The sequence below is a fragment of the Enterobacter sp. N5-15 genome (assembly GCF_057221635.1).
The window spans coordinates 575303-688615 of record NZ_CM170150.1 but is presented as its reverse complement, the minus strand read 5'-3'; the positions used below and the strand labels follow the sequence as shown (position 1 = coordinate 688615).

Genomic DNA, 113313 nt, shown 5'->3' with positions numbered 1-113313 from the left:
TATCTCGCTGAGCTTCTTCCCGGGCGCAAAAATTGGTGTTCTGGGTCTCAACGGTGCCGGTAAGTCCACCCTGCTGCGCATCATGGCGGGCATCGATACAGACATCGAAGGTGAAGCCCGTCCGCAGCCTGGCATCAAGATTGGCTACCTGCCGCAGGAACCTCAGCTGAACCCGGAACACACCGTTCGCGAATCCGTTGAAGAAGCGGTTTCCGAAGTGGTTAACGCGCTGAAAGGTCTGGATGAAGTGTATGCCAAATACGCCGAACCAGATGCGGACTTCGACAAGCTGGCCGCGCAGCAGGGCAAGTATGAAGAGATCATCCAGGCGCACGACGGTCACAACCTGAACGTGCAGCTGGAGCGCGCGGCTGACGCCCTGCGTCTGCCGGACTGGGATGCGAAAGTTGAGAAGCTCTCCGGGGGTGAACGCCGCCGCGTGGCGCTGTGCCGCCTGCTGCTGGAAAAACCAGACATGCTGCTGCTCGACGAACCAACCAACCACCTGGATGCGGAATCCGTGGCGTGGCTGGAGCGCTTCCTGCACGACTTCGAAGGCACCGTTGTGGCGATCACCCACGACCGTTACTTCCTCGACAACGTCGCTGGCTGGATCCTGGAGCTGGACCGCGGCGAAGGTATTCCGTGGGAAGGCAACTACTCCTCCTGGCTGGAGCAGAAAGATCAGCGTCTGGCGCAGGAAGCTTCTCAGGAAGCGGCGCGTCGCAAGTCTATTGAGAAAGAGCTGGAGTGGGTTCGTCAGGGCGCGAAAGGCCGTCAGTCTAAGGGCAAAGCCCGTCTGGCACGCTTCGAAGAGCTGAACAACACCGAATACCAGAAACGTAACGAAACCAACGAACTGTTTATTCCGCCTGGAGCACGTCTGGGGGATAAAGTGGTTGAAGTTACCAACCTGCGCAAGTCTTACGGCGACCGCCTGCTGATCGACGACCTGAGCTTCTCCGTACCGAAAGGCGCTATTGTCGGGATCATCGGTCCGAACGGCGCGGGTAAATCGACCCTGTTCCGCATGATGTCCGGTCAGGAACAGCCTGACAGCGGCTCTATCACCCTGGGTGAAACCGTGAAGCTGGCCTCCGTTGACCAGTTCCGTGACGCGATGGATAACAGCAAAACCGTGTGGGAAGAAGTCTCCGGCGGTCTTGATATCATGCGTATCGGCAACACCGAGATGCCAAGCCGCGCCTATGTTGGCCGCTTCAACTTCAAAGGCACCGACCAGGGCAAACGCGTGGGCGAGCTGTCCGGCGGCGAGCGCGGTCGTCTGCACCTGGCGAAGCTGCTGCAGGTTGGCGGTAACGTTCTGCTGCTCGATGAACCAACAAACGACCTGGACATTGAAACTCTGCGCGCGCTGGAAAACGCCCTGCTGGAGTTCCCGGGCTGCGCGATGGTTATCTCGCACGACCGCTGGTTCCTGGACCGTATCGCGACCCACATCCTGGACTACCAGGACGAAGGTAAAGTGGAGTTCTTCGAAGGTAACTTCACCGAATACGAAGAGTACAAGAAACGCACGCTGGGCGCCGACGCGCTGGAGCCGAAGCGTATTAAGTACAAGCGTATTGCGAAATAAAAGCAAAACGGCAACTTCGGTTGCCGTTTTTTATGTTTGTACCCTCTCCCCGTGGGAGAGGGTCAGGGTGAGGGCATCAGGCCGCACAAAATCACCCACCCACGTAATACCGCTTCACCTCATCGAACTGCATCGCAAACTCGATATAGCTCATCAGCGCGGGCGAGTTCAGCTTGCGGCTTGGGTACGCCAGCCAAAGATCGTTACCTTCAACATTCCACTCCGGCAGCACCTGAACCAGCGCACCCTTTTCGATCTTATCCTCCAGCAGAAACGCGGGTAACAGCGTGATCCCCGCACCGGCAATCGCACACTCGCGGGCGTATACCAGATTATCGGTCATGTGTGCGTTATCCGGCAGGTAGCGGTAATCCTCGCTTTCGCTTCGCAGAAGCCACTCCGACCATGCCCGGTGCGTAATGCAGCGGTGTTCCACCAGCTGACGGGGATGAATTAACGATTCCCGACGCGCCAGATAGTCCGGCGAGGCCAGCATGTAGCGCGGGCAGTGCCCGATCATCCGGCCAATCAGGGAGGAGTCCTGCGGCTTGCCGGTACGCAGCGCCACGTCAAACCCGGCCTCGACCAGATCCACCACGTCATCAGAGATCGACACGTCCAGCGACACGTCAGGATAGCGAAGCTGGAACTCGGCATTCATATGCGCCAGCAGCGTCGCCCCTATCCCCGCCGGGCAGGTGATCCGCAGCCGCCCGCTCGGGTTTTCGCGCAGCCGCTGAATGGCGTACTCCGCCCGCTCGCTGGCCGCCAGCATCTCACGACAGTGCACCAGATAGTGCTCGCCCGCAAATGTCAGGCTGATCCTGCGCGTGGTGCGGTTGAGCAGACGGATCCCCACCTGCTGCTCCAGCTGGCTAATTCGCTGGCTAACGCTGGATTTCGGCAGTTCCGCCTTCTGCGCCGCCGCGGTAAAGCTGCCCATCTCCGCCACCAGCGCGAACAGCGCCATATCCTGCAGCTGTTTAAACATGATTGTTCATCCTGTACGAACGCTGAGTTCTTGATTGTCCATCTTATCACGCAGCTGTCCACTTTATAGACTAGCCTCAACAAAACGCATTCCATTGAGGAGCACACCATGTCTGTTAAAGCCATCGCCGTTAACCCAGAAAATCCGTCCACCTTCATTGAAATCACCCCGCCGATGCCGCAGCCCGGCGAGCACGATCTGCTGGTAGAGGTGAAGGCCGTCTCCGTTAACCCGGTCGATACCAAAGTCCACGCGGGCGTTGCTAAAAACGGGCTGAACGCGCCGCGCATTCTCGGGTGGGATGCCAGCGGGATCGTCAAAGCCGTTGGGGCTGGCGTCACCGGATTCAAACCGGGGGATGAAGTGTGGTACGCGGGCGACATCACCCGCCCGGGCAGCAATACCACGCATCAGCTGATCGATGCGCGGATTGTCGGGCACAAGCCTGCCAGCCTCGGCTGGGCGGCTGCCGCTGCACTGCCCTTGACCGCGCTCACCGCGTGGGAAGGTCTGTTTGAACGGCTGAATATTCAGGATGCCGGGGCGGACAAAACGCTGCTGATCATCGGCGGCGCGGGCGGCGTGGGATCGCTGGCGATCCCGTTTGCGAAGCACAACAGCAAGGTGAAGATCGTCGCAACCGCTTCCCGAGAAGATTCCGCCCGGTGGTGCCGCGATCGCGGGGCTGACGTTGTCGTCAACTACCGCGACCTGAAAGGCGAGCTGGCGAAACACGGGCTCACCTTTGTGGATTATATTTTCATCCTCAACGACACCGACGGGCACTGGGATGCGGTCAGCGAACTGATTGCGCCGCAGGGGCATATCTGCTCTATCGTCGAGAATGAACGTCCGCTGAACCAGGACAAGCTGAAGTCCAAATCCGCCGCCCTGCACTGGGAGTTTATGTATACCCGCAGCATGTACCAGACGGCAGATATGGCGCGTCAGGGGGAGATCTTAGATGAGGTGGCGAAGCTGGTGGATAACGGCGTGGTGGAAAGTTCGCTGAGTGAAACGCTGCACGGGCTGAGCGTGGAAAGCATTACCGAGGCGCACCGTAAGGTGCTGGAGGGGCATATGCGGGGGAAAGTGGTGGTTGAGTTCTGAGTGGTTTGATGCCCTCACCCCGGCCCTCTCCCACAGGGAGAGGGAGGTTAACGCCTACCCCTGCTCCCCCATCATCTCCTTCACCAACTCGACGCAGCGCAGGAAGCGGGAGTCGTAGTCCGACTCTTCCACATGCACAAACTCAACGTTGTTCTCATTGAGCATCTCCACCAGCATGGTCTGAAACTCTCGCCTGTCCACGGAGCTGCCGAGGCTGCGCATGCCGTCAGCCACCCACGGGGTGTTGTTCTCCAGCAGGATCACCAGGTCAAAGCGGTATTCGTCAATCAGCGCCTGCACGAACGGGTGCTCGCGCCCTTCGTATTTTTTACAGAACGCCTGCGTGGTGACGAAGTCGGTATCGATAAACGCCACTTTGTTGGCGTATTTCACCGCAAAATCAATGTACTGGGCGTGTCCGAGCGCAATTTTGTCATAGTCGGAATACTGCAGCGCCATCTCGTCACCGCCAAGGTGCGAGAAGACATAATCGCGGCCATACTCCCACGCGCTGGTGGTATTGAAGATGTTCGCCAGCTTGTTGACCAGCGTTGATTTACCGCTCGACTCGCCGCCCAGAATAGCTACCGTGCGCACGAAGAACGGCTTCACTTCGGTCGGAATGTAATCCCAGTAGCGGAACGGGTTTTCGCGGATCTGCGCCCCGCTGATGTTCATAAAGGTGCGTTTCGGATCGATCAGCACCGTCTCGATGCCCAGATGCTCGCGGAACTGCGGCGCGTCGGACTCTTCAGAGGTGTAGATCCAGTTCGGCGCAATCCCCTTGTCTTCCATAAAGGTTTTTACACCGTTGCTCCACACGTCCCAGCCGTGCGGATACGGCTCCATGCCCTCTTCGTTAAAGGCATGAATACGAATGTTTTTCTGATACTTAAAGGTCTGGAGCAGCCAGCGCAGGCGGTCTGACACCGTGGGCTGCTGCGACATGGCGCTGTCTTCGAACAGCTGGCGGTCGCGGGTTTCGTCGTAGCCCATGATGATGTGCAGCTCGTCAACCTGGCTACAGGCGCGCTGGATCAGATAGATATGCCCGGTATGCAGCGGGTAAAACTTACCGAACACCACGCCGATGTTCTTTTGCATACGCGGGAATTCCAGCCCCAGAAAGCGGTGCAGCGCTTCGAGCTTCTGCGCGCTGGGGCTTTTGATTTTGGCGTTCAGCAGCTGGCTCAGGTAGCCTTTGGTCATGCCGCTGGCGTCCGCCACCTGCTGCAGCGTGCAGCCCTTCTGGCGGATTGCGGTCTTGATGTAGTCAAATGATGACATAAATTACGGTGCCTCCTGCAAAATCAAATTTACGTAATTATAAGTCGTCAAAGACATTTAACGCATCTGCGAGTTTCTTCACGCCAAATACCTGCATCCCTTCCGGGATTTTTTTCGGCACGTTGGCGGCGGGAACGATCGCCCGGCGGAAGCCGTGTTTTGCCGCCTCGGAGATACGCTCCTGACCGCTGGGCACCGGACGGATTTCCCCGGCGAGGCCCACTTCGCCGAAGACGACAAGATCCTGCGGCAGCGGTCTGTCGCGCAGACTGGAGACCATCGCCAGCAACAGCGCCAGGTCTGCGCTGGTTTCAGTGACTTTGACGCCGCCGACCACGTTAACGAAGACGTCCTGATCCGCCATCTGCAGCCCGCCGTGACGGTGCAGCACCGCCAGCAGGATCGCCAGACGGTTCTGTTCCAGACCGACCGCCACGCGCCGCGGGTTGCCCATCATCGACACGTCCACCAGCGCCTGAATTTCGACAAGCAGCGGGCGCGTCCCTTCCCACAGCACCATCACCGAACTGCCGGAGGTGATCTCATCGCCACGGCTCAGGAAGATGGCCGACGGGTTGCTGACTTCGCGCAGCCCCTGTTCGGTCATGGCAAACACGCCCAGTTCGTTCACCGCGCCAAAGCGGTTCTTGTGGCTGCGCAGGGTACGGAAGCGGGAATCCGCGTCGCCGTCGAGCATCACGGAGCAGTCGATACAGTGTTCAAGCACCTTCGGTCCCGCCAGCGAGCCGTCTTTGGTCACGTGGCCGACCATCACAATCGCCACGCCGCGCGTTTTGGCAAAACGCGTCAGGTAAGCCGCGGTTTCACGCACCTGCGCGACGCTGCCCGGCGAGGACTGAATGTCCGCCATATGCATTACCTGGATGGAGTCGATCACCATCAGCTTCGGCTGCTCTTCTTCAGCGATCATGCAGATCTGCTCGATGCTGGTTTCCGAGAGCATGTTCAGGTTGCCGGTCGGCAGGCCCAGACGGTGCGCGCGCATCGCTACCTGCTGCAGTGATTCTTCGCCCGTGACGTACAGGGTTTTCATCTGTTCGGCGAGCTTGCAGAGCGTTTGCAGCAGCAGGGTCGATTTACCCGCCCCCGGGTTACCGCCGATGAGAATGGCGCTGCCCGGCACCACGCCGCCGCCGAGCACGCGGTCAAACTCTTTGAACCCGGTGGAGAAGCGCGGCAGCTCTTCGAGGCTGATGTCCGAGAGTTTTTGCACCTTCGCGACGCCCGCGTTACCGGCGTAGCCGCTCAGGCGCTCATTGCGGGCCACGCTCGGCGAAGCCGCCACACCACGCACTTCGGTGATGGTGTTCCAGGCATGACAGGCGCTGCATTGCCCCTGCCAGCGCGGATAATCCGCACCACATTCATTACAGACAAATGCGCGTTTTGGAGCTTTCGCCACGGTTTACCTCGTTATTTCTGATTAATGCTGCCGGAGAGAATGCAGAACACCCCCATCAGGTCAGCGTGACGGATAGTGACTTCCGTCTTTTCATTCACTTTTGGCTTGGCATGGTAGGCAATGCCCAGCCCGGCCGCTTTGATCATCGGCAGGTCGTTCGCGCCGTCCCCGATGGCGACGGTCTGGACGACCGGAATTTCATATTTTTCCGCCAGACGCGTCAGCGTATTGGCTTTGTACTGGGCATCCACGATATCGCCGATCACCTGGCCGGTCAGCTTGCCGTCCATGATCTCCAGCTCATTGGCCACCACGGTGGTCAGATGCAGTTTTTCCCGCAGGTAATCCGCGAAGAAGGTGAAGCCACCGGAGGCGATCGCCACTTTCCAGCCGAGGGACTGCAGCTTCAGCACCAGCTGCGTCAGCCCAGGCATCAGCGGCAGCACGTCGCGCACCTGGCGCAGAATGTTGGCATCGGCCCCTTTCAGGGTCGCCACGCGCTGTCTCAGGCTGGCGGTAAAGTCCAGCTCGCCGCGCATCGCACGCTCGGTAACTTCTGCCACCAGCTCGCCGCTGCCCGCCAGCTTCGCAATCTCGTCAATACACTCGATCTGAATGGCGGTTGAGTCCATGTCCATGACCAGCAGGCCAGGGGTTTTCAGGTGAGGGATTTTACCCAGCGGCGCGACGTCCAGCCCGGCGTCATGCGCCAGACGCGTTGCGCGCTGCGTCAGGGAACCCGCCAGGCGAATAACCTGGTAGTCTTCCACGCACCAGGCGGCGACGATGACCATCGCCGCACCCAGCTTGCTTTGATACTGGGTCAGGCGCTGCTTATCCAGACCGCGTCCGTAGAGGAGCCAGCCGCTACGACCGGCGTGGTAATCCAGAGGCATCACCTCATCGCCACTTAAAGAGAGCGGCAATCCTGGCCATAAAGAGACATCCGTTGGCAGGTCACACCAGGTAATGTTCGGCATTAAAGCTCCTGTAATTTCGTTCGCGCCGGAAGGTTGCAGAGGGAAAATAACGCATGAGGCTACCCTGTAACCATCACTTCTGGCAACATTAAGCCGTAAATTTTCAGCAGGTGGAATATGGCTCGCGCAAAACTGAAATTCCGGCTTCATCGCGCCGTGATTGTCCTTTCCTGTCTCGCACTATTAGTTGTGCTGATGCAAGGGGCATCGTGGTTTAGCCAGAACCATCAACGGCAACGCAACCCGCAGTTGGAAGAGCTGGCCCGCACGCTGGCGCGCCAGGTGACGCTCAACGTCGCGCCGTCCATGCGTACCGAAACGCCGGACGATAAGCGGATAGGCCAGGTTTTACGCCTGCTCACGGAGAACAGCCGCATTCTTGATGCCGGCGTCTATGATGAGCAAGGCAACCTGATTGCCCGCGCGGGCGAGCACGTCGACGTGCGCGACAGGCTGGCGCTGGACGGCAAAAAAGCCGGGGGCTATTTTAACCAGCAGATCGTCGAACCTATTCAGGGGAAGAATGGCCCGCTGGGCTATCTGCGCCTGACCCTCGATACCCACACCCTGCCCACTGAAGCCAAACAGGTCGATAATACCACCAATATTCTGCGCCTGATGCTGCTGCTTTCACTCGCCATCGGCGTTGTGCTGGCACGCACCCTGCTTCGCGGCAAGCGCTCGCGCTGGCAGCAATCCCCGTTCCTGCTGACCGCCAGCAAATCCGTCCCCGAAGACGAAGAGAGCGAGAAGAAAGATTAGTGATAAAGTAGGCGAACGATTCGGAAAAGGAACTTTGCCATGACGACGTTACGCCTGCTTATCTCTGACTCTTACGATCCCTGGTTTAATCTCGCGGTAGAAGAGTGCATCTTCCGCCAGATGCCCGCTACCCAGCGCGTACTGTTTCTCTGGCGTAACGCCGATACGGTGGTCATTGGCCGCGCGCAAAACCCGTGGAAAGAGTGCAACACGCGGCGTATGGAAGAGGATGACGTCCGCCTGGCGCGCCGCAGCAGCGGCGGCGGCGCGGTGTTTCACGATCTGGGCAATACCTGCTTTACCTTTATGGCGGGCAAACCGGAGTACGACAAAACCATCTCAACCTCCATCGTCCTTAACGCCCTCAATTCGCTCGGCGTGACGGCGGAAGCGTCCGGGCGTAACGATCTGGTGGTGAAAACCCCGGAGGGCGACCGGAAGGTCTCCGGCTCCGCCTACCGCGAAACGATGGATCGCGGCTTCCACCACGGCACCCTGTTGCTGAACGCTGACCTGAGCCGTCTGGCTAACTACCTGAATCCGGACAAGAAAAAGCTCCAGGCTAAAGGGATTACCTCCGTGCGCGGGCGCGTGGCGAATCTGGTGGAGCTGCTGCCGGGAATTACCCACGAGCAGATTTGCGATGCGATCCGTGACGCGTTCTTTGAACATTACGGCGAGCGCGTGGAGGCAGAAGTGATCTCTCCTGACAAAACCCCGGATCTGCCCAACTTCGCCGACACCTTCGCCCGCCAGAGCAGCTGGGAGTGGAACTTCGGTCAGGCGCCTGCGTTTTCCCATCTGCTGGACGAGCGTTTTACATGGGGCGGCGTGGAGCTGCATTTTGACGTGGAGAAAGGCCATATCACCCGCACGCAGGTGTTTACCGATAGCCTGAACCCGGCACCGTTAGAGGCGCTGGCGGCACGATTGCAGGGCTGTTTGTACCGGGCGGATATGCTGCAGCAGGAATGCGACGCGTTGATTGGGGATTTCCCGGAGCAGGAGAAAGAGTTAAGGGATTTGTCAGCATGGATTGCGCAGGCCGTGCGCTAGTAAAAAAGCCCGCTGGCGTTGCACTTAGCGGGCCTACAAAACCGTAGGCCGGGTCAGGCGAAGCCGCCACCCGGCACAACAGCTCTTACTCTTTATCGCCCAGCAGAACGGATTCCAGCGCGATTTTGATCATGTCGTTGAAGGTAGTCTGACGCTCGGCAGCAGTGGTCTGCTCGTGGGTACGGATGTGGTCAGACACGGTGCAGATGGTCAGCGCTTTCGCACCGAACTCAGCCGCGACGCCGTAGATACCCGCCGCTTCCATTTCCACGCCCAGAATGCCGTATTTTTCCATCACGTCGAACATCTCGCCGCCGTCCGGTGCATAGAACAGGTCAGCAGAGAAGATGTTACCCACGCGCGCTTCAACGCCCAGCGCTTTTGCCGCGTCAACCGCGTCACGCACCATGCCGAAGTCAGCAATCGCCGCGAAGTCATGGTCTTTGAAACGCATGCGGTTCACTTTGGAATCGGTGCAGGCACCCATACCGATAACGATGTCGCGCAGCTTAACGTCCATACGCACCGCGCCGCAGGAGCCAACGCGGATGATTTTCTTCACGCCGAAGTCGGTGATCAGCTCTTTGGTGTAGATGGAGCAGGATGGGATACCCATGCCGTGGCCCATCACAGAGATTTTGCGGCCTTTGTAGGTACCGGTGAAGCCCAGCATGCCGCGAACGTTGTTCACTTCACGCACGTCTTCCAGGAAGGTTTCAGCAATGTGCTTCGCGCGCAGCGGGTCGCCCGGCATCAATACGACGTCAGCGAAATCACCCATTTCTGCATTAATGTGAGGAGTTGCCATCTTCAGTTCCTTTTACATTGTTTATTCTTTTCACCCTCTCCCTGTGGGAGAGGGCCGGGGTGAGGGCATCAGACCGCACCCAACTTGATTCAGAACATGGCCTTGCCATATTCCATGTCAGACGTACCAAAGTATTTCGCGATGGTCTGGCCGATGTCCGCGAAGGTTTCACGGTGACCGAGCGAGCCCGGCTTCACTTTCGGGCCGTACACCAGCACCGGAATGTGCTCACGGGTATGGTCGGTACCGGTCCAGCTTGGGTCGCAGCCGTGGTCCGCGGTCAGGATCAGAATGTCATCTTCACCCACCAGCTCCATCAGCTCCGGCAGACGGCGGTCGAACAGTTCCAGACCGGCGGCGTAACCCGCGATATCACGACGGTGGCCCCAGGAGGAGTCGAAGTCTACGAAGTTGGTGAAGACAATGGTCTTGTCGCCCGCTTCTTTCATCTCTTTGATGGTGGCATCGAACAGCGCATCCAGACCGGTGGCTTTCACTTTTTTAGTGATGCCGCAGTTGGCGTAGATATCCGCGATTTTACCCACGGAAACCACGTGGCCGTCTTTCTCTTCAACCAGCTTCTGCAGCACGGTTGGCGCCGGTGGCTCAACGGCCAGGTCGTGACGGTTACCGGTACGCTGGAAGTTACCCGCTTTGTCGCCCACAAACGGACGCGCGATCACGCGGCCAATGTTGTAGCCGCCTTCGGTCAGCTCTTCACGGGCGATTTCGCACAGCTCGTAGAGTTTATCCAGGCCGTAGGTCTCTTCGTGACAGGCAATCTGGAACACGGAGTCAGCGGAGGTGTAGAAAATCGGCTTGCCGGTTTTCATGTGCTCTTCGCCGAGCTCATCCAGAATTACGGTACCGGAAGAGTGGCAGTTGCCGAGGTAGCCCGGCAGATTGGCGCGCTTCACCAGCTTATCGAGCAGCTCCTGCGGGAAGCTGTTCTCGTGATCGGAGAAATAACCCCAGTCGAACAGCACCGGCACACCGGCGATTTCCCAGTGGCCAGACGGGGTGTCTTTACCGGAGGAGAGCTCGTGAGCCCAGCCGTAGGCACCCACGACTTCCGCGTTGCCGTCCATACCGGCTGCGATTTTACCGGTAGAGCCTTCATGCGCTTTCACCAGACCAAGGCGGGTCAGGTTGGGTAGAGTCAGAGGGCCTTTACGACCGTTGTCCGCTTCGCCTTTCGCACAGGCTTCCGCGATGTGACCCATGGTATCGGAACCCACGTCACCAAAACGTTCTGCATCTTCGGTTGCGCCGATGCCGAATGAGTCCAGCACCATAATAAATGCACGTTTCATAATTGTTCTCCGTACGTAGTGCTTCAAAAAATAGCGATCAGATCAGTATACAGTTATTCAGTGATGCGGCGATAGACAGTCGGTGTGGTTTCCGGTGCTTTATCGTCAAGCGTAATGGCTGCCTTCACCGCTTTAGCCGCTTCCTGCCAGCTGGCTTCGTCTTTGGCGTGGATCACCGCCAGCGGACGTTGACCGTCAACGCTGTCGCCCAGACGGGCCATATCGGTAAAGCCGACACTGTAATCAATGGTGTCCGATGCCTGACGGCGGCCGCCGCCCATCGAGACCACCGCCATGCCGAGGGCACGGGTGTCCATTGCGGAAACGAAGCCTTCGCTATCGGCATACACCGCTTTGCTGAGCGTCGCGGTTGGCAGGTATTTCGCATAGTTTTCGACGAAATCGGTCGGGCCTTTCTGCGCCGCAACCATGCGGCCAAAGATCTCCGCCGCTTTGCCGTTATCCAGCACCGCCTGCAGTTTCGCGCGCGCTTCCGCATCGTCTCTGGCCAGCTTGCCGGAGATTAACATCTCAACGCACAGCGCCATGGTGACGTCGAACAGACGCGGGTTACGGTATTCGCCGGTGAGGAACTGTACCGCCTCACGCACTTCGACCGCGTTACCGGCGCTGGAGGCCAGCACCTGGTTCATGTCGGTGAGCAGCGCGGTGGTGTGCACGCCCGCGCCGTTGGAGACGCCAACGATCGCTTCGGCAAGCGCAGCAGAAAGTTCATAGGTCGGCATAAACGCGCCGCTGCCCACTTTCACGTCCATCACCAGCGCGTCCAGCCCTTCAGCCAGTTTCTTCGCCAGGATAGAGGCGGTGATCAGCGGGATGGAGTCAACGGTCGCGGTGATATCGCGGGTCGCGTAGAAACGCTTGTCTGCCGGAGCAAGAGAGCTGGTCTGGCCGATAATCGCCACACCAACGTCTTTAATAATGTCGCGGAAGCGGTTGTCATCCGGGAAGATATCGAAGCCCGGAATGGCTTCCAGTTTGTCGAGCGTACCGCCGGTGTGGCCCAGGCCGCGTCCGGAGATCATCGGGATGTAACCGCCGCAGGCTGCCACCATTGGGCCGAGCATCAGAGACGTCACGTCGCCCACGCCGCCGGTGGAGTGTTTGTCCACAATCGGGCCGTTAAGGTTAAGGCTTTTCCAGTCCAGAACGGTTCCTGAATCTCGCATCGCCATGGTCAGCGACACGCGCTCAGGCATCGACATATCGTGGAAGAAAATGGTCATCGCCAGAGCCGCAATCTGCCCTTCTGAGACGGTGTTATCACGAATGCCGTTGATAAAGAAGCGGATCTCTTCGTCGCTTAATGCATGACCATCACGTTTTTTACGAATAATTTCTTGTGCGAGAAACACGGTAACCTCCATGCGGAATCGGGGGAGTTGTGGCGGGTGGCGCTACGCTTACCCGCCCTACGATCCTGTAGGCCGGATAAGCGAAGCGTCATCCGGCATTGTCTGGCAATCAGTAGCTGCTTGCGCTCTTGCCGTCGCCGTGACCCAGCGCTTTCAGCAGGCTGGCCAGCAGGCTGGACGCGCCGAAGCGGTAGTGGCGGGAATCAGCCCAGTCGGCGCCAAACAGCTCGTCGGCAATCGCCAGGAACTGCTGCGCGTCTTCGGCAGTACGCACGCCGCCCGCAGGTTTGAAACCAACGGTTTTGGACACGCCCATGTCGCGGATCACTTCCATCATGATGCGCGCGCTTTCTGGAGTCGCATTCACCGGCACTTTACCGGTAGAGGTTTTAATGAAATCCGCACCGGCTTTGATGGAAATTTCAGACGCTTTACGAATCAGCGCCTCTTCTTTCAGCTCGCCGGTTTCGATGATTACTTTCAGCAGCACGTTTGCCGCCGCACACGCGTCTTTACAGGCTTTCACCAGGTCAAAACCAACCTGCTCGTTGCCGGCGATCAGCGCGCGGTACGGGAACACCACGTCAACTTCGTCTGCGCCGTAGGCAATCGCCGCGCGGGTTTCTGCCAGCGCAATCTCGATATCATCGTTGCCATGCGGGAAGTTAGTTACGGTTGCAATGCGCACGTCCGGCGTGCCCTGCTCTTTCAGAGTCTTACGGGCAATCGGGATAAAGCGCGGGTAGATACAGATGGCTGCGGTGTTACCCACCGGCGTTTTCGCCTGATGGCACAGGGCGATGACTTTTTCATTGGTGTCGTCATCGTTCAGGGTGGTCAGGTCCATCAGTTTCAACGCGCGCAGGCTGCTTGCAGTTAAATCGGTCATAACATTCTCCAACGGCAGTGCCGTATAAATTTTACCTTGCGGGTCTGTGAGTATTCTAACATTCACCCGCATCCACACTTCGACATTCATCACAGTTAATGAAAACTGCGTACAAATTTGCATTACTGTAATGAGATCTTCTTCAAACTTTAGCGCGTAAATTGTCGACTAAAGCAGCGATACCCCCTGTCGGATCAAAAGCCCCGACAGGCTGGCTTCCTACAATCCGTTCATCATCCGCAGAACACTCAAGGAAGCGAATATGCCCCACTCCAGCCCCGACGCCCTGCAACAACGTTGCCAGCACATTGTGACAAGCCCGGTGTTAACCCCGGAACAAAAACGTCATTTTCTGGCGCTGGAAGCGGAAAACAACCTGTCTTATCCGGCGCTTCCTGAGGCCGCGAGAGCCGCGCTGGACGAGGGGGTTATCTGCGACATGTTCGAAGGCCACGCGCCTTACAAACCCCGTTACGTTCTGCCGGATTACGCAAAATTTCTGGCTAACGGTTCAGAATGGCTGGAGCTGGAAGGGGCAAAAGATCTCGACGACGCCCTCTCGCTGTTAACCATCCTCTACCATCATGTTCCGTCCGTCACATCGATGCCGGTCTATCTCGGTCAGCTTGATGCGATATTAACTCCATATGTTAGAATTCTAACACAAGAAGCGATCGATAGCCGAATAAAACGTTTCTGGCGCTATCTCGACCGTACGCTGCCGGATGCGTTTATGCACGCCAATATCGGCCCGGCGGATACGCCCGTCACACGTGCCATTCTGCGTGCCGACGCAGAGCTGAAGCAGGTCGCGCCGAACCTGACCTTTATCTACGATCCCGATATCACCCCGGACGACCTGCTGCTTGAGGTGGCAAAAAACATATGCGAATGCAGCAAACCGCACATTTCTAATGGCCCGATGAATGATAAAATTTTCACAAAAGGCCGTTACGGCGTGGTGAGTTGTTACAACTCTCTGCCGCTTGCAGGCGGTGGCAGCACCCTGGTGCGCCTTAACCTCAAAGCCATTGCTGAACGCAGCACATCCATTGAAGACTTCTTCACCCGCGCGCTCCCGCACTACTGCCAGCAGCAAATTGCCATCATCGATGCGCGCTGCGATTTTCTGTACGGGCAGTCTGGCTTCTTTGAGAATAGCTTCCTGGTAAAAGAGGGGCTGATTGATGCCGATCGGTTTGTGCCCATGTTTGGCATGTACGGCCTGGCGGAAGCGGTAAACGCGCTCTGTGAGAAAGCAGGAATAGCGGGACGCTACGGAAAGGACGAACAGGCCAACGCGCTGGGCTATCGCATCAGCGAACAGCTTGCGGCGTTCGTGGAAAACACGCCGGTGAAGCACGGCTGGAAGCACCGCGCGATGCTCCACGCGCAGTCGGGGATCAGCTCCGATTCGGGCACCACGCCGGGCGCGCGACTGCCCTACGGCGACGAGCCGGATCCCATCAGCCATCTGCTGGCGGTGGCCCCTCACCACAAGCACTACTCTTCCGGGATAAGCGATATCCTGACGCTGGAGGAGACGGTAAAACGCAACCCGCAGGCGGTGGTTCAGCTTTGCCTGGGCGCGTTCAGGGCGGGTATGCGTGAGTTTACCGCCAACGTGGCGGGTAACGATCTGGTCCGCGTGACCGGTTATATGGTGCGACTATCGGATCTGGAGAAATACCGGGAAGCGGGATCGCGCACCAATACCACGTGGCTGGGAGAAGAGGCCGCGCGCAATACCCGTATTCTGGAACGTCAACCGCGCGTGATTAGCCATGAACAGCAGATGCGCTTTAGTTAGTCAGGTCATTCCTTTTTCCTGCGTGGACGGGCCGGGCAGCCGCCTGGCCCTGTTCCTGCAGGGCTGCAACCTGCGCTGTAAAACCTGCCACAACCCGTGGACGATCGGCCGCTGCAACGACTGCGGGGACTGTGTGCCCCACTGTCCGCACGACGCGCTGACCATTCAGGCCGGACGCGTCTGGTGGCAGGAGAGTGACTGCCAGCAGTGCGACACCTGCCTGCACCTGTGCCAGCAGCAGGCAACGCCTATGGCGCACCGCTTCAGCCTGGACGAGATCCTCACCCAGGTCCGCAAATCCGCACCGTTTATCGAAGGGATCACCGTGAGCGGCGGCGAAGCCACAACGCAACTGCCGTTTTTAGTGACGCTATTCTCAGCGATCAAAGCCGATCCTGCCCTGCGTCACCTCACCTGCCTGGTCGACAGCAACGGTCTGTTAAGCGAAACCGGCTGGCAAAAGCTGCTGCCGGTACTGGATGGCGCGATGCTGGATCTGAAGGCGTGGGGGAACGAGCATCACCGCTTCCTGACCGGGCGCGAAAACCCGCTGATTAAACAGAGCATCCGCTGGCTGGCAGATCGTCACCGTTTGACGGAACTTCGCCTGCTGGTTATTCCGGAGCAGTGTGATTACCTGGAACATCTCAAACCGCTAACGACCTTTATCCACGGGCTTGGAAATGTTCCGGTGCGCATCAACGCATTTCATGCCCATGGCGTTTACGGTGAGGCGGCATCATGGCGCAGCGCCACGGCCGAGGACGTTGAGCCGCTGGCGCTGGCGCTGGAAAAACAGAAGATAACGGTGATCCGCCCGGCGCTTTACCTATAGCATGATGCCAAATACCGAACGGGTATTCTCAAGCAGCGCGTCGGCAATCACCTCTTCAGGTTCCTTTCGCAGTTCACACAGGGTGGTAAACACGCGCGCCGCCTGTTCCGGACGATTCGGCTGGCCCTGAAAACCATTCAGCGGCATATCCGGCGCGTCGGTTTCCAGCAGAAGCGCCGACAGCGGCAGCTGGGTCATCACGTCACGGGTTTTACTGGCGCGCGGATAGGTAATGGTGCCACCGACGCCGATTTTATAGCCCAGCTCAATAAAACGCTGCGCCTGCTGCAGGCTGCCGGAGAAACCGTGTACGACGCCCCTGCGCGGCAGATCGATGCGTTTCAGGTGCATCGCCAGCTTATCGTGCGTACGTCTTGAATGGAGGATCACCGGCAGATCGTGGCGCTTCGCCAGCCTGAGCTGCGCGTCGAGGATCGTCTGCTGGCGCTCAAACTGCGGATCCTCGCGATAAAGATCGAGGCCGATCTCACCGATGGCGACAAGTTTGTCTCCTGCGGTCTGCAGGACCTCATCAAGCCTCTCAATGTGCTCATCAAGATGCCGCTCAATCACAATCGGATGCAGGCCGAGCGCGGCATAGAGCGCGGGGTGCCGCATGGAAAGATCCAGCACCCGGGGAAAATAGGCCGCTTCCACTGACGGCACAATGATGGCCTGAACGCCTGCCTCGGCAGCTTTCGCAATGCTTTGCGCTTCATCCCCCGTAAACGGCGGGAAATCAAAGTGGCAGTGGGTATCGACAAAGCGGTGCGTCACGCCAGATCCTCGTTATCCAGTAAAGCGTCATTCGCCTGCGGAATATCCACCAGCGGCATCGTCAGGGCGTCGTTGGCGACAATCGCAGGCGGCATAATAATGCGTTTATGGCGATGAAGCGGCGGTTGCTCCGCCAGCATTTTCCCCACCGTCGCCAGGAAATAGCGCCCGCACAGCCGTCCCGTTTTGTAATCCATGCGCAGCGCAGGAACGCGGCTGCCCAGGGCCATGCTCAGCAGCGGCTTAGGCGGATAGATTTCAAAAATACGCAGCTTACCCGGCGGTTTTTCAATGAAGCGCTGCATCGCGCCGTAGGTGGTTTCATGCTGCTTCGCGATGTTCACCAGCGGCTGCAGGCTGCTGTCGCCCAGCCAGCGCTCCATCCGTTTAAACCACTGGGGCGTGTAATACATTTGCGACGGCACGGTACGGATCACCACGATGGTTTTCGCCCCGCGCCGGGCGGCTTCCTGCACCGGCACCGCGTCACTGATCCCGCCGTCCAGATAGCTAATGCCGTCCAGCAGGGCGCCGGTACGATAAAAGCCGGGGATCGCGCTGGAGGCGCGGATGATGTCCAGCCAGTTCTGCTTCTGAGGAGAAAAATAGCCCGGCGAATAATCATCGCCCCGGCTGGCGCACATCCAGAATTCTTTGCCGCTATCAAACAGACGGGCAGCGGTATCCATGGCCAGCGGCATCTGGCTGGAGGTCGACTCCAGCAGCCAGTCGAGATCGATCAGGTTGCCGCCGCGCACAAAGCGCACCGGGTTAAAAAATTCTTTCGCCGTGGTGTAGCGCATAATGACCTTTCGCGCGTAGCCGGGCTGATTACAGACATAGGCAGAGAGGTTCTGCGCGCCGGCAGAGGTGCCGAAGTAAAGGTCAAACGGGTTGAACTGCGCGCGCATAAATTCATCCAGCACGCCGGCGGTGAAAATGCCGCGCTGTCCTCCACCTTCGCAGACCAGCGCGAGTTGACCTGCGCGAAACGGTTTTAACGTCAGCGGCGCAATATTGCCGAGCGTAACGGGAATTCGTTGCCCCACCTCTGCTTTCCTGTTTTGATTATTTTATAACACCACAGTAACGCACCCGACCTGTTACGCAAATAAGAAAAAGCCAGTCGCAGTGACTGGCTTTTTTTTGTTGAAGGAATATTGCGTTTGCTACGGACGTCTACGACCCGTAAACAGGCTGACCAGGAACAGAATAATACCCACAACGAAGACAATTTTAGCTGCCCATGCCGCTGTACCTGCCAGTCCACCAAAGCCCAATGCGGCGGCAATTAACGCGATAACCAGAAATATAATGCCCCAACGAAACATAAGCTTCTCCTTTACCATAGTTAATGTCGGCCGCTAAACGTGAGCGCTCAGGTCACTCACCGGCGTTCTTCCAGAGTCGTTCTTATTTCGCCCGCTGGTGTTAGCCAGACGGGCGAATGGTCCAGATTTACTTCGTTTTCAGATCGTTTTTAACGCTTTTCACACCATCAATCGCTTTCGCGATGGACTCGGCGCGTTCACTTTGCGCCTGCGAATCTACCGTACCGGAAAGCTGAACCACACCATCGGTGGTTTCCACTTTCACCTTACGGGACGGCACGATGTCATCTGCTAAAAGTTTAGCTTTGATTTCGCTGGTAGTAGCGGCATCACCGGCATAACCTTTCACCGACGCGTTTTTGCCGTCACGTACGTGCAACTTATCGCTGACGGAGGCAACACCTTCGACGCCCTTCGCGACTTTCACCGCCTGCTCGGCCTGAGCCTGGCTTTCCACGAAGCCGCTCAGCGTGACCACTTTCTTGTCGGTCTTAACGGAAATATCGGTGCTTTTGATGGCTTCATCATCCACCAGTGCGGCTTTCACTTTTGCTGTGATTGAGCTGTCATCCATGAAGTTGCCGACTTTATTCATAGAGCTATCGATTTTTTGCCCTGCGTTATCGGCCGTGGACTGTGCTTTATCCATCGTGCTGCTTTCCGCCAGTGCGGAACCGCTCATCAGAACGCTACCCAGAGTTACAGCCAGCAGAGTTTTCGAAATCTTCAGTCTTGTCATATTCATCGATCTATTCCTGTGTTGACCCGTTATTCGGGCTACATACTTCCTTAGTAGTTTTATATATTGCGAATAAACACGCGGGCAAAATGGACAACCTAAAGTCATGCATTGAACAGTTAATTTATCCACGCCCGGTGTTAAACACTGAGTTAAATATAGATCACTCTCACAGAGCCGCTTTCAGAATTGGGTAAAAAACGCGCGAATAGCGTGAAATTGCGTTGAATTAAGAACATTCCGCAAGGGATTAATAAGACAGGAATTAAAGAAGAGCACGGCGGCAGCCGTGCTCTGAGAGGGGATTAGTGCTCGCGGGTTTTACGGAACTGAACGTCAGGATAACGTTCCTGGGTCAGGTTCAGGTTCACCATGGTTGGCGCGATATAGGTCAGGTTATCGCCGCCATCCAGCGCGAGCTGAATTTCGTTCTTACGCTTAAATTCTTCGAGTTTCTTCACGTCAGAACACTCAACCCAGCGCGCGGTCGCGACGTTCACAGACTCGTAAATCGCTTCCACGTTGTACTCGCTCTTCAGACGCGCGACAACCACGTCGAACTGCAGCACGCCGACTGCACCAACGATCAGATCGTTGTTCGCGATTGGGCGGAACACCTGCACGGCGCCCTCCTCGGAGAGCTGAACCAGGCCTTTCAGCAGCTGTTTCTGCTTCAGCGGATCGCGCAGACGGATACGACGGAACAGCTCCGGTGCGAAGTTCGGAATACCGGTGAACTTCATCATTTCACCCTGGGTGAAGGTATCGCCGATCTGAATAGTGCCGTGGTTGTGCAGACCGATGATGTCGCCCGGATACGCCTCTTCAACGTGCGAACGGTCGCCCGCCATAAAGGTCAGCGCGTCGGAAATCACCACGTCTTTACCGGTACGCACCTGGCGCAGCTTCATGCCCTTTTCATACTTACCGGACACCACGCGCATAAAGGCCACGCGGTCGCGGTGTTTCGGGTCCATGTTGGCCTGAATTTTGAAGACGAATCCGGTGAATTTCTCTTCTTTTGCTTCCACTTCACGGGTGTCGGTTTTACGCGGCATCGGGCGTGGCGCCCACTCCACCAGACCGTCCAGCATGTGGTCAACGCCGAAGTTACCCAGCGCGGTACCGAAGAAGACCGGGGTGATTTCACCGCTCAGGAACAGCTCTTTGTCGAACTCGTGAGACGCACCCTTCACCAGCTCCAGCTCGTCGCGCAGCTGCGCGGCCAGCTCTTCGCCGACTGCCACGTCCAGCTCAGGGTTATCCAGACCTTTCACCACGCGAACTTCCTGAATGGTGTGGCCTTTACCGGTCTGATACAGGTAGGTTTCGTCTTTATAGAGGTGATACACCCCTTTGAACAGCTTACCGCAGCCAATTGGCCAGGTGATTGGCGCACAGGCGATTTTCAGCTCGCTTTCCACTTCGTCCATCACTTCCATCGGGTCACGGATGTCACGGTCGAGTTTGTTCATGAAGGTGAGGATCGGCGTATCGCGCAGACGGGTAACTTCCATCAGCTTACGGGTCCGGTCTTCTACACCTTTCGCGGCGTCAATCACCATCAGACAGCAGTCCACCGCCGTCAGGGTACGGTAGGTATCTTCAGAGAAGTCTTCGTGGCCCGGGGTGTCCAGCAGGTTCACCAGGCAGTCGTGATACGGGAACTGCATCACGGAGGTGGTAATCGAAATACCACGCTGCTTTTCCATCTCCATCCAGTCAGATTTTGCATGCTGGCTGGAGCCACGGCCTTTAACGGTACCCGCAGTCTGGATCGCCTGTCCGAACAGCAACACCTTCTCGGTGATGGTCGTTTTACCGGCATCCGGGTGCGAGATAATGGCAAAAGTGCGGCGCTTGGCCACCTCTTGCAGATAAGGAGACAACGTCATAATTAAATCTTCTTTTATAAGCGCGGCAGCACGCCACGCATCATGGAATACAAAATTGCGGCTATTTTACCCATCAATGGGGGGCAGGCAATCATTGTTTACACAGGAGTTGCTCCAGTTCGTTCAACGACGTCACGGTCCAGGTCGGCTCGATGCCTTCAGGCTTCACGCGGCTATGCGCATTGAGCCAGACGGTCGACAGACCGGCATTCATGCCGCCCAGGATATCTGACTCTGCCGTATCACCCACCATCAGTACGCGATCGCGGTCAGGATTACCGGCCTGCGACAGCGCATAATCGAAAATACGCGGATCCGGTTTAGGTACACCCACCTCTTCGGAGATCACCAGCGCGTCGAAATGATCGCGCAGGCCGGTGCGCTCAAGGCGGATCTGCTGCAGGGCGGTAAAACCGTTGGTGATGATCCCCAGCTTCACCTTGCCTTTCAACGCATTCAGCAGGGAAACCGCGCCCGGCAGTGGCGCACAGATATCGGCCATCGCGTTCAGGAACGCCTCGTTTAGCGTCCCCGGACTGACCTTTAAGCGTTCCGCCCAAACGTCAAAGCGCTGATGCTGAAGCTGTAACGCGGTGATGGCACCGTTCTGGTAATCCACCCACAGCGGCTTGTTTACCGCCTGATAGTCCTGAAAATCTTCAGCGGTGAAGGTCACGCTATAGTCGAGAAACATCCGCTGCAGGCCGCCGAACGAATCGAACGTAAACAGCGTTTCGTCGGCATCAAAGAAAATCCAGTCCCATTTCATCGTTACAACCTTATTTTTTATTATCCAATCGGCAGAGCCATTATGATGGCGTCTTCACGTCCCTCTGCGGTGGGGTAGTAGTTACGGCGGATTGTCGCCTCGTTAAAGCCTAAGCTTTCATAGAGCGCGATGGCGGCGACATTCGACGCGCGCACCTCCAGCCACAGGGTGAAAACGTCACGGGTTTCGAGCTCACGGATGAGGTGCTCGAGCAGTTCTCTTCCCAGCCCACGGCGCTGGAACGCGGGATCAACCGCGATATTAAACAGCGTCGCTTCATCAAGAACAACCTGCGTGATCGCGAAGGCGGCCATGGTGCCGTCAACGTCCAGTCGGTAGTTCAGATACCGTTCGCCCTGATTGCTGGCGAAGGTTTTTTCGCTCCACGGAAAGGCGTGGGCGCGTGTTTCAATCGCAAACGCGGTGGTCAGGTCAGTCGTCGTGAGGGAAGAAATCGTGTTCATATTCGCAGATTTGTTGCCATAGCGCGCTGCGCGCTTTTGGGTTGGCTTTCAGTTCGTCCAGCGCTGGCGTGGAGATCTGGCTCCCCTGGAGGGGGATCTCGTTTGTCTCTCCGATACGCCAGCTGTTACAGCGGCTATCAGGAGGAAGCATCGCGACTCGCTCTGGCGTCAGCTGTAAAACCTGGTCGGCCGTCATCTTCAGGCTGCGAAGGACATCATCGATCAGGGGTTCATTCAGGGCAGGCAGTTCTTCCGCCACCATCACCAGGCGTACGTGCGCAGGGATGGAAATGGCGATTTCGCCCTGCAACGCCGTCGGGCGACGCAAAGCCCACTGGGTAATGCCCAGCTGCTGCAACTGCCAGTCTCGTCGGGATGTCATAGGGAAAACTCCTGTCTCTCAGGCGCGCAAATATAGCAAATGTGTCGAAAGTGCGCCATCTACCTACTATAATCCCCGCCTGAGTTTATTGAGGAACAATTCATGTCTGCATTTACCCCGGCAAGTGAAGTCTTGCTGCGTCACAGTGATGATTTCGAAGAAAGCCGTATTCTGTTTGCCGGAGATATGCAGGATGACCTGCCTGCGCGTTTCGACTGTGCTGAAAGCCGTGCCCACACCCAATACTACCACCACTGGCAGGTGCTAAGCCGCCAGATGGGCGAGCGCGCGCGCTTTAGCCTGGTGGCGGAGCAGAGCGATATCGCCGACTGCGATACGCTGATTTACTACTGGCCGAAGAACAAACCGGAAGCCCAGTTCCAGCTGATGAACCTGCTCTCCCTGCTGCCGGTCGGCTGCGATATTTTCGTGGTGGGTGAGAACCGCAGCGGCGTGCGCAGCGCTGAACAGATGCTGGAAGCATACGCCCCGCTGAACAAAGTCGACAGCGCTCGCCGCTGTGGTCTGTACCATGGCCGTCTGGAAAAACAGACAACGTTTGATCCACAGGCTTACTGGGACGAGTACCAGCTTGACGGCCTGACCATCAAAACCCTGCCGGGCGTGTTCAGCCGTGACGCGCTGGATACGGGCAGCAAGCTGCTGCTCTCCACCCTGACGCCGCACACCAAAGGCAAAGTGCTGGACGTGGGCTGCGGCGCTGGCGTGCTCTCTACCGTGCTCGCCAGCCATTCACCAAAAGTGCGCTTAACCCTGTGTGACGTAAGCGCCCCGGCGGTAGAAGCCAGCCGCGCAACGCTTGCCGCAAACGGCATTGAAGGCGAGGTGATTGCCAGCAACGTCTTCTCTGACGTCACCGGTCGCTTCGACATGATTATCTCCAACCCGCCGTTCCACGACGGTATGGAAACCAGCCTTGAAGCGGCACAAACGCTGATTCGTGGCGCAACCCGTCACCTTAACAGCGGCGGCGAGCTGCGTATTGTCGCGAACGCCTTCCTGGCGTACCCGAAAGTGCTCGACGAAACCTTCGGCTTCCACGAAGTGATCGCCCAGACCGGCCGCTTTAAGGTCTACCGTACCGTGATGACGCGTCAGGCCAAAAAGTAATCTCCACTCCTGCTTGCCGGATAAGCGCAATCACCATCCGGCAAGCAGGCGTCTCCGTTCCGGCCATTTTTGCAGCAATCAATAAAAGGTGAGCACTTTTCAGTTGACGTAAAGCTGAAAACATCTAGAATGCGCCTCCGTGGTTACGATACTTTTACAGTATCGATGGTATGCGAAGGTGGCGGAATTGGTAGACGCGCTAGCTTCAGGTGTTAGTGTCCTTACGGATGTGGGGGTTCGAGTCCCCCCCCTCGCACCATAAATCACAATGATATTGCTCGCACTGGGCGAAGGTGGCGGAATTGGTAGACGCGCTAGCTTCAGGTGTTAGTGTCCTTACGGATGTGGGGGTTCGAGTCCCCCCCCTCGCACCAACGAGGCAATATCAACAATAGTAAGATGACTGTGCGAAGGTGGCGGAATTGGTAGACGCGCTAGCTTCAGGTGTTAGTGTCCTTAGGATGTGGGGGTTCGAGTCCCCCCCCTCGCACCAATTATCTTACATCCCTTCTGAAGTTCCTCTTGTTTTCCCTGTTATTTCAAACTCATCAGTATCACCAGAATTCCACTGACCAGTGCTACACAGGATGGCAGTAAAACAAAGTGGCGAAGCTGCTTATGCCAGATCATGCCTGACGTGACTAACAGACCCGACACAATGATCGCTTTCCAGGTATCAAGGGAGAGATCGGCAAACATCAAACCGCCGAGAATGGCTCCCGGTAGCAATACCCCCCAACCACTTCCCAGCGCCCTGTTCAACATGATCCGCCCTCTCACAACGATAATGATAACCAATATCATATGACAGAGATTATCATTTGTCAGCTGAATGAATCAAAATCCATCGACCTTTACCTTTCGCGTAATGACAGGAATTGCCTAAGGTGATAAATTGCACACCTGTTAACAACATCTAAAGATTTTCTGATAATTACTCTTTGAGTTTTTTGCATATTTTATTGCGAAACAACACCTACTTATTTGTTTTAATTAAATATTAATAAAAACGCACGACTATGACATCACAATCCTGGCGGTCTTTGGTTCACAGAAAATATCAATTGTCGTTACGTTTGTTTTTATTTCTGAACGCGACCTCGGCAGTGTTCTCGGTAACAAACCCGCTCAATTCCGTACGCCTGTTATCTGCCCCGCTTATAGCTATTTTCTCCATCAGCACAGGGCTGTTCGTCTGGCACTGGAGAAAGCGCGCGCGGAAGATAAATATTCCTGTCGTTTCAGGGATCTTCGGTATTTTATGGGCCTGGCAAATTGTGTCGAAATTCGCCTTAATTTCCCACGACCATGCGACGTATTTGTTAATTGCCCTGTTAACGGTGCTTTTTATCGGAACGCTGGCATTCGCCAGTAATATCAAAGCATTTACGCTGCACTCATTGCCCACCTTTATTGTCTGCCTGTGGCTAAGCGATCACGATATATGGCTGAGAATGACCTATTCCTTCGCACTTCCTGTGGTGGCAATTGCTATTCATAACATTTTGCAAACACGCAACGATCGTTTCGCTCAGGAATTGCTCTCTCGCCTGCTGGAAGAGCGAGAAACTCTTACCGATCTCAGCATGATGGACCCGCTTACCGGGCTCTATAATCGTCGCGGCCTGCAAAGCCGTCTGGAGAACCTGCCGACGGTAGAAAATGGCGAGCACTTTGTCCTGCTGATGGATATCGACCACTTCAAAGCCTATAACGACCATTATGGCCATATGATGGGCGACCAGGCGCTGAAGCGCGTCTCTGCGGCAATCCGCGACGCCGTGCGTTCTCGCGATATTGTGGCGCGTTTTGGCGGGGAAGAGTTTATGGTGCTGCTGACCAATATTTCACTCGAGCATGCTCGCCAGACGGCCGAGCGGATCCGTCAGAAAGTCTACGATTTGAAAATCCCGCATCTGTTTAACGAGAGCGTCGCGACAAACGTCACCATCAGCATTGGTATTGCCATTTTCGAGGATGAAGACGTGGAAGGCGCGCTGGAAAAAGCGGACAAAGCCCTCTACGAAGCAAAGCATATGGGGCGCAATAACATTCTGTTGAGCGAAGAGCTGCAGACGGCGTAAACATCACGGCGATGTCACCAGGACAAAAGTCTTGCCATTGGTATGAGCAATAGTTAGGATTGGCAATCATTATCATTTAGATTTCTATCTATACTATGGCCACGCATACCGCACACATCGTCGAACCCCTCCTCTGGCGAGCGCCCCTCACCAGCGGGAATGCTTCGCTTGCGGATGCCATACGGGATAAGATTGCGGAGACGCGCGCCCACCTGCTGGACTTCATCCGGCTTGATGAAGCGCACCCGAACCACGCCATGACGCTCGCAGAGTGGCGCCAGCCGGCAAAACTGCAATCGCTGCTGGCCACCTATTCCGACCATATCTATCGCAATCAGCCCACCCTTACGCGGGAAAATAAACCGCTGCTCTCACTCTGGGCGCAGTGGTATATCGGGCTGATGGTGCCTCCCCTCATGCTGGCGCTTTTAACGCAAAAGAGCATGCTGGAACTCTCGCCGGATAATTTCCACGTCGAGTTCCACGAAACCGGGCGTGCAGCCTGCTTCTGGATCGATCTTCACGAAGACCAGAACGCGGAACGCCTGACGGCTCAGGAACGTATGGAGCAGCTTATCACGCAGGCCCTGATCCCGGTGGTGGAAGCGCTTGAAGCGACGGGAGAGATTAATGGGAAGCTTATCTGGAGCAATACGGGCTATTTAATCCACTGGTATTTAACGGAAATGAAGCCTCTGCTTGGTGATGAGAACGTTGACGCCCTGCGTCAGTCCTGTTTCTTTGCAAAACAGCTTTCCGATGGCCGTGACAACCCGTTATTCCGTACCGTCGTACTCCGTGATGGTCTTCTGGTTCGCCGCACCTGCTGCCAGCGCTACCGCCTGCCGGACGTTAAGCAGTGCGGGGATTGCACGCTGAAGTAGTGCAGTGAATTGCCCGGTGGCGCTTCGCTTACCGGGCCTACAAACACTGGCCCGGCCTGATGCCCTCACCCTGCCCTTCTCCCACAGGGAGAGGGAACAAACACTAAAAACGGCGACCTGCGTTGCCGTTTTACTTTTACCTATGCCACCTGCTGATTGTCCTCTTCCGCGTTACGCTGCGCTTCTTCCGCTTCCTGCTCCAGCAGCTGCTTCTCGTACACTTTGAAGAACGGGTAGTAGATGATTGCCGATACGCAGGCCAGAACCACAACCAGAATAGCCGCGCGGAAATCCCAGCCCAGAGCCCACGCTGCGCCAATCGGCGCCGGTGCCGTCCAGGGGACCACTGAGATGACGCGGCCAATCAGGTCAAAGGTCATCGCCGCCCAGGCCAGCACGGCATTTACCATCGGTGCCAGCAGGAACGGAATAAAGAACACCGGGTTCATCACAATCGGCGTACCGAAAATGACGGGTTCGTTGATGTTAAAGAAGCTGGGTACCACGCTCAAACGCCCGATAGAGCGTAAATGCGCTGAACGGCTACGCAGATAGCAAATCACCAGCCCCATCGTGGCGCCCGACCCGCCAATCACGATAAAGAACGTCCAGAACGCCTCCATAAAAATATGCGGCAGAGGCTGGCTGGCGGCCAGCGCGGTCTGGTTAGCGCCCAGGTTAGTCAACCAGAACATCTGCAGCATCCCGGAGACGATGGCGGCGCCGTGGATCCCGGCGAACCACAGCAGATGGCCAATCAACACGGCCAGCAGGATCGCAGGCAGCGAATCCGCCGCGGACACCAGAGGTTTAAAGACCGACATAATGGCCTGCGGGATCAGCATGCCAAACTGAGACTGAATGACCAGGCTCAGAGGATAGAGCGTTAACACCACCACCAGCACCGGGATCAGCAGATCAAAAGAGTTTTTGATCATCGGAGGAACCTGGTCTGGCAGGCGAATACCGATGTTATGCGCCTTGAGGAAACGCATCATCTCAACGCAGTAGATCGCCACCAGAATCGCGGTAAAAATCCCCGTCCCACCCAGGCTGTCGACAGGAAGCGTGCCTTTGGTTTTCGGAGCCGCGACCAGCAGAAACGCCATCAGCGACAGCATGGCGCACATGAACGGATCTAACTGGTGCGATTTGACATAGTGTTTGCCAAGGTTATAGGCAATCGCCGCACAGATATAAATGGACATAATGCCCATCGTCATATCAAACGGCGTCAGGATCTGGCCTTCAAACTGCTTCGCCATATCCAGCCAGGCGCGGGCGAAACCCCAGCTGGTATCAGGCGAAAAAGGTGGGTAAGCGAACACTAACAAAAATGAACCCACAATCATAAATGGCATCGCGGAGATGAACCCATCACGAATAGCCATGACATGACGCTGGGAAGAGATCCGCCCGGCAATCGGGCTCACGTAATTTTCAACGAAACGGAATATCAGGTTAAACGCAGCATGGTTGGCAGACATGGCAGATCTCCTGTCAGACGTTTGTTACGGGCACATTCGCGCCGCACGTTGTTCCATAAATCAGCTTCACAACCTTGCTGGCTTGTGTACCAGTGGTACTGCTCAGACGAAATGGTTTCATAATTTGCTCTTATTATTGGATACAGGGGACGTTACGTACTCAGTATTAATCGACGCATCACGCTCTGCAACCGGTTACTGTAACCGGTTTCTGTGAATGTGAAGAGGATCCAGAAATCAGCCGTTCGGGATATTTGTTACTTAAGAGATATTTACAGAGCATAAATTCTTATGACAGATTACGCAGGATATTTGTCAGGAGGAAACAATGAGTTTGCAGTCTGTACAGCAGTTTTTTGCCGACAACGCGCCGGATATAGACGTAATTGAACTTAGCCAGAGTACCGCTACCGTTGCGTTGGCTGCTGCCGCCCATCGTGTTGAACCGGGACAAATCGCCAAGACCTTGTCGCTGAAGGTTAAAAATGAGGTGATTCTGGTGGTAGCGAAAGGCGATGCGCGTCTGGATAACAAAAAGCTGAAAGACACGTTTGGTGCGAAAGCGCGCATGCTCAGCAGTGATGAAGTGGTGACCATCACCGGTCATCCCGTTGGCGGCGTGTGCCCGTTCGGGCTGGAAAATCCGCTCGCGGTTTACTGCGATATCTCATTAAAGCAGTACGCCGAAGTCCTGCCCGCCGCAGGCGCAATTCACAGTGCCGTGCGTATTTCACCTGACAGAATGGCAGAGCTGACTTCCGCAAAGTGGGTTGATGTTTGCATCTGATTGATGCGCCAGAGCCTGTCTGGCGCGCAACGGGCAGGTTATAAAAAGGTCGGCTTGCCGAGTGCCGAACTTCGCGGTTCTCTTGCCGGAAGGTGAGTAATAATATCCGCCGCATCGAGCAACCCGACGTCAGAGTTCACCCCCAGCTTCACCATCGCATTAAATTTATGCGCTCGGATGGTCTTAATATTGCGTTCAAGCTGTGCCGCGATTTGAGGAATAGAATAGCCGCAAGACATATAACGCAATATTGCCCGTTCCGTTGGGCTTAACATTCTGTTTTGACTCCGGTACCAGTGATTCATCATATTGTCATTGATGCGCAGCGTTTCACTCAACAACACCATGAGTTCCTGCTGCAGGTGCTCAAGCGTCAGCGATTTACTGACCACACCGTGAAGGCGTGACGGCGAAAGATGGCTAATTAACCGTGCTTCCGTTTCATCAGCGACCAGGATAATGCGCTGGATATGACCATGCGTAAACGCGAGATCCCGCAGGTGCGCCAGACAGTTACGACGTTCCTCTCGCGCATCGGAAAGTGAATAGATCAGCGAGAAAAAATTGACGTGCTGAAGCGCTTTCTTAAAGCTGTCAAATTCGCTAAACAGATGCAGCTGATATTGGTTCAGGCCGGGCCTCGCAAAAAGATGCTGTAGCCCAACAGCACTCATCGTGCAATTTTCGACGATGGCGATATGTCTTGTTGAATCGGTTTTTTCCATTCCTCGAACTCTCCATAGGCTGACATCAGACTCAGCTCTCTCATTCCCTGCGTACTGTTGATCCAGGCGTACATATCGGCATTACTGCGTAAAGACAGCCGTCGCATCGCACTGTTTTTCTGCGCGCTGATGGTTTTATTGCTCTTCTTGAGCAATGTGGCGATTTGGTTAATCCCCCATGCTTTACCTAACAGACGCAGTACCTTGCGTTCGGAGTGCGTGAGCGCGATAACGTGTTCGTCTTCATCCTCCGTACTTTGAGGTTCCGGGGTTAATAACGTCTGGCTTATTCGCTCTGCCCGCTCGCTACCTGCCCGAATAGCGTTAACCACGCCTTCAATGGGCTCCATATCAGACAGCAACGTACTTTCCGGGCGCATAAGCAACTCAACCGCAATAGGATAAAGCGGCCGCGAAACTAAAAAGATCCAGTGAATGTCCCGGTATTGATTCAATAAACCGTAATACTCTTCGAGGGTGCCCCGAGGATTCCTGTATTCACCTGAAACATCGGCAATAATGACATCCGCGCGCCGTAACTGGAGCAGCGTCAGCTCCTGCAGTGAGCGGCAATAGGTCAATTCAAAATCCGGGAAATGGCGTGCCATCAAGCCCCCTAACCCGTTTTGCATCACGGGTATCCGGCTAATGACCACGCCGCGCTTACCATGCAATGACAACATAGACCCTCCGTGTCCATTCTTCATTTGATGAGTCACGTTAAAACGCATCAATGTATGAGTATTTTCGTCCCTGAGTGTAAAACTGATTAATACAAGCAGAAGATGAGATATGTTCTTAGTTTAAGAAATGCCTAAAACAGCGGTAATATCTCATAAAGCGCAAATAAATTTAATTGCGGAGCCATTAAAATAACGACAATATAAAATTAGAATAACTAAATACAAATATTCTATATTTCCATATTAATAATTCACCGCATTGATAAATTAATCCAACTCCCCTTTCGCGATACGGGCGGAAACTGTTTGCATAAACCTTGATCTGGCCCACAGCAAGAGGCACTGCACTTTGTGCTAAAAGTAATCACTATGGGCCAACCGGCAACTTTCCATCTTCTTCAGGACAATACATGCAGGCAGATCGGTCAACGCAGCGTGCTATCACGCGGCTATGTATTCAGTGCGGTCTTTTTCTGCTCCAGCACGGCGCGGAAAGCGCGCTGGTTGAGGAACTCTCCACCCGGCTGGGAGTGGCGCTGGGTATGGATAGCGTTGAAAGCGCGATCTCATCCAACGCCATTGTGCTGACCACGATCAAAGACGGTCAGTGCCTGACCTCCACCCGCAAAAACCATGACCGCGGCATTAACATGCACGTCGTGACCGAAGTGCAGCACATCGTGATCCTTGCCGAACACAGGCTTCTCGATCTCCATGAAATTGAAAAGCGGTTCAACCAAATTAAGCCGTTACGTTATCCGCGCTGGCTTGTCGTGCTGATGGTAGGGCTGTCGTGCGCCTGCTTTTGTAAGCTCAATAAAGGCGGCTGGGACGGTGCGATCGTCACCTTTTTTGCCAGCAGTATCGCCATGTATGTTCGCCAGATGCTGACGCACCGGCAGTTGCATCCGCAGATTAACTTCTGCATTACCGCGTTTGTCGCCACCACGGTTTCCGGCCTGCTTCTGCGCCTGCCGCAGTTTGCTAACACCCCGACGATTGCCATGGCCGCCAGCGTGCTTCTGCTGGTCCCGGGCTTTCCGTTGATCAACGCCGTCGCCGACATGTTTAAAGGGCACATTAATACCGGTCTGGCACGCTGGGCTATCGCCAGCCTGCTGACGCTGGCGACCTGCATCGGCGTGGTTATGGCCATGACACTCTGGGGGTTACGCGGATGGGCGTGATAGATTTTCTGCTGGCGCTGGCCCAGGACATGCTTCTGGCCGCCATTCCCGCCGTCGGCTTTGCGATGGTATTTAACGTTCCGCAACGCGCGCTGCCGTGGTGTGCGCTGCTGGGCGCGATTGGCCATGGCTCGCGAATGGTGATGATGACCGCGGGTTTTAACATCGAATGGTCAACGTTCATGGCGTCCATGCTGGTCGGCAGTATCGGCATCCAGTGGTCGCGCTGGTATCTGGCGCATCCCAAAGTGTTCACCGTCGCCGCCGTGATCCCGATGTTCCCGGGCATATCTGCGTATACGGCGATGATTTCCGCGGTGAAAATCAGCCATTTTGGCTACACCGAGCCCCAGATGATCCTCCTCCTGAGCAACTTTCTTAAGGCGTCGTCCATCGTCGGCGCGCTCTCTATCGGGCTGTCGATCCCCGGACTGTGGCTATACCGCAAACGCCCACGCGTTTGATATTTGTGTTATTTCGCTGCCATGGAGATAATCCTTCTGGTCCGTTTGGTGAAAATAAGGAAAGGATGTGGCTAACCCTGGCAGCGAACACCCCGAGCACGGCGAAGAATCCAGCCTGAAAGAGAAAATTTTTCAGAGCGCCATCGCGCTTTTTGCCGAGTATGGATTGAACGGTGCCCGCATGGAGCAAATCGCGGAGAAAGCGGGTACCACCAAACGCATGGTGGTTTACCATTTTAAAAATAAAGAGAATCTCTATCTCCTGGTGCTGGAACACGTTTACACCCAGATTCGCGCCAGTGAAAAAGCGCTAAGCCTGGCGGGAATGCCCCCCGTTGAAGCGCTGGTCGACCTGGTTGAAGCCACCTTTGACTATCATGCCGACCATCCCGACTACATCCGGATTATCTGCATGGAAAACATGCAGCGTGGCCGCTTTATGCAGCAGTCGAGCTATCTTCGCCAGGTCAACCGCAGCGCGCTCGACCTGCTGGAGGAGATCCTGCGCCGGGGCAAAGAAAAACAGCTCTTCAGCCAGACGGTCGACGCCCGCGATCTTCACCGCCTGATAAGCAGCTTCAGCTTTCACTACGTTGCCAACAGCTACACCTTCACGCTCCTGTTTGAAGACGGTGCGGACGAACAGGCCCAGCGCCAGCACTACCGCAAAATGGCCGTTCAGGTAGCGCTCCGCTACACCTGCCCATAAAATTGCTTGCAATTAAATCGCGCACTATCTATATTCATTTCATGAACGCGAAAACGAACGACGCAACCGCTGCGCTCAAGCTGGATAACCAGCTCTGCTTTGCCCTCTATTCGGCAAATCTGGCGCTTAATAAGCTGTACCGGCAACTGCTGGCACCGCTGAACCTGACTTACCCGCAATACCTGGTGATGCTGGTGCTGTGGGAGCAGGATGACATGACGGTGTCGGACATCGGCGAGCGGCTGTTTCTGGACTCTGCGACCCTTACGCCGCTTTTGAAGCGGCTGGAAAGTGCCGGGTTAATCAACCGTCACCGTTCCCGCAAAGACGAACGTCAGGTCGCCGTTACCCTGAGCGAAGCGGGACGTGAACTGCAGCAGCAGGCATTGGGTATCCCCCATGCGGTGGGTTGCGCAGCGCAGTGTGATACCGACACCCTGCTGGCGCTCAAACAGCAGCTCGAACTTTTGCGACAACAGCTACACCGCGCGTAAGGCTATACTTTACGCGTCATTATTACCCATATATATCGCACGCTATTTAATAGCACACATTAAAGCAAGATGAGGAACCTGCCATGTCTTTAGAAAAAGTCGTTTATACCGCCAAAGCCAAAGCAACCGGTGGCCGTGACGGTCGTGCCACCTCTTCCGATGGCGTACTGGACGTAAAACTGGGCGTGCCAAAAGAGATGGGCGGCATGGGGGGAGAAGTGACGAACCCTGAGCAGCTGTTTGCTGCCGGCTACTCTGCCTGCTTCCTTGGCGCGATGAAGTTTGTGGCGGCGCGCGACAAATTTGCCCTGCCAAAAGAGGCCTTTATTGAAGGCGAAGTGGGTATTGGCCCGCTGCCAACCGGTTTTGGTATCGAAGCGAAACTGAACATCCACGTTGAGGGTATGGATCCCGCGGAAGCCAAAAAGCTGGTCGACGCGGCGCACATTGTTTGCCCGTACTCTAACGCGACCCGCGACAACATCGACGTGACCCTGAACATCATCGCGTGATAAATACCTGATGGCGCTGCGCTTATCAGGCCTACGACCGTAGCCCCGGTAAGCGCAGCGCCACCGGGGAAATCCCCTCCTTCCCTTTCCTCTCTCTGTGCTACCATAAGCCCATATCACGCCCGTAGTAATCAGTAGAGTAAGCGTTATGTCCTCCAGAATTCTGACCACCAGCATTGCTGGCATTGATGCCTTTATGCGCGACCCACGCGGTGTGTTGACCCACGCCGAAGGCGGCACGGTTGCGGTTTTTGCCGACAACGCGCCGGCGTTTTACGCAATCACGCCGGAACGCCTGGCACAGCTTCTGGAGATCGAAGCGCAACTGTCACGCCCGGCGAGCGATGTCGCGCTGGACAACCAGTTCTTTGATGAGCCGGTCAACGTCCCCGTGACCGTTCCGATGGGAAAATTTGCCCTGTACGCGGGCTGGCAGCCAGATGCGGATTTTCAGCGGCAGGCGGCGCTTTGGGGCATTGCGTTAACCCAACCGGCCACCGCCGAAGAGCTCGCCGCGTTTACCGCCTGGTGGCAGGCGGAAGGGAAAGTCTTCACCCACATTCAGTGGCAGCAAAAGCTTGCGCGTCATCTTCAAATTACCCGCGCCGGCAACAACGGCCAGCCCAAACGCGATATCAACGCGTTTTCAGAACCGGATAAACAGATCCCCAGCGGATTCCGAGGTGCGAAATGAAGAACGTCGGCGACCTGATGAAACGTCTGCAAAAAATGATGCCTGCCAACGTGAAGCCCGCTTTCACCACGGGTGAAGAGCTGCTGGCGTGGCAAAAAGAGCAAGGTGAGATCCGCGCCGCCGCGCTCGCCAGGGAAAACCGGGCGATGAAAATGCAGCGCACCTTTAACCGCTCCGGTATCCGTCCCCTGCACCAGAACTGCTCGTTCGATAACTATAAAGTCGAAACCAATGGACAGATGAACGCCCTTGCCGCCGCCCGTCAGTACGTGGATGAATTCGACGGCAATATCGCCAGCTTCATCTTTAGCGGTAAGCCGGGCACCGGAAAAAATCACCTTGCAGCCGCCATCTGCAACGAGCTGCTTCTGCGGGGTAAATCGGTTCTTATCATCACCGTGGCCGATATCATGTCCGCGATGAAAGACACCTTCAGCAACCGCGAAACCAGCGAAGAACAGCTGCTTAACGATCTGAGCAATGTGGATTTGCTGGTCATCGACGAGATTGGCGTTCAGACAGAATCCCGCTATGAAAAAGTGATCATCAACCAGATTGTCGATCGCCGCTCCTCGTCCAAGCGCCCCACCGGCATGCTGACGAACCACAATATCGACGAGATGACCCGCCTGCTGGGGGAACGCGTCATGGACCGCATGAAGCTGGGTAACAGTCTCTATGTCATCTTCGACTGGGAAAGTTACCGCAGCCGCGTTACCGGCAAAGAGTATTAAGACAGTTCCAGGAATCGCCGCCAGGGCATAGGTATATACTGGAACCCCTTCGGCCCAAAACGGACCTTTTTGAGAGAGCCATGATGAAAAAACAGATTCTAATCAGCACCTTTTTAGGCGCGCTGCTGGTGACCGGCGCGGCGCAAGCGGCGTCCTGGCAGGAGTCCCTGTCAAGCGCAGCAAATGAGCTGACCAAGGAGAGCAGCAGCTCTCAGGGCGGACTCTCCGCCTCCTCCCTTACCAGCCTGCTGGGCAACAGCTCTCAGAGCCTCAGCGCGGGCACGATGAACAATGCGGCGGGGATTCTGGAATATTGCGCGAAGCAAAAGCTGGCCTCCGTGACCGACGCGCAAAACGTGAAAAACCAGGTGCTGGGTAAACTGGGTCTGGATACCCAGGAGCAGAAAGCGGACACCAACTATATGGACGGCATTCAGGGCCTGCTTAACGCGCAAAACGGCCAGCAGCTGAACCTGAGCACCCTCGGCAACTCTTCTCTGGCAAAACAGGTGAAAACCAAAGCCTGCGATCTGGTGCTGAAACAAGGCGTTAACTTCCTCTCCTGATCCATCCCATTTTCTGCCACAACACGCCGCGTTTAATGCGATAGTCTTGCAGCGCGGCGCTAAATGAGCGTTTTTCCCACCTGCCACCGTCTCAGCGTCCGTTTGTCAGGATGTGTCCATCTTCATAAAAACGATTTTCTAAACCAAATCCTAACAACAGCACACTTTCGTGACACTAAAATTGCAGCTTAACGACATCGCAATTACATTGTATGACCCAAAAAATAAACAGTTAGCCAGCGAACCATCTGGCGTCATGAGGATATGCTGTTGTCTGAATTCATGTCTCTTATCCTTTTTCTGGCTTCCGTCGGCGTTTACGCCTGGAAAGCCGGCCGTCACACCTGGTGGTTTATCGCCACGCTGGTGGTGCTCGGCATTTTTATTATTTTAAACATTACCTTATACGCCAGCGATTACTTTACCGGTGACGGTATTAACGATGCGGTGCTCTACACGCTGACGAACAGCCTGACGGGCGCGGGTGTGGGCAAGTACATTCTTCCGGGGCTCGGCATTATTGTCGCGCTGGTGACGATTTTTGGCGCGCTGGCCTGGGTGCTGCGTCGACGTCGCCATCATCCTCACCATCATGGCTACAGCCTGCTGGCGTTATTCCTGGCGCTGGCCTCCGTCGACGCCAGCCCGGCGTTCCATCAGATCACCGAGCTGGTGAAATCCCAGTCGCGCGACGGCGATCCTGATTTCGTGGCTTACTATAAAGAACCGTCGAAAACGATCGCCAACCCGAAGCTCAACCTGGTTTACATCTACGGTGAAAGCCTGGAACGCACGTACTTTGATAACGATGCGTTCCCGGACCTGACGCCAGACCTGGGTGCGCTGAAAAATGAAGGTCTTGATTTCAGCCACACCATGCAGCTGCCCGGTACGGATTACACGATTGCCGGGATGGTTGCCTCCCAGTGCGGTATCCCGCTGTTCGCGCCTTTTGAGGGTAACGCCTCAGCCTCGATGTCGACGTTCTTCCCGCAGAATATTTGCCTCGGCGATATCCTGAAAAACTCCGGCTACGAAAACTATTTTATGCAGGGGGCAAACCTGCGCTTTGCCGGAAAAGACGTGTTCCTGAAATCCCACGGTTTTGACCACCTGTATGGCTCAGAAGAGTTAAAAACGACGGTTGCCGATCCGAGCTACCGTAACGACTGGGGCTTCTATGACGATACGGTACTCGACGAAACCTGGAAGAAATTCGAGGAGCTTTCCCGCTCGGGCAAGCGCTTCTCCCTCTTTGCGCTGACGGTGGACACCCACCATCCGGACGGGTTCGTCTCGCGCAGCTGCAAACGCAAAAGCTATGACGTTGACGGCAAAAACAACAAGTCTTTCAGCGCCGTGACCTGCAGCCAGGAGCACATTGCCGCGCTGGTCGAGAAAATCAAAGCCTCGCCCTGGTTTAAAAACACCGTCATCGTCGTTTCGTCTGACCATCTGGCGATGAAAAACAGCGCCTGGGATCAGCTCAACAAGCAGGATCGCAGCAATCTGTTCTTCGTCCTGCGCGGCGACCAGCCGCAGCAGGAGGTCATCGCCACCAAACGCAACTCCATGGATAACGGCGCAACCGTGCTGGATATTCTGGGTGGCGACAACTTTATTGGCCTGGGCCGCAGCACGCTGTCGGGGCAATCCCTGTCGGAAGTGTTCCTCAACATGAAGGAAAAAATCCTCGCCTGGAAGCCAGACATCATCCGCCTGTGGAACTTCCCGAAAGAGATGAAGGACTTCACCGTCGATCGGGATAAAAACACGATTGCCTTCTCGGGCAGCAGCTTCCGTCTGCCGCTGCTGGTGCGCGTGTCGGAGGGTCGCGTCGAGCCGCTGCCGGAAAGCGAATATTCCGCGCCGCTGCGCTATCAACTGGCCGATTTTGCTCCGCGCGATAATTTCGTCTGGGTCGACAGGTGTTTCAAAATGGGCCAGCTCTGGTCGCAGCCGCTGGCGCTTTCTACCGACTGGTGCGTCTCTCAGGGCCAGCTCGGCGGGGAGCAAACCGTGCAGCACGTGGACAAAGCCCAATGGAAAGGCAAAACCGCGTTTAAAGATACGGTGATTGATACGGCGCGCTATCAGCACAACATCGACATGCTGAAAGTCAGCGATAACGATATTCGCTACAAAGCGGACAGCTTTATCTTTAACGTGGCCGGCGCGCCCGAGGAAGTGAAGCAGTTTAGCGGCATCTCGCGTCCGGAGTCCTGGGGACGTTGGTCAAACGCGCAGCTGGGCAATGAGGTGAAAATTGAGTACGCCCATCCGCTACCGGAACAGTTCGACCTGGTGATCACCGCCAGAGCGTATGGCCCTAACGCTAACAGGCCCGTGCCGGTGCGCGTGGGCGATCGGGAGCAGACGCTGACGCTCGGGAACGACGTGAGCACGCACACGCTGCATTTTGAGAACCCATCGCGCAGCAACACCCTGGTGATTGTGCCGCCAGACCCGCAGTCGACGAATGAAGGGAATATCCTTGGACACTCACCGCGCGAAATCGGGATTGGCATGGTAGAAATTAAAATTGTGAGTCGCGCAGGCTAATGGTCGACCTTAACCTCACCGTTCGACCCACGCGTCCCGGCGACGTTACCGCCCTGCCCGCCATTGAACGCGCGGCGGGCGAGCGCTTTCGTGAAGTCCAGGAGCTCGCCTGGCTTGCCGACGGTGAGGTCATTTCCGCTGAGCAGCACCTTGAGTATGCCGAACGTGGGCTAAGCTGGCTGGCGCTGGTTAACGACCGCCCCGCAGGGTTTATCCTCACCGAAGCGCACTCTTCGTCGCTGTTTATCGTGGAGCTCTCGGTCGTTCTGGACTGGCAGGGAAAAGGGATTGGCCGGCAGCTCATCGCCCGTGCGGCTGACCATGCCCGCACGCTGGGGCTGGCGTCGCTGACGTTGACGACGTTTCGGGACGTACCGTGGAACGCGCCGTTCTATGCGCGGCTGGGGTTTGAAAAAATGACGACGCTGACGCCTGAACTGCGTCAGAAAAGGGAAGAAGAGACAGCGCACGGTTTCGCGTATGAGACGCGCTGCGCCATGCGCCTGCCTCTGTAATATCGCCCGGTGGCGCTGCGCTTACCGGGCCTACAAAACCCTGAACCGTAGGCCGGGTAAGGCGTAGCCGCCACCCGGCACAAACCACGAACCGTAGGCCGGGTAAGGCGCAGCCGCCACCCGGCACAACGCGCAGAGTTAGAACGTTTCCCAGTTATCGCCTGAATCGGCAGTCGCGGTTTTACGCGCCATCACCGGCGCGGAAACCGCTTTAGCCGCAGCGAATTCGCGCGCTTTCATCTGCTCCTGCTGAATGCGGAACACCGCCACGGCCTGAGTCAGACGGCTCGCCTGCTCTTCCAGTGCGGCCGCCGCTGCGGCAGATTCCTCAACCAGCGAGGCGTTCTGCTGGGTCACGCGATCCATCTCGGCTACCGCCAGACCCACCTGGTCGATACCGCGGCTCTGCTCGTCAGACGCAGAGGCGATTTCACCCATGATGTCCGTTACGCGGGTAACCGCGTTCACGATCTCACCCATGGTTTCACCGGCGCTTTCGACCAGCGTTGAACCCACTTCCACGCGGCCCACGGAGTCTTCAATCAGGCTCTTGATTTCACGAGCCGCCTGGGCGCTGCGCTGGGCCAGGTTACGCACTTCACCTGCCACCACCGCAAAACCACGGCCCTGCTCGCCCGCACGCGCCGCTTCTACCGCCGCGTTCAGTGCCAGAATGTTGGTCTGGAAGGCAATGCCGTCGATCACGCTGATAATGTCGGCAATTTTCTGCGAACTGCCCGCGATATCGCGCATGGTCTGCACCACGTTATCCACCACTTTGCCGCCTTTCTGCGCGGTTTCAGAGGCGCTCAGCGCAAGATGGCTCGCCTGACGGGCGTTTTCGGCGTTCTGCTTAACGGTCGCCGTCAGCTGCTCCATGCTGGCCGCGGTCTCTTCCAGGGAAGCGGCCTGCTGTTCAGTACGGGAGGAGAGGTCGTTATTGCCCATCGCAATTTCACTCGCGCCGCTGTAGATAGCGTTCGCGCCGTTACGCACGTCGCCGACGGTACGCACCAGCTCACCCTGCATATGACGCAGCGAGTCGGCCAGTTCACCCATCTCGTTGGTGCCCTGAACCTCAATGCGCTTCACCAGGTCGCCGCTGGCGATATGGCGAATGTTGTCGATCAGACGATTCAGCGGAGAGATCAGCGTCTGCTTAATGTTGAGCCAGACGGCCACGATCACCACCAGCACGGCAATCAGGACGCTGATCAGCACCCAGATAGCCTGGCTGAAGGAGCTGTTGCTATCTTCAACCGCCGTCTGGTACAGCTTGTCGTTCTGCTGCAGGTAGCTCACATACTGCTTCTCAAAACCGTCCTGATAGCTCTGGGTCGGCTGGTCGAAGAAGGCGTTGATTTTGCCCGCGCCCAGCAGCTGAATCAGCTCCGCCAGCGCGCCGTGGTAAATATCATAGTTACGCTTGATCTCCATGGCATCCGCATCGCTTTGACGCGGATCGCGCGGCAGGGCTTCGTAGGCAGCCCAGTTTTTTTCCGCCTGTTTCAGAGACGTAGACGCGATTTGCATCAAATCGTTAACGGTCGCGCCGCTGCCGATATTGCTCTGATCCATCATGTAGCGGATACCCGCGCGGTTCAGGGTATTACGGGTTTGCAGCAACGCGACCCAGCTGGCGTTCAGCGTGGATTGTTGCTGGCGAATGGTTTGCAGGACGGTGAAATTCTCTTTGTCATTCTTAAGGGCATTAAAGAAAAGACCACCGGACGTGAGTTGTAAAAGGCCAAATATCGCTAAAACCAGCATTAAGCTGGTGACAATCTTGATACGGTTTAACATGTTTTCTCTTTCCTCAGACAGATACAGAATTTTCGGCCTGGAAAGGGAAAACTTTACGAAAATCATTCTGGAATTTGTGGTTTTTACTCTTCTTCCCGCGCTGCGTTATGCCGGTTTCCGAGTTCAATAAACTCTTCCAGCAGCGCCGTCAGCTGTTTCATCTTCTCCGGCGTGTATTCCGCCTCAATTTGCTGATACGCCTCTTCGACCTGCGCCTGGGCATGTTCATACAGCGCATTCCCCTCTTTGGTCAGCGACACGTACAGCTTGCGCTGGTCGTTGACCGGCTTTAAGCGCAGCACCAGGCCGTCACGCTCCATGCGCGTCAGAATGCCGGTCAGGCTCGGGCGCAGGATGCAGGTGCGAAACGCCAGATCGTGAAAATCCATCGACGGATGCTCAGCCAGCACGCGCACAATGCGCCACTGCTGCTCGGTCAGGTTATGCCGCTTCACGATCGGGCGGAAGTACGACATCGCCGCTTCCCGCGCCTGCAGCAGCGCGATGGTTAATGAGTCATGCATAGGCTCTCCCTTCACATCATTAACAAGTAAACAATCACTAAAAGATGCTTTTATAAACAAGACGTTTTCTGCCAAAAAGTCTAACAGAAACCATTCAAATTTATTAACCAGCTGATTTACCTATAAATAATTACCAATATGTAAATTTATTGTTATTCATATCACAAATTTTTCACTTCTGATTGCGAAATAAACAGCAAAAGCATAAAACCAGATCATTAACATATTAATGAAATCATAACCCGGACCGCCGGGGTGAGGAGTATGTGAATGAAAGGTACCGTTTTTGCCGTCGCCCTCAACCATCGAAGCCAGCGTGAAGCCTGGCGCGAGGCGTTTGAAAAAGCCCCCTACAGCACGCCGCCGAAAACAGCCGTGTGGTTTATAAAACCGCACAACACGGTGATTCGCGCGGGCGAGCCGATCCCCTTCCCGCAGGGGGAAACGGTGCTGAGCGGCGCGACGGTGGCGCTGGTGGTGGGCAAAACCGCCAGCAGGGTGCGCGTGGAGGACGCCGCGGACTACATCGCGGGATACGCGCTGGCCAACGAAGTGAGCCTGCCGGAAGAGAGCTTCTACCGCCCGGCCATCAAGGCCAAATGCCGGGACGGATTTTGCCCGCTGGGCGAACTTGTCGCCGTTGATAGCGTGGATAACCTGACCATCATTACCGAGATCAACGGTCGCGAAGCGGACCACTGGAACACCGCCGATCTTCAGCGCAGCGCTGCCGAACTGCTGAGCGCCCTGAGCGAGTTCGCCACCCTCAACCCCGGCGATGCGATCCTGCTCGGCACGCCGCAAAGCCGCGTTGAGATCCGCCCGGGCGATCGCGTGCGTATTCTGGCGGCAGGCTTCCCGCCGCTGGAAAACCCGGTGGTGGATGAGCGTAGCGTCACTATTGCGCACAGCACGCCGCCGCACGCCACGCTGTTTGCCCTCGGCCTGAACTATGCCGATCACGCCAGCGAGCTGGACTTCAAGCCGCCCACCGAGCCGCTGGTATTTATCAAAGCGCCAAACACCTTCAACGGCGACAACCAGACGTCGGTGCGCCCGAACAATATCGAATACATGCACTACGAGGCGGAGCTGGTGGTGGTCATCGGTAAAACCGCGCGTAAGGTCAGCGAAGCCGAGGCGATGGACTACGTGGCGGGCTATACGGTCTGCAACGACTACGCCATCCGCGACTACCTGGAAAACTACTACCGCCCGAACCTGCGGGTAAAAAGCCGCGACGGGCTGACGCCCATTTCCCCCCACATCGTGCCGAAAGCGGCGATTCCCGACCCTCACAATCTCGCCCTGCGCACCTTCGTCAACGGCGAGCTGCGCCAGGAAGGCACCACCGCGGATCTGATCTTCAGCATTCCGTTCCTGATTGCGTACCTGAGCGATTTTATGACCCTGCAGCCGGGCGACATGATTGCCACCGGCACGCCAAAAGGGCTGTCCGACGTGGTGCCGGGCGATGAGGTGGTGGTGGAAGTGGAGGGCGTGGGACGCCTGGTGAACAGAATTGTCAGCGAGGAGACTGCAAAATGAAAAAGATAAACCACTGGATCAACGGTAAAAACGTCGCCGGAAGCGAGTACTTCCACACCACCAACCCGGCCTCCGGCGAGGTATTAGCGGAAGTCGCCTCCGGCGGTGAAGCTGAAATTCACCAGGCCGTTGCCGCCGCCAAAGAGGCGTTCCCGAAATGGGCCAATCTGCCGATGAAAGAGCGCGCGCGCCTGATGCGCCGCCTGGGCGATCTGATTGACCAGAACGTGCCCGAGATCGCCGCCATGGAAACCGCCGACACCGGCCTGCCGATCCACCAGACCAAAAACGTGCTCATTCCGCGCGCCTCGCACAACTTCGAGTTCTTCGCCGAGGTGTGCCAGCAGATGAACGGCAAAACCTACCCGGTCGACGACAAGATGCTCAACTATACCCTGGTGCAGCCGGTGGGCGTCTGCGCGCTGGTGTCGCCGTGGAACGTGCCGTTTATGACCGCCACCTGGAAGGTCGCCCCGTGCCTGGCACTCGGAAACACCGCGGTGCTGAAAATGTCTGAACTCTCCCCGCTGACCGCCGACCGTCTGGGCGAGCTGGCGCTGGAGGCGGGCATTCCGGCGGGCGTGCTGAACGTGGTGCAGGGCTACGGCGCGACGGCAGGCGACGCGCTGGTGCGCCATCACGACGTGCGCGCGGTCTCCTTCACCGGCGGCACCGCCACCGGGCGTAACATCATGAAAAACGCCGGGCTGAAGAAGTACTCCATGGAGCTGGGTGGTAAATCCCCGGTGCTGATTTTTGAAGATGCCGACATCGAGCGCGCGCTGGACGCAGCCCTGTTCACCATCTTCTCCATCAACGGCGAGCGCTGCACCGCGGGCTCGCGCATCTTTATCCAGCAGAGCATCTACCCGGAATTCGTCAAGCGCTTTGCCGAGCGCGCCAACCGCCTCCGCGTGGGCGACCCGACCGATCCGAACACCCAGATTGGCGCACTCATCAGCAAGCAGCACTGGGAGAAGGTATCCGGCTACATCCGCCTCGGCATTGAAGAGGGTGCAACCCTGCTGGCGGGCGGCCCGGACAAACCGACCGATCTGCCTGCGCACCTGAAGGGCGGCAACTTCCTGCGACCAACCGTGCTGGCGGACGTCGACAACCGCATGCGCGTGGCGCAGGAGGAGATCTTCGGGCCGGTGGCCTGCCTGCTGCCGTTTAAGGACGAAGCGGAAGGCCTGCGCCTGGCGAACGACGTGGAGTACGGCCTGGCGTCGTACATCTGGACCCAGGACGTCAGCAAGGTGCTGCGCCTGGCGCGCAATATCGAAGCGGGCATGGTGTTCGTCAACACCCAGAACGTGCGCGACCTGCGCCAGCCGTTTGGCGGCGTGAAGGCCTCCGGCACCGGCCGCGAGGGCGGTGAGTACAGCTTCGAGGTGTTCGCGGAGATGAAGAACGTCTGCATCTCCATGGGCGACCATCCAATTCCAAAGTGGGGGATCTGACCATGGGTAAACTAGCGTTAGCGGCGAAAATCACCCACGTACCGTCCATGTACCTCTCCGAGCTGCCGGGGAAAAACCACGGCTGCCGCCAGTCGGCCATCGACGGGCATAAAGAAATCAGCAAGCGCTGCCGCGAGCTGGGCGTGGACACCATCATCGTGTTCGACACCCACTGGCTGGTGAACAGCGCGTACCACATCAACTGTGCGGACCATTTTGCGGGCGTCTACACCAGCAACGAGCTGCCGCACTTTATCCGCGACATGACCTATGACTACGACGGCAACCCGGCGCTCGGCCAGCTGATCGCCGACGAAGCGGTGAAGCTCGGCGTGCGCGCCAAAGCGCACAACATCCCGAGCCTCAAGCTGGAGTACGGCACGCTGGTGCCGATGCGCTACATGAATGCGGATAAGCACTTCAAAGTGATCTCCATCTCGGCGTTCTGCACGGTTCACGACTTCGCCGACAGCCGCAGGCTGGGCGAGGCCATCGTCAGCGCTATCGAAAAATACGACGGCACCGTGGCGGTGCTCGCCAGCGGCTCGCTGTCGCACCGCTTTATCGACGACCAGCGTGCGGAAGAAGGGATGAACAGCTACACCCGCGAGTTTGACCGTCAGATGGACGAGCGCGTGGTGAAGCTGTGGCGCGAAGGCCAGTTTAAGGAGTTTTGCAGCATGCTGCCGGAGTACGCCGACTACTGCTACGGCGAGGGCAACATGCACGACACCGTGATGCTGCTGGGCATGCTCGGCTGGGACCAGTACGACGGCAAGGTGGAGTTCCTCACCGAGCTGTTCGCCAGCTCCGGCACCGGCCAGGTTAACGCCGTTTTCCCGCTGCCTGCGTAAGGAGCCACCGTGCCGCACTTTATTGCTGAATGTACCGACAACATCCGCGAGCAGGCCGACCTGCCGGGGCTGTTCGCCAAAGTCAACGAGGCGCTCGCCGCCACGGGCATCTTCCCCATCGGCGGTATCCGCAGCCGCGCCCACTGGCTGGACACCTGGCAGATGGCCGACGGCAGGCACGATTACGCCTTTGTGCATATGACGCTAAAGATTGGTGCCGGGCGCAGCCTGGAGAGCCGGGAAGCCGTGGGGGAGATGCTGTTTGCGCTGATCAAAACGCACTTCGCGGAGCTGATGGCCGCCCGCTATCTGGCACTGTCGTTCGAGCTCGACGAGCTGCATCCGACGCTCAATTACAAACAAAACAACGTGCACGCGTTGTTTAAGTAAAACCGTCCCCTCTCCCTTTGGGAGAGGGTTAGGGTGAGGGGAAATCTCTGCGGCCTGATGCCCTCACCCCGTCCCTCTCCCACGGGGAGAGGGAGAAAAAACATAAAACAGGATATCGCCATGCTCGACAAACACACCCATACCCTGATCGCCCATCGTCTGCATCAGGCGGAACAATCCCGGGAGCAGATCCGCGCGATCTCGCTGGAGTACCCGGAGATCACCATTGAAGACGCCTACGCCGTCCAGCGCGAATGGGTCAGCCTGAAAATCGCCGAAGGCCGCGTGCTGAAGGGCCACAAGATCGGCCTCACCTCGAAAGCGATGCAGGCCAGCTCGCAGATTAGCGAGCCGGACTACGGCGCGCTGCTGGACGACATGTTCTTCCACGACGGCAGCGACATCCCCGTCGATCGCTTTATCGTTCCGCGCATCGAAGTGGAGCTAGCCTTCGTGCTGGCAAAACCGCTGCGCGGCCCGAACTGCACGATCTTCGACGTCTACAACGCGACTGACTACGTCATCCCCGCGCTGGAGCTGATCGACGCCCGCTGCCACAACGTTGACCCGGAAACCCAGCGCCCGCGCAAGGTGTTCGACACCATTTCCGATAACGCCGCCAATGCGGGGGTGATCCTCGGCGGCCGTCCGATTAAGCCCGACGCGCTGGATCTGCGCTGGATCTCCGCCCTGCTCTACCGCAACGGCGTGATCGAAGAGACCGGCGTTGCCGCAGGCGTGCTCAACCACCCGGCGAACGGCGTAGCGTGGCTGGCGAACAAGCTGGCGCCGTACGACGTGCAGCTTGAGCCGGGGCAAATCATTCTCGGCGGCTCGTTTACCCGCCCGGTGCCCGCCAGCAGAGGCGACACCTTCCACGTCGACTACGGCAGCATGGGCTCCATCAGCTGCCGCTTTGTTTAGGAGAGGACCATGCAAAACGCATTCAAAGCGGCGCTGCAGGCGGGCCGCCCGCAAATCGGCTTATGGCTGGGGCTGACCAGCAGCTATAGCGCCGAGCTGCTGGCGGGGGCAGGCTTCGACTGGCTGCTGATCGACGGCGAGCACGCGCCGAACAGCGTGCAGACCGTGTTAACCCAATTACAGGCCATCGCCCCTTATCCCAGCCAGCCGGTGGTGCGCCCGTCGTGGAACGACCCGGTGCAGATTAAACAGCTGCTGGACGTGGGGGCACAAACCCTGCTGGTGCCGATGGTTCAAAACGCCGACGAAGCGCGGCTGGCGGTCCGTTCTACCCGCTACCCGCCTGCGGGCATTCGCGGCGTCGGCAGCGCCCTGGCGCGCGCCTCGCGCTGGAACCGCATCCCGGATTACCTGCAGCAGGCTAACGACGCCATGTGCGTGCTGGTGCAGATTGAAACCCGCGAGGCGCTGAAAAACCTGCCGCAGATCCTGGACGTGGAAGGCGTCGACGGCGTGTTTATCGGCCCGGCGGATCTGAGCGCCGACATGGGCTTTGCCGGCAACCCGCAGCACCCGGAGGTGCAGGCCGCCATCGAGCAGGCGATCGCGCAGATCCGTGCGGCCGGTAAAGCGCCCGGCATCCTGATGGCGAACGAGCCGCTGGCGAAACGCTACCTTGAACTCGGCGCGCTATTTGTCGCCGTCGGCGTCGACACCACCCTGCTCGCCCGCGGCGCGGAAGCGCTGGCGGCACGCTTTATCGAACAACCGGTTACGTCAGTTAATAACAATAAATCCGTCTACTAAACGTAAGATCTGGAGCGCACCATGACGACCTCTACCCTGCAAACCCATGATAATAAAGCTGTTGAACATCGCGCCATTAACAAGCTGTTCCGACGCCTGATCGTCTTTCTCTTTATCCTGTTTGTCTTTTCGTTTCTCGATCGTATCAACATCGGCTTTGCCGGGCTGACGATGGGCAAAGATCTGGGCCTTACGTCGACCATGTTTGGCCTGGCCGCGACGCTGTTTTACGTTACCTACGTGCTGTGCGGGATCCCGAGCAACATCATGCTGGCGAAAATCGGCGCGCGGCGCTGGATCGCCGGGATCATGGTGGTGTGGGGCATCGCCTCCACCTGCACCATGTTCGCCACCAGCCCGCACACGCTCTATGTTTTACGCATGCTGGTGGGCATTGCGGAAGCGGGCTTCCTGCCAGGGATCCTGGTCTATCTCACCTGGTGGTTCCCGGCCTATCACCGCGCCCGCGCCAACGCGCTGTTTATGATCGCCATGCCGGTGACCATGATGCTCGGCTCGATCCTCTCCGGCTACATTCTGGCGATGGACGGGCTGTGGAACCTGAAGGGCTGGCAGTGGCTGTTCCTGCTGGAGGGGCTGCCGTCGGTGGTGCTCGGCGTAGTGACCTGGTTTTACCTCAACGACACGCCGGATCAGGCCACCTGGCTGGACGACGACGAAAAGCAGGCGCTGAAAACGATGATCGCCCGCGAGCAGGAGGTCGCCATTGCCCAATCCGTCACGCCGCGATCGACGCTGCGCGAAGTGCTGACCCCGGCGGTGCTGCTCTACACGCTGGCCTACTTCTGCCTGACCAACACGCTTAGCGCGATCAACATCTGGACGCCGCAGATCCTGCAAAGCTTTAACACGGGGAGCAGCAATATCGTCATCGGCCTGCTGGCGGCGATCCCGCAGTTTTGCACCATCCTCGGGATGATCTGGTGGAGCCGACGCTCCGACAGGCTGAAAGAGCGAAAAAAGCACACCATCCTGCCGTACCTGTTCGCCGCGGCGGGATGGATGCTGGCCTCGGCCACCGATCACAGCCTGATCCAGCTGCTTGGCATCATCATGGCCTCAACCGGATCGTTTACCGCCATGGCGATATTCTGGACCACGCCGGATCGGGTTATTAGCCTGCAGTCCCGCGCGGTGGCGCTGGCGGTGATCAACGCCATCGGCAACGTAGGATCCGCCGTCAGCCCATTGCTGATTGGGATCCTGCGCGACGCGACCGGCAGCTTCAGCTCCGGCCTATGGTTTGTGGCCGGGCTGCTGGTGGTCGGCGCGCTGGTGCTGACGCGCATTCCGATGACGCAGCGGGATCAACAGAGGAACGAGCATGTGCCAGAGCCCTATCGCCAACATTGATATCAGCAAGGAGTACGACGAAAGTCTGGGCACCGACGATGTGCACTACCAGTCGTTCGCGCGCATGGCGGCCTTTTTTGGCCGCGACATGCAGGCGCATCGTCACGACCAGTATTTTCAGATGCACTTTCTCGATACCGGGCAGATTGAGCTCCAGCTCGACGATCACCGCTACTCGGTGCAGGCCCCGCTGTTCGTCCTCACGCCGCCGTCGGTGCCGCACGCGTTTATCACCGAATCCGACAGCGACGGGCACGTGCTGACGGTGCGCGAGGATCTGATCTGGCCGCTGCTGGAGGTGCTCTACCCCGGCACGCGGGAAGCGTTTGGCCTGCCGGGGATCTGCCTCTCGCTGGCCGACAGGCCGGACGAGCTGGCGGCGCTGAAGCACTACTGGCAGCTGATTGCCCGGGAATCGACGGAACAGCTGCCGGGGCGCGAACATACCCTGGTCCTGCTGGCGCAGGCGGTCTTCACCCTGCTGCTGCGCAACGCCAAGCTCGACGACCACGCTTCGGGCGGTATGCGCGGCGAGCTGAAGCTGTTCCAGCGCTTTACCCAGCTGATAGATGCCCACTACCACCAGCACTGGACGGTGCCGGAATACGCCAGCGAACTGCACCTGACCGAATCCCGCCTGACCGACATCTGCCGCCGCTTCGCCAACCGCCCACCGAAGCGGCTGATCTTCGACCGCCAGCTGCGGGAGGCCAGGCGGCTGCTGCTCTTCTCCGACAGCGCGGTCAGCGAGATTGCCTGGCAGCTGGGGTTTAAGGATCCGGCCTATTTTGCCCGGTTTTTTAACCGCTTAGTGGGGTGCTCGCCGAGCGCGTATCGGGCGCAGAAAGTACCGGTTTCCTGAACGCATCACGTTTTGTAGGGCGGGTAAGCGCAGCGCCACCCGCCGAAAAGCCGCACAGATCACAAATCCCAATCCAACCCGAAAAGTACCCGCCGTTGTCCCAATCGTCCCTTCACGTTACGCCCCTCTCAGGCTTCAATTAAACAACAAAAACAAAACATAAATTTAACAACACTATTCCGATACGAGGTCCCTATGAAGCCTGAAGATTTCCGCGCTGATGCCAAACGTCCGTTAACCGGCGAAGAGTATTTAAAAAGCCTGCAGGACGGCCGTGAGATTTATATCTACGGCGAGCGCGTCAAAGACGTCACCACCCATCCGGCGTTTCGCAACGCGGCGGCCTCTATCGCGCAGATGTACGACGCGCTTCACAAGCCGGACATGCAGGACACCCTCTGCTGGGGCACCGACACCGGCAGCGGCGGCTACACCCATAAGTTCTTCCGCGTGGCGAAAAGCGCCGACGACCTGCGCCAGCAGCGCGACGCCATCGCCGAGTGGTCGCGCCTGAGCTACGGCTGGATGGGCCGCACGCCGGACTACAAGGCCGCATTCGGCTGCGCGCTCGGCGCCAACCCGGCCTTCTACGGCCAGTTCGAACAGAACGCCCGTAACTGGTACACCCGCATTCAGGAAACCGGCCTGTACTTCAACCACGCTATCGTTAACCCGCCGATCGACCGCCACAAGCCGGCTGACGAGGTGAAAGATGTCTACATCAAGCTGGAGAAAGAGACCGATGCCGGGATTATCGTCAGCGGCGCGAAAGTGGTGGCAACCAACTCGGCGCTGACCCACTACAACATGATCGGCTTCGGCTCCGCGCAGGTGATGGGCGAAAACCCGGACTTCGCGCTGATGTTCGTCGCGCCGATGGATGCCGAAGGCGTGAAGCTGATCTCGCGCGCCTCTTACGAGATGGTGGCAGGCGCAACCGGATCCCCGTACGACTACCCGCTCTCCAGCCGCTTCGACGAGAACGACGCGATCCTGGTGATGGATCACGTGCTGATCCCGTGGGAAAACGTGCTGATCTACCGCGATTTCGACCGCTGCCGTCGCTGGACGATGGAAGGTGGATTTGCGCGGATGTACCCGCTGCAGGCCTGCGTGCGTCTGGCGGTGAAGCTCGACTTCATCACCGCCCTGCTGAAGAAATCGCTCGAGTGCACCGGTACCCTGGAGTTCCGCGGCGTGCAGGCGGATCTCGGCGAAGTGGTGGCCTGGCGCAACATGTTCTGGGCGCTGAGCGACTCCATGTGTTCCGAAGCCACGCCGTGGGTGAACGGCGCCTACCTGCCGGATCACGCCGCGCTGCAAACCTACCGCGTGATGGCGCCGATGGCCTACGCCAAGATCAAGAACATCATCGAGCGTAACGTGACGTCCGGTCTGATTTACCTGCCGTCCAGCGCCCGGGATCTGAACAACCCGCAGATCGACCAGTATCTGGCGAAATACGTTCGCGGCTCCAACGGTATGGATCACGTCGAACGCATCAAGATTTTGAAGCTGATGTGGGATGCCATCGGCAGCGAGTTTGGCGGTCGTCACGAGCTGTACGAAATCAACTACTCCGGGAGCCAGGATGAGATCCGCCTGCAGTGTCTGCGCCAGGCGCAGAGCTCCGGCAACATGGACAAGATGATGGCGATGGTCGACCGCTGCATGTCCGAATACGACCAGCACGGCTGGACGGTGCCGCACCTGCACAACAACAGCGATATCAACATGCTCGACAAGCTGCTGAAATAGCGCAGCGGGAGGTTGCAATGCATTTAGATGAACAACGCCTGCGTTTTCGCGACGCAATGAGCAGCCTGTCGGCGGCGGTCAATGTGGTCACCACCGAGGGCGAGGCGGGCCGCTGCGGCATTACCGCCACCGCCGTCTGTTCGGTGACTGACACCCCGCCGTCGGTCATGGTGTGCATCAACGCCAACAGCGCCATGAACCCGGTATTTCAGGGCAACGGCAGGCTGTGCGTTAACGTACTGAACCACGAGCAGGAGATCATGGCTCGCCATTTCGCCGGGATGACCGGTATGACGATGGAGGAGCGCTTTGCCCTCTCCTGCTGGCAGAAAGGCCCGCTGGCGCAGCCGGTGCTCAAGGGCGCGCTCGCCAGCCTGGAAGGCGAGATTAGCCAGGTGCAAACCATCGGCACGCATCTTGTCTACCTTGTTGAAATTAAAAACATCATTCTGAGTGACGCGGGACACGGCCTGATCTACTTCAAGCGCCGTTTCCACCCGGTTATGCTGGAGGCGGAAGCCGCCGTGTGATCCCCCCTCGCGCTGGCCTTTTTCTTCGGCCAGCGCCGCTTTCTACAAAAACTCCTAAGGTTTCCGCTAAATCACGCCGTTATATACCCATAAGAGAAATTTTCTGTGACTGAATACTGGCACCCTTTGTCAGTGCATCCGCATCATTCAGCGCATACCTAAATATACAGGATGACCTTATGGCAAAAACGACGCGGAGCCGCTCGGCTGAACGTCTGGTCGATATTCTGGTTGAGCTACATTTAAACGGTGTGGTAAACCGCAGTGCGCTAATGGAGAAATTTAAAATTACCGAGCGTACCGTCTACCGGGATTTAAATGCCCTCTCTCCCATTGTTGAACATACCGGTAACGGGCTATATCGACTGATTCATTCTGCACAATCGCCCGGCGGACAAGGCCTACACCACACCCTTGCTAACTTCCTGAATGCCGACAGCTTTTTCCCTGAAAGAAATACGGAATTCTGGCAAAATCTTGAAACGCGCGTTGACGAAAACCATATTCTTATTCTTGCGAATGAAGCCGAACACACGGTCCAGCGCGATATTCGCCGTCATTTAACGAAAATCGAGAGATCGATTAAAAACCATAATGTTTGTCAGATTGTTTATAAGGGGAAAACCCGTCTGATTAATCCCTATAAACTCATTAACAAAAAAAATATATGGTATTTACAAGCCACCGAAAATAGCCGTCTGAAATCCTTCTCATTGAGCCAGATTAGCTGGTTTGATATTCAGAAAACGACCTTCACCCCGGAAGAAAATGTCCTTGAGCTGCTGGAAAAAAGCCTCGACCCTTGGGTATCTGAAAATACTTTCGCGGTGAAAATATTTATCAAAGATAATATTTCGCATTACTTCCTGCGCCGCGATCTTCTGCCGGAACAAGAGCTGCTGGAGGAGCAACAGGGCGGCGTCACGCTGCGCTGCCAGGCGGCGCACGAGAACCAGATCCTGCCGCTGCTGTTCTACTGGCTGCCCCATATTCAGATTCTTGAGCCGAGCTGGCTGAAGGAAAAACTGATCGGAACGCTGGAGAACTATCTGGCGGTGGAACGCAACCCGAATAATCAAGTGATCTCAATCACATAATTTCGCCCCCTGGCGGCGAGCCGGAACCGCTCGTCGCCCCCTTTGACCGCTCACCTCGCACTTTCAACCACTCATTCATTTACCGTCCTTTACACGCGCGAGGATCTGGCACGATCGCTCCAGCATTAATCAATACCTCCTCACAACGAACCCTGACCCTTTTTTCTTTACATAAAAAACCAGGTCTTACTATGGATACTAAAAAACTACTGAAGCACGTGCCCTGGGCCTTACTCGGGATCCTCGGCGCTTTTTGTCTGGCGGTTGTCGCATTGCGCCGGGGCGAACACGTAAGCGCCCTGTGGATCGTGGTCGCGTCCGTTTCCGTCTATCTTGTTGCTTATCGCTACTACAGCTTGTACATCGCGCAGAAGGTCATGAAGCTCGACCCGACGCGCGCCACTCCGGCGGTCATTAACAATGACGGCCTGAACTACGTGCCAACCAACCGCTACGTGCTGTTTGGTCACCACTTTGCCGCTATCGCCGGTGCAGGCCCGCTGGTCGGCCCGGTGCTGGCCGCGCAGATGGGCTACCTGCCGGGTACCCTGTGGCTGCTCGCGGGCGTAGTGCTGGCGGGTGCGGTGCAGGACTTTATGGTGCTGTTTATCTCTTCTCGCCGTAACGGCGCCTCTCTGGGTGAGATGGTCAAAGAAGAGATGGGCCGCGTGCCGGGGACCATCGCCCTGTTCGGCTGCTTCCTGATTATGATCATCATCCTCGCGGTGCTGGCCCTGATCGTGGTGAAAGCGCTGGCCGAAAGCCCGTGGGGCGTCTTCACCGTCTGCTCAACCGTGCCGATTGCGCTGTTCATGGGGATCTACATGCGATTCCTGCGTCCGGGACGCGTGGGTGAAGTGTCGGTGATTGGTATCGTGCTGCTGGTGGCCTCCATCTACTTCGGCGGCGTGATTGCGCACGACCCGTACTGGGGCCCGGCGCTGACCTTCAAGGACACCACCATTACCTTCGCGCTGATTGGCTATGCGTTTATCTCCGCGCTGCTGCCGGTCTGGCTGATTCTGGCCCCGCGCGACTACCTGGCGACCTTCCTCAAAATCGGCGTTATCGTCGGTCTGGCGATCGGCATCCTGGTGATTAACCCGGATCTGAAAATGCCTGCGGTCACGCAGTACATCGACGGCACCGGCCCGCTGTGGAAAGGCGCCCTGTTCCCGTTCCTGTTCATCACCATCGCCTGCGGTGCGGTCTCCGGCTTCCACGCCCTGATTGCGTCCGGCACCACGCCTAAGCTGCTGGCGAACGAGAAAGACGCGCGTCTGATCGGCTACGGCGCGATGCTGATGGAGTCCTTCGTGGCGATCATGGCGCTGGTTGCAGCCTCGATTATCGAACCGGGTCTGTACTTCGCGATGAACACCCCGCCTGCTGGCCTCGGCATCACCATGCCAAACCTGCACGAGATGGGCGGCGACAACGCGGCGCTGATTATGGCGCAGCTGAAGGACGCGAGCGCACACGCGGCGGCGACCGTCAGCTCCTGGGGCTTCGTGATTTCGCCAGAGCAGATCATGCAGACGGCGAAGGACATCGGCGAACCGTCCGTGCTGAACCGCGCAGGCGGTGCACCTACGCTTGCCGTCGGTATCGCACACGTGTTCCACAAAGTGCTGCCGTGGGCGGACATGGGCTTCTGGTACCACTTCGGTATTCTGTTCGAAGCGCTGTTCATCCTGACCGCGCTGGACGCCGGTACCCGTGCGGGCCGCTTCATGCTGCAGGACCTGCTCGGTAACTTCGTGCCGTTCCTGAAGAAAACCGACTCTCTGGTCGCGGGTATTCTGGGTACTGCGGGCTGCGTCGGCCTGTGGGGCTACCTCCTGTATCAGGGCGTTGTCGACCCGCTCGGCGGCGTGAAGAGCCTGTGGCCGCTGTTCGGTATCTCTAACCAGATGCTCGCAGCCGTTGCTCTGGTGCTCGGTACCGTGGTCCTCGTGAAGATGAAACGCACCAAATACATCTGGGTAACGGTTGTTCCTGCGCTGTGGCTGCTGCTCTGCACCACCTGGGCGCTTGGCCTGAAGCTGTTCAGCGCCAACCCGCAGCTGGAAGGCTTCTTCTTCATGGCTAACCAGTACAAAGAGAAGATTGCCGCAGGCGGCGCGGATCTGACCGCGCAGCAGATTGCCAACATGAACCATATCGTGGTGAACAACTACACCAACGCGGGTCTGAGCATTCTGTTCCTGGTGGTGGTGTACAGCATCATCTTCTACGGCATCAAAACCTGGCTGAACGTGCGCAACGCCGACGGTCGTACGGATAAAGAAACCCCGTACGTGCCGGTGCCGGAAGGCGGCGTGAAGACCTCTTCACACCATTAATCCGCAATCCTCCCCCTCTCCCTTTGGGAGAGGGCTGGGGTGAGGGGAACACAAGCCCAGCGGACTCACATCGCCGGGCTTTTTCTGTCTGGAACCTACAATGTTTGGTAACTTAGGCGAAGCAAAAAAATACCTCGGTCAGGCGGCGAAAATGCTGATTGGCATTCCGGACTATGACAACTACGTTGAGCATATGAAGACCAACCATCCGGATAAGCCGTACATGACCTACACCGAATTCTTCCGCGAGCGTCAGGAAGCGCGCTACGGCGGAAGTGGAGAAGGCGGCGTCCGCTGCTGCTAAAGGAGAGACCATGACCCCGATTGCCGTTACCCTGCTGACCGGTTTTCTCGGCGCCGGTAAGACCACCCTGCTGCGCCACATCCTGAATGAACAGCACGGCTTCAAAATTGCCGTCATCGAAAACGAATTTGGTGAGGTCTCGGTAGACGATCAGCTGATTGGCGATCGCGCCACCCAGATCAAAACCCTCACCAACGGCTGCATCTGCTGCACCCGCTCTAACGAATTAGAAGACGCCCTGCTGGACCTGCTCGACAGCCGCGACCGCGGCGAGATCGACTTTGACCGTCTTGTGATCGAGTGCACCGGGATGGCCGACCCTGGCCCGATTATTCAGACCTTTTTCTCTCACGAGATCCTCTGCCAGCGCTACATGCTGGACGGCGTGATTGCCCTGGTGGATGCGGTTCACGCCGACGATCAGATGAACCAGTTCACCATCGCCCAGTCTCAGGTGGGCTACGCTGACCGCATCCTGCTGACCAAAACCGACGTGGCGGGCGAAAGCGTTAAGCTGCGCGAGCGCCTGACCCGCATCAACTCCCGCGCGCCGATTTACACGGTGACACATGGCGACATCGATCTGTCTCAGTTGTTCAACACCAACGGCTTTATGCTGGAAGAGAACGTCACCGCAAAACCGCGCTTCCACTTTATGGGAGATAAGCAAAACGACGTGGCGTCGATTGTGGTCGAGCTGGACTACCCGGTGGGCATCGGCGAGGTTTCGCGCGTGATGGAGAACCTGCTGCTGTCGTTTGCCGACAAGCTGCTGCGCTACAAAGGTATGCTGTGGATTGACGGCGAGCCGAACCGCCTGCTGTTCCAGGGCGTGCAGCGCCTTTATAGCGCCGACTGGGACAGACCGTGGGGCGATGAAACGCCGCGCAGCGTGATGGTGTTTATAGGTATCCAACTCCCGGAAGAGGAGATTCGAGCGGCGTTTGCGGGGCTGAAAAAGTAAATAGTGGCTCCCTTTTAATGAGGAAAGGGAGCGTATTTCATTGATGCCAAATGCGCGGGTCGCACTTTCTGTTTGCAATATTGTCTGTTAATGTTCTTAACAATAATGAAATCATGCTTTGATTAATATTCATTGCAATATTAATTAATTGGATTTGTATAATTTTCATGAATTGGTAGGCGTAATATGGCAATCATTATTCCCACAATAAGCAGCTGTAGCGAGAAGATTACGGCCGGAGAGAAAAGGCTGGCAAGGCTTCTGGAGGGTGGGCTCAGTGAGCAATGTACCTGCTGGTATGACACCCGAATGGGAGACAAAGACGATCATCCTGATTTTGTCATTCTGGCCCCTGAAAAAGGGCTGTTGTTTATAGAAGTGAAAGACTGGTTTATCACAAAAATAAAATCGGCTAATAAAACGCATATTGATTATGAAACCAAAAACGGCATAGAGCCGTTGAAGAACCCACTCGAACAGGTTAGGCAATATACCTTTCATATCATCAATAGCCTGAAAAAAGATCCCCTGCTTCGCCAGCAGCAGGGAGATCATGAGGGCGGTTTTATTATTCCGTATGGATATGGTGTTTATTTGAGCAACATAACCCGGGCACAGCTGGAAAAGAGTTTTACACCCGTGGAGTTAAATGAAATTTTGCCCACCAGCCAGGTGATATGCAAAGACGAGCTCAACGAGTTTATGACAAGAGAACAAATCTCTGACCGGCTCGAATCCCTTCTCAAACATCGCTTCGTTCATCACGCAACACCGCAGCAGTTCGACCGCATCAGATGGCATCTGTATCCCGATGTACGCATTAACCCATCCGTGACGCGGGTTGATCTGGACAATTTTACGTTCCACACCCCTGATGTGGTTTGCATGATGGACAGATACCAGGAACAGCTCGCCCGAAGTATGGGGGCAGGACACAGGGTAATTCACGGCGTAGCAGGATCCGGCAAAACGCTCATTCTGTATCACCGCTGCATTGAGCTTGCCAATAATATTGAAAACACCAAACCGATACTGGTGATTTGCTACAACATTACGCTGGCCAAAAAACTCAAAGCGCAGCTCGAACACCACAGTCTGAGACTTCCTGTCGAGGTTATCCATTTTCATGCCTGGTGCTACCAGCAGTTAAACGCGCAACGACGTATTCCCCCAAAGAGCAAAAACTTTATTGAGCTAATGGAAAATGCGCTAACGGTGGCATTTGAAGAAGGGGTTATCAAACCAGAGCAGTACAGCGCCGTTTTGATAGATGAAGGACACGATTTTAAGCCGGAATGGCTAAGAATTCTCGCTAAGATGCCGGACAATAAAGATAGCGCCCTGCTTTTCCTGTACGATGACGCTCAGTCAATCTATCAAAAAAAGAAAGCTCTCGATTTCACCCTGTCCAGCGTCGATATAAAGGCTCAGGGTCGCACAACAATTCTCGATACCAATTATCGCAACACCCGGCAAATACTTCACTTCGCCAGCAGCGTTGCATTTAATTATCTCAATAATCACATCGAAGATTCCCTCAAATACCAGCTGCCTGCCGCAGGAGGACTGTCCGGGCAATATCCGGCGCTGGACAGCTTTGATAATCAGGACGAGGAGATTACACGCGTTCTCGATTGGGTTACTGAACAGCGACAGCAGGGGATTGCATGGTCGGAAATCGCCATACTGTGCCCCTCAACTTACAGCATTTCAGGTATGCTCGGGCCAAGGCTCGAAGCCCGCAAGATCCCATACCAGATGATTGTCTCCAGCGATGATAAAAAGCACTGGTCACCGCAGAATGATTTCCTCTGCGTCATGCCGCTTCCCAGCAGCAAAGGGCTTGAGTTTAACTCGGTCGCCATTATGGATGCCGCAAAGGAAAGGGACAGTGAAGATCTGAGTGACGATATCAAGCGCCTTTACGTCGGTTTTACCCGCGCGCGACAGAATCTTCTGGTGACTATGCATGGAACCGGAGGCCTGCGAGATCATCTGGTCGAGACCTGGGAAAAGAGCGTTAAGACGGTCTAGCTGTCCAGTAAGCACCGAACAATCCCCTCTCCCCTATGGGGTGTACGGTCCGGGGACATAGTGAACACTTGTTCGGGGACATGGTAGACACTTACAACTAAGGCATAAGAACCCGTTTATGGAGTCGCTTATGCCCTGGGATGCGAGAGATACCATGTCATTACGTACCGAGTTTGTTTTGTTCGCCTCGCAGGACGGGGCGAACATTCGTTCCCTCTGCCGTCACTACGGTATTTCACCTGCCACAGGCTACAAGTGGCTTCGCCGCTGGGCTCAGGAAGGTGCCGCCGGCCTTCAGGACCGCCCGCGCATACCGCACCATTCCCCGAACCGCTCATCTGACGACATCACAGCCCTGCTGCGCATGGCGCATGACCGCCATGAGCGCTGGGGCGCACGCAAGATAAAGCGCTGGCTCGAGGACCAGGGGCACCGCATGCCCGCCTTCAGCACCGTCCATAGCCTGATGGCCCGCCATGGTCTGCTGCCGGGCGCTTCACCGGGCATTCCCCCCACGGGACGGTTCGAACATGACGCGCCGAACCGCCTCTGGCAGATGGATTTTAAGGGCCACTTTCCCTTTGGCGGCGGCCGCTGCCATCCGCTCACCCTGCTGGACGACCACTCCCGTTTTTCCCTGTGCCTGGCGCACTGTACCGATGAACGGCGCGAGACCGTGCAGCAGCAGCTGGTCAGCGTGTTTGAGCGTTACGGCCTGCCGGACCGGATGACGATGGACAACGGCTCACCGTGGGGAGACACCACCGGCACCTGGACGGCGCTGGAGCTGTGGCTGATGCGCCACGGTATCCGGGTGGGGCACTCCCGGCCTTATCATCCGCAGACGCAGGGCAAGCTGGAGCGTTTTCACCGCAGCCTGAAGGCGGAAGTACTGCAGGGAAAATGGTTCGCAGACAGCGGTGAGCTGCAGCGCGCCTTCGACCACTGGCGGACGGTCTATAACCTTGAACGCCCGCACGAGGCGCTGGATATGGCGGTACCGGGCTCGCGGTATCAGCCGTCAGCGCGGCAGTACAGCTGCACCACAACGCCCCCGGAATACGACGAGGGCGTGATGGTCAGGAAGGTGGATATCAGCGGAAAGCTGAGCGTGAAAGGGGTAAGTCTGAAGGCAGGCAAGGCGTTCAGGGGAGAACGGGTCGGGCTGAAGGAGATGCAGGAAGACGGCAGCTACGAGGTGTGGTGGTACAGCACGAAAGTGGGGGTGATCGACCTGAAGAAAAAGTCGATCACCATGGGTAAAGGATGATAAAAAGTGTTCACCATGTCCCCGAACACCTGTCTACCATGTCCCCGGACTGTACATGGGGAGAGGGTTAGGGTGGGGGGTAAACTTATTTCACCGCTTCCGGCAGCGTTATAATCCACAACTCGCTGTCCGACTCCGGCTTCTTCAGCGGCTTCACGCTGAGCGTGGTTTCAACCGGTTTATCATCCAGCGTCAGCTTGCCTTCCGCGTTCACCCGATAATCCTTGAGCTTCTTGCCCTCGACCGGGTTTTGCATCGCCACCTTCACGCCAAAATCGTTATCGTTCGCCACCGCCAGCGTTTTGCTGTCAATTAGCGCCAGCCCTTCGGCCTTCTCCTGCTGCCAGCCCAGCGCGCGGAGATCGACAACCTGCGTTTTAGCCGCAAGCGTTATGCCGCGCTGCGCCAGGGTTTTCTCATCATCAAACTCCGGGTACTCACCCGGCTTGTCAAAGGCGGAAAGGTCGCTCGCCTTGCTGAGATCCACCTTGTAAATCAGGTTACGCATGCCGTCGTTTTTATCGCTTCCCTGCTCAATCAGCAGGATGTGCTGGTCATCGAGCGCCACAATGTCGCCGATTTTGGCGTCGCTGTTTTTACCGTAGGCCGCGCTGTCGATTGGGTAACCGTACATCGCGGTTTTCCCGGTCGCCGGGTCGAAGCTCACCAGACGCGTAAACAGCGCCTGCTTTTTGCTCTTACCGTCGATATCCAGCGTGCTTTGCACGGCGGCGATAATCCGCCCGTCCGGCATTCGGGTCAGGCCTTCAAAGCCACGGTTAGCCTGGCGCCATTTGATGATGTTTGGCAGACCGCCCGCGATGGATTTCTCCCCTTCCGCGGCCTGCGGCCCGTGGATTGCCAGGATCTTCCCTTTGCTGTCGACGTTAATCAGGAACGGGCCATACTCGTCGCACAGCCAGTAGCCGCCTTTCCCGTCCGGCGTGATGCCTTCCGTGTCCAGGCCACGGTTGTCACCCTTCAGGATGTTGAGGGTATCGCTGAACGCGACCTCATTGGTGGAGCCAATCACGCCGCTTTGCAGCGGCAGACCGTTAATCTCGCCTTTATCATCATGCAGCGGGCGGGCATCAACAGCCTCCGCTTTGCCTTTCTGAACGCGGATGGTCATCAGCAGCGGCGCGAAATCTGGCGTGACAAATATTTTGGCTTCGTTTTTCCCCATTTTTGGCGCATCGGCGTTTGGACCGCGATCGGTCACGGTCGCAAAGGTCAGGGCGTCGCCCTGCTTGCCCGTAAACAGCAGGCCAGAACCGATTCCCACGGGCAGTCCGTTCGGAAACGCCCTGGCAAACGCGCCGCTGTAGCTCACGTGGGAGCCTTCAGGGAAGCTGACGACATAGCGCTCAGCAGTAGGCTGCGCCGCCAGGCCAGAGAAAGAAAGCGCACAACCGATTAGCACAGGAATAATTTTTCTTTTCATATTGTTAGCATCCAGTTAGTGAAGCCAACAACGTAAAGAATAAACGTGTCAGAAAAATGACATGAAAAGGAAACCGACCTGCGCGATTGAACGTATATTCATCACTCGAAATGTAAGGCTTTGTTGTTTTGTGTGACAGGTGAAACATTTTCGGAAATTATTAGAAACCCAATTAATTCATCTCAAATCACTATCCCCGCCTCGTTCAGTTTATGTTTAGTCAAAAAACTAAACGGTTCCTAAACGCCAAAAACATCCCCTGTTGACACCCCGACAATCAAACACCAATGCAACAATTGCAATAAAAAACTTAACAATATCAGTATAAAACCGCGATTTATATCACATTTGCAGTCATAAACATCGCTTGTTAAGGTGCGCCCAGATGAATTTAATGACGAGGCATAAAACATGAAAAAACTGAATATCCTTCTTCTTTCTGCTCTGGCTGCCGTATCGGGTTCCGCACTGGCGATGGGCGGCACCGTTGAGCAGGGTAAAAACTTTACCAACCTCAATCTGGAAATGGGTAAATCCTCATCCGGTGTTTATCTTGAAAGTAACTGGCTCAAAAACACCGACGACGGCACCCAGACCGGCGGCGTGGGCGCAGGCTACAACCTGGAAGTGGGCCCGGTGATGCTGAATGCGGGCGCGAAGGCGATCTACCTCGGCCCGAAAAAAGGCGATAACGGCGTGGCGTTCCCGATTGGCGGCGGCGTAAACGTTGCGTTGACCGACAGCATCCACGTGTACGGTGAAGGCTATGTGGCACCAGAAGGGCTGAACAACAGCGTGAAAAACTACGTGGAAGCCAACGGCGGAGTAAGCTGGACGCCGATTACGCCAGTGACCCTGAAAGTGGGTTACCACCACGTGAGCGTGGATGGCAAAGACGGTCGTCCTGGCCACACGCTGATTGACGGCGCATATGTAGGCGGTGGAGTGACCTTCTGATGAAACACCGCATTACCGCGCTTTGCGTTCTGAGCCTCACGCTGATGCTCACCGGCTGCGTCCAGTACAAATGGGTGAAACCGGGCGTCAGCGACGCTGACATGAATAAAAAGCTCACGGAATGCGAAGCGCAGGCCCTGATCGATCTGCCCCCGGATAACGTAGTAACCGGTTCGAGCTCGGAAAAAACGGACAAAAAGAACAAGAAAAAGGATATTTCCACGAGCTACACGGTCGAAGACGCGAACGAATATCGCCGGGATACGTTAGTCGACAGCTGCATGTTCAAAAGCGGCTGGGACAAGATCGAAGTGCAATAATCTCCTTTAAAAAAACCTGCCGGTTGGCAGGTTTTTGATTATCTCTTACTTACGCACCACCACCAGCTTCTGGTTCACAAACTCTTTGATCCCCAGGTCCGACAGCTCGCGCCCGTAGCCGGAGCGCTTCACGCCGCCGAACGGCAGCTCTGGCGCAGTATCGGTGAGCCAGTTGATGTACACCATCCCTGTCTCAATCCGTGACGCCATTTTCTTCGCGCGCTCGATATTCTGACTAAATACCGCCCCGCCCAGGCCGTAGTGGGAGTCGTTCGCCAGCGCGACCGCCTCGTCGTCGCTTTTCACGACGTAAATCTGCGCTACCGGGCCGAAGAACTCCTCGAAGTACGCCGGGTTATCGCGGGAGATATGCGTCAGGATCGTCGGTTCGAAGAAACTCCCGTCGCGCTGTACCGGTTTGCCGCCATAGTGCAGCGTCGCACCGTTTTTCACCGCCTCGTTAACCTGTTTGGTCAGCGTTTCGAGCGCATCTTTAGATGAGAGCGGCCCCAGCGTGGTGCTTTCGTCCAGCGGATCGCCAATCTTCACCTGCTTAAACGCCTCGGTGAATTTACTCAGGAAGGCATCCGCAATCTTTTCATGCAGAATAAAGCGCTTCGCCGCGGTGCAGACCTGCCCGGCGTTATTGAGTCGCGCATTCACGCCAATTTTCACGGCCCTCTCAAGGTCTGCATCGTCCAGCACCACGAACACATCGTTACCGCCCAGCTCCAGCGTGGATTTCTTGATGTGCTTCGCCGCCTGCGCAGCCACCGCGCTGCCCGCCTTTTCGGAGCCAGTTAGCGCAGCGCCCTGCACGCGATCGTCGGCTATGATGTTTGCCACCTGCTCGGACGAGATAAACAGGTTGGTCCACGCCCCTTCCGGCGCGCCCGCCTCGCGCACCAGATGGGCAAAGGTCTCGGCGCAGTGCGGCACGATGCTGGCATGCTTGGCGATCACCGGGTTGCCCGCCGCCAGGTTGGGCGCCAGAACGCGCATCAGCTGGTAGTACGGAAAGTTCCACGGCTCAACGGCCATCAGCACGCCGATGGGGTGATGCTCAACCCACGCTTCCCCGAGCTCAGACGGATACTTCACCGGGGCCAGGAACCGCTGCGCGTTGTCGGCGTAGTAGCGGGCGATCTGCGCGCACAGCTTTACCTCGCCGCGGCTCTGTTCGATGAGCTTACCCATCTCCTGGCTGGCGATTTTCGCCAGATCCTCCGCGCGCTCGTCGATCAGGTCGGCGAGCTTATGCAGCACCGGCAGACGCTGGTTGATGTCGCCTTTCGCCCAGTCCGAATGATAAAGCGCATCGGCCGCCTTGAGCGCCGCTTCGATATCCGCATCGGTATGCGAGGGGTATTCTTTGATGAGCTGGTTAGTGGCAGGATTTACTGTCTGATAAGCCATGTCGAATCTCCTTGTTTTACCGCTTAGGGTATTAAGGGTAGTCAACATGACTGGCCGTGGACGTAAAGTTGGGTATATCCGGAAGGTTCTTAATGAAGCGCTGCCAGACGGTTCGCTGACGTGGTATAAAAAACCTTCAGAAGGAGCGCCCATGACCGATACCCGACACGTCCGCCAGACATTTCACCGCGCCTCAGGCCTTGAGCTGCGCAGCACCTGGCAGAGTACGCAGGCGTACAAACGCCATAGTCACCCTCAGCTCTCCATCGGCGCGATTGTGGAGGGCCAGACCTGCTGCGTGTGTCATGACAGACAGTACATCCTTAACCCCGGGGACCTCATCGTGATCCCTGCCTGTGCGCCGCACAGCTGCAACCCCGTCACCGGGAATCCGCGCAGCTACCATATGCTCTATATCGACACCGAGCTTCCGCTGGCGCTACAGGTGATTCGTAGCCCTGACCTGTTTGCCCACTACCTGGACGTTGTCGAGACCCTGTCTCAGGCATCACTGGAGACACTGCTTTCTGCCCTTCCCCGTGCTGCGGATAGAGCTGACGCGCTTCGCCCAACCAGCCAGCAGGTTCAGGAGGCATTTCTTTCCGATCTCACCTGCCCGCCTTCCCTCGACGAGCTTGCCCAACGCTTCTCGCTGCGCAAGGAGACGCTGATTCGCACCTTCAAGCAGGACACCGGCCTGACGCCGGGCAGCTTCCTCAGCATTTCCCGCGTGGAGTACGCCAAGGCGCGGCTGCGCGCTGGAGATGATATTGCCGACGTCGGCTACCAGAGCGGCTTTGCAGACCAGAGCCACTTTCATAAGACCTTCGTCAGCTATACCGCCGCCACGCCGCGCCAGTATGCCATGGGCCGATCAATATCAGACAATAAATAGGTTCTGCAGCGCCGTACTCTGGCCTCGGATTATTAACCGAGGTCGCTATGGAACTGTTATTTCCTTCCGCTTTTCTCGCTCTGGCGCTGGCGCACTTTGTTGCCCTGCTAAGCCCGGGCCCGGATTTCTTCCTGTTGGTGGGCTACGCCGCGCGCTATCGGCTGCGCGGCAGCGCCGGGCTGTGCCTCGGCATCGCCGCGGGTAACGGGCTCTACATCCTGCTGGTGATTATCGGCTGGAGCGCGCTGCGCCAGTTTACGTGGCTTTTTACGCTTATCGAGCTTTGCGGGGCGCTGTACCTGCTGTGGATCGGCTCGCATCTGGTGCGCAGCCGACCTCAGGCGCTGGCGCTGAATGAAACTCACCAGCGCTTCCCTTCCCTGCGCAAGCAGATCCTGCTGGGGCTCGGTTCGGCGCTGTTAAATCCGAAGAACGCGCTGTTCTATCTGGCGCTGATGACGGCATTGCTGGGGCCGGACGTGACGCTGCTTCAGCAGGCGACCTGCGGCGTCTGGATGGTGATGGTGGTGCTGGTGTGGGATCTGGCGCTGGTATCGCTGATGGGGCTATCGGTGGTTCAACAGAAGCTCAGCCGTTCGCTGTGGTGGATTGAGCGCACGGCGGGGGTGGCGCTGATGGGGTTTGGGGGGTGGGTGCTGTGGCGGCTACTGGAAATTATACGCTGAGTTAGCGGGCAGCCTGACGCCGCCCGTTGCTTATTTTTTATTTTGATCGCGCAGCATTGCTTCACGCAAAATGGCATTGAGCCTCGTCTGATAACCTTTTCCAGGCCGTTTAAGCCACTCCATCACGTCAGCGTCGATACGTACAGATGCCTGAGTTTTGAGTGGCCGATAGAACTTCCCTCGCACCGCCCCTGACCACTGTTCATCCCCCGTGGCAGGGATATCGCTGTAATCAATCTCTGCTTCCGATTTTTCGGCGAGTGCTTTGAGCTCAGCCTCACGACGAGCACTAACCTCAGGCGCACTACCGCGTTTATGTTTAACCATGCTCATAACGGCTCCTCTCTTTACGGTCCGCCTTTCGTGCGCTAATGATTCGAATGACTTCGTCACCACTTTCAAAACGTACCGTGTGTGCGACCATAATGACAATTAGACCATGTACAAGGCCAATGGTCTGCCAACGGAACTCTCCATTTTCATGACGATCCTGCAGAGATAAATGGTAAGGATCGTCAAAAACCAGAACAGCCTCTTCAAAGCGGATCCCATGCTTAATGAGATTACTTTTCGCTTTGTTGGTATCCCATTCAAACTCCGTTGGCATAGTGTACCCTTCCCTTATTGTATATACAAAAAAGCATATACAAAACGTTCGTAAATTGAACCGGTCGACATCGTTCAATTTCATTTTCTGAAGGCGCATTCCAGAAGCTGAAACGCGAAGGTCCTTCTCCTTCTTTGCACTTTCCCCTCGCTTCCCTCTATCCTTACCCCATGGAAAAAATAGCTGAACTCAAACGCGCCAAGCTGTTGGCGCTGTCGCTGCTGCTGGTTGCCGCCGCGGCGTTTATCACCACCCTGTTCCTGCCGCAGACCTTCTGGGTGCGCGGCGTGAAGGCCATTGCCGAGGCGGCGATGGTCGGCGCGCTGGCAGACTGGTTCGCCGTGGTCGCGCTGTTCCGCCGGGTGCCAATTCCCTTTATCTCCCGCCATACGGCGATCATCCCGCGCAATAAAGACCGGATCGGCGACAATCTTGGCCAGTTTGTGCAGGAGAAGTTTCTTGATACTCAGTCGTTGGTGGCCCTAATCCGCCGCTATGAGCCCGCACAGATGATCGGCGCCTGGTTCAGCAAGCCCGACAACGCCCAGCGCGTCGGGCTGCATTTGATGCAGGTGATGAGCGGTTTTCTCGAACTGACCGACGACGGGCGCATTCAGCGCCTGCTCAAACGGGCGGTGCATAAGGCCATCGACAAGGTCGACTTCACCGAAACCAGCGCCGTGATGCTGGAGAGCATGACCAAAAACAACCGCCACCAGGTGCTGCTGGACGCCATCATCAACCGCCTGATTACCCTGATTCAGCGGGAGAGCACGCGGGACTTTATTGCCGATCAGATTGTCCACTGGCTGAAGACCGAACACCCGCGCAAGGCGATGGTGCTGCCCACCGAGTGGCTGGGCGATCAAAGCGCGGAGATGGTGTCGAACGCGGTGAACACGCTGCTGGACGATATCAGCCACGACCGCACGCACCAGATCCGCCAGGCGTTCGACCGCGCCACGCTGAAGCTTATCGACAACCTGAAAAACGATCCGGAAATGGCGGCGAAAGCCGACAACATCAAGCACTACCTGAAAAACGATGAGGCGTTTAACCGCTATCTGGGAGAGATGTGGGCTGACCTGCGCCAGTGGCTGAAAGCGGATATGCAAAGCGAGGATTCGCGCGTGAAGCAACGCATCGCCAACGCCGGGCTGTGGTTTGGCGAAACGCTGTCTAACGACGCCAGCCTGCGGGCGTCGCTGAACGAGCATCTGGAGCAGGCCGCGCACCGCCTCGCGCCGGATTTCGCGGCGTTTCTGACCCGTCACATCAGCGACACGGTCAAAAGCTGGGACGCCAAAGACATGTCCCGCCAGATTGAGCTTAACATCGGTAAAGATCTGCAGTTCATCCGCGTCAACGGCACGCTGGTCGGCGGGACGATTGGCCTGATCCTGTTTTTACTCTCGCAGCTGCCTGCCGTGCTGGGGCATTAATCTACTTTGGGCGGCGCGATGACGTAGCGCGTCGCCTCAAAGCGGTTGAGGATCAGGTGCACCAGGAAGACCATCGTCAGCGTTGCGACCAGCGAAAAGGTGACGGAAGTGATGCGGTACAGATCGCTGAACACCAGGTCAGTGTCCGGGTGCATGTTCTGCCCGAACATAATGCCGATGGTCGTGATGCTGGAGAACCCCACGCCCGCGCCCACCTTTTCCATCACGTGCAGGCGCGCGCCAAACGCCAGCCCGAGGCCGATCAGCGGCATCATCAGCAGCATATGGCTGCTGTGATCGTAGAGGATCAGCTGCACCACCAGAATATAGAGACAGCCCAGCACTACCCCGACCACGCGCCAGATAGAGCTCATCACCGAACCGCGATAGTGCATCGGGAACAGAATCAAAATCCCCGCCATCAGCGCCGAAAGCGAATCGCTTAAGTCGCTAATCTGGAACACCACGAATATCAGCGTCGCGACGGTGCCGGAGAGCAGCGACTCGTGGCGCACACGGGCATCGTCTTTCTCAATCAGCGGCGGCGGCTTGCGGGGCTCGACGTCCGGCAGGAGGTAGTTCATCAGCGCGCTCAGGCACACCGCCATCACGCTCGCCTCGATGTTGGAAAACAACAGCGTGTGCCAGTTGGTAGTGGGGTAGCTCATAAAGTTGAGCATCACGCTCTGGCACACCACGCCCATTGAGCCAAACAGAAACAGCGGCCCCTTGCTCATAAAGCGAAAGCGCATCACGTACAGGGCAAACACCACCAGCGTCATGATGACCGGCCATTGCGACAGATAGCCGATAATGAAGATCATTTCGACGCAGTTAAGCGCGGCGCTGAAGATAAACTGCTTTGCCACGTGGCGGTTAAAGACCGGCACCAGCGACAGGAGCATGATCGGATAGACCACAAAAAACACGCCGTAGCTGGTGTTGTAAAAGCTGGAGATGCTCAGCGCAATCATCCCGGCAAAGACGATGCGCAGGGTCTGGCGAAAGTCGTTTGCCGTATAGACGATGTTGCCGTGCGGGGTAAAGACCCGCGCCAGGGTGCTAATAGACATCGAACTAATAAACATAGTGAAGCAGGCTCACCAGGTGGATCTGCATCCCGGAGAAGAAGCGCGCAAACGGCCCCTCGCTGTTGTAGAGCTGCACGGTGGCGCGTGCGCCGGTCGGCAAATGCTTCGGCAATTCTTCGTCCAGCGCGACGTGAATACGCATGCGTTGGGCATCGCGCACCCAGCGGTTGGAGGTTTCCGGTTCGGACAGCTGACCGTTCACGGCCTCCTGACCCGCCAGTATCCCCGCGTCGCTGCTGGTCACGTGGGCGCGGAAAACGTGCCCCGGGAAGGCGTCGAACACCACGGCGGCGTCGGTGCCCTGATGGGTGTGGCGCAGGCTTTTTTCACGAAAATCGGCGACGATATCGGTCTGGTTGTTCACCAGCGCCAGCGCGGCTGAGCCGGACGAAGCGTAAAAGCCCGGGCTTAACTGCAGGTTACTGACCGTGCCGTCCGCCTGGGCGTAGACCTTCGTCCAGCCGAGGTTGAGTTCCGCTTCATCCAGCGCGTTGCGGTATTTTTGCAGCGTCACGTTGCGGTGCTCGTCCCGCTCGCCGCGCTGAATACGCAGGTTATGAATATTGGCCTGGATGGAGCTGACGGACTGCTCGCTGCTCTGCCAGGTGGTGCGGACCTTATCCAGATCCGCCTGCGAAACGTTCTGCAGCGTGCTTAGCTTCTGGTAGCGATCGAAGGTCACTTTGTCGTTACGCGCGGTCAGCACGGCGGTTTTCAGGCTGGCCTGCGCGGCGGCGAGCTGCGCATCCAGCTGTTCGTTGGAAAGGCGGGCCTGCTCGAGCGCGATTTGCGCCGCTTCCACCTTATTGCGAAACGGCGTGTCGTCGAGCTCAAACAGCAGATCGCCTTTCTTCACCTGGCTGTTGTTGTGGACATGTACCGCCGCCACATAGCCGGAGACGCGCGGAGAAACCGGCGTCACCACGCGCATCACGGTGGAGTCCGGCGTCAGCGGGATCCAGATATCCGCGACGATAAAGTAGACAAACATCAGCAGGAAAGAGGCAATACTCACCCTTACCCAGCGGGCAAACTTTTGTTCAGGAGTCATTATTTTTCGGTCTTGTTATCTTCTTCGCGGATTGTCCGCAAATTGCAGGCGATTTGATTCAGGGTGGCGCTGAAAATGTCGATATGTTCCGGCGCGATGTTTTGCGATACGCGCGCCTGATAGGTCTCAATAACCTGAGTGAGCCGTTTTAATACGGCTTCTCCCTCAGGCGTCAGCGTCAGAAGCCGGATGCGCTTGTCATAAGGCGATACCGCGCGCAGCAGGTAACCCTGCTTTTCCAGCTGTGTCAGGGTGCGCATCAGCGGCGGCAGTTCAATGCCCTGCACCTCCGCCAACTCACTCATGGAGACGTTATCCCCGAGCTGATGAAGCTGCATCATCACCGTCCAGCTCGACTGGGTTAACCCGGTATCGAGAATGGCATCGTCGATGACGGCACGCCACTGGCGCACGATCATCGCCATCCGCATACCCATCGGCCTGCGGCTGAACAGTTCTTCTTCACTCATGGGGGAAACCTCTCGTCACACGCGGTCAAGATAATAGTTATCAGGGTAAGTATCAAGAAACGAGAGGTAAAAGCGCAGGAATTGCGAAACGATGTTCTCCCTCTCCCCGTGGAAGAGGGTCGGGGTGAGGGCACCAGCCCGCAGCAGAGTTTAGCGGCTAAAATGCTTCCTGACGGCACTTTTCCCGGAAGCCGTCACCACCACCTCCCTGTACCCCGCCACGCGCTGGATCCACCCTTTGCTTTCCAGATAAATCAACAGCGCCGCGCCCGCCTCACCGCCAAGATGAAAGCGCCGCTCGCTCCAGTCCAGGCAGGCGCAGCAGGCCTTGCGACGGGTATTAGGATTTAGCGGAACACCAAGCTTCAGAAACTGCTCGCGGCCATACGGCGTGAGCGCTGAACCGTCTGCCTCCAGCCACGCTTCCGCCTGCATGAAATCATAGATTTGGACCGCGACCGTCCCGGCAAGATGGTCGTAGCAGGTTCGCGCTTCGCGCATGGCTTTCGGCGCGGTGGTTTCCGGCGGGGTGATGCGGCTCCAGGAGAGCCCCATCATCTGCTCGACCAGCGCCGCCACGTCGTGCCCCGCCAGGCGATAGTAGCGATGCCGCCCCTGAGACAGGCAGGTAATCAGCTTTCCTTCCACCAGCCGGGCGAGATGTCCGCTGGCGGTCGACGGCGCAACGTCTGCCGCCGCGCTCAGCTCGGTAGCGGTCCACGCCCGGCCGTCCATCAGCGCGCACAGCATCTTCACGCGCGACGGATCGGCCATTGCCGCCGCCACAGCCGCAACGGCCTGTTCCAGCGCCGCGCTGTTATCAGGAGGTAGGCTCGTTTTTAACATATGTCGCCCAGGGTTCGGTGATCTCTGCGGCCAGCTTATCATTATCCGTCGGCAGAATGAGGTGAACGTCATGCATCCGCGTGCCCTCCGGTTTCGGAACTGTATTCCCGCACCAGCTGCGCCACCCGAATACGGTAAAAAGAAAAAATCGACTCCCGCCCTTCGGCCTGCGCGGCCTGATGGAAGACGTTCTGCTTCCAGCGGCGGACGGCCTCTTCGTCGCGCCACCAGGAAAGGGAAAGGATTTTGCCGTCGGTCATCAGGCTCTGGAACCGTTCGATATCGATAAATCCGTCGATATCCGCCAGCAGAGGCTTGAGTTCGGCGGCAAGCTGCAGATAGCGCGACTGATGCGCGGGCGCGGCCTTCGCTTCGAAAATGACTGCAATCATGGGTGTCTCTCCGTTGTGGGGATGAGGGGAGAATGCAGGATGGAAAAGCACAATGCTTCGGTAAGGAGCGAAGTATTGTGCCGGATGGCGCTGCGCTCAACTTCTCGTTGAATTCCGGTGAGGACGCACTTATGATTAATGTACGGATAAATGCCGTACATTAGTGTTACCTGTAAAACGAGGCGTTAAGCCCGGATAAAGATTGAGAATGAAACCATGTCAGCACTGAAGAAACAGCGCATCGATCTCCGGTTAACCGAAGATGACAAAAACATGATCGAAGAAGCGGCGGCAATGACAAACCAGTCGATTTCACAATTCATGGTCAGCACAGCCTCTGAACGCGCAGCAGAGGTAATTGACCAGCACCGCCGCCTGGTCCTTAGCGAAGCATCCTGGAATACGGTGATGGACGCCATCAGCAATCCGCCTGCGCCAAATGACCGCCTGAAGCGAGCGGCTAAGCGTCTCCTGGATATGGAGTAAAACGTGAACGACGTGAAGATAGGGATCTTTTCAGAAGACGTTGAGTACGACCTAAGCCAGTTCGACTGCGGAGAAGAAAGCCTTAATACCTTTCTGACGGAGCACCTGAAACGCCAGCATCGTGGAAAGTTTTTGCGGGGCTATGTCCTCACCACACGAGAGCCAAAACCGCGTATTCTGGGCTATTACACGCTCTCCGGAAGCTGTTTTGAAAAGGCTTACCTGCCCTCAAAAACTCAGCAAAAACGTATTCCTTATAAAAATGTGCCGAGCGTCACCCTTGGCCGCCTGGCGATTGATAAACGTATTCAGGGGCAAGGCTATGGAGAATTACTCGTTATTCATGCCATGAAGACCGTTTATTTGGCCTCGTTTGCCGTCGGCATTCACGGTCTGTTTGTTGAAGCACTCAACCATAAAGCCAAAGAGTTTTACCTCAAAATGGGGTTCATACCGCTCCTGGCCGAGAATGAATTCACGCTGTTCTTACCGACGAAAACCTTTGAGAGCGTGTTTGAAGAGTGATCAAGCACGTAACGCCCCGGCTAGCGGGGCGTACTTTACCTTCAGCGGTTTTAACCCAGAATCGACCTCGGCTCCATAAACGCCCGAATCCCCCACTCGCCCATCTCGCGCCCCACGCCGGAGTGCTTAAACCCGCCGAACGGCGCTTTCGGTTCATGGGCAAGCGTGTTCACCAGCACGCGACCGGAAACAATCTGCTGCGCCACGCGGCGCGCGCGGTCCGCATCGCCGCCCAGCACCATCGCGCTCAGTCCGTATTCTGTGTCGTTGGCAATGGCGATCGCCTCCGCTTCGTCCTGATAAGGGATTACGCACAGCACCGGGCCGAATATCTCGTCGCGGGCAATGGTCATCCGGTTGTTCACGTCGGCAAACAGCGTCGGGCGCACAAACCAGCCGTCTTGCGTCCCGTCCGGTCTCCCTTCACCACCCGCCAGCAGACGCGCCCCCTCTTCGATGCCTTTACGGATATAGCCCTGCACCCGCTGCCACTGCTTTTCGCTGACCATCGGGCCGACGTCCGTCGCGCTATCGCGCGGGTCGCCGGATTTCACCGCCGCCACGGCCTGCGCCAGCGCGGTTTCGATCTCCGCCTTACGCGCCTGCGGCACCAGAATGCGCGTCCCGGCCACGCACGCCTGCCCGCTGTTCATAAACCCGGCCTGAATCACCAGCGGGATCGCCAGCGCCAGATCCACATCATCCAGCAGGATCGTCGGCGATTTGCCGCCTAGCTCCAGGGTCACGCGCTTAAAGCTCTCCGCCGCGTTGCGCAGGATCGCTTTGCCGGTATTCGTGGAGCCGGTAAACGAGATTTTTGCCACGTCCGGATGGCGGCTGATGGTCTCACCTACCGTCTCGCCGCGCCCTGTGACGATGTTAAACACGCCCGGCGGCAGCGCGGCATCGCGCAGCGCTTCGGTGACAATCTGTGTTTGCAGGGCGCTCATTTCGCTCGGCTTGATGACTGCCGTACAGCCCGCCGCCAGCGCGGCCGCCAGCTTGCCGCAGATAAACCCCGCGTCGCTGTTCCACGGCGTGATAAGCCCGGCCACCCCAAGCGGCGTCATCTGCACCGTTGCCGCGCCTGCGGGGGTGACGAATGCGAACGCCTCCAGCGCCTCAATGGCCTGAGCAATCACCTCCGCCGGATAGCTGGCCATCCACGCCGAGCGCGAGGCGGGCGCGCCGTATTCTTCAACGATCGCGTCGAGCAGATCGTCGTGGCGAGCGGCCACGGCGGCGTGCATACGTTTTAGCGCCGCGATGCGTTCCTGCTTTGTTGTCTGCGACCACGCCGGAAACGCCGCTTTTGCCGCCGCAATGGCGCGCTCTGCGTCAACCTCATCCGCCAGACGAACCTGGCCGATAACCCGCGCCGTCGCCGGGTTGTATAAATCAAACCACTCTGTGCCGTGCGGGGTAACAAATTCGCCGTTAATAAAAATCTGTTCGATGGTGTGCATATAAACCTCCTCAGGCTGTGTGAGCACAGTCTGGCACGGCTTCTCCGTTGCGATAATCCACGCTATGCTGCAAGGGTTGTTTCGATTTTCAGGATAATCTATGCATCGTTCAGGTCTGACAGAGCTGGAAGTGGTGATGGCCGTCGTGCGGCGCGGCAGCTTTCGCGCCGCGGCGCAGGAGCTGGGCATGTCCGCCACGGCGGTCAGCAACGCCATCGCCGGGCTGGAGAGCCGCCTTGAGACGCGCCTTTTCAACCGCACCACCCGCAGCGTGGCGCTTACCGATGCCGGGCAGCGCTTCGTGGCGCGTATCGGCCCGGCCCTGCAGGAGATCCGTCTCGCCAGCGAGGAGATCCACAGCGACACCGGGGAACTTACCGGCACGCTGCGTCTGAACGTGCCGAACCATATCGGCACCCTGTTTCTGGACCAGCTGCTGATCGACTTTATGATCCGCTACCCGAAGATGCGCGTAGAGACCGTCAGCGAAGCGCGAATGATCGACATCGTAGCGGAAGGCTTTGACGCGGGGATCCGCCTTGAGGAGTCCGTGCCGCAGGACATGATTGCCGTGCCGCTAACCGGGGAGATCCGCCAGCTTGTCACCGCCACGCCGGACTATTTTGCACGTCACGGCATTCCGCAGACGCCGGACGATCTGCTTTCACATCAGGGGATCGGCATGCGCATGGCCCACGGCGGGATCTACCGCTGGGAGCTGGCGCGTCGGGGGGAAACGTACGCCCTTGCCGTGCCGCCGCGCTTTGCGACGTCCGATCTTTTTGCCTCGATCCGCGCCGTGAAAGCGGGATTAGGGGTGGGGTTTTTGCCGGAACTGTATATCCGTGAAGAGCTTGAGCGTGGAGAACTGGTGAGCGTCTTAAACGACTGGGCGCAGCCCTTTGCCGGGCTGCGCCTGTATTACCCCGGCCATCGCCACGTTCCGCCAGGGTTACGGGCGCTGGTGGCGACGATCCGCGAGCGCGGGATTATTCCAGGTTAGCCTTGTTCAGCCCGTAAGCCGCATCCAGTGAGCCCGGCGCCATGCGGGAGGTGATCCCCAGACGGTTCCAGGCGTTGATCGCCACGATGGCGAAGTTCAGCTCTGAAATCTCAACGTCCGAGAAGTGCTCCGCCACGCTGCGGTACAGCGCGTCGCTCACGCCGTGAACGCCAATCTGGGTCAGCGCTTCGGTGAAGGCCAGCGCGGCTTTCTCGCGGGCGCTGAACAGCGGGGACTCGCGCCATGCCGCCAGATGGTACAGGCGCAGCTCGCGCTCGCCGGCGATTTTGGCCTCTTTCGAGTGCATATCCAGGCAGAAGGTACAGCCGTTCAGCTGCGACACGCGAATGTCGATCAGGTGCTTCAGCGCCGGGTCGATGGAGGTTTTTGCCACTTCCATGCTCAGGGCGGACAGGGCGTTGGCGAGGGCAGGTGTAACTTTATGGTGGTTAACGCGGGTGCTCATTGTCTTTCCTCTTTTTGTGCGGCATGTGTCATGCGATGAGGCAAATCTACGCCGTTCATGACATAGTAAAAAGATACAAAAAGCGAGAAACGAGGTAGGACATGAAGCCGGGCTATCACGAGATTTATTCCCGCTATCGCGACAACATCACGCGCGGCGTGCTGAAGCCGGGCGATAAGGTGCCGGCCATCCGCGTGCTGGCGGAAGAGCTGAAGGTGGCGCGTAAAACCGTCGAAACGGCGTATGCCATTCTGACGGGTGAAGGGTATCTGGTGAGCCAGGGCGCGCGCGGCACGCGGGTTAACCCGGATTTACTGTTGCCGGATAACAATGCCCCTGCGGAACAGCCCACCGGCACGCTTCCAGCATCGCTCATCAGCCAGCGCGAGCGGGCGGGGTTTCTGCGCCCCGGCATCCCGGCCCTCGACAGCTTTCCGTATAAAAAATGGCTGCTGCTGGCGGGCCAGGCGACGCGCGCCATGCGCCAGGAGGAGATGCTCAACCCGCCCGTCACGGGCTGGTATCCGCTGCGCCAGGCCATCGCCAGCTATCTTAATATTTCACGCGGGCTGTCCTGCAGCGCCGAACAGGTGCTGATCACCAGCGGCTACAGCGGCAGCCTGCGGCTGATCCTCGACACCCTTGCCAGCCGCAGCGACAAGGTGGTGTTTGAAGATCCGGGCTATTTTATGGGCCAGCAGCTGCTCAAGCGGATCGTGCCGCGCCTGCACACGGTGCCGGTCGACCGTTCAGGTATCGATACGGACTACCTGCTCCGTCACCATCGCGACGCCCGTTTTGCCATCGTCACCCCGTCGCACCAGAGCCCGCTGGCGGTCACGCTCTCGCTGCCGCGCAAGCAGCAGCTGCTCGACTGGGCCAGCCAGAACGAGGCGTGGATTATCGAAGACGATTACGACGGGGAGTTTCACTACACCCGCAAGGTGCTGCCGTCGCTGAAAAGCCTCGACCAGCACGACCGGGTAATTTTTATGGGCACCTTCAGTAAAACCATCATGCCGTCGCTGCGCATGGGCTACGTGGTGATGCCCGCCAGCACCGTCGGGGCCTTTACCGACTGCGCGGACATTACCACCAGCGGCCAGCCGGTGCTGACGCAAAAGATCCTCACCGCGTTTCTCAACGAAGGGCATTTTTTCCGTCATTTGAAAAAGATGCGCGCGCTGTATCAGACCCGCCGCGACTGGATGATTGCCGCCCTGCGCGAGGTGTATGGCGATCTGTTTTTCACCGAGCAAAACGACGGCGGGATGCATATCGTGGCGTTTCTGACCAGAGGAAGCGGTGACCGGGAAGTGGCGCGCTGCTGGCAGGAACAGCAGCTGCAGGTGAATGCGCTTTCGGAGTGGTATCGCGGGTCGTGCAAACGCTACGGGCTGGTGATGGGATATAACAACGTGCGGTCGTATCAGGAGGCGCTGGATTTGCTGGAAAGACCGAAGCGGCAGACGCTTGAAGTATTACTCTGAAATCAGATATCTGCCAAATTAGCATCGATTTAAAATATCTATATAATCTGATGGCTTTTTTACATTTCTAAGGAAAAGAAAATGAAATCAATTTTGGGATTTGATTATTTATTAACACCACGCGTGCTGGTCTTATTTTACTGGATCGCCATGCTGCTTATTTTTGCAGGCGGTGTGTATACCATGTTCAGCGACCATCTCGTCACCGGCTTTATCGGTATGGTATGCAGCCTGGTCGGATGCCGAGTGATGTTCGAACTGATTATGGTTGCGTTCAAGAACAACGAATATTTGCGCCGCATCGCTGAAAACACGTCGATAAAATCTGCCGAATAATCCGCTTGTTATATGCCGGGTGACGGCTACGCCTTACCCGGCCTACTCGATCCCGTAGGCCCGGTAAGCGAAGCGCCACCGGGCGATAAATGCCTCACACGTCATACCGCGACAACCCAACGTCCTTGAGCTGCTCGTCGCTCATCTGGCTCAGAATGCGGCGGGTACGGTTGATGCGATACCAGTTGCAGATCGTTTTGCCGATCCAGACAAACACGGCGAACGGACGTTTTGAACGGTTCTCATAGAATTCCATGATGCTCTCCTCACTGTACCAGTGGGGTTATCATCCCGGAAATCGACCCGTGCAATACAGACTCAAAAACACCTTTTGTTTAACATACAGATCCGCTAAAACAGTATCTGCATGCCAATTTTTACGGCAATCTGTACTGGTTTTACAATCTGTATGGTGAAAACAAAGGATACAGCATGACGCGCTATCAACATCTCGCCAACCTTCTGGCAGAACGCATTGAACAAGGGCTGTATCGCAGCGGCGAACGTCTGCCGTCGGTACGCACGCTGAGCCAGGAGCACGGCGTGAGTATCAGCACCATACAGCAGGCCTATCAGATCCTCGAAAACCTCCAGCTGATCACCCCCCAGCCGCGCTCCGGCTATTTTGTTTCGCAGCGCAAAGCCCAGCCGCCGGTTCCGGCCATGACGCGCCCGGTGCAGCGCCCCGTGGACGTCACCCAGTGGGATGAGGTGATGATGCTGCTGGACGCCCGCGCCGACAAAGAGATGATCTCATTTGGCGGCGGCTCGCCGGATATTAACCAGCCGAGCCTGAAGCCCCTGTGGCGCGAGATGAGCCGCATTGCGCAGCATAATCCGGGTGAAATGCTGAGCTATGACGTGCTCGACGGGCGCCTGGAGCTGCGCGAGCAGATCGCCCGCCTGATGCTGGACGGCGGCTCGACCGTGGCAGCGAACGAGATTGTCATCACCAACGGCTGCCACGGCGCGCTGTCGATCGCCCTGCTCTCGGTGTGTAAACCGGGGGACATCGTGGCGGTGGAGTCACCGTCGTTTCACGGCACCATGCAGATGCTGCGCGGGTTTGACATCAAGGCGATTGAAATTCCTACCGATCCCGAGACCGGGATCAGCATCGAGGCGCTGGAGCTGGCGCTGGAGCAGTGGCCGATCAAGGCGGTGATCCTGGTGCCCAACTGCAATAACCCGCTCGGGTTTATCATGCCGGAAGCGCGGAAAAAGCAGGTGTTAGCCCTGGCCCAGCGGCACGATATCGTGATCGTGGAGGATGACATTTACGGCGAGCTGGCGGCGGAGTACCCGCGCCCGCGCACCATCCACTCGATGGATATCGACGGTCGCGTGATCCTCTGCAGTTCGTTTACCAAAACCGTGGCGCCGGGCCTGCGCGTCGGCTGGATTGTGCCGGGGCGCTATTACGACCGGGTGATGCACATGAAATACGCCGCGGGCGGGTTTAACGTGCCGGGCACGCAGATGGCGGTGGCGGCCTTTATTCGCGACGGGCATTATCATCGCCACGTGCGCCGTATGCGTCAGATTTATCAGCAGAATATGGAAACCTACACCTGCTGGGTGCGGCAGTATTTTCCGGCAGAGATTTGCGTCACGCGCCCGCAGGGCAGCTTCCTGCTGTGGATTGAGCTGCCGGAGAAGGTCGACATGGTGTGCGTCAGCAAGCAGCTGTGTCGGCTGAAGATCCAGGCCGCGGCCGGGTCGCTGTTTTCCGCCTCCGGGAAGTACCGCAACTGCCTGCGGATCAACGTGGCGCTGCCGCCGACGGAGAAGAATCGTGAGGCGTTGAAGAAGATGGGCGAAGCGATTGTGATTGCGATGGAGGAGGGCTAGTGCGGCCTGATGCCCTCACCCCGACCCTCTCCCACAGGGAGAGGGAGAAAACCGTGCCGCACTACTCGTCGAAGTACCAGTACCCCTGGTTAATCAGCCCGGTGAGCTCTTCAACAAACGCCGGGTTATTCAGCGCATCGCCCAGCTCGGCCTGGCCGAGTTCGGTGTAGCGGCACAGCGCATCCGCCGCCTTCGCGTCTACCGTCTCCAGCTGTTCGCTGTTGATGAAGAAGCTGCCGTTAACGTTCAGCACGCGCAGGCCGCTCAGGCGGGACAGCGTTTCGCCGCCCTGCAGCGCGTCCAGCACCTCTTCCGGCGCGTACGGCGGCTCGGCGGCGGCGATATCCAGCTCGTGGCGCGGCGTCGAGACAAAGCTGCCGAACCATTTAGTGAAATCATCAGGCTTGCCGATCATGTCGATCATCATCTGACGAATGCGATCCAGCTCGTACTTCTCCACGCGGCCCGGGTGTTCGCGACAGGTAAGATCCGGATCGCTGTAGTGCTCGCCGCCCAGATCGTTTTCCAGCGCGTAATCGGCGAAGCTGCTGATCAGATCGCGACCGTTCGGCCCGCGGAAGCCGACGGAGTAGTTGAGCGCCGTCTCATGGGTAAAGCCATCGTGCGGGAATCCAGGCGGGATGTAGAGGATATCGCCCGGCGCCAGATCTTCGTCGATGATCGGCTCAAACGGATCGACGTGCAGCAGCGCCGGATGCGGGCAGAACTGACGCATCGGCAGCTTGTCGCCCACGCGCCAGCGGCGGCTGCCCATCCCCTGAATGATAAACACGTCGTACTGATCGATATGCGGACCCACGCCGCCGCCCGGCACGGAGAAGGAGATCATCAGGTCATCCAGACGCCAGTCCGGCAGGACGCGGAACGGACGCACCAGCTCTGCGGCGGGCATATGCCAGTGGTTCACCGCCTGCGCCAGCAGCGACCAGCCGGTTTCGCCCAGATCGTCAAAGTGCTCAAACGGACCATTGCTGGCCTGCCACTTGCCGTTGAAATGGCTCACCAGGCGGCTATCGACTTCCGGCTCCATCGCCAGGCCTGCCAGCTCGTCCGGGGTAATCGGATCGACAAAATTCGGGAAGGCATTTTTCAGCACTACGGGTTGTTTTTGCCAGTATTTCTCAAGAAATTCCGGCCAGTTCAGGTTCAGTTGATACGCCATGGGTAGCACCAGTGAGAGGGGAAACAGGCGCGATTATAAAAGAGACGGTACGAGGGGAACTTGTCATGGGTCAAACGAGGGCGTGTAGGTCGGGTAAGGCGAAGCCGCCCCCCGACACGTACACGACGTAAATCTTAATCCAGCTTCAGCTCGTCATAATGGGTAATTAGCTTGCCCACGATGCCGTAGTCCAGCGCTTCTGCCGGAGACATCCAGAAGTTGCGATCGGTATCTTTTTTCACTTTTTCCAGCGGCTGGCCGGTGGCGTCGGCGATCAGCTTGTTCACGCGATCCAGCATGCGGATGATCTCGCGCGCTTCGATCTCAATATCCGTTGCCTGACCGCGCACGCCGCCCAGCGGCTGGTGGATCATAAAGCGGGTATTTGGCAGCGAGTAGCGGTGCTCTTTCTTCGCCGCCAGGAAAATGGTGATCCCGGCGCTCGCCACCCAGCCGGTGCCGATGACGTGCACTTCCGGGCGGATGAACTTGATGAAGTCGTGGATGGTATCGCCCGCTTCCACGTGGCCGCCCTGGCTGTTGATGTACAGCTTGATCGGATCGTTGCTGACACTTTGCAGCAGGATCATCTGGGTGATGACCTTCTGCGCCAGCTCCTGGTTGATCTCACCGGAGATCACAATCGAACGGGACTCCAGCAGTTTTTGCTGCAGAGCGCCCGCGCCGTTTGACCCTTCCGCCTTTTCCTTTTCGCTTTCTTTCAGTGTGTAGTGCATTGTTATTTCCTCAGCTTGTAGCGCTCAAAACCAGAGTGTAGCCTGTTTTACCGGTGAAAGTCCTCAGGCGCACACAATGCGAACCTCCTGCGCCGCAAACGCGTCGAGAACGCGCTTTTCAATCCCCTCTGCCACCACCAGCACATCGATGTCGCGGCTCTTCGCCACCACATAGCGCGCCACGCCGGGAAGCTTGTCGGCGGTCAGGGCCACGATGGTCTGGTTGCTCTGGGCGATCGCAACCTTTTTGAACGTACAGTCGGCAAAATCAAACCCGGTAAGCCCCATCTCCGGATCCATCGCACAGCCGCCGATAAACGCCTGATCGAAGATAATTCCCTGAATCTGGCTTGCCGCCGTGGCGCCAACCGTTCCGCCGGACGTCCGCTGGATCTGCCCGCCGGTGACGATCACCTCGCACAGCGGATGATGCAGCAGCTCCGCGGCAATCGTCGGGGAGTTGGTGACCACCGTGACGCTGAGGTCCGCCGGGAGGGCTTTCGCCAGCGCCAGGTTAGTCGTTCCCGCGTCGATAAAAATACAGCCGCCAGGCTTAACCAGGGCTGCTGCTTTCTGCGCGATTGTGTTCTTTTCTGCACTTATTTTCTGTTCGCGGCTGAAAAAATTACCCGCATCCGGCAGCTGAAGCACCGCGCCGCCGTAGACCTTTTTACAATAACCTTCTTTGCTAAGTTCATGTAAATCCCGGCGAATGGTGTGCTCGGAAACGTTCATCTGGCTCGCCAGCTCAGCGCACACCACCCTTCCGCTCTCCTGAAGGATCTGGCGGATCCTGGCTTGTCGTTGCTCCGGAAAAACAGCATAATCGAGCATAAGAAGTCCCTGGTAAAAGTCTAATCGAGTATCAATGCGCATAATGTTGCACAATCGCGCAACACAAACAACGAGGGTTATTATGAATATTGCACATGTCGCACTCTGGACCCGCAGCCTGAACGCACAGGTTGAGTTCTGGGAAACGGTTTTTAATGGCCGCAGTAACGAACGCTACGTCAGTAAAAATCGTCCCGGTTTTGAATCACACTTTATTACGCTGGATGACGGGCCGACCATCGAGCTGATGACGCTACCGGATCTGCCCGGTGCCCCTGCGCACCCGGAGTTTATCGGCTGGGCGCATATCGCTATCAACGTCGGCAGCAAAGCACAGGTCGACAGCATGGCCGAGCGGGCGCAGGCAAACGGCACGCTGCTCAGCGCCCCGCGCATGACCGGGGACGGCTTCTATGAAGCGGTGATCGCGGATCCGGACGGCAACCGCATCGAGCTTGTGGGTGCATAAAATCAGCGTTTCGTTGCTTAACCGCCCCGGTCACGTATCGCTATACTTCATCTTCATACGGTTATCATATTGTGAAATGATAATGATAGTTAATGTGTTAAGATGAAAGTCAGCATAAACAGTCCCTTACGTAACGGTCGGGATTGTTTGCATCCTCGACATGTCAATCAGCACCGGGGCGGTGAATGGAACACATTGTGTATGTGGTAGATGACGATGACGCAGTCAGGCAGTCCGTGATCGGGCTGCTGGATTCGGCAGACCTGAACGCCGTCGGCTTTTCATCGGCAGAAGCGTTTCTTCAACACCGCTTTGAGGATCTGCCGTCGTGCGTGGTCCTCGATATGCAAATGCCCGCCATCTCGGGCTTTGAGGTGGCTGACGCGCTCAAGGACAGCGGGCGCGAGATCCCGATTATTTTTCTTACCGGCCACGGCACTATCCCGATGTCGGTGCGGGCCATTAAAGGCGGCGCGTACGAATTTCTCACCAAGCCCGTCGAATCCACCGCGCTTATCGACGCCATCGAGTCCGCGCTTCAGCTGGCGGAACACAACGCCGCGCGCAATAAAGAGCACTACGCCCTGAAGCAGCGCCATCTGTCCCTCACCCCGCGCGAACACGAGGTGCTCACGCTGGCGATAAGCGGCATGCTGAACAAGCAGATTGCCGCCGAGCTGGGCGTCAGCGAGATCACGGTTAAGGTGCACCGTCGCCGCGTGATGGAGAAAATGCAGGTGCGCTCCGTGGCGGAGCTGGTCAGGGCCGTTGAGCGCCTGACCAATAGCCAGCCCGCGGAGTAACCTTTACCCTTCCTGCGCCGCCAGCGGCAGCGCAAACGCAAACACCGTGCCGTACGGCTCCCGGCGGCGCGCGCTCAGCTTCCCGCAGTGGCGCTCGATGATGCTGGCGCTAATGGTCAGCCCCATCCCCATCCCCTGCGCCTTGGTGGAGTAGAACGAGTCAAAAATCTGCTCCAGCCGCTCGGGCTCAATGCCGCTCCCGGTATCGGCGATCTCGACGATCACCTTCCCGTCCGCGTTGGCGGTGCTGAGGGTAATGGTGCTGGCGCGTCCCTTCACCTCGGCCATCGCCTCAACCGCATTCATCACCAGATTGAGCAGCACCTGCTGGATCTGCACGCTATCGCCGGTGATAAAGCTGTCCTGCGCCCTTAACAGATAATCAACGCTAATGTGTCGCTGCTCCAGCTCGCTGCGCGAAAGCGTGATGATATGGTGGATCAGGTAGTGCATGTCGATGCGCGAGAAGGTGGGATCCTGCTTGCGCGTCAGGGACTGGATGCTGCGAATGATCTCTCCCGCCCGCGCGCCTTCCGCGGCGATCTCCTCCAGCCCTTCGCGCACCTTATCCAGCCGGGCGGGCTCGCGGCTGAGCCAGCGCAGGCTCGCCCCGGCGTTCGAAACGATCGACATCAGCGGCTGGTTGATCTCGTGGGCGATGGAGGAGGTCAGCTGCCCGACGGTGGTGGCCCGGGAAACGCGCGCCAGATCCGCCTGCGCGACCCGCATGGCATCCTCCGCGGCGCGCTGGCTGGTGATATCGGTGATGATGCCGTAATACTCGTTCACCTCGCTGCCCACGCCTACCGGATCGCCAATCCCGAGGAGGTAGCGCGTTGAGCCGTCGGTACGCTTAACCCGAAACTCCGCGCGCATGGAGAGCCCGTCTCGCACGCTTCGGGTGACGATGGCGCTGATGCGGGCGTAATCGTCCTCATGAACGAAGGTCAAAAACTCCGCCATGGAGATCATCTTTTGCTGCTCGGGCAGGCCGAGAATGCGGGCATACTCTTCCGAGACAAACATCAGATCCTGCTCCAGCTCCCAGCGCCAGCTGCCGGTGTGGCTGATCTGCTCGCCGAGCATCAGCGAGGTCTGGCTGGATCGCAGCTCTTTCTCCACCCGTCGGCGCTGGATGTTCTCCGCCAGCAGTTCGGCGTAGAGTCGCGCCGTCTCCAGGGATACGGCGGCCTGCGCGCCCAGCAGGCTCACCACGCGCGAGTGCTCGGCGGTGAAGACCTCCGGCATCAGGCGGTTTTCCAGGTACAGCACGCCCACCAGCCGCGCCTGTTTGAACATCGGGACGCACATGACCGCCGCCCCCGAGGTCACCAGATAGGGGTCCTGGCTGAAGGGATGAAACTCCTCCGGCCTGCCGGTGCGGATCTCCTGCCCGGTGCGGATCACCGCCGCCAGCACCGACAGCGGCAGGTCGGTCGCCGTCGGCACGTCTTTCAGGATCCGCACCCGCACGCCCTCGGTGCTGGTCCAGGCGCTGGCCTCGATCTCCGGAATCAGGCTCTCGCTCACGCGCAGCAGCAGGCCGCGCTGCGCCCCGGCGCGTTCGAGCAGGATGGTCATCAGGTTTTCGATTAAGCGCTCAAGGTTAATCTCTTCCGACAGCGCGCGGGAGGCTTTGATGACGCTTTGCAGATCGCGGATGGTCTCGTTCTGGGCGAACGCCACCGTGTCGTAGGCGCTGGCCTGCCCGGAGGCCAGCAGGTGCGGGAAATCCTGCTCCAGCTGGCGCACCTTGGCCTGCGCGCCCGCGCGGCCCCAGGCGGCAATCGAGCCGCGGAAGTGCGCGTCCGAGGCGGTCGGGTAGCCGCAGGCCAGCGAAAAGCGGCCCGCCAGCTCGTGGGCCAGAGCGTTAATCGGATTAAACCCGCCCTCGCGGGAGAGCCGGACCGCCTTCTCATACTGCTCGAGCGCAATGCTGTTCATCCCGTCCAGCCGCACGATTTCGGCGTAGATCAGCGCCTCTTTATCCGCGAACGTGCCCGGATTAATGCGCGCCCAGAGGGCAATTTTGTCGTAGTGGGCGTGAATGCTGCGGCGGTGATTCGCCGAGAAGGTCTCCGGCGTCAGCTGACGTGACAGCGCCAGAGCGCTGTAGAGATGGTAATCCAGCAGATGGATATGCCCCGGCGCAGACCACGCGTACCAGCCCGCCATCTCGAGATCCGCCTGCGCGTCGGCATATTCGCCGCAGGTAAAGTGCGCCATGCCGCGATAGAGCCAGTACCAGAACAGCATGGTGGCGTTCTTCTCCGGCGCCTGCTCCGGCGACGCGGGAAGCAGCGCCTCCGGCAGCACCTGCGACGCGGTCCAGGTGCCGATGACCGGCGTGCGCAGAAACTCAACGTAGCCGCGCTGGACCATCAGAATGGTTTCCACGTCCTGGAAGTGGGTTTTACGCACGAACGCCAGGCCGCGATCGATGCTGGTCAGCACCCCGTCCAGGTGATCGCCCCGCGAGAGGAAGTTAATCACCTGATGGCAGGCCGCAAAGCAGGCCATCGTCATATCCCCGTGGGTCACCGCCGAGGTGAAGCAGGCCTTCGCGCACTCGATGGTAAACGACAGCGGCTGGGTCCAGACGCTGAGCTGGTCGAGCGGCAGCAGGGTTTTGGCTTCGAACGCGTCGTAGCCGTGCCGATTGACCAGCTCGCGGGCCAGGGTGCCGTACTGGAACCCGAGGCGGTACTCGGCGTAGCGGTGGCCAATCAGCACGCCAAACCAGGCCATTGCCGTGGTGGACGCGCCGGTAATGCCGTGGTCGAGAGTCAGGTGCATCATGCGGCAAAGCAGCAAAAAGTGCAGGCGCGGGCAGATGAAGCTGGCGCAAATGCTGGCGCTGTAGAGCAGGTTCATCACCGCTTCGGTTTCCGGATTATCCATCCGCGACGGCTGGGCAAACAGGTTTTGCGGCGCGTCGGCCGTGCGGTTGCAAAACAGCGCCCAGGCCTCGTCGCAGTCGGCATCTTCCGGATAGCGGCTAATCTGGATCCCGAAAATCCCCAGCCAGCAGAGCGCCGCCTCCAGCGCCAGACGGCTGTCCGACTGGCGAATGTACACCTCCACCAGCAGGTTGGCCGCCAGCGCCTTTTCGGTCAGCCCGCCGGGGCAGCCGAGAATGGCGTCACACAGCTCGCGGGTGCGCTCCAGATGGCCCAGCGCAAACTCGCAGCCCGCCTCTTCGATGTCGAGCATAAAGTCCGACACCGTCCCGGCGTTGCCCAGCGCTCTGGCGGTCTGGATATAGCCGAGCGCCGAAAGGTAATCTCCCGAACGCTTCGCGCGTCGCGCGGCCAGCAGGCTCAGCTCGCGGAACATCTGGCGCTGCGGCGCGGGCTGGATGCTGTCCAGCGCGGCCGTAACGTGGTGAACGGCGCGGAACAGCAGCTCGTTCCCCGCCGCCTGACGCGCGGCGTCGGCCAGCAGGCTGGCGGTCGTCAGGTGAATATGGCTTTTCTCATGCCGTTCCAGCAGCGCAAAGGCCGCCTCCTGCACCCGGTCATGGGTGAAGGCGTACTTTTTTTCCGTCAGCACGATGAGCTGGGCCATCACCGCCGGGTGCAGCGCATAGCGCATTTCCGCCATCGACATGCCGACCACGCGGCAGATCATCTCCATCTCGCCCGTGCCGCCGAGGCAGGCGATGCTGCCCAGCAGGCGGCGCGTCTCGTCGGGCAGCTCTTCGAGCTGCTCCAGCACCAGGGTGACGACGTTTTCGGTGTAATGCCTGGCGCGGATCGCCTGCAGATCGTAGTGCCACTTGTCCTGATATTTGTTGTGCACCACCAGGCCGTCATCAACGATGCGGCGGAAAAACTCGTGCACAAAGAGCGGGTTACCGCCCGTCTTCTCGTGGATCAGCGTGGCGAGATCGGTCGTCGCCGCGCTGCGGGTGCGAAATACCGTCGCCAGCCAGCGCGCCACCGCTTTCACGGAAAGCGCCTGCGGGACAATCTCGCTCGCGTTTTGCGCCGCTTCCGGCAGGCTCGCCAGCAGCGCCTGCAGGGCGGCGTCGGACACGGCGCTGATATCCCGGTGGGCCGCGACCACCAGCAGCGGAACAGCGCCGCAGTTCATCAGCAGATATTTGAGCGTGTGCAGGCTGGCGGCGTCGCTCCACTGGAGATCGTCGAGCACCAGCACCAGCGGGCAGCCCTGCGAGGCAAAGGTTTTTACCAGTGCCAGCACCATATGGCTGAAGCGCGCCCGGGCATCAATGGAAAACGTATCCGCCGAGAAGCGCGGCTTGCTCTCAAGCAGCAGGCCCAGCTCGGGCACCAGGCTGACGGCCAGCGCCTCGTGCCCCTCCAGGGCGCGAGACAGGCGAATTTTCCACTTCGCCACGTCCTCTGCGGGCAGCCCCAGCAGGTGCAGCGTCAGGGTGCGGAACGCGGAGCTTAATACGCCGTAGGGCAGCGACGGCGAAAACTGGTCGACTTTGCCCACCGCCAGCAGCACCGTACGCTGCTGCAGCGTTTTGAGCGCCGTCGCGATAATTGAGGATTTGCCGATCCCCGACGGCCCGCCGATCGTCACCAGCTCCGGCACCAGGTTCTGCCCCACCCGCTCAAACGCGGCAATGACGTCGTTCGCCTGCGGATGCGTCGCGAACAGGGAGTCCGCCAGATGGATCGCCGGGGTGCGGTCCTGCTGGCCGGGAGTAAAGGCGACGATCTCGCCTTCGCAGGTCAGCGTCGCCTGGCAGCGGCGAAGGTCGGCAATCAGCCCGTCGACCGTCTGGTAGCGGTTATCAGGATTCTTTTCCAGCAGCTTGAGGATGATGGTCGACAGCATTCCCGGCACGTCCGGGCGGATCGCGTCCGGGGCCAGCGGCGCCGAGGCAATATGGTAGTGCGCCCAGTTGGTCTGTTCGTCCTCCCCCAGCTCAAACGGCAGGCGTCCGGTCAGGAGCTCATACAGCACCATGCCGAGGCTGTAGAGATCGCTTCGGCCGTCAACGGGGCGCTGGGTCCGGGTGGTGTGCTCCGGCGACATATACGCGGGCGTACCGCCTGAAACGGCAAGCCGGGTCTGGGTGACGGCTTCGGAGAGACTGCTGGAAAGGCCAAAGCTGCCCAGACGGCAGGTGGCATCGTGATGAACAAAAATACTGCCGGGCTTGATATCGCCGTGGATCAGGTTTTGCAGATGCATCTGGCGCAGGGGAACGCAGATCTGGATCGCCATCTCGATAAAGCGTGCGATCCCCGAGATCGCCCTGCCCGCGCGCCGGGCCAGCAGCTCAAACGCAAACGGGGCGTAGACCAGCGCGAAGCGCCCCCGGTACTGGGTGGAGGCAACGGCGCGGATGGCCCAGCTGTCCTGCAGCAGGTCGCGCAGCGCAAACTCGTTTTTCAGCAGCCGGGTGGCCCGCTCTTCCTCTTCGTCGCTCACCGCGGTGGCGATAATGAACGAGCCGCCGGAATGGGGATGTCGCGCGTGCATCCAGGCGATACCGCCCTCCTGCGCCAGCACGGTAAAAATCACATCCTCTTTAAGGACAAAAACCCGCCCCTGGTGAAGATTCCCCTGGGCGGGCCAGAATGCAGGCTGCTCGTGTTCGTTCATCCGCGATCCTTATTGTCGGCGGGCCAGCTCCCGCTGAATATGATCCAGCAGAATATCGATGTTAATAGGCTTACGCAAAAATGCAGCGGCGCCCAGATTAAGAGCGTACCGCTGCATATTTTCATCAGCATGACCGGAGATAAAGATCACGGGCGGAGGCGGTACGGCCAGCAGCCGGAGCTTGTCAAACAGCTCCAGACCGCTCATGCCCCGCAGCTTGATATCGGCGATCACCAGCGCCGCGCCGGACAGGGCGAGCGGATGGCTCAGAAATACCTCTGCCGAATCAAACGTATCGGCGGCATAGCCTTCCGACTCCAGGAGATTACTCAGCCCGCTGCGGACGGAACGTTCGTCATCAATGATGGCAATGCGCCACGGCAGCGTCATGCTGTCTTTCCTCTGGTAAATCATTAAACGTCGCGATCGTCCTTCGCGGGCGCAGGAGGCGCCGTGCCGCTGATTTTCGGTACGCATTCGTGACGAAACCAGGCGAGGTAAGCGGTTCGCGACTCAATAAACGCCGTCCCACCGGGATGAGCTGTTCGCCCACCAGCATGCCAAACAGGCCAAGCAGGGCGACAACCGGCGGCGCCGGGGAATGGACGTTGAGCAGAGCGTAAATTACCCCAGCAACCACGCCGCACACCAGCGAAATTATCCATGCTTTCATGACGACGCTCCCGTCTGCGATTTAGCCTGCGGAACGGTCACCTGAGGAGGCAGCGCGGCGTCGCGGGATAACAGATGGCGCGTCGCCTGTTCGCCCGCCAGCATCCCGAGCAGGCCAATCAGCGCCAGCGCGGGCGGCGCGGGGGAGCGCACCTTCAGCACGGCATACATCAGGCCAATCAACACGCCTGCCGCAAGGGATATCAGCCCAGTACTCATTGTGAACTCCAGAGAAAGAGGCAGCGGCGAGCCGGATGAGGGACCAGCCCGCCAGCGGAACTTAGCGAGCCGGGACCGGCGCTAAGGTGCGGTGCTCGCTCTTCTGGCGAGACGGCGCTTTGTGCACCATGGTGTAGGCGTAATCCACGCCCATGCCGTACGCGCCGGAGTGCTCGCGTACGATATCCATCACCGCGGTGTAGGTCTCTTTACGCGCCCAGTCGCGCTGCCACTCCAGCATCACCTGCTGCCAGGTCACCGGGATCACGCCCGCCTGGATCATGCGCTGCATCGCGTAGTCGTGGGCTTCTTTGGAGGTGCCGCCGGACGCGTCCGCCACCATATAAATTTCGTAGTCGCCTTCCAGCATCGCGCACAGGGCAAAGCTGTTGTTGCACACTTCGGTCCACAGGCCGGCAACCACCACCTTCTTCTTGCCGTTAGCCTTCAGCGCGTCGCGCACCTTCTGGTCGTCCCAGGAGTTCATGGAGGTACGCTCCAGGATGTCCTGGCCCGGGAACACGTCCAGCAGCTCCGGATAGGTGTTACCGGAGAAGCTTTCGGTCTCAACGGTGGTGATGATGGTCGGGATGTTGAACACTTTGGCCGCTTTCGCCAGCGCCACGGTGTTGTTTTTCAGCACCTGGCGGTCAATAGACTGCACGCCAAACGCCATCTGAGGCTGGTGATCGATAAAGATGATCTGACAGTTCGCAGGGGTTAACACTTCGAGCTTTGAAGAGGTCATAGCATTTTCCAGTGGTTAAGGGTGAAATCGCCGCGAGCGCCGCGACGATAAAATCATCCTCATCCTGCGGTTTTCCGTCCCTGCGCGTAATTATCTCTTCGTATAGTTAACCTTAGGTATAGTTATACTTTGGTATACCTATCCTATTGTATAACTGGATCTTTGCCGAAACCGGTTCCCATAATCCTGACCATTCCCCTCTCAGTCAGGAGCAGTTTATGGTTACCCTCGGTAAAGCCGATCTCATTCTGGTTAACGGCCAGTTTCACACCGTCGATCGCGAAAACCCCGTCGCGGAAGCCGTTGCCGTGCGCGACGGAAAATTTCTGGAAGTGGGTACCGTCGCCGAGGTGATGCAGCACCACTGCGACGGCACTAAAGTGGTCGACTTAAAAGGCCACACCGCCATCCCCGGCCTGAACGACTCGCACCTGCATCTGATTCGCGGCGGGCTGAACTACAACCTCGAGCTGCGCTGGGAAGGCGTTCCGTCCCTGGCCGACGCCCTGCGGATGCTGAAAGAGCAGGCCCTGCGCACGCCGTCGCCCCAGTGGGTGCGCGTGGTGGGCGGCTGGACCGAGTTCCAGTTTGCCGAGCGCCGCATGCCGACCCTCGACGAAATTAACGACGCCGCGCCGGACACCCCGGTCTTCATCCTGCACCTGTACGACCGCGCCCTGCTCAACCGCGCCGCGCTGAAGGTGGTCGGCTACACCAAAGACACGCCGAACCCGCCGGGCGGGGAGATCCAGCGCGACGCCAACGGCAACCCGACCGGGATGCTGATTGCCCGCCCTAACGCCATGATTTTGTACTCCACACTCGCCAAAGGGCCGAAGCTGCCGCTGGAGCAGCAGGTCAACTCCACCCGCCAGTTCATGCGCGAGCTGAACCGCCTGGGGCTGACCAGCGCCATCGACGCGGGCGGCGGCTTCCAGAACTACCCGGAAGACTATGAGGTGATTGCGGAGCTGCACGAGAAAAAGCAGATGACCATCCGCATCGCCTACAACCTGTTTACCCAGCGTCCGGGCCACGAGCTGGAAGACTTTGAAAAATGGACCGACATGCTCACGCCGGGCCAGGGCAGCGACTTCTTCCGCCACAACGGCGCGGGCGAGATGCTGGTCTTCTCCGCCGCCGACTTTGAAGACTTCCTCGAACCGCGCCCGGACCTCGCGCCGGGCATGGAGGACGAGCTGGAGCGCGTGGTGCGCCATCTGGTGGAGCACCGCTGGCCGTTCCGCCTGCACGCCACCTACAACGAATCCATCAGCCGCATGCTGGACGTCTTCGAGAAGGTGAACCGCGACATTCCGTTCAACGGCCTGCACTGGTTCTTCGACCATGCGGAAACCGTTACCCAGGCCAACATCGACCGCATCAAAGAACTGGGCGGCGGCATTGCCGTCCAGCACCGCATGGCCTTCCAGGGGGAATACTTTGCCGAGCGCTACGGCATCGAAGCCACCCGCCACACGCCGCCGGTGGCAAAAATGCTCGAGACCGGCGTGCCGGTGGGCTTAGGAACGGACGCCACCCGCGTGGCGAGCTACAACCCGTGGACCGCGCTCTACTGGCTGGTCTCCGGCCGCACCGTCGGCGGGATGCAGATGTACGACCACAGCGCCCGTCTGGACCGCGATACCGCCCTGATGCTCTGGACCCAGGGCAGCGCGTGGTTCTCCAGCGAGCAGAACCAGAAGGGGCAGATCAAGGTCGGCCAGCTCGCCGATCTGGCGGTGCTGAGCAAAGACTACTTCCGCGTGCCGGAAGAGGAGATCAAGGGCATCGAGTCCGTCCTGACCGTGGTCAACGGCGATATCGTTTACGCCGCAGGCAGCTTTGGCCCGCTTTCCCCGCCTGCCATTCCGGTCCTGCCCGAGTGGTCCCCGGTGGTGAAGGTGCCGGGCCACTACCGCAGCGCGCCGCCGCAGGCCGCACGCGTGGGCATGAGCGCCGTCCACCACTGCAGCGGCCCGTGCGGGGTTCATAGCCACCAGCATGATTTCGCCCGCACGTCAGAGATGCCGGTGTCCGACGATAATGCTTTCTGGGGGGCGCTGGGCTGCAGCTGCTTTGCATTCTGATGAAAAACACCTTTACCCCGCCCCGGGTCGACCTGGGGCTGTTCTTCCTGCGCCTGACCGGCAGCCTGCTGCTGCTGTACGTGCACGGCCTGCCGAAGGTGCTGCACTTCAGCGAAGAGCTGACGCGCATTGAAGATCCGTTCGGCTTCGGGCCTTACGCCAGCCTGATCCCGGCGATTGTCGCCGAGGTAATTTGCCCGCTGTTTATCATTGCGGGCGTGTACACCCGCCTGGCGTGCCTGCCGATTATCGCCGTGCTGCTGGTGGCGATGCTGGCGGTCCACCCGAACTGGTCGATTGCCGAAGGGCAGTTTGGCTGGCTGCTGCTGATTATCTTCACCACCCTCGCCCTCACCGGGCCGGGCCAGTGGCGGCTGCAGCGTAAGGCAACGGAGAGGTTCGCATGACCCAGGTTAACGACGTTCGCGACGCACACGTCGAGACGACGCCCGCATCGGCGGTTTCGCCCTGGCAGCCGCTGAGCCAGCCGGTGTTCCGCATGCTGTGGATCGCCACGGTGGTCTCTAACGTCGGCTCATGGATGAGCGACGTCGGCATCAACTGGAGCATGCTGACCCTGAGCGCCGATCCTTTGGATATCGCGCTGGTACAGGCGGCCAGCAGCCTGCCGATGTTCCTCTTCGCCCTGCCGTCCGGGGTGATGGCGGACATCGTCGACCGACGTAAATACCTGCTCTTCTCCCAGCTGTGGGTGTTCATCGCCGCCGCCGGGCTGACGGTGCTCTCCTTCACCGGACACGTCACCCCCGCCGTTCTGCTGGTGGCGACGTTTCTGCTGAGCGTGGGGGCGGCGATGAGCTCGCCGCCGTTCCAGGCCGTGGTGCCCGATCTGGTGAGCAAGCCGGAGCTGGGCGCCGCCGTGGCGCTGAACTCGCTCGGGGTGAACATCAGCCGGGCGATTGGCCCCGCGCTGGGCGGTTTTCTGCTGTCGCTCGCCGGACCGTGGATGGTGTTTGCCCTCAACGCGCTGTCCGTGGTCGGCGTGGCGTGGGTGCTGTGGCGCTGGCGTCCGGCCCCGTCCATTCAGCGTCTGCCGCCGGAGCACTTCTTCTCGGCGGTGCGATCCGGGATTCGCTACGTGCACGCCGCGCCGGTGCTGCGCAACGTGCTGGTGCGCACCGTGGCCTTCTTCGTTTTCGGCAGCGCGGGCTGGGCGCTTCTGCCGCTGGTGGCGCGCCGCGAGCTGGGCTTAGGCCCGGCGGGCTACGGCGTGATGCTGGCGTGCATTGGCCTGGGGGCGATTGCCGGGGCCATCCTGCTGCCGCGCCTGCGCCAGCGGCTGAACGCCGACCGCCTGATGGTGGCCGCCAGCCTGACCTTTGCCCTCACCATGCTGGCGCTGGCATTTGTGCGCCACGTCTGGCTGCTTAACCTGTTTGAGTTCTTCACCGGCTTCGCGTGGATTGCGGTGCTCTCCACCCTCAACCTCGGCGCGCAGCGCAGCGCCGCCCGCTGGGTGAAGGCCCGCGCGCTGGCGGTCTACCTGACGGTGTTCTTCGGCTCGATGACCGCGGGCAGCGCCATCTGGGGGCAGATTGCTTCCCGCTTCGGCACCCCGACCTCGCTGGTGGTCGCCACGCTGGGGATGGTGCTGGCGAGCGCGACGGTGTTCCGCTGGAAGCTGGGGAAAGATCCGGACCTGAACCTCGACCTCAGCGGCCAGCCGCTGGACGGCGTGGAGATTGACCTGCCGAACGAGCGCGGCCCGGTGCTGGTGTCGCACGAGTACATCATCGACCCGCAGAACACGAAGGCCTTCCTGGAGGCGGTTCACGAGCTGCGCCGGGTGCGCCGCCGCGCCGGGGCGATGAGCTGGGCGGTGTACGAAGATATCGAGCGTCCCGGCCTGTTTATCGAGACCTTCCTGATGGGCTCCTGGATTGAGCATCTGCGCCAGCAGGAGCGCCACACCATGAATGACCTCCTGCTGCAGAGCCGCGTTCTGGCTTTTCATCAGGGCACAACATCACCGGCTATTCGCTACCTGGTCGCGCCGGTATAACCATAACCATCACCTGCACAGGAACACACTATGGCAACGTTTAAGGCAAAAGACGGCACGCAGATTTACTACAAGGACGGCGGCGCGGGCAAACCGGTTCTCTTCAGCCACGGCTGGCCGCTGGACGGCGACATGTGGGACAGCCAGCTGAACTACCTGGCCGAGCGCGGCTTCCGCGCCATCGCCTTTGACCGTCGCGGGTTTGGCCGCTCGGATCAGCCGTGGAACGGCTACGACTACGACACCTTTGCGTCCGACATCAACGACCTGATCGTCACCCTGGACCTCCAGGACGTGACGCTGGTGGGCTTCTCCATGGGCGGCGGCGACGTGACGCGCTACATCAACAACTACGGCAGCGCGCGCGTGGCCGGTCTGGCGCTGCTGGGCGCGGTGACGCCGATCTTCGGCAAATCCGACTCCTTCCCGCAGGGCGTGGATCAGAGCGTATTCGACGGCATTCGCGACGGACTGCGTAAAGATCGCGCCCAGTTTATCAGCGACTTCGCGACGCCGTTCTACGGCATCAACGCCGGGCAGACCGTTTCCGCCGGTGCCCTGACCCAGACGCTGAACATCGCCCTGCTGGCGTCGCTGAAGGGCACCATCGACTGCGTGACCGCGTTCGGCGAAACCGACTTCCGCCCGGATATGGCGAAAATCGACGTGCCGACGCTGGTGATCCACGGCAGCAACGACCAGATCGTGCCGTTTGAAAGCACCGGCAAGCTGGCGGCAGAGATGATCAAAAACGCCACGCTGAAGGTGTACGACAACGCGCCGCACGGCTTCGCGCTGACCCACCAGGACCAGCTCAACGAAGATCTGCTGGCGTTTGTGAAGTCGCTGTAAGTTCCCGGGACTGACGCCAAAAGGCGTCAGCTATTCCCGTTCATTCCCCCTGAACAGGCAGTGACGCTTCACAGATAATTCTTATAAGATAAGGAAAATATTCTCCTCTTTTCGCTCTGGAGCAGGTAATGGTTCAGGAACGTACCGACGTACTCTCATTTTTCACCTCTCACACGGCCAATAACGATACTTATAGCCCCGAGTGGGGACCGTCTTTTCGCGCGCTCCGTCAACAAGTTCAGAATGAACGACCCAACTTCTCAGACGAGACGCTTTATGAGCTTTGGTACAATCGCTCCAATGGAGTCGCCAGTGTCAAGCAAGGCGGTATGTCGATAAATGAATTTAACGGCGCAATAGAGGAGCTACGCGAGCTTTCTCGCCAGATGTCTAAAGAATGTACACGCACCAACTATGAGCAGGTGATTGGACAACTCAAGGCGCTCAAAGACCAAAAGATCCTGAAAAAAGTATACTGGGCTCTTTGTCATCGTGCGTTTGCCGTTATGTATCCAGAGCATATAAGCAATATCGTCAACACTGACGCATTTTTCCGGATCTACAACTACTGTAACAACCGCTTTGATTTGGGCCTGTCTGGCGAGGGCGATTGGTTTGACCTCAACATGGAGCTTAAAGAGGCATTAAACCAGGCGATCGGATCTGAGATTGATTCCAGCACGCTAAATATGTCGCTCTGGCATCTGTACGCACATTTCATCCTTGAGAAAAATGATACCCTGGTGACGCCTGACAGTACGGGTGATGATGAAGACGAACAAGGCTCCGAACCCCACGATCTTCAGCTCCCCAAAAACCGCATTCTGTATGGACCTCCAGGTACAGGTAAAACCTATAAAACCATCGATATTGCCGTGCGCGCCTGCGAGCCTCAGGCATATGCCCGACTGGACGGAAAAGAAGAGAGTGAACGCCGACGCGAGCTAAAGAAAATTTATGACCGCCTGATGGGAGAAAACCGAATCCGCTTTATTACTTTTCATCAGAGCTTCGGCTACGAAGAGTTTATCGAAGGATTGCGGGCAGAGACTACCGATGACGGCAACGTACGTTACGACATCAAGCCGGGAATTTTTAAACAAATTTGTGATGACGCCGCCTTTGGCAACGCAGGTGCGCTGCGGACTTTGGATAACGCACTCGTACAGTTACAGGAGCGGCTTTCGGAAGGAGAGAGCATTACGCTCCGCACCCACAACGGCAATCCGTTCCGTGTGACCTACAAAAGTGAAACCGCTTTTGGGATTTTCCCGGAGCACAGTAAAAAAGAGGATCTGGGTCAGGGCTATAATGCGTACCTCAAGGACATTCGCGCCTGGTATCAGGATAACAATGCCAAAATCCATAACGTTTCTTATGTACGAGGGATCCTCGCGTATCTGGTCGAAAAGAGTGAGATTCCGGCCACACCTGCGCAGTCAACAGGCGGTAAACGGCAAAATTTCGTGTTGATTATCGACGAAATTAACCGCGGCAATATTTCTAAAATTTTCGGCGAGCTCATCACGCTGATTGAAACTTCTAAGCGTGCAGGCGAAGCAGAGGAACTCAGCGTTTCACTTCCCTATTCTGGTACATCGTTTAGCGTTCCCAATAATCTCTACCTTGTCGGTACGATGAATACCGCAGATCGCTCCCTGACGGCGCTTGATACCGCTTTACGCCGCCGCTTTGAGTTCGTTCCTATGTTACCTGACACCAGCCTACTGGCAGGCACGACGATCAAGGGAATTGAGCTTGAACGTCTGCTGGAAACTCTTAACGCAAGGATCCAGGCGTTGTATGACAATGAACATACGCTGGGGCACGCCTTTTTCATGCCGGTTATCCAGGTTAAACATGACGAAGACGCCGCCTTCGATCTGCTTAAACGCATTATGAAAAACAAAATCCTCCCGTTACTGGAGGAGTATTTCTACAACGACTGGCAAAAAATTCGCCTGGTTCTTGGAGACAACCAGAAAAAGGACGATAGCTTACAGTTCGTTTCATCGATAAACAGTGAAGGGAACTTCCTGCGGTTGTTCGGTGCTGATGCAGCTGAGGATTTGCAGGAAGCAGGGATTAGCTATCACCTTTCCAGCGAGTCGAAACCGGTATGGAATGATCCGCTTGCGTACCGCCAGATATACGCCCCAGCAGCCATTCGCCAGGAGAGCGAGGAATGACACCCGGTCGTTACTGGACGATTTTTGAGCATGGTTATGTGATTAGCGATAACGATCGGAGCCGCGTCGAGCATGCGATCGCACTGCCGGATACGCTTTTTCAATGGCTTGTACAACGCTGTTTAAGTGATAACGCAGAGTATGACGGCCGGCTGCTTACCCTTCGTTCTGTGGGTCGGGTTCAGGCATTGCAGGTCAAAAACTACGTAGGCGTAATTGCGCTGCCGGGCGGTGCGTTTATTGAAGTGTTGCCGAAAACGGGCAATGACAACGCACGAGAACAGTTGATGATGATGCTGCGTACCCTGAAAACCTTCCGACATATTGCAACGACATCCGCCAGCATTCAGACCTCGCGTATGCCACTGATGGATATTTTTATTCAACAATTTATCAGCAGCGTTCAGTCGATCCTCCAACAGGGTCTTAAACGGGACTACCTTCGCCAGCAGGATAATCTTGCCTGGATGAAAGGCAAATTACTGATTTCAGCGCAGCTAACTAAAAACAGCGTTCGGCGCGATCGTTTTCAGGTGGAATATGACGAATACAGCGTCAATCGGCCCGAAAACCGCCTACTGAAAACGGCTATCGATAATGTCTCCCGCCTGACCCACAACGCTGAACTCGTCAGACAACTTCAGTCGTTACGATCAACCTTTGAGACCATTCCGCCCGTGGTAGATGTCGCGTATGCTTTTAGTCAGGTTCGCCTGGACAGGCATATGCATCATTATGAGCAGGCACTGGAATGGGCAAAACTCATATTACTGGGCGAGTCTCCTCACTGTATGCAGGGTCATGCCAATGCCATATCGCTACTCTTTCCAATGGAAGCGGTTTTTGAATCCTTCGTTGCCGCATGGATGCGGCATCATCATCATCGACATTATCGGATTGATACTCAGGCCAAAGCGCACAGTCTCGCTCGCTACCACACGAAGGATATGTTCAGGCTCAAGCCAGATATCTGGCTTCGCCCGCATAACGACACGACGCATTCTGCAGTTATCTGCGATACGAAATGGAAGAAGATTAAGCCTCATAAACCTGGCTTTAATATTTCACAACATGATCTGTATCAGATGCAGGCCTACGGGGTGAAATATCTCGATAACCGTGGCGATATGTTACTCATCTATCCGGAATACGAAGATTTTAGTGATGCTCTCCCTCATCCCTTTGAACTTCATAATCTGGAGGGTCATGCGCTACGTCTGTGGGTCGTCCCCTTTGCCATCGGAACCAGCATTCTGAACTCGACACTCTACCTCCCTAAAGCATTGAATCTTTAAAAGCGAAGCCTGATGGCGCTTCGCTTATCAGGCCTACAAGGGCTGGTCCTGTAGGCCGGGTAAGGCGCAGCCGCCACCCGGCGCTTTCGCAGACGCGTTCCGCTCCGCCAGCAGCCGACAAATCTCCGCATGCTTCTCCTCGGTGAAGGTAAAGCGCGACATAAACACGATGCGGATCAGCGACCCAATCGCCGGCAGCAGGCAAATCCCGAAGAACAGCCCCGACAGCACGCCTTCGCTCTGGATTTGCGCCTGCGGCACGTAGCCAATCATCGTCAGAAACACGCCGATTAACCCGCCGCCCACCGCCACCGACATCTTGCCGGTAAAGGTCTGCCCGGAGAAGGTGATCGCCGCGCAGCGCTTGTGGGTGTGGTACTCCGCGTACTCGATGGTGTCGGCAATCATCGACGAGGTGAGGATGTTGGTCATCATCACGAACAGGGTGCTCAGGCCAAGCAGAATAAACAGCATCGTCACCTGCTGATACCCGACAAACCACATCACCACGCGCACCGCCACGTCCAGCCCGCAGAGGATCATAAACAGCTTCCGCTTCTGCATCCGGCGCGTCAGCATCGGCGCAACCAGGCACAGCACCGCCGCCACGATCCCCATCACGCCAATCGCCATCTGCAGGCTGCCGTCGCCCAGGTTGTTGATAAAGAAGTAGATATACAGCCCGCCCGCCACGTTATGAAACACGCAGAAAAAGAACGACAGCAGGACGATAAACAGCGGCTTGTTCTGACGCAGGTTGTGGAAGGTATCCCGGATGGTCACCTTTTCCGGGCTCGGCGGCACGCGTTCTTTGATCTGCATAAAGCCGTTGAGCATCAGCGGCAGGCCCACCAGCATCATCACCAGCGCCGCCATAAAGTAGCCTTTATCGTTGCTGTACTGGGCGAAGAACGCCGCCAGCTTCGGGAAGAAGATGTTGGCGCAGGCAATCCCGGCGTTGACACCGAGCATCGCCGCCGTCACCGCGCGGGTGCGCTGGGCGGAGTCGTTGGTCATCACCGACGACATCGACCAGAACGGGATATCGGAGATGGCGTACAGCGTCCCCCACAGGATGTAGGTCACCCCGGCGTAGAGGATTTTGGTGGTCATGTCCGCTTCGATTTTATAGAACGACAGCAGCGTGACGCCGGTGATCAGCAAAGGCGCGATCAGCAAAAAGTGGCGAAACTTGCCGAACCGGCTGTTAATGGTGTCCATAATGCTGGCAAACAGCGGATCGTGAACCGCGTCCCACGCGCGGGCAATCAGGAAGATGGTGCTCGCCGCCAGCGCCGAGATCCCCAGCACGTCGGTGTAAAAATAGTTAATAAACGAACCCACTAAACCAAAGCTAAAACACTGACCTAAACCATAGCCAAAATAAGACCACAACTCGCGAGACGGTATTTTCATTGTCGTTGCCATTGTTATATGCCTGCCTGGTTGCCCGGCGGTGGTCCGCCGGGTCGATATTATTAGCCCTGAACTTTCGGGGCGATCTTGCGCAGCTGCTGCATTAATGCGATTTCACGGCGCGAGAACGGAATGCCGTTCTCCTCGAACACGTCGTGGAACCAGAGGCGGCAGTAGTCCGTGGACTCCTTCATCACCACCGGCCACGGCAGCCACGTCTGGGTTTTGCCGCGCACCAGCCCCCACTGGTACGGCGCGACCTTCGCCGCGTACATCAGGGGAAGCTGCTCTTCAATGGTGCTGCCCACGTGGCGCGCCAGCCATTCGGTGCAGAACAGCGGACGACCGAGCTGTTGCAGCTGCTGAATAATCGCCGTCATGCGCCCCGTGTGGGTGTAGGCGTGGAAGCTCACCACGTCCGAGAGCGCCAGCGCGGTCTGGTCCAGCGGGTGCCGGAAGAACGTCTCGCCCTCCTCCTCCGGCGGCAGACGCCACGCGCAGACGGTGAGCGGCTGGGTTGGGTCTTCTTCACGCACCCACTGGAACGCCAGCTTCATCAGCGCGTGGGCGCAGGTCTCCAGCTTCGCGTCGTACTGCACCTCCTGCGTGCCGGTCGCGAAAATGCCGCGGTTGCCCGGCTCGTTATAGAGATCCCACAGCAGGACGCGCCTGTCGTCGCGGAACTGACGGACAACGTCGCGGATATAGCGCTCAATGTCTGACCAGCAGTCGGGATCGCACACCCTGTCGCGCCCCGGGCTCGCCGCCGCCTGGCTGTTGTGCTTGCCCGGTACGGGCGGCTTTTGCGGGCCGAGGTACGGCTCGTCGCCGGAGAAGCCGCAGTCGTCCATCAGGGTCAGCATGGTGCTGAACCTGTGGCCGTCGGCAATCGTTAAAAACCGGTCGATGCGCGCCATCAGCCCGTCGCGGTCGTGCTCCCAGACGATAAACGGCAGGTTGATGCGCAGGGTGTTGTAGCCCGCGTCCGCCGCCCAGCTTAGCTCGCGCTCGATGGTTGCGGTATCGAAGGTCTCTTCCTGCCAGATATCGGTCCAGTTCACCGCCGTCGACGGCAGATAGTTAAACCCGCACAGCCAGCCTTTTTGCTCGTACCACGCCTGTGCCTGCTCCCTGCTCCACTGCTCTTTCATTACGCGTCCTCTTACTGATAATATTTAGCTAATAAATATTATCTGCAGGATAAATGCGCAAATCACGGCGTTTAGAAAAGCGACGGCTCTCACAAAGTTCACGCTTCGATGAATGAGAAACGTGATCGACGGCGCGTAAGCGTGCGGTTAGGGTATGATGCGAAGTCGCGAAAGGGAGAGGACGGATGAAGCGAAAAACGAAAGTGACGATGAACGATATTGCGCGGGCGGCGGGCGTGTCGCAGGCGACGGTATCGCTGGTGCTTAACCAGTCCCGCAACATCAAGCTCAGCGACGACACCCGCCAGCGGGTGATTGGCGTCGCTACCGAACTCGGCTACGACCGCCTCCCCGCCGTTCACGCCCCGCGCAACCAGGAAGAGATCGCCCTGCTGGTCAGCTCCATGCAGAGCTTCGACCCGTTTATCGACGCCATCAGCCAGGCGCGGGAAGCCGCGTGGCGCAACGAGACCCTGCTCACCGTCTACGACTACGGCGACGACATCGAGCTGGCGCTGAACATCATCCGCCAGCTGGAGAAGCGCAACTGCATCGGGATTATTCTCGCGTCTCCGGTCACCACGCTGGTGGACATGACGGCGTTCCAGGACTGCACCCGCATTCCGCTGGTGCTGCTCAACCAGCGCGACCCCGGCTCGCCGCTGCTGCCGTCGTTTATCCCGGACGACTACGCCAACGCCTTCCAGGTGACTAAACACCTTATCGCCTGCGGGGCCACGCGCATCGCCCACATCACCGGCGAGAGCTGGATGGAGGCCTCGCGCCAGCGTCTGGCGGGCTACCAGGCGGCGCTGCAGCAGGCCGGACTCGCGTGCGACGACGGCCTGGTGCGCCAGACCAACTGGCAGTTCAGCGAGTCCTTTACCGCGACGACCTCCCTGCTGGAACTGGCCGAGCGTCCGGACGCCATCTTCTGCGCCAGCGACTGGCTGGCGATTGGCTGCTATCAGGCGCTGGCGGTGAACGGCGTGCGCATCCCGCAGGACATGCTGCTGGCGGGCTACGACGACCAGAAGATTTCCGAGCAGCTCACCCCGCCGCTGACCAGCATCCAGCTGCCCTACAGCGAGCTGGGACGGCTTGCGGTGGAGTACCTGTGCAATCAGGAAGATGCCGCCACGCACGTGACGCTGGCGGGCAGGCTGAAGGTGCGCGCCTCAAGCCTCGTCTGAGGTAAACACCATGCCCGCGTAGGGCTTCTCGCGACACGCCGCCAGCCGCGCGGCGAGGCTGCCCACGTGCAGCTCCAGCTTGTGCCCGTCCGGGTCGAGAAAATAGAACGACGCCCCCTCGCTTTTGTTCTGCTTCCAGACGGTGACGCCCGCCTGCTCAAGCTTGTTCGAGAACTGTTCAAAATCCGCCTCCGCCACGGTAAACGCGTAGTGGGTGTAGTCGCTCTCCTGCGGCGGCACGTGCTGGCGCGCCTCGTCGAACGACAGGCAGACCCACAGATCGCCGCAGGTGAGGTAGGCCCCGGTATTCCAGCGGGCGTGCAGCGCAAGCCCCAGCAGCTCGTGCCAGAAGGTGACGCTTTTTTGCAGGTCGCTGACCGCGAGGGTCAGATGGTTGAGAGATTGCAGCATGACGTGCCCTTTTGTTTTTCGCGCCGGACGTGATACGGTAAAGAGATGAACATAAACCACGCCGTGCTCACCGTAAACCGCTGGTGGCTGCCTTCTTAAAGGCGGCACGGAGTAGTTTTCCCCATTTTCAGATAGCCGCCGAAAGGCGGCTTTCACATTTCTAAGACTCCTTTCGGCAACTGCACATTAAGGAGTCTTTATGAACAAGCAAACCATCCTCACCGGCGACCGCCCAACCGGCCCGCTGCACCTCGGCCACTTCGTCGGATCGCTGCGCCAGCGCGTGGCGCTCCAGCAGACGCACAGCCAGTTTGTGCTGATTGCCGACCTGCAGGGGCTGACCGACAACGGCAGCAACCCGCAGAAGATCCGCGACAACATCCCCGAAGTGCTGGCCGACTACCTCGCCGCCGGCATCGACCCAAACCTGACCACGATCTGCCTGCAGTCCGCCCTGCCCGCCCTCGCCGAGCTGACGATGCTGTATATGAACATCGTCACCGTCGCCCGCGTGGAGCGTAACCCGACGGTGAAAAACGAGATTGCGCAGAAGGGCTTCGCCCGCTCGCTGCCGGTCGGGTTTATGGCCTACCCCATCAGCCAGGCGGCGGACATCACCGCGTTCAAAGCCGAGTGCGTGCCCGTCGGCGACGACCAGCTGCCGATGATTGAGCAGACCAACGAGATTGTGCACAAGATGAACAGCCTGCTGCCCGCCCCGGTGCTGCGCCACTGCAAGGCGATGCTGAGCGACACCAGCCGCCTGCCCGGCATCGACGGCAGCGCCAAGATGTCGAAATCGCTCGGCAACACGCTGCACCTTTCGGCCAGCGAAGAGACCATTCACCGTGCGGTGAGCGCCATGTACACCGACCCGAACCACCTGAAGGTGAGCGACCCGGGGCAGATTGAGGGGAACGTGGTGTTTACGTACCTCGACGCGTTTCATCCGGACAAGGAGAAAGTGGCGGCGATGAAGGCGCACTATCAGGCGGGCGGGCTGGGCGACCGGGCGTGTAAGAACGAGCTGGAGGCGTGCCTGCAGGAGCTGATTGCGCCGATGCGGGAGCGGAGGGCGATGTATATGCGGGATAAAGGCGAGCTAATGGCGATGCTGAAGCGTGGGACGGAGCGGGCGCAGGGGGTGACGCAGGGGACGTTGAGGGAGGTGAAGGTTGGGCTGGGGGTGCCGGTGTTTTGAGAGCGGCTTAAATATAAATAATAATCCCGGCACAGGGCCGGGATATTTATCAGGCGTTGCGCTTAATCACCGGAATATCGCCGGTGTCATTTAACGCACCCGGAAACGTTTTTAACCACTGTGCGACTTTCTGCTTATTTATATTCACCACGCTCATACCTTCCAGGCATCCCCATAATTCTCTTGTATGCTGCGGGGTAATCACAATGCAGTCTTTCATGGCGCGGATTTTTACAGGCATGCCGTCGATAAAGCCCGCGCGGGTTAACCAGTCGCCGCCAAGGAGAAGGTATTTCATGTCTATGCGTGCATACAATTCGCAGCAGGCGGCACTGTCCTGCGGCGTTTCCGCGCGGGGATGGACGGGGGCCGCATTGGTCTGGTTGCCGTGCAGGCGGCGGGCGCTGTTTTTGCGTACCAGCTCGCGGTTTTCAATCATGCCAGTGAAAGCGTCTGATTCTGTTTTGCAAACAGTAAACTCTGGCTTAAAATTCGTCGCAGCCATTTTCAACTTCTCCGTAGTTGTTGGTGGTTAGCGGTATGGGGGTGTTGCAGCACCTTCATATCGCGAATTCTCTCTTTAAATATTCTTTGATACTTCCTTTGCCGTTCGGCGTAATTTCTGGTGCTCATTATACAGGGCTGAATATAAATACAGCGGTTTTGGGTGGGGGAAATTTGGAATTTGCGAGGGGGATTCAGGAAATAGGGTTGGGTGCGGTAAAGTCATGTTTTATTGATTGCGGGTTGATTGGTCTTGGTTTTGCGAGCATCATCGCAATTATTTACCTTCTTCCGTAACGCGATGGCTTCCAGTAAAACTCTCGAACAGACAATTGCCGACATCACCATCTGGCGCAAAGGCGAACAGCGTGCGCCGCACAAGCCTTTATTGCTTCTGTACGTGCTGGCGAACTATCAGCAGGGGCATGCGCGATTGTTTGATTATGGAACCGAGGTCCACGAGCAGCTGCTTGGCCTGTTAGAACGCTTTGGTCCACAGAGGAAGACGCATTACCCGAATATGCCTTTCTGGCGGCTCAAAGGGGATGGATTTTGGGATCTGAAGAATACTGAGTTCTGTTCGACCATTGGCAGTAAGCAACCGCCCGTTAAAGAACTTGTGGAACATAACGTCGCAGGCGGGTTTGATGAAGAACACTTTGCGCTACTGAGTAAGAACAAAAACCTGATCGGCTCGCTGGCGCAGCAGATCCTTGAAGCGCACTTTCCTGAAAGCATTCAGGAAGAGCTCGCGGATGAGATGGGCTTTGATATCCAGCAGATTCGTAAGGTTCGAGATCCGCTGTTCCGCCAGCAGGTGCTGCGAGCTTATAACTATGAGTGTGCAATCTGCGGGTTTAACATGCGACATGATAACGCCTCTGTTGGACTTGAGGCTGCGCATATTAAGTGGAAACAGTTTGGCGGACCGTGTGAGATCCCGAACGGACTGGCGCTGTGTGCGATTCATCATAAGGCGTTTGATAAGGGATCGATTGGGCTTGATGAGAGTATGCGGGTGCTGGTGTCTGAAGCGGTGAATGGGGGCGGGATTGTTGGGCAACTGTTCTGGGATTTTGCCGGGAAGCAGATTGCGCTGCCGATGGGGAAAGGGAATTATCCTGGCGAGGAGTTTGTGGAGTGGCATCGGAGGGAGGTTTTTAGAGGATGAGTTCGAAGGTCGGGCTCGAACATTTAGAATATCCTTCTGATTTTAATGCATATTTTATTGGCATTACATTTGCGCACCATAATATATAACAACAATGAAATCTTCTATTGCCTTATGGTATCTAAAAAAGCTTACCTTATCTAATAATAAACTTGATTGATTATTTGTCATGATTATCTCAAAAGAATAACAGAGGAGATAAGCTAAAGAGATGCGTACACTAAACATTTAAACGCAGTTCATCCGAATAGAAAATAACTAGCACATGCTCTTGACATTCACAAACTAACGCACATTTATAATACTTATCAAAAAGTTCCACATGGTTTTAATGTGATATGGAATAGTAACTCACAATTACTTATTGAAGGGTTAATTAATAGAGGCTGCGTGTAAATGCTGATGATCAACCAGAAGCATCAATTAAAATTGTACAAAAAACACTAAACACTAAACACTAAACACTAAACACTAAACACTAAACACTAAACACTAAACACTAAACACTAAACACTAAACACTAAACACTAAACACTAAACACTAAACACTAAACACTAAACACTAAACACTAAACACTAAACACTAAACACTAAACACTAAACACTAAACACTAAACACTAAACACTAAACACTAAACACTAAACACTAAACACTAAACACTAAACACTAAACACTAAACACTAACAACAAAAAGCATACAACTCATTGATAAATATGTATTTATTTAGTTTTCATTATACCGAGTTTTACAGTAAAATCTTAAAACTACAAAAAAAATTTTGCAATATGCACTCAGCGATGGGAATTTGAATATGAGCGACATGGAAAAACTTAAATTAAGATATAGTCATAATATTATAGAACATTTAGGATTAAAACTATACCAAAATAAACCTACTAATGTTATTGCCGAGTTAATATCTAATTCTTGGGATGCTGACGCCCAAAATGTATGGATTGAAATAGCTCAAGATAAAGTTTCCATCACAGATGATGGATGCGGTATGTCTTACACAGAGTTGATGAATGATTATTTAATCATAGGAAAAAAGAAACGAAGTAAAGATAACATTACCGAAAAAACTACACGTCAACGGAATATGATGGGTAGAAAAGGCATAGGTAAACTTGCACCTTTTGGTATTGCCAAAAAATTAACATTGATAACAATAAGTAAAGAAGAAAAACTCTATAATTGGATTCAACTTGATCTATCCAAAATGTTGTCTGAAGAAAATGAAGATTCTCCCAATGATTCCATTATTTATGAACCAACTATATTGGCTGATAATATCCCGATGGAAAAAATTGATACAGATCTGAAGTTAGAATATAAAAAAATATTAGATAAACTAAAAGAGTCAGGAACTGCTATAATTCTTGAAGATTTATCGCTTAAAAAAATCATTTCTTCTGAAAGATTAAAAGAATCAGTTGGACAGCGTTTCACCGTTACACTATTAAGTGATGATTTTAACGTCTATATTAACGAAACAAAAGTTAGTGAAAAAGAAGCCCTACCTAATTTCTATAAAAGGTATCCAGAAAGTGGTTATGAAAATCAAACCTTGACCATCAATGGTCAAGATCGCCAAGTTCGTTATTGGGTAGGCTTTGTGGAGTCTGCTGAGTGGCCACAAGATCAAGCTGGCGTTGGCATCTATGCCCATGGCAAGTTAGCACAAGATCGCCCCTTTGTATTTGGATTGAAAGGTAGAGAGATCTGGACACGTTATATGTATGGTGTAATAGAAGCAGACTGGTTAGATGAACTTGAGGAAGATGTAGTATCAACAGACAGGACAAGTGTTAACTGGATGCATGAAGATACCCTGCAGATGTATGAATGGGGAGCTGGGTTAGTAAGAAAATGGATTAGTGATTATCAAAAATTCCAAAAAGAAAATAACAAAGGGAAAGTTATTGAAAAAATAAATAAACTACCTACAGACTTAAGAGTTACGGAGGTAGAAAGAAAAGCTATTTCCGACATAGTATGTAGTATGAGTCCAAAAGTACAGAAAGATGAAACATTACAGAATGAAGTTATATCAAAACTAACTTCAGCATGGACTCATGCACCAAGCCATATGATTATTCAATCGCTATGGAATAAAGTAAAAGATTTGGAGGATGAGCAAGAATTTATTAAATTGATTGATCAAATCAATGATCATTTAGTTCCTGAATCAATGTCATTATCCGTTATGGTTTCACAAAGAATTTATGCGCTCACTAAACTTGAACGTTTAAGTAAAACAGGAACAGAGCCTCAGTTGCAATCTTTACTTGAGCAGTTTCCATGGATATTGGGTTCAGATAAAGGAAAAGTACATGCAAATCAAACGATGAAAGAGATTGCTAAGAAAGCAGCACAGGAAGGGAAATTAGCAGCCCATGGTTTTACAGCCAAAAGTGTTTCAGAACAACCGGATTCTGGTACTCGACCAGATTTCACAATTTTTTCTGATACAAATGAGAATAATATAATATTGATTGAATTAAAAAGTCCTTTATTAGATCTTGAAAGGATTCACTTAAACCAACTCAATACGTATATGGGATGGTTTGAGGATAATTATGATGCGAAAGTTTACGGCTATTTAATTGGTAGAAATCCTAACGCTTGGCGAGAAAAAAACCATAATAAAAATATTGAAGTGCTCTCCTGGCATGATATTTGTGTTAGATCAAGAAAAGATTACATTGAATTACTTGCAGCAATGTTGTATGGCGTATCGGAACATTATGACGATGCGAGAATTAAAAGAGCTGTTGAATTCGGCGGCTCAGAATCAATCGAACTTCTAAAAAAAATGGCAAAAGCGCAATCCCCATTAAAAGATTTATTTGATCGATTTGATCATAAAACAGGAGGAGCATTAGATGTTTAAGGCCATCGATTTATTTTGTGGCGGTGGTGGCCTAACTGAAGGGCTCAAGCAAGCAAATTTTGAGGTCATATCTGCTGTAGAAAACAATATTTCAGCAGCTGAAACGTTTAAAGCAAACAACAAAAAATGCCATTTATTTCAAGAAGATATCAGGTTCATCTCGAGTCAAGAAATAATGGATAAAGTAGGGATTAAAAGCGGAGAACTTTCTCTACTGGCTGGTTGCCCTCCATGCCAAGGATTTTCATCATTAACTAAAAATTATAATCCTAAGGATAAAAGAAATAGCCTTATTTCAGAAGTAAGTAGGTTGGTTAAAGGATTAATGCCAAAAGCGATTATGATTGAAAATGTTCCTGGCTTGATGACTAAAGGAAGTGATTTTTTAGATAATTTCATCAACGATCTTCAATCCCTAGGATATAAGGTAGATTATAAAGTATTACAGGTTGCAGACTATGGGGTTCCTCAAGATAGAAAACGGTTTGTTCTGCTTGCTGGCCATGGTTTTACAATCAAAATACCAGAAGCAACCCATTCACGAGACGGAAGGGATGGGACATTACCTTGGAATACAATAAAAATGGCTTTTGAAGGGTTAGATGCTCCTGTACCTCACATTGAAGCTGTGAAAAATGGTGGTCCAAGATTATTTAACTGGCATGTTATTCGAACTTTAGCACCTATTAATATTGAAAGACTTAAGCATGTCAAACCAGGCGGTCCAAGATATGATATACCAGATCATCTTCGTCCTGACTGCCATAAAGGTAAAAATACGGGATATTCTAATGTTTATGGAAGAATGGACTTCAATAGTGTATCTCCAACAATTACTTGTGGGTGCACAGTCCTAAGCAAAGGAAGATTCGGTCATCCAACAGAGTTAAGAACTATTTCAGTTAGAGAGGCTGCACGTCTTCAAACATTTCCGGATCATTTTGATATTGCAACCTCATTTATAGACGATGCTTGTCGGATAATTGGTAATGCTCTTCCATGCGAATTTGCGAAAATAATGAGCAATGCCTGCTATGAAGCTTTAATAAATCAAAAATAAATTAAGTGAGGCAATTTATTTGCCTCACTTAACATTAAAAGATGTTCATTTGTGCCCGTTTTTTGAAACAATCTGCTTTATTATAGCATCCACTTTTATATGTGATAAGCAATCACTAAAAGGAATAGAAATGGTTACTAAAAAAAAGATGATAACGTTAAATATTTTCTTGGCCGAAAAGGAATATTCAAAAAATGATTTTACTTTTTTCCTATCAAAATCTTGTAAAGAGTATCCTATAACAGGAATCAAGGGAATGACGGGGGCTTGCTTCATTAAAGAGAAAAAAGAAAACGCTCCTAAATGGAAGGATTTTATAGAAGGTATTGTAGGTCAGAAAGTTGATGATCTAATAACAAAATCGAGTTCTGCTGCTTTATTAGTTAAAAGTAAAGGAAGAATCTTTGCGATTACATTTGGTTATGGTCGGTGTTTAATTGAACAATCTTACTTCGTCTCTGATTTTGGAATAAAATCAGCATTGAATATGTTGCGGCACGACTCACTGAGGAGTGTCGATACATTTACAATTGATGACTCACCAGTTCAGCGTAAATCGCAAGCCTCTTCTAATATAGAGATATCAATGTTCGGTTTAGATATCACAAAAGATATTTTACGCTCTGTAACGGGATTACCTCTTAAAGATGTTCCTTTCAATTATGTTTGTGGAGGTGATAATACCCTATCAGTAAAAATAGAAATGGCTCCAGAAGATATTCCAGTTTATGCAAATGAATGCCTTAAGCGTTATACTGACACTTGTTATTTGGAACAATTTTCTTGGGTTGACAATTTAAAACGTGTAAAAGTTTCACAGAGAATTGAATCCCTTGATAATGAGTTGATTGCAGATATTAAGAAAAAAAACATTAAACGAATTAATATAGTTATGCCAGAAGTGTTTGATGAAGCAGAAATTGATTCGTTTACATTTACACGGAGCAAAAGTTCCCCTTTGCACTATATAGATAAAGATATATATTTCAAGGGATTAGATATAGCTTCTATTGATATAGAGAAAATTAAAAGGGATAAGCTTTTTACTTATGACAGTCAAGGCTCTGAAGTTAAATCTTTCTCTATATATAAATGTTTGCATTACGAAAAAACAATCAACAAAAAAAATTATATACTATTCTTAGGACATTGGTTCGAAGTTGACAAGGAATTTGTCGATGATATTGAAACTGATCTAAAAGCTATTCCAATTCATAAAGACTCATTTCCAAAAGTTATAAAGAGCAAAGATCCAAAAACTAATAAAGATAAATTCGAAACCGAAGGTGATTATAACGAAAGAATTAGCAAAACTAAGGGTTATCTTCTTTTAGATAAAAAACTTGTAAAAAGTAGAAAGACAACAACAGCTATTGAATTATGCGATTTAGCAGATTTAGATAATAAAATATTAATACATGCAAAACAAAGGAATGGTGGTTCGTCAGGATTAAGTCATTTATTTTCACAAGCTAATGTGGCTGCAGAATTGATGCTCAGCGATCAAGAGTTTAGGAAATCCGCAAGAGATGTCCTTGAAAAAAACTTTGGTGCAAAAGCTATGGATCTCATCCCAACTGACAATATTAAAAGCAGTGAATATGAGATAGTACTATTAATGCTTGGGGCTAATAGCAAAACTGTTCTGAAGGACCTTCCATTCTTTAGCAAAGTGAATTTAATAAATACTTTCTCAAGCTTAAGGCAAAGAGGATATAATGTTTCAGTTGCAGGCACTCTATAAAAAATAAAATACAAACTAATATTTAAATTATTAGTTGTCGCGGATACAATAGTAAGGAGAAACTCAACGAAGCGCTACGCTGCTTCATTGAATTTCTCCTTTCTTTTCGCCTTTCAGTTGAAAAAAGTTAAAATAAAAATAATACATGTATATTGATATCTGACTCTTTTATTATATAAATAAAATAACATTTTTATTTATATATTTAAAAAGGAGTTAATATGGTCAGTAATGATAATTTCAATAAGACCATAATAAATACGTGAGCTTCCTGTAGAAGCTCTTGCGAAACGAAGCTCTCACACAAGCAAATTCGTAATCTTTGCGTCAGTGTCAGGCCTAATGATAAAGAGCTGACGCTTCTAAATGAAAAACGTGGCCAGTATCACAAAGGTGAATGGCTTCGTTTATCTTTGATTAATCCGCTTCCAGTTGTAGTTCCCGCTATTAATATAGAAGCTGGGAGATCTTTATCTGACCTTTCACAGAAACTAAATAAGATTGTTACCCACTTTGATAACAAAAGTTCAGGAAGCCAGCTGACACAGGAGGAACTCTTTGCAGTGAAGCGACAAATTGCCGATTTTCATTTACATCTTATCACCGCCGACTTATGGAAAGAATCCGATGAAGGGAATGCAAAAGATCCGCAGACGTAAGAATTTTATAGAGATCGTCCTCTATACGTTAAAACCAGATTCTCATCATAGGATAGCTCCTGTCGTGATAGGAGGAAATATGGCGGGATTTACCTACCCGCAGTTATACCCCCATCAATAAGTTGATGTAGATTTAATCAGGTTGACTTAGGTTGAGTGAAAAAGCGAGGACTGCTTTGCAGCTACCAGATTTCAGACAAAAAAAAGCCACCCTTAGGTAGCTAATTATTGCATTACTTGGTGCCGAAGGCCGGACTCGAACCGGCACGTATTTCTACGGTTGATTTTGAATCAACTGCGTCTACCGATTTCGCCACTTCGGCACTGAAGGGGATGCGGAAACGTTGTGGATTATACCTGTCGCGCGCCGCCATGCAAGCGACGACGCGCTAAACCCGCGCTAAGTGCCCAAAAAACCAGCGCCCTTCGTCACTCCAGTTCAGACACCGCCAGCCGAATCACCCCCGCCGCCTTCTGCTCCGGCAGCGCCAGCACCTTCGCCCACATCTCCTGCACCATATCGCAGGAGAGCTTCTCTTTGCCCGCCGCCTTCTCCGGCATCTGCAGCAGCTGGATGTCCTCGCCGTACTTATCGGCAAGTTGCTTCATAATCGGCCGCACGTCCTCGACAGCCGCCTCGCGTTCGGCCGGGGTCACGGTGTGGCGGTTTTTGCCGTAGGCCGCGCGCATCATGTCGGCGTCGGCCTGCATGCGCCGCGCCATCAGGTCTTTATCCAGCATGCGCATCGGGTTCACGCCGCCCTTCACCGTCGGGTAGAGGAAGCGGAAACAGGCGTCGTCGCTCACCTTCTGGATGGCGGCGGTCTGCTCCATATTGATGGTCATATAGTTCACCACGTTGGCGTCGGGGGCGTTCTGCAGGCGCGACATCTGCAGATGCAGGATCTGCGGCTGGATGGTGTCGATAATCTGCTGCTCCGGCTCGCCCGCTTTTTGCAGGGCGGCCATCTGGTCGAGGATGCGCTGATGCAGCGCGGGCTCCTGCTCCTTAATCACCTGCCAGGCGGGCATTGCGTTAAGGGCGGAATCCATCTGCCGTTCCGGAGCGCGCTGCCTGTCGAAGAACACCCAGAACGCCACGGCGGCGACCACCACAACAACCATTACGGTACGGGTCCACGTTTTATTCATCTCGCATCCTTATCCTTGAATTGTGCCGGTTTACACCGGCACGCCGCTGTGGAAGCGAAACTCGTTGTCCGGTGTCGAGATAAGTGTGGCTTCAATTTCGCCAAAATGCTGTATGCGCGGTGAGATATCGTCGTCGCTCACCTGCTGGGCCAG

108 protein-coding genes, 4 tRNA genes and 3 pseudogenes (2 of these 115 only partly in view) are annotated in these 113313 nt (G+C 56.5%); 66 read left to right on the top strand and 49 right to left on the bottom strand.

Going from position 1 to position 113313, the window contains the following annotated elements:
- Positions 1–1597 carry the 3' portion of an energy-dependent translational throttle protein EttA gene (gene ettA / locus AC2TE5_RS03265; protein WP_148243690.1) on the top strand. Its footprint begins 71 nt before the window's first position, so the window shows 1597 of its 1668 coding nt (coding positions 72–1668); its start codon lies off the left edge, out of view; its stop codon occupies positions 1595–1597.
- Positions 1598–1688: 91 nt separating this feature from the next.
- Here ettA and AC2TE5_RS03260 read toward each other — a convergent pair whose 3' ends face one another.
- Positions 1689–2588, bottom strand: a complete 900-nt coding sequence (locus AC2TE5_RS03260) for a LysR family transcriptional regulator (protein WP_213329896.1) — start codon at positions 2586–2588, stop codon at positions 1689–1691.
- 108 nt (positions 2589–2696) lie between these two features.
- On the opposite strand from AC2TE5_RS03260, the gene AC2TE5_RS03255 reads away from it, so the two are divergent.
- Positions 2697–3698 carry a zinc-binding alcohol dehydrogenase family protein gene (locus AC2TE5_RS03255; RefSeq protein WP_213329898.1) on the top strand — a complete coding sequence of 334 codons (1002 nt, stop codon included), beginning with the start codon at positions 2697–2699 and terminating at the stop codon, positions 3696–3698.
- A 54-nt stretch (positions 3699–3752) separates the two neighbouring features.
- On the opposite strand, the gene nadR is transcribed toward AC2TE5_RS03255, so the two are convergent.
- Genes nadR through serB form a run of 3 tightly spaced genes read right to left on the bottom strand, consistent with a single transcriptional unit; the run spans position 3753 to position 7388 of the window.
- Entirely contained in the window at positions 3753–4985 is a 1233-nt protein-coding gene (nadR, locus tag AC2TE5_RS03250; protein ID WP_213329900.1) for a multifunctional transcriptional regulator/nicotinamide-nucleotide adenylyltransferase/ribosylnicotinamide kinase NadR, read from the bottom strand.
- Between the two features lie 37 nt (positions 4986–5022).
- Positions 5023–6408, bottom strand: a complete 1386-nt coding sequence (radA, locus tag AC2TE5_RS03245) for a DNA repair protein RadA (protein ID WP_014068810.1) — start codon at positions 6406–6408, stop codon at positions 5023–5025.
- Positions 6409–6419: 11 nt separating this feature from the next.
- Positions 6420–7388, bottom strand: a complete 969-nt coding sequence (gene serB / locus AC2TE5_RS03240) for a phosphoserine phosphatase (RefSeq protein WP_023310325.1) — start codon at positions 7386–7388, stop codon at positions 6420–6422.
- A 117-nt stretch (positions 7389–7505) separates the two neighbouring features.
- Here serB and AC2TE5_RS03235 point away from each other — a divergent pair, with 117 nt between their 5' ends.
- Both AC2TE5_RS03235 and lplA read left to right on the top strand, forming a co-directional pair.
- Entirely contained in the window at positions 7506–8150 is a 645-nt protein-coding gene (locus AC2TE5_RS03235; protein ID WP_484612652.1) for a YtjB family periplasmic protein, read from the top strand.
- Positions 8151–8189: 39 nt separating this feature from the next.
- On the top strand, positions 8190–9206 hold the full coding sequence (gene lplA, locus AC2TE5_RS03230) for a lipoate--protein ligase (RefSeq protein WP_484612651.1): 1017 nt from the start codon (positions 8190–8192) through the stop codon (positions 9204–9206).
- An 85-nt stretch (positions 9207–9291) separates the two neighbouring features.
- Here the strand turns inward: lplA and deoD are convergent, their stop codons facing one another.
- The 4 genes from deoD to deoC all read right to left on the bottom strand — a co-directional run bounded on the left by deoD (position 9292) and on the right by deoC (position 13592).
- Entirely contained in the window at positions 9292–10014 is a 723-nt protein-coding gene (deoD, locus tag AC2TE5_RS03225; protein WP_010427122.1) for a purine-nucleoside phosphorylase, read from the bottom strand.
- A gap of 89 nt (positions 10015–10103) precedes the next feature.
- Positions 10104–11327, bottom strand: coding sequence for a phosphopentomutase (gene deoB, locus AC2TE5_RS03220; protein ID WP_213329906.1), 1224 nt, complete (start codon positions 11325–11327; stop codon positions 10104–10106).
- 53 nt (positions 11328–11380) lie between these two features.
- On the bottom strand, positions 11381–12703 hold the full coding sequence (gene deoA, locus AC2TE5_RS03215; RefSeq protein WP_484612650.1) for a thymidine phosphorylase: 1323 nt from the start codon (positions 12701–12703) through the stop codon (positions 11381–11383).
- A 109-nt stretch (positions 12704–12812) separates the two neighbouring features.
- The gene (gene deoC, locus AC2TE5_RS03210) at positions 12813–13592 is read right to left on the bottom strand and encodes a deoxyribose-phosphate aldolase (RefSeq protein ID WP_023310320.1); all 780 of its coding nucleotides are present in this window, start codon (positions 13590–13592) and stop codon (positions 12813–12815) included.
- 262 nt (positions 13593–13854) lie between these two features.
- Between deoC and AC2TE5_RS03205 the strand changes: the two genes are divergently transcribed.
- Positions 13855–15402, top strand: coding sequence for a YjjI family glycine radical enzyme (locus tag AC2TE5_RS03205; protein ID WP_484612649.1), 1548 nt, complete (start codon positions 13855–13857; stop codon positions 15400–15402).
- Positions 15377–16237 (top strand): YjjW family glycine radical enzyme activase, encoded by an 861-nt coding sequence (locus AC2TE5_RS03200; protein WP_484612648.1) that lies wholly within the window; start codon positions 15377–15379, stop codon positions 16235–16237. The genes AC2TE5_RS03205 and AC2TE5_RS03200 overlap by 26 nt, the downstream gene beginning before the upstream one ends.
- Here the strand turns inward: AC2TE5_RS03200 and AC2TE5_RS03195 are convergent.
- The 8 genes from AC2TE5_RS03195 to AC2TE5_RS03160 form a co-directional block, all read right to left on the bottom strand.
- On the bottom strand, positions 16232–17014 hold the full coding sequence (locus tag AC2TE5_RS03195) for a TatD family hydrolase (RefSeq protein WP_484612647.1): 783 nt from the start codon (positions 17012–17014) through the stop codon (positions 16232–16234). The two genes, AC2TE5_RS03200 and AC2TE5_RS03195, sit on opposite strands and share 6 nt — an antisense overlap.
- Complete coding sequence (locus tag AC2TE5_RS03190) at positions 17011–18063, bottom strand: patatin-like phospholipase family protein (RefSeq protein ID WP_213329916.1); 1053 nt, start codon at positions 18061–18063, stop codon at positions 17011–17013. Before AC2TE5_RS03190 ends, AC2TE5_RS03195 begins: the two co-directional genes overlap by 4 nt.
- Positions 18064–18183: 120 nt before the next feature.
- Complete coding sequence (locus AC2TE5_RS03185; RefSeq protein ID WP_003856556.1) at positions 18184–18345, bottom strand: DUF1328 domain-containing protein; 162 nt, start codon at positions 18343–18345, stop codon at positions 18184–18186.
- 127 nt (positions 18346–18472) lie between these two features.
- Positions 18473–19090 carry a molecular chaperone OsmY gene (gene osmY, locus AC2TE5_RS03180; protein ID WP_047060223.1) on the bottom strand — a complete coding sequence of 206 codons (618 nt, stop codon included), beginning with the start codon at positions 19088–19090 and terminating at the stop codon, positions 18473–18475.
- A gap of 299 nt (positions 19091–19389) precedes the next feature.
- On the bottom strand, positions 19390–20979 hold the full coding sequence (gene prfC / locus AC2TE5_RS03175) for a peptide chain release factor 3 (protein WP_484612646.1): 1590 nt from the start codon (positions 20977–20979) through the stop codon (positions 19390–19392).
- Between the two features lie 91 nt (positions 20980–21070).
- Positions 21071–21748, bottom strand: coding sequence for a pyrimidine 5'-nucleotidase (gene yjjG, locus AC2TE5_RS03170; protein ID WP_213329918.1), 678 nt, complete (start codon positions 21746–21748; stop codon positions 21071–21073).
- 20 nt (positions 21749–21768) lie between these two features.
- Positions 21769–22212, bottom strand: a complete 444-nt coding sequence (rimI, locus tag AC2TE5_RS03165; RefSeq protein WP_063143284.1) for a ribosomal protein S18-alanine N-acetyltransferase — start codon at positions 22210–22212, stop codon at positions 21769–21771.
- Positions 22181–22594: a DNA polymerase III subunit psi gene (locus tag AC2TE5_RS03160; protein WP_063143283.1), complete on the bottom strand. Its 414-nt coding sequence runs from the start codon at positions 22592–22594 to the stop codon at positions 22181–22183. Before AC2TE5_RS03160 ends, rimI begins: the two co-directional genes overlap by 32 nt.
- A gap of 102 nt (positions 22595–22696) precedes the next feature.
- Between AC2TE5_RS03160 and rsmC the strand changes: the two genes are divergently transcribed.
- The 4 genes from rsmC to AC2TE5_RS03140 all read left to right on the top strand — a co-directional run bounded on the left by rsmC (position 22697) and on the right by AC2TE5_RS03140 (position 24218).
- Positions 22697–23725 (top strand): 16S rRNA (guanine(1207)-N(2))-methyltransferase RsmC, encoded by a 1029-nt coding sequence (gene rsmC / locus AC2TE5_RS03155; protein ID WP_121424966.1) that lies wholly within the window; start codon positions 22697–22699, stop codon positions 23723–23725.
- A 172-nt stretch (positions 23726–23897) separates the two neighbouring features.
- Positions 23898–23984, top strand: a tRNA-Leu gene (locus AC2TE5_RS03150).
- Between the two features lie 28 nt (positions 23985–24012).
- Positions 24013–24099 (top strand) — tRNA-Leu (locus AC2TE5_RS03145).
- 33 nt (positions 24100–24132) lie between these two features.
- Positions 24133–24218: transfer RNA gene (locus tag AC2TE5_RS03140), tRNA-Leu, on the top strand.
- A 41-nt stretch (positions 24219–24259) separates the two neighbouring features.
- Here AC2TE5_RS03140 and AC2TE5_RS03135 read toward each other — a convergent pair.
- Positions 24260–24529 (bottom strand): DUF1435 domain-containing protein, encoded by a 270-nt coding sequence (locus AC2TE5_RS03135; protein WP_187360817.1) that lies wholly within the window; start codon positions 24527–24529, stop codon positions 24260–24262.
- Positions 24530–24744: 215 nt separating this feature from the next.
- Here AC2TE5_RS03135 and AC2TE5_RS03130 point away from each other — a divergent pair, with 215 nt between their 5' ends.
- On the top strand, positions 24745–25809 hold the full coding sequence (locus AC2TE5_RS03130) for a GGDEF domain-containing protein (RefSeq protein ID WP_121424965.1): 1065 nt from the start codon (positions 24745–24747) through the stop codon (positions 25807–25809).
- A 95-nt stretch (positions 25810–25904) separates the two neighbouring features.
- The gene (gene fhuF / locus AC2TE5_RS03125; protein WP_484612645.1) at positions 25905–26693 is read left to right on the top strand and encodes a siderophore-iron reductase FhuF; all 789 of its coding nucleotides are present in this window, start codon (positions 25905–25907) and stop codon (positions 26691–26693) included.
- A 140-nt stretch (positions 26694–26833) separates the two neighbouring features.
- On the opposite strand, the gene AC2TE5_RS03120 is transcribed toward fhuF, so the two are convergent.
- Positions 26834–28180 carry a PTS sugar transporter subunit IIC gene (locus tag AC2TE5_RS03120; protein ID WP_484612644.1) on the bottom strand — a complete coding sequence of 449 codons (1347 nt, stop codon included), beginning with the start codon at positions 28178–28180 and terminating at the stop codon, positions 26834–26836.
- Positions 28181–28508: 328 nt separating this feature from the next.
- Here AC2TE5_RS03120 and AC2TE5_RS03115 point away from each other — a divergent pair, with 328 nt between their 5' ends.
- Positions 28509–28967 carry a YbaK/EbsC family protein gene (locus tag AC2TE5_RS03115; protein ID WP_008502085.1) on the top strand — a complete coding sequence of 153 codons (459 nt, stop codon included), beginning with the start codon at positions 28509–28511 and terminating at the stop codon, positions 28965–28967.
- A gap of 38 nt (positions 28968–29005) precedes the next feature.
- On the opposite strand, the gene bglJ is transcribed toward AC2TE5_RS03115, so the two are convergent.
- Both bglJ and AC2TE5_RS03105 read right to left on the bottom strand, forming a co-directional pair.
- Positions 29006–29641: a DNA-binding transcriptional activator BglJ gene (bglJ, locus tag AC2TE5_RS03110; RefSeq protein WP_213329950.1), complete on the bottom strand. Its 636-nt coding sequence runs from the start codon at positions 29639–29641 to the stop codon at positions 29006–29008.
- Complete coding sequence (locus AC2TE5_RS03105; protein WP_484612643.1) at positions 29638–30375, bottom strand: helix-turn-helix transcriptional regulator; 738 nt, start codon at positions 30373–30375, stop codon at positions 29638–29640. Before AC2TE5_RS03105 ends, bglJ begins: the two co-directional genes overlap by 4 nt.
- Positions 30376–30785: 410 nt before the next feature.
- Between AC2TE5_RS03105 and AC2TE5_RS03100 the strand changes: the two genes are divergently transcribed.
- The 10 genes from AC2TE5_RS03100 (at position 30786) to AC2TE5_RS03055 (ending at position 38812) form a co-directional block, all read left to right on the top strand.
- On the top strand, positions 30786–31562 hold the full coding sequence (locus AC2TE5_RS03100) for a threonine/serine exporter family protein (RefSeq protein WP_484612642.1): 777 nt from the start codon (positions 30786–30788) through the stop codon (positions 31560–31562).
- Positions 31553–32026, top strand: coding sequence for a threonine/serine exporter (locus AC2TE5_RS03095; protein WP_020885295.1), 474 nt, complete (start codon positions 31553–31555; stop codon positions 32024–32026). Before AC2TE5_RS03100 ends, AC2TE5_RS03095 begins: the two co-directional genes overlap by 10 nt.
- 67 nt (positions 32027–32093) lie before the next feature.
- Entirely contained in the window at positions 32094–32735 is a 642-nt protein-coding gene (locus AC2TE5_RS03090; protein ID WP_023334413.1) for a TetR/AcrR family transcriptional regulator, read from the top strand.
- A 41-nt stretch (positions 32736–32776) separates the two neighbouring features.
- Positions 32777–33229: a MarR family winged helix-turn-helix transcriptional regulator gene (locus AC2TE5_RS03085; protein WP_023293337.1), complete on the top strand. Its 453-nt coding sequence runs from the start codon at positions 32777–32779 to the stop codon at positions 33227–33229.
- Between the two features lie 83 nt (positions 33230–33312).
- The gene (locus AC2TE5_RS03080; RefSeq protein WP_484612641.1) at positions 33313–33741 is read left to right on the top strand and encodes an organic hydroperoxide resistance protein; all 429 of its coding nucleotides are present in this window, start codon (positions 33313–33315) and stop codon (positions 33739–33741) included.
- Between the two features lie 148 nt (positions 33742–33889).
- Entirely contained in the window at positions 33890–34435 is a 546-nt protein-coding gene (gene dnaT, locus AC2TE5_RS03075; protein ID WP_063143277.1) for a primosomal protein DnaT, read from the top strand.
- Positions 34432–35169 carry a replicative helicase loader DnaC gene (gene dnaC, locus AC2TE5_RS03070; RefSeq protein ID WP_023334409.1) on the top strand — a complete coding sequence of 246 codons (738 nt, stop codon included), beginning with the start codon at positions 34432–34434 and terminating at the stop codon, positions 35167–35169. Before dnaT ends, dnaC begins: the two co-directional genes overlap by 4 nt.
- A gap of 83 nt (positions 35170–35252) precedes the next feature.
- A complete protein-coding gene (locus AC2TE5_RS03065; protein ID WP_121425077.1) occupies positions 35253–35735 on the top strand; it encodes a YjjA family protein in 483 nt (160 codons plus the stop codon).
- A 270-nt stretch (positions 35736–36005) separates the two neighbouring features.
- On the top strand, positions 36006–38297 hold the full coding sequence (opgB, locus tag AC2TE5_RS03060) for a phosphatidylglycerol--membrane-oligosaccharide glycerophosphotransferase (protein WP_213329929.1): 2292 nt from the start codon (positions 36006–36008) through the stop codon (positions 38295–38297).
- Positions 38297–38812 carry a GNAT family N-acetyltransferase gene (locus tag AC2TE5_RS03055; RefSeq protein WP_484612640.1) on the top strand — a complete coding sequence of 172 codons (516 nt, stop codon included), beginning with the start codon at positions 38297–38299 and terminating at the stop codon, positions 38810–38812. The genes opgB and AC2TE5_RS03055 overlap by 1 nt, the downstream gene beginning before the upstream one ends.
- Before the next feature lie 138 nt (positions 38813–38950).
- Here AC2TE5_RS03055 and tsr read toward each other — a convergent pair whose 3' ends face one another.
- A complete protein-coding gene (tsr, locus tag AC2TE5_RS03050) occupies positions 38951–40615 on the bottom strand; it encodes a methyl-accepting chemotaxis protein (protein ID WP_213329933.1) in 1665 nt (554 codons plus the stop codon).
- Positions 40616–40698: 83 nt separating this feature from the next.
- The gene (gene hpaR / locus AC2TE5_RS03045) at positions 40699–41139 is read right to left on the bottom strand and encodes a homoprotocatechuate degradation operon regulator HpaR (RefSeq protein WP_023334396.1); all 441 of its coding nucleotides are present in this window, start codon (positions 41137–41139) and stop codon (positions 40699–40701) included.
- Between the two features lie 270 nt (positions 41140–41409).
- Here hpaR and hpaG point away from each other — a divergent pair, with 270 nt between their 5' ends.
- The 16 genes and pseudogenes from hpaG to AC2TE5_RS02965 all read left to right on the top strand — a co-directional run bounded on the left by hpaG (position 41410) and on the right by AC2TE5_RS02965 (position 59734).
- Complete coding sequence (gene hpaG / locus AC2TE5_RS03040) at positions 41410–42687, top strand: 4-hydroxyphenylacetate degradation bifunctional isomerase/decarboxylase (protein WP_484612639.1); 1278 nt, start codon at positions 41410–41412, stop codon at positions 42685–42687.
- Positions 42684–44150 (top strand): 5-carboxymethyl-2-hydroxymuconate semialdehyde dehydrogenase, encoded by a 1467-nt coding sequence (hpaE, locus tag AC2TE5_RS03035; RefSeq protein ID WP_202770920.1) that lies wholly within the window; start codon positions 42684–42686, stop codon positions 44148–44150. The genes hpaG and hpaE overlap by 4 nt, the downstream gene beginning before the upstream one ends.
- A 2-nt stretch (positions 44151–44152) precedes the next feature.
- Positions 44153–45004, top strand: a complete 852-nt coding sequence (hpaD, locus tag AC2TE5_RS03030; RefSeq protein WP_213329939.1) for a 3,4-dihydroxyphenylacetate 2,3-dioxygenase — start codon at positions 44153–44155, stop codon at positions 45002–45004.
- 9 nt (positions 45005–45013) lie between these two features.
- Positions 45014–45394, top strand: a complete 381-nt coding sequence (locus tag AC2TE5_RS03025) for a 5-carboxymethyl-2-hydroxymuconate Delta-isomerase (protein WP_202773893.1) — start codon at positions 45014–45016, stop codon at positions 45392–45394.
- Between the two features lie 120 nt (positions 45395–45514).
- Positions 45515–46318 carry a 2-oxo-hept-4-ene-1,7-dioate hydratase gene (hpaH, locus tag AC2TE5_RS03020; RefSeq protein ID WP_108417166.1) on the top strand — a complete coding sequence of 268 codons (804 nt, stop codon included), beginning with the start codon at positions 45515–45517 and terminating at the stop codon, positions 46316–46318.
- Positions 46319–46327: 9 nt separating this feature from the next.
- A complete protein-coding gene (hpaI, locus tag AC2TE5_RS03015; RefSeq protein WP_213329942.1) occupies positions 46328–47125 on the top strand; it encodes a 4-hydroxy-2-oxoheptanedioate aldolase in 798 nt (265 codons plus the stop codon).
- A gap of 21 nt (positions 47126–47146) precedes the next feature.
- Entirely contained in the window at positions 47147–48499 is a 1353-nt protein-coding gene (gene hpaX / locus AC2TE5_RS03010) for a 4-hydroxyphenylacetate permease (protein WP_193940839.1), read from the top strand.
- Positions 48471–49361: a 4-hydroxyphenylacetate catabolism regulatory protein HpaA gene (gene hpaA, locus AC2TE5_RS03005; protein WP_042717310.1), complete on the top strand. Its 891-nt coding sequence runs from the start codon at positions 48471–48473 to the stop codon at positions 49359–49361. Before hpaX ends, hpaA begins: the two co-directional genes overlap by 29 nt.
- Before the next feature lie 195 nt (positions 49362–49556).
- Positions 49557–51119: a 4-hydroxyphenylacetate 3-monooxygenase, oxygenase component gene (gene hpaB, locus AC2TE5_RS03000; protein WP_014168483.1), complete on the top strand. Its 1563-nt coding sequence runs from the start codon at positions 49557–49559 to the stop codon at positions 51117–51119.
- Positions 51120–51136: 17 nt separating this feature from the next.
- Positions 51137–51649: a 4-hydroxyphenylacetate 3-monooxygenase reductase subunit gene (locus tag AC2TE5_RS02995; RefSeq protein ID WP_159515460.1), complete on the top strand. Its 513-nt coding sequence runs from the start codon at positions 51137–51139 to the stop codon at positions 51647–51649.
- 179 nt (positions 51650–51828) lie between these two features.
- Positions 51829–52746 carry a helix-turn-helix transcriptional regulator gene (locus tag AC2TE5_RS02990; protein ID WP_219324416.1) on the top strand — a complete coding sequence of 306 codons (918 nt, stop codon included), beginning with the start codon at positions 51829–51831 and terminating at the stop codon, positions 52744–52746.
- 191 nt (positions 52747–52937) lie between these two features.
- Positions 52938–55091 (top strand): carbon starvation CstA family protein, encoded by a 2154-nt coding sequence (locus AC2TE5_RS02985; RefSeq protein ID WP_023334384.1) that lies wholly within the window; start codon positions 52938–52940, stop codon positions 55089–55091.
- A 100-nt stretch (positions 55092–55191) separates the two neighbouring features.
- Positions 55192–55395 carry a YbdD/YjiX family protein gene (locus AC2TE5_RS02980; RefSeq protein ID WP_003856610.1) on the top strand — a complete coding sequence of 68 codons (204 nt, stop codon included), beginning with the start codon at positions 55192–55194 and terminating at the stop codon, positions 55393–55395.
- A 10-nt stretch (positions 55396–55405) separates the two neighbouring features.
- Positions 55406–56359, top strand: a complete 954-nt coding sequence (gene yjiA, locus AC2TE5_RS02975; protein WP_484612638.1) for a GTPase — start codon at positions 55406–55408, stop codon at positions 56357–56359.
- A gap of 186 nt (positions 56360–56545) precedes the next feature.
- A complete protein-coding gene (locus tag AC2TE5_RS02970; RefSeq protein WP_484612637.1) occupies positions 56546–58393 on the top strand; it encodes a 3'-5' exonuclease in 1848 nt (615 codons plus the stop codon).
- Positions 58394–58523: 130 nt separating this feature from the next.
- Positions 58524–59734, top strand: a pseudogene (locus AC2TE5_RS02965) (IS481 family transposase).
- Between the two features lie 14 nt (positions 59735–59748).
- On the opposite strand, the gene AC2TE5_RS02960 reads toward AC2TE5_RS02965, so the two are convergent.
- Entirely contained in the window at positions 59749–61107 is a 1359-nt protein-coding gene (locus tag AC2TE5_RS02960; protein ID WP_484612636.1) for an esterase-like activity of phytase family protein, read from the bottom strand.
- Between the two features lie 411 nt (positions 61108–61518).
- On the opposite strand from AC2TE5_RS02960, the gene AC2TE5_RS02955 reads away from it, so the two are divergent.
- Entirely contained in the window at positions 61519–62064 is a 546-nt protein-coding gene (locus AC2TE5_RS02955; protein ID WP_484612635.1) for a YfaZ family outer membrane protein, read from the top strand.
- The gene (locus AC2TE5_RS02950; RefSeq protein ID WP_193940835.1) at positions 62064–62384 is read left to right on the top strand and encodes a hypothetical protein; all 321 of its coding nucleotides are present in this window, start codon (positions 62064–62066) and stop codon (positions 62382–62384) included. The genes AC2TE5_RS02955 and AC2TE5_RS02950 overlap by 1 nt, the downstream gene beginning before the upstream one ends.
- A gap of 45 nt (positions 62385–62429) precedes the next feature.
- Here the strand turns inward: AC2TE5_RS02950 and AC2TE5_RS02945 are convergent, their stop codons facing one another.
- Entirely contained in the window at positions 62430–63800 is a 1371-nt protein-coding gene (locus AC2TE5_RS02945) for an NAD-dependent succinate-semialdehyde dehydrogenase (RefSeq protein WP_484612634.1), read from the bottom strand.
- A 151-nt stretch (positions 63801–63951) separates the two neighbouring features.
- Here AC2TE5_RS02945 and AC2TE5_RS02940 point away from each other — a divergent pair, with 151 nt between their 5' ends.
- Complete coding sequence (locus tag AC2TE5_RS02940; RefSeq protein ID WP_484612633.1) at positions 63952–64695, top strand: helix-turn-helix domain-containing protein; 744 nt, start codon at positions 63952–63954, stop codon at positions 64693–64695.
- A gap of 47 nt (positions 64696–64742) precedes the next feature.
- Positions 64743–65381, top strand: a complete 639-nt coding sequence (locus tag AC2TE5_RS02935; RefSeq protein WP_484612632.1) for a LysE family translocator — start codon at positions 64743–64745, stop codon at positions 65379–65381.
- Between the two features lie 30 nt (positions 65382–65411).
- Here AC2TE5_RS02935 and AC2TE5_RS02930 read toward each other — a convergent pair whose 3' ends face one another.
- Together AC2TE5_RS02930 and AC2TE5_RS02925 are read right to left on the bottom strand one after the other, a co-directional pair.
- A complete protein-coding gene (locus AC2TE5_RS02930; RefSeq protein ID WP_116342305.1) occupies positions 65412–65714 on the bottom strand; it encodes a BrnA antitoxin family protein in 303 nt (100 codons plus the stop codon).
- Positions 65701–65988: a BrnT family toxin gene (locus AC2TE5_RS02925; RefSeq protein ID WP_010427219.1), complete on the bottom strand. Its 288-nt coding sequence runs from the start codon at positions 65986–65988 to the stop codon at positions 65701–65703. Before AC2TE5_RS02925 ends, AC2TE5_RS02930 begins: the two co-directional genes overlap by 14 nt.
- A gap of 170 nt (positions 65989–66158) precedes the next feature.
- Here AC2TE5_RS02925 and AC2TE5_RS02920 point away from each other — a divergent pair, with 170 nt between their 5' ends.
- On the top strand, positions 66159–67430 hold the full coding sequence (locus AC2TE5_RS02920) for a DUF445 domain-containing protein (protein WP_032660921.1): 1272 nt from the start codon (positions 66159–66161) through the stop codon (positions 67428–67430).
- On the opposite strand, the gene AC2TE5_RS02915 is transcribed toward AC2TE5_RS02920, so the two are convergent.
- From AC2TE5_RS02915 to AC2TE5_RS02895, 5 genes are all read right to left on the bottom strand, one after another.
- The gene (locus AC2TE5_RS02915) at positions 67427–68503 is read right to left on the bottom strand and encodes a DUF2955 domain-containing protein (RefSeq protein ID WP_119935694.1); all 1077 of its coding nucleotides are present in this window, start codon (positions 68501–68503) and stop codon (positions 67427–67429) included. The two genes, AC2TE5_RS02920 and AC2TE5_RS02915, sit on opposite strands and share 4 nt — an antisense overlap.
- Before the next feature lie 4 nt (positions 68504–68507).
- Entirely contained in the window at positions 68508–69575 is a 1068-nt protein-coding gene (locus AC2TE5_RS02910; RefSeq protein WP_484613307.1) for an HlyD family secretion protein, read from the bottom strand.
- The gene (locus AC2TE5_RS02905; protein ID WP_484612631.1) at positions 69572–70042 is read right to left on the bottom strand and encodes a MarR family winged helix-turn-helix transcriptional regulator; all 471 of its coding nucleotides are present in this window, start codon (positions 70040–70042) and stop codon (positions 69572–69574) included. The genes AC2TE5_RS02910 and AC2TE5_RS02905 overlap by 4 nt, the downstream gene beginning before the upstream one ends.
- Before the next feature lie 150 nt (positions 70043–70192).
- Positions 70193–70888, bottom strand: a complete 696-nt coding sequence (locus AC2TE5_RS02900; protein WP_484612630.1) for an ArsR/SmtB family transcription factor — start codon at positions 70886–70888, stop codon at positions 70193–70195.
- A gap of 68 nt (positions 70889–70956) precedes the next feature.
- Entirely contained in the window at positions 70957–71280 is a 324-nt protein-coding gene (locus AC2TE5_RS02895) for an antibiotic biosynthesis monooxygenase family protein (protein ID WP_484612629.1), read from the bottom strand.
- A gap of 216 nt (positions 71281–71496) precedes the next feature.
- Here AC2TE5_RS02895 and AC2TE5_RS02890 point away from each other — a divergent pair, with 216 nt between their 5' ends.
- Together AC2TE5_RS02890 and AC2TE5_RS02885 are read left to right on the top strand one after the other, a co-directional pair.
- The gene (locus AC2TE5_RS02890; RefSeq protein ID WP_063143245.1) at positions 71497–71766 is read left to right on the top strand and encodes a type II toxin-antitoxin system TacA family antitoxin; all 270 of its coding nucleotides are present in this window, start codon (positions 71497–71499) and stop codon (positions 71764–71766) included.
- Between the two features lie 3 nt (positions 71767–71769).
- Positions 71770–72291, top strand: a complete 522-nt coding sequence (locus AC2TE5_RS02885; RefSeq protein WP_213328954.1) for a GNAT family N-acetyltransferase — start codon at positions 71770–71772, stop codon at positions 72289–72291.
- Between the two features lie 50 nt (positions 72292–72341).
- On the opposite strand, the gene AC2TE5_RS02880 is transcribed toward AC2TE5_RS02885, so the two are convergent.
- Complete coding sequence (locus AC2TE5_RS02880; RefSeq protein ID WP_484612628.1) at positions 72342–73757, bottom strand: aldehyde dehydrogenase family protein; 1416 nt, start codon at positions 73755–73757, stop codon at positions 72342–72344.
- Positions 73758–73857: 100 nt separating this feature from the next.
- On the opposite strand from AC2TE5_RS02880, the gene AC2TE5_RS02875 reads away from it, so the two are divergent.
- Positions 73858–74760, top strand: a complete 903-nt coding sequence (locus AC2TE5_RS02875) for a LysR family transcriptional regulator (protein WP_484612627.1) — start codon at positions 73858–73860, stop codon at positions 74758–74760.
- Here the strand turns inward: AC2TE5_RS02875 and AC2TE5_RS02870 are convergent.
- On the bottom strand, positions 74747–75226 hold the full coding sequence (locus tag AC2TE5_RS02870; protein WP_014882392.1) for a carboxymuconolactone decarboxylase family protein: 480 nt from the start codon (positions 75224–75226) through the stop codon (positions 74747–74749). The two genes, AC2TE5_RS02875 and AC2TE5_RS02870, sit on opposite strands and share 14 nt — an antisense overlap.
- A gap of 101 nt (positions 75227–75327) precedes the next feature.
- Here AC2TE5_RS02870 and pdxR point away from each other — a divergent pair, with 101 nt between their 5' ends.
- Positions 75328–76716 carry a MocR-like pyridoxine biosynthesis transcription factor PdxR gene (gene pdxR, locus AC2TE5_RS02865; protein WP_484612626.1) on the top strand — a complete coding sequence of 463 codons (1389 nt, stop codon included), beginning with the start codon at positions 75328–75330 and terminating at the stop codon, positions 76714–76716.
- An 81-nt stretch (positions 76717–76797) separates the two neighbouring features.
- Positions 76798–77052: a DUF4282 domain-containing protein gene (locus tag AC2TE5_RS02860; protein WP_213328958.1), complete on the top strand. Its 255-nt coding sequence runs from the start codon at positions 76798–76800 to the stop codon at positions 77050–77052.
- A 94-nt stretch (positions 77053–77146) separates the two neighbouring features.
- On the opposite strand, the gene AC2TE5_RS02855 is transcribed toward AC2TE5_RS02860, so the two are convergent.
- A complete protein-coding gene (locus AC2TE5_RS02855; protein WP_213328959.1) occupies positions 77147–77308 on the bottom strand; it encodes a DUF1127 domain-containing protein in 162 nt (53 codons plus the stop codon).
- A gap of 176 nt (positions 77309–77484) precedes the next feature.
- Between AC2TE5_RS02855 and AC2TE5_RS02850 the strand changes: the two genes are divergently transcribed.
- Entirely contained in the window at positions 77485–78903 is a 1419-nt protein-coding gene (locus tag AC2TE5_RS02850; RefSeq protein ID WP_047646554.1) for an aminotransferase-like domain-containing protein, read from the top strand.
- 61 nt (positions 78904–78964) lie between these two features.
- Here AC2TE5_RS02850 and AC2TE5_RS02845 read toward each other — a convergent pair whose 3' ends face one another.
- The 3 genes from AC2TE5_RS02845 to AC2TE5_RS02835 form a co-directional block, all read right to left on the bottom strand.
- Positions 78965–80086 (bottom strand): ribosomal protein uL16 3-hydroxylase, encoded by a 1122-nt coding sequence (locus AC2TE5_RS02845; RefSeq protein WP_484612625.1) that lies wholly within the window; start codon positions 80084–80086, stop codon positions 78965–78967.
- A gap of 134 nt (positions 80087–80220) precedes the next feature.
- Positions 80221–80823, bottom strand: coding sequence for an ATP-dependent Clp protease proteolytic subunit (locus AC2TE5_RS02840; protein ID WP_484612624.1), 603 nt, complete (start codon positions 80821–80823; stop codon positions 80221–80223).
- A gap of 63 nt (positions 80824–80886) precedes the next feature.
- Entirely contained in the window at positions 80887–81657 is a 771-nt protein-coding gene (locus AC2TE5_RS02835; RefSeq protein WP_484612623.1) for a DeoR/GlpR family DNA-binding transcription regulator, read from the bottom strand.
- Positions 81658–81739: 82 nt separating this feature from the next.
- Here AC2TE5_RS02835 and AC2TE5_RS02830 point away from each other — a divergent pair, with 82 nt between their 5' ends.
- Complete coding sequence (locus tag AC2TE5_RS02830) at positions 81740–82126, top strand: VOC family protein (RefSeq protein WP_213328962.1); 387 nt, start codon at positions 81740–81742, stop codon at positions 82124–82126.
- Positions 82127–82311: 185 nt separating this feature from the next.
- The gene (locus tag AC2TE5_RS02825) at positions 82312–82929 is read left to right on the top strand and encodes a response regulator transcription factor (protein ID WP_213328963.1); all 618 of its coding nucleotides are present in this window, start codon (positions 82312–82314) and stop codon (positions 82927–82929) included.
- 3 nt (positions 82930–82932) lie between these two features.
- Here the strand turns inward: AC2TE5_RS02825 and AC2TE5_RS02820 are convergent, their stop codons facing one another.
- From AC2TE5_RS02820 to AC2TE5_RS02800, 5 genes and pseudogenes are all read right to left on the bottom strand, one after another.
- Positions 82933–88515, bottom strand: a complete 5583-nt coding sequence (locus tag AC2TE5_RS02820; protein WP_484612622.1) for a trifunctional serine/threonine-protein kinase/ATP-binding protein/sensor histidine kinase — start codon at positions 88513–88515, stop codon at positions 82933–82935.
- A 9-nt stretch (positions 88516–88524) separates the two neighbouring features.
- Positions 88525–88905, bottom strand: coding sequence for a response regulator transcription factor (locus tag AC2TE5_RS02815; protein WP_047646549.1), 381 nt, complete (start codon positions 88903–88905; stop codon positions 88525–88527).
- A 23-nt stretch (positions 88906–88928) separates the two neighbouring features.
- Positions 88929–89188: pseudogene (locus tag AC2TE5_RS02810) on the bottom strand (XapX domain-containing protein).
- Complete coding sequence (locus AC2TE5_RS02805) at positions 89185–89406, bottom strand: DUF1427 family protein (RefSeq protein WP_193940819.1); 222 nt, start codon at positions 89404–89406, stop codon at positions 89185–89187. The pseudogene AC2TE5_RS02810 and the gene AC2TE5_RS02805 overlap by 4 nt, the downstream one beginning before the upstream one ends.
- A 61-nt stretch (positions 89407–89467) precedes the next feature.
- Entirely contained in the window at positions 89468–90154 is a 687-nt protein-coding gene (locus AC2TE5_RS02800; RefSeq protein WP_008501349.1) for a hydrolase, read from the bottom strand.
- Positions 90155–90372: 218 nt separating this feature from the next.
- Here AC2TE5_RS02800 and AC2TE5_RS02795 point away from each other — a divergent pair, with 218 nt between their 5' ends.
- From AC2TE5_RS02795 to AC2TE5_RS02770, 6 genes are all read left to right on the top strand, one after another.
- On the top strand, positions 90373–92244 hold the full coding sequence (locus AC2TE5_RS02795; RefSeq protein WP_484612621.1) for an amidohydrolase: 1872 nt from the start codon (positions 90373–90375) through the stop codon (positions 92242–92244).
- Positions 92244–92651: a DoxX family protein gene (locus tag AC2TE5_RS02790; protein WP_248207632.1), complete on the top strand. Its 408-nt coding sequence runs from the start codon at positions 92244–92246 to the stop codon at positions 92649–92651. The genes AC2TE5_RS02795 and AC2TE5_RS02790 overlap by 1 nt, the downstream gene beginning before the upstream one ends.
- Positions 92648–94267 (top strand): MFS transporter, encoded by a 1620-nt coding sequence (locus AC2TE5_RS02785; protein WP_484612620.1) that lies wholly within the window; start codon positions 92648–92650, stop codon positions 94265–94267. Before AC2TE5_RS02790 ends, AC2TE5_RS02785 begins: the two co-directional genes overlap by 4 nt.
- 30 nt (positions 94268–94297) lie before the next feature.
- Positions 94298–95119 carry an alpha/beta fold hydrolase gene (locus AC2TE5_RS02780; RefSeq protein ID WP_059347236.1) on the top strand — a complete coding sequence of 274 codons (822 nt, stop codon included), beginning with the start codon at positions 94298–94300 and terminating at the stop codon, positions 95117–95119.
- A 128-nt stretch (positions 95120–95247) separates the two neighbouring features.
- Entirely contained in the window at positions 95248–97308 is a 2061-nt protein-coding gene (locus AC2TE5_RS02775) for an McrB family protein (protein WP_484612619.1), read from the top strand.
- Positions 97305–98603 (top strand): McrC family protein, encoded by a 1299-nt coding sequence (locus tag AC2TE5_RS02770; RefSeq protein ID WP_484612618.1) that lies wholly within the window; start codon positions 97305–97307, stop codon positions 98601–98603. Before AC2TE5_RS02775 ends, AC2TE5_RS02770 begins: the two co-directional genes overlap by 4 nt.
- Before the next feature lie 33 nt (positions 98604–98636).
- On the opposite strand, the gene AC2TE5_RS02765 is transcribed toward AC2TE5_RS02770, so the two are convergent.
- The gene (locus AC2TE5_RS02765; protein WP_202761196.1) at positions 98637–100031 is read right to left on the bottom strand and encodes an MFS transporter; all 1395 of its coding nucleotides are present in this window, start codon (positions 100029–100031) and stop codon (positions 98637–98639) included.
- A 50-nt stretch (positions 100032–100081) separates the two neighbouring features.
- A complete protein-coding gene (locus AC2TE5_RS02760) occupies positions 100082–101170 on the bottom strand; it encodes a cellulase family glycosylhydrolase (RefSeq protein ID WP_484612617.1) in 1089 nt (362 codons plus the stop codon).
- A 185-nt stretch (positions 101171–101355) separates the two neighbouring features.
- Here AC2TE5_RS02760 and AC2TE5_RS02755 point away from each other — a divergent pair, with 185 nt between their 5' ends.
- A complete protein-coding gene (locus AC2TE5_RS02755) occupies positions 101356–102363 on the top strand; it encodes a LacI family DNA-binding transcriptional regulator (protein ID WP_010427279.1) in 1008 nt (335 codons plus the stop codon).
- On the opposite strand, the gene fosA is transcribed toward AC2TE5_RS02755, so the two are convergent.
- Entirely contained in the window at positions 102349–102774 is a 426-nt protein-coding gene (fosA, locus tag AC2TE5_RS02750; RefSeq protein ID WP_484612616.1) for a FosA/FosA2 family fosfomycin resistance glutathione transferase, read from the bottom strand. The two genes, AC2TE5_RS02755 and fosA, sit on opposite strands and share 15 nt — an antisense overlap.
- 199 nt (positions 102775–102973) lie before the next feature.
- On the opposite strand from fosA, the gene trpS reads away from it, so the two are divergent.
- Complete coding sequence (gene trpS / locus AC2TE5_RS02745; protein WP_484612615.1) at positions 102974–103975, top strand: tryptophan--tRNA ligase; 1002 nt, start codon at positions 102974–102976, stop codon at positions 103973–103975.
- 49 nt (positions 103976–104024) lie between these two features.
- Here trpS and AC2TE5_RS02740 read toward each other — a convergent pair whose 3' ends face one another.
- On the bottom strand, positions 104025–104480 hold the full coding sequence (locus tag AC2TE5_RS02740; protein WP_212474415.1) for a SymE family type I addiction module toxin: 456 nt from the start codon (positions 104478–104480) through the stop codon (positions 104025–104027).
- A 35-nt stretch (positions 104481–104515) separates the two neighbouring features.
- On the opposite strand from AC2TE5_RS02740, the gene AC2TE5_RS02735 reads away from it, so the two are divergent.
- From AC2TE5_RS02735 to AC2TE5_RS02710, 6 genes and pseudogenes are all read left to right on the top strand, one after another.
- Entirely contained in the window at positions 104516–104776 is a 261-nt protein-coding gene (locus AC2TE5_RS02735) for a hypothetical protein (RefSeq protein ID WP_484612614.1), read from the top strand.
- A 4-nt stretch (positions 104777–104780) separates the two neighbouring features.
- The gene (locus tag AC2TE5_RS02730) at positions 104781–105650 is read left to right on the top strand and encodes a phosphorothioated DNA-binding restriction endonuclease (protein ID WP_484612613.1); all 870 of its coding nucleotides are present in this window, start codon (positions 104781–104783) and stop codon (positions 105648–105650) included.
- An 813-nt stretch (positions 105651–106463) separates the two neighbouring features.
- On the top strand, positions 106464–108545 hold the full coding sequence (locus tag AC2TE5_RS02725; RefSeq protein WP_484612612.1) for an ATP-binding protein: 2082 nt from the start codon (positions 106464–106466) through the stop codon (positions 108543–108545).
- Complete coding sequence (locus AC2TE5_RS02720; RefSeq protein WP_484612611.1) at positions 108538–109605, top strand: DNA cytosine methyltransferase; 1068 nt, start codon at positions 108538–108540, stop codon at positions 109603–109605. Before AC2TE5_RS02725 ends, AC2TE5_RS02720 begins: the two co-directional genes overlap by 8 nt.
- 130 nt (positions 109606–109735) lie before the next feature.
- Positions 109736–111349, top strand: coding sequence for a TIGR04141 family sporadically distributed protein (locus AC2TE5_RS02715; protein WP_484612610.1), 1614 nt, complete (start codon positions 109736–109738; stop codon positions 111347–111349).
- 627 nt (positions 111350–111976) lie between these two features.
- A pseudogene (locus AC2TE5_RS02710) lies at positions 111977–112096 on the top strand (relaxase/mobilization nuclease domain-containing protein); the annotation flags it as partial.
- A gap of 150 nt (positions 112097–112246) precedes the next feature.
- Here the strand turns inward: AC2TE5_RS02710 and AC2TE5_RS02705 are convergent.
- From AC2TE5_RS02705 to miaE, 3 genes are all read right to left on the bottom strand, one after another.
- Positions 112247–112331 (bottom strand) — tRNA-Leu (locus AC2TE5_RS02705).
- A 106-nt stretch (positions 112332–112437) separates the two neighbouring features.
- Positions 112438–113160, bottom strand: coding sequence for a topoisomerase II (locus AC2TE5_RS02700; protein ID WP_484612609.1), 723 nt, complete (start codon positions 113158–113160; stop codon positions 112438–112440).
- 30 nt (positions 113161–113190) lie between these two features.
- Positions 113191–113313, bottom strand: the 3' end of a protein-coding gene (gene miaE / locus AC2TE5_RS02695; protein WP_048225408.1) for a tRNA isopentenyl-2-thiomethyl-A-37 hydroxylase MiaE. 636 nt of this gene lie beyond the right edge of the window; 123 of the gene's 759 nt are visible here — the last part of the coding sequence; the start codon falls outside the window, past its right edge; its stop codon occupies positions 113191–113193.

What these genes read in the sequence shown, in the direction of transcription:
- AC2TE5_RS03260 (WP_213329896.1), bottom strand. Translation starts at nt 2,588, where the DNA reads ATGTTTAAACAGCTGCAGGATATGGCGCTGTTCGCGCTGGTGGCGGAG.
- AC2TE5_RS03255 (WP_213329898.1), top strand. Translation starts at nt 2,697, where the DNA reads ATGTCTGTTAAAGCCATCGCCGTTAACCCAGAAAATCCGTCCACCTTC.
- nadR (WP_213329900.1), bottom strand. Translation starts at nt 4,985, where the DNA reads ATGTCATCATTTGACTACATCAAGACCGCAATCCGCCAGAAGGGCTGC.
- serB (WP_023310325.1), bottom strand. Translation starts at nt 7,388, where the DNA reads ATGCCGAACATTACCTGGTGTGACCTGCCAACGGATGTCTCTTTATGG.
- AC2TE5_RS03235 (WP_484612652.1), top strand. Translation starts at nt 7,506, where the DNA reads ATGGCTCGCGCAAAACTGAAATTCCGGCTTCATCGCGCCGTGATTGTC.
- lplA (WP_484612651.1), top strand. Translation starts at nt 8,190, where the DNA reads ATGACGACGTTACGCCTGCTTATCTCTGACTCTTACGATCCCTGGTTT.
- deoD (WP_010427122.1), bottom strand. Translation starts at nt 10,014, where the DNA reads ATGGCAACTCCTCACATTAATGCAGAAATGGGTGATTTCGCTGACGTC.
- deoB (WP_213329906.1), bottom strand. Translation starts at nt 11,327, where the DNA reads ATGAAACGTGCATTTATTATGGTGCTGGACTCATTCGGCATCGGCGCA.
- deoC (WP_023310320.1), bottom strand. Translation starts at nt 13,592, where the DNA reads ATGACCGATTTAACTGCAAGCAGCCTGCGCGCGTTGAAACTGATGGAC.
- AC2TE5_RS03205 (WP_484612649.1), top strand. Translation starts at nt 13,855, where the DNA reads ATGCCCCACTCCAGCCCCGACGCCCTGCAACAACGTTGCCAGCACATT.
- AC2TE5_RS03200 (WP_484612648.1), top strand. Translation starts at nt 15,377, where the DNA reads ATGAACAGCAGATGCGCTTTAGTTAGTCAGGTCATTCCTTTTTCCTGC.
- AC2TE5_RS03185 (WP_003856556.1), bottom strand. Translation starts at nt 18,345, where the DNA reads ATGTTTCGTTGGGGCATTATATTTCTGGTTATCGCGTTAATTGCCGCC.
- osmY (WP_047060223.1), bottom strand. Translation starts at nt 19,090, where the DNA reads ATGAATATGACAAGACTGAAGATTTCGAAAACTCTGCTGGCTGTAACT.
- prfC (WP_484612646.1), bottom strand. Translation starts at nt 20,979, where the DNA reads ATGACGTTGTCTCCTTATCTGCAAGAGGTGGCCAAGCGCCGCACTTTT.
- yjjG (WP_213329918.1), bottom strand. Translation starts at nt 21,748, where the DNA reads ATGAAATGGGACTGGATTTTCTTTGATGCCGACGAAACGCTGTTTACG.
- rimI (WP_063143284.1), bottom strand. Translation starts at nt 22,212, where the DNA reads ATGAACACGATTTCTTCCCTCACGACGACTGACCTGACCACCGCGTTT.
- AC2TE5_RS03160 (WP_063143283.1), bottom strand. Translation starts at nt 22,594, where the DNA reads ATGACATCCCGACGAGACTGGCAGTTGCAGCAGCTGGGCATTACCCAG.
- rsmC (WP_121424966.1), top strand. Translation starts at nt 22,697, where the DNA reads ATGTCTGCATTTACCCCGGCAAGTGAAGTCTTGCTGCGTCACAGTGAT.
- AC2TE5_RS03135 (WP_187360817.1), bottom strand. Translation starts at nt 24,529, where the DNA reads ATGATATTGGTTATCATTATCGTTGTGAGAGGGCGGATCATGTTGAAC.
- AC2TE5_RS03130 (WP_121424965.1), top strand. Translation starts at nt 24,745, where the DNA reads ATGACATCACAATCCTGGCGGTCTTTGGTTCACAGAAAATATCAATTG.
- fhuF (WP_484612645.1), top strand. Translation starts at nt 25,905, where the DNA reads ATGGCCACGCATACCGCACACATCGTCGAACCCCTCCTCTGGCGAGCG.
- AC2TE5_RS03120 (WP_484612644.1), bottom strand. Translation starts at nt 28,180, where the DNA reads ATGTCTGCCAACCATGCTGCGTTTAACCTGATATTCCGTTTCGTTGAA.
- AC2TE5_RS03115 (WP_008502085.1), top strand. Translation starts at nt 28,509, where the DNA reads ATGAGTTTGCAGTCTGTACAGCAGTTTTTTGCCGACAACGCGCCGGAT.
- bglJ (WP_213329950.1), bottom strand. Translation starts at nt 29,641, where the DNA reads ATGAGTGCTGTTGGGCTACAGCATCTTTTTGCGAGGCCCGGCCTGAAC.
- AC2TE5_RS03105 (WP_484612643.1), bottom strand. Translation starts at nt 30,375, where the DNA reads ATGTTGTCATTGCATGGTAAGCGCGGCGTGGTCATTAGCCGGATACCC.
- AC2TE5_RS03100 (WP_484612642.1), top strand. Translation starts at nt 30,786, where the DNA reads ATGCAGGCAGATCGGTCAACGCAGCGTGCTATCACGCGGCTATGTATT.
- AC2TE5_RS03095 (WP_020885295.1), top strand. Translation starts at nt 31,553, where the DNA reads ATGGGCGTGATAGATTTTCTGCTGGCGCTGGCCCAGGACATGCTTCTG.
- AC2TE5_RS03085 (WP_023293337.1), top strand. Translation starts at nt 32,777, where the DNA reads ATGAACGCGAAAACGAACGACGCAACCGCTGCGCTCAAGCTGGATAAC.
- AC2TE5_RS03080 (WP_484612641.1), top strand. Translation starts at nt 33,313, where the DNA reads ATGTCTTTAGAAAAAGTCGTTTATACCGCCAAAGCCAAAGCAACCGGT.
- dnaT (WP_063143277.1), top strand. Translation starts at nt 33,890, where the DNA reads ATGTCCTCCAGAATTCTGACCACCAGCATTGCTGGCATTGATGCCTTT.
- dnaC (WP_023334409.1), top strand. Translation starts at nt 34,432, where the DNA reads ATGAAGAACGTCGGCGACCTGATGAAACGTCTGCAAAAAATGATGCCT.
- AC2TE5_RS03065 (WP_121425077.1), top strand. Translation starts at nt 35,253, where the DNA reads ATGAAAAAACAGATTCTAATCAGCACCTTTTTAGGCGCGCTGCTGGTG.
- AC2TE5_RS03055 (WP_484612640.1), top strand. Translation starts at nt 38,297, where the DNA reads ATGGTCGACCTTAACCTCACCGTTCGACCCACGCGTCCCGGCGACGTT.
- tsr (WP_213329933.1), bottom strand. Translation starts at nt 40,615, where the DNA reads ATGTTAAACCGTATCAAGATTGTCACCAGCTTAATGCTGGTTTTAGCG.
- hpaR (WP_023334396.1), bottom strand. Translation starts at nt 41,139, where the DNA reads ATGCATGACTCATTAACCATCGCGCTGCTGCAGGCGCGGGAAGCGGCG.
- hpaG (WP_484612639.1), top strand. Translation starts at nt 41,410, where the DNA reads ATGAAAGGTACCGTTTTTGCCGTCGCCCTCAACCATCGAAGCCAGCGT.
- hpaE (WP_202770920.1), top strand. Translation starts at nt 42,684, where the DNA reads ATGAAAAAGATAAACCACTGGATCAACGGTAAAAACGTCGCCGGAAGC.
- hpaD (WP_213329939.1), top strand. Translation starts at nt 44,153, where the DNA reads ATGGGTAAACTAGCGTTAGCGGCGAAAATCACCCACGTACCGTCCATG.
- hpaH (WP_108417166.1), top strand. Translation starts at nt 45,515, where the DNA reads ATGCTCGACAAACACACCCATACCCTGATCGCCCATCGTCTGCATCAG.
- hpaI (WP_213329942.1), top strand. Translation starts at nt 46,328, where the DNA reads ATGCAAAACGCATTCAAAGCGGCGCTGCAGGCGGGCCGCCCGCAAATC.
- hpaX (WP_193940839.1), top strand. Translation starts at nt 47,147, where the DNA reads ATGACGACCTCTACCCTGCAAACCCATGATAATAAAGCTGTTGAACAT.
- hpaA (WP_042717310.1), top strand. Translation starts at nt 48,471, where the DNA reads ATGTGCCAGAGCCCTATCGCCAACATTGATATCAGCAAGGAGTACGAC.
- hpaB (WP_014168483.1), top strand. Translation starts at nt 49,557, where the DNA reads ATGAAGCCTGAAGATTTCCGCGCTGATGCCAAACGTCCGTTAACCGGC.
- AC2TE5_RS02995 (WP_159515460.1), top strand. Translation starts at nt 51,137, where the DNA reads ATGCATTTAGATGAACAACGCCTGCGTTTTCGCGACGCAATGAGCAGC.
- AC2TE5_RS02990 (WP_219324416.1), top strand. Translation starts at nt 51,829, where the DNA reads ATGGCAAAAACGACGCGGAGCCGCTCGGCTGAACGTCTGGTCGATATT.
- AC2TE5_RS02985 (WP_023334384.1), top strand. Translation starts at nt 52,938, where the DNA reads ATGGATACTAAAAAACTACTGAAGCACGTGCCCTGGGCCTTACTCGGG.
- AC2TE5_RS02980 (WP_003856610.1), top strand. Translation starts at nt 55,192, where the DNA reads ATGTTTGGTAACTTAGGCGAAGCAAAAAAATACCTCGGTCAGGCGGCG.
- yjiA (WP_484612638.1), top strand. Translation starts at nt 55,406, where the DNA reads ATGACCCCGATTGCCGTTACCCTGCTGACCGGTTTTCTCGGCGCCGGT.
- AC2TE5_RS02970 (WP_484612637.1), top strand. Translation starts at nt 56,546, where the DNA reads ATGGCAATCATTATTCCCACAATAAGCAGCTGTAGCGAGAAGATTACG.
- AC2TE5_RS02960 (WP_484612636.1), bottom strand. Translation starts at nt 61,107, where the DNA reads ATGAAAAGAAAAATTATTCCTGTGCTAATCGGTTGTGCGCTTTCTTTC.
- AC2TE5_RS02955 (WP_484612635.1), top strand. Translation starts at nt 61,519, where the DNA reads ATGAAAAAACTGAATATCCTTCTTCTTTCTGCTCTGGCTGCCGTATCG.
- AC2TE5_RS02950 (WP_193940835.1), top strand. Translation starts at nt 62,064, where the DNA reads ATGAAACACCGCATTACCGCGCTTTGCGTTCTGAGCCTCACGCTGATG.
- AC2TE5_RS02945 (WP_484612634.1), bottom strand. Translation starts at nt 63,800, where the DNA reads ATGGCTTATCAGACAGTAAATCCTGCCACTAACCAGCTCATCAAAGAA.
- AC2TE5_RS02940 (WP_484612633.1), top strand. Translation starts at nt 63,952, where the DNA reads ATGACCGATACCCGACACGTCCGCCAGACATTTCACCGCGCCTCAGGC.
- AC2TE5_RS02935 (WP_484612632.1), top strand. Translation starts at nt 64,743, where the DNA reads ATGGAACTGTTATTTCCTTCCGCTTTTCTCGCTCTGGCGCTGGCGCAC.
- AC2TE5_RS02930 (WP_116342305.1), bottom strand. Translation starts at nt 65,714, where the DNA reads ATGAGCATGGTTAAACATAAACGCGGTAGTGCGCCTGAGGTTAGTGCT.
- AC2TE5_RS02925 (WP_010427219.1), bottom strand. Translation starts at nt 65,988, where the DNA reads ATGCCAACGGAGTTTGAATGGGATACCAACAAAGCGAAAAGTAATCTC.
- AC2TE5_RS02920 (WP_032660921.1), top strand. Translation starts at nt 66,159, where the DNA reads ATGGAAAAAATAGCTGAACTCAAACGCGCCAAGCTGTTGGCGCTGTCG.
- AC2TE5_RS02915 (WP_119935694.1), bottom strand. Translation starts at nt 68,503, where the DNA reads ATGTCTATTAGCACCCTGGCGCGGGTCTTTACCCCGCACGGCAACATC.
- AC2TE5_RS02905 (WP_484612631.1), bottom strand. Translation starts at nt 70,042, where the DNA reads ATGAGTGAAGAAGAACTGTTCAGCCGCAGGCCGATGGGTATGCGGATG.
- AC2TE5_RS02900 (WP_484612630.1), bottom strand. Translation starts at nt 70,888, where the DNA reads ATGTTAAAAACGAGCCTACCTCCTGATAACAGCGCGGCGCTGGAACAG.
- AC2TE5_RS02895 (WP_484612629.1), bottom strand. Translation starts at nt 71,280, where the DNA reads ATGATTGCAGTCATTTTCGAAGCGAAGGCCGCGCCCGCGCATCAGTCG.
- AC2TE5_RS02890 (WP_063143245.1), top strand. Translation starts at nt 71,497, where the DNA reads ATGTCAGCACTGAAGAAACAGCGCATCGATCTCCGGTTAACCGAAGAT.
- AC2TE5_RS02880 (WP_484612628.1), bottom strand. Translation starts at nt 73,757, where the DNA reads ATGCACACCATCGAACAGATTTTTATTAACGGCGAATTTGTTACCCCG.
- AC2TE5_RS02875 (WP_484612627.1), top strand. Translation starts at nt 73,858, where the DNA reads ATGCATCGTTCAGGTCTGACAGAGCTGGAAGTGGTGATGGCCGTCGTG.
- AC2TE5_RS02870 (WP_014882392.1), bottom strand. Translation starts at nt 75,226, where the DNA reads ATGAGCACCCGCGTTAACCACCATAAAGTTACACCTGCCCTCGCCAAC.
- pdxR (WP_484612626.1), top strand. Translation starts at nt 75,328, where the DNA reads ATGAAGCCGGGCTATCACGAGATTTATTCCCGCTATCGCGACAACATC.
- AC2TE5_RS02860 (WP_213328958.1), top strand. Translation starts at nt 76,798, where the DNA reads ATGAAATCAATTTTGGGATTTGATTATTTATTAACACCACGCGTGCTG.
- AC2TE5_RS02855 (WP_213328959.1), bottom strand. Translation starts at nt 77,308, where the DNA reads ATGGAATTCTATGAGAACCGTTCAAAACGTCCGTTCGCCGTGTTTGTC.
- AC2TE5_RS02850 (WP_047646554.1), top strand. Translation starts at nt 77,485, where the DNA reads ATGACGCGCTATCAACATCTCGCCAACCTTCTGGCAGAACGCATTGAA.
- AC2TE5_RS02845 (WP_484612625.1), bottom strand. Translation starts at nt 80,086, where the DNA reads ATGGCGTATCAACTGAACCTGAACTGGCCGGAATTTCTTGAGAAATAC.
- AC2TE5_RS02840 (WP_484612624.1), bottom strand. Translation starts at nt 80,823, where the DNA reads ATGCACTACACACTGAAAGAAAGCGAAAAGGAAAAGGCGGAAGGGTCA.
- AC2TE5_RS02835 (WP_484612623.1), bottom strand. Translation starts at nt 81,657, where the DNA reads ATGCTCGATTATGCTGTTTTTCCGGAGCAACGACAAGCCAGGATCCGC.
- AC2TE5_RS02830 (WP_213328962.1), top strand. Translation starts at nt 81,740, where the DNA reads ATGAATATTGCACATGTCGCACTCTGGACCCGCAGCCTGAACGCACAG.
- AC2TE5_RS02825 (WP_213328963.1), top strand. Translation starts at nt 82,312, where the DNA reads ATGGAACACATTGTGTATGTGGTAGATGACGATGACGCAGTCAGGCAG.
- AC2TE5_RS02820 (WP_484612622.1), bottom strand. Translation starts at nt 88,515, where the DNA reads ATGAACGAACACGAGCAGCCTGCATTCTGGCCCGCCCAGGGGAATCTT.
- AC2TE5_RS02815 (WP_047646549.1), bottom strand. Translation starts at nt 88,905, where the DNA reads ATGACGCTGCCGTGGCGCATTGCCATCATTGATGACGAACGTTCCGTC.
- AC2TE5_RS02805 (WP_193940819.1), bottom strand. Translation starts at nt 89,406, where the DNA reads ATGAGTACTGGGCTGATATCCCTTGCGGCAGGCGTGTTGATTGGCCTG.
- AC2TE5_RS02800 (WP_008501349.1), bottom strand. Translation starts at nt 90,154, where the DNA reads ATGACCTCTTCAAAGCTCGAAGTGTTAACCCCTGCGAACTGTCAGATC.
- AC2TE5_RS02795 (WP_484612621.1), top strand. Translation starts at nt 90,373, where the DNA reads ATGGTTACCCTCGGTAAAGCCGATCTCATTCTGGTTAACGGCCAGTTT.
- AC2TE5_RS02790 (WP_248207632.1), top strand. Translation starts at nt 92,244, where the DNA reads ATGAAAAACACCTTTACCCCGCCCCGGGTCGACCTGGGGCTGTTCTTC.
- AC2TE5_RS02785 (WP_484612620.1), top strand. Translation starts at nt 92,648, where the DNA reads ATGACCCAGGTTAACGACGTTCGCGACGCACACGTCGAGACGACGCCC.
- AC2TE5_RS02780 (WP_059347236.1), top strand. Translation starts at nt 94,298, where the DNA reads ATGGCAACGTTTAAGGCAAAAGACGGCACGCAGATTTACTACAAGGAC.
- AC2TE5_RS02775 (WP_484612619.1), top strand. Translation starts at nt 95,248, where the DNA reads ATGGTTCAGGAACGTACCGACGTACTCTCATTTTTCACCTCTCACACG.
- AC2TE5_RS02770 (WP_484612618.1), top strand. Translation starts at nt 97,305, where the DNA reads ATGACACCCGGTCGTTACTGGACGATTTTTGAGCATGGTTATGTGATT.
- AC2TE5_RS02765 (WP_202761196.1), bottom strand. Translation starts at nt 100,031, where the DNA reads ATGGCAACGACAATGAAAATACCGTCTCGCGAGTTGTGGTCTTATTTT.
- AC2TE5_RS02760 (WP_484612617.1), bottom strand. Translation starts at nt 101,170, where the DNA reads ATGAAAGAGCAGTGGAGCAGGGAGCAGGCACAGGCGTGGTACGAGCAA.
- AC2TE5_RS02755 (WP_010427279.1), top strand. Translation starts at nt 101,356, where the DNA reads ATGAAGCGAAAAACGAAAGTGACGATGAACGATATTGCGCGGGCGGCG.
- fosA (WP_484612616.1), bottom strand. Translation starts at nt 102,774, where the DNA reads ATGCTGCAATCTCTCAACCATCTGACCCTCGCGGTCAGCGACCTGCAA.
- trpS (WP_484612615.1), top strand. Translation starts at nt 102,974, where the DNA reads ATGAACAAGCAAACCATCCTCACCGGCGACCGCCCAACCGGCCCGCTG.
- AC2TE5_RS02740 (WP_212474415.1), bottom strand. Translation starts at nt 104,480, where the DNA reads ATGGCTGCGACGAATTTTAAGCCAGAGTTTACTGTTTGCAAAACAGAA.
- AC2TE5_RS02735 (WP_484612614.1), top strand. Translation starts at nt 104,516, where the DNA reads ATGGGGGTGTTGCAGCACCTTCATATCGCGAATTCTCTCTTTAAATAT.
- AC2TE5_RS02730 (WP_484612613.1), top strand. Translation starts at nt 104,781, where the DNA reads ATGGCTTCCAGTAAAACTCTCGAACAGACAATTGCCGACATCACCATC.
- AC2TE5_RS02725 (WP_484612612.1), top strand. Translation starts at nt 106,464, where the DNA reads ATGAGCGACATGGAAAAACTTAAATTAAGATATAGTCATAATATTATA.
- AC2TE5_RS02720 (WP_484612611.1), top strand. Translation starts at nt 108,538, where the DNA reads ATGTTTAAGGCCATCGATTTATTTTGTGGCGGTGGTGGCCTAACTGAA.
- AC2TE5_RS02715 (WP_484612610.1), top strand. Translation starts at nt 109,736, where the DNA reads ATGGTTACTAAAAAAAAGATGATAACGTTAAATATTTTCTTGGCCGAA.
- AC2TE5_RS02700 (WP_484612609.1), bottom strand. Translation starts at nt 113,160, where the DNA reads ATGAATAAAACGTGGACCCGTACCGTAATGGTTGTTGTGGTGGTCGCC.